The 99,736-nt window shown below is 30.8% G+C and carries 102 protein-coding genes, 1 riboswitch and 1 other annotated feature; of the genes, 73 read left to right on the top strand and 29 right to left on the bottom strand.

Translation table 11 applies throughout. From position 1 onward, the window contains the following. Positions 1-157 precede the first annotated feature (157 nt). From RYO54_RS10870 to RYO54_RS10835, 8 genes are all read left to right on the top strand, one after another. Positions 158-901 (top strand): conserved phage C-terminal domain-containing protein, encoded by a 744-nt coding sequence (locus tag RYO54_RS10870; protein ID WP_315118510.1) that lies wholly within the window; start codon positions 158-160, stop codon positions 899-901. Then, positions 885-1,133, top strand: a complete 249-nt coding sequence (locus tag RYO54_RS10865; protein ID WP_315118508.1) for a hypothetical protein — start codon at positions 885-887, stop codon at positions 1,131-1,133. The genes RYO54_RS10870 and RYO54_RS10865 overlap by 17 nt, the downstream gene beginning before the upstream one ends. Positions 1,134-1,217: 84 nt before the next feature. Continuing rightward, positions 1,218-1,709 carry a GNAT family N-acetyltransferase gene (locus tag RYO54_RS10860; RefSeq protein ID WP_315118507.1) on the top strand — a complete coding sequence of 164 codons (492 nt, stop codon included), beginning with the start codon at positions 1,218-1,220 and terminating at the stop codon, positions 1,707-1,709. A 206-nt stretch (positions 1,710-1,915) separates the two neighbouring features. Further along, positions 1,916-2,083, top strand: a complete 168-nt coding sequence (locus RYO54_RS10855; RefSeq protein ID WP_315118506.1) for a hypothetical protein — start codon at positions 1,916-1,918, stop codon at positions 2,081-2,083. 308 nt (positions 2,084-2,391) lie between these two features. After that, positions 2,392-3,537: an HNH endonuclease signature motif containing protein gene (locus RYO54_RS10850; protein ID WP_315118504.1), complete on the top strand. Its 1,146-nt coding sequence runs from the start codon at positions 2,392-2,394 to the stop codon at positions 3,535-3,537. Beyond that, complete coding sequence (locus RYO54_RS10845; protein WP_207720487.1) at positions 3,509-3,826, top strand: nucleotidyltransferase domain-containing protein; 318 nt, start codon at positions 3,509-3,511, stop codon at positions 3,824-3,826. The genes RYO54_RS10850 and RYO54_RS10845 overlap by 29 nt, the downstream gene beginning before the upstream one ends. Positions 3,827-4,168: 342 nt before the next feature. Continuing rightward, positions 4,169-4,534: a helix-turn-helix transcriptional regulator gene (locus RYO54_RS10840; protein WP_163256418.1), complete on the top strand. Its 366-nt coding sequence runs from the start codon at positions 4,169-4,171 to the stop codon at positions 4,532-4,534. Between the two features lie 20 nt (positions 4,535-4,554). Further along, a complete protein-coding gene (locus tag RYO54_RS10835; protein ID WP_003492939.1) occupies positions 4,555-5,040 on the top strand; it encodes a GyrI-like domain-containing protein in 486 nt (161 codons plus the stop codon). Positions 5,041-5,492: 452 nt separating this feature from the next. Here the strand turns inward: RYO54_RS10835 and RYO54_RS10830 are convergent, their stop codons facing one another. Next, a complete protein-coding gene (locus RYO54_RS10830) occupies positions 5,493-6,977 on the bottom strand; it encodes a hypothetical protein (protein ID WP_315118492.1) in 1,485 nt (494 codons plus the stop codon). A 204-nt stretch (positions 6,978-7,181) separates the two neighbouring features. On the opposite strand from RYO54_RS10830, the gene RYO54_RS10825 reads away from it, so the two are divergent. The 3 genes from RYO54_RS10825 (at position 7,182) to RYO54_RS10815 (ending at position 9,926) form a co-directional block, all read left to right on the top strand. Continuing rightward, the gene (locus tag RYO54_RS10825; protein WP_315118489.1) at positions 7,182-8,126 is read left to right on the top strand and encodes a hypothetical protein; all 945 of its coding nucleotides are present in this window, start codon (positions 7,182-7,184) and stop codon (positions 8,124-8,126) included. A 381-nt stretch (positions 8,127-8,507) separates the two neighbouring features. Beyond that, on the top strand, positions 8,508-8,972 hold the full coding sequence (locus RYO54_RS10820) for a helix-turn-helix domain-containing protein (protein ID WP_315118487.1): 465 nt from the start codon (positions 8,508-8,510) through the stop codon (positions 8,970-8,972). A gap of 468 nt (positions 8,973-9,440) precedes the next feature. Then, positions 9,441-9,926, top strand: a complete 486-nt coding sequence (locus RYO54_RS10815; RefSeq protein WP_315118485.1) for an isochorismatase family protein — start codon at positions 9,441-9,443, stop codon at positions 9,924-9,926. Between the two features lie 74 nt (positions 9,927-10,000). On the opposite strand, the gene RYO54_RS10810 is transcribed toward RYO54_RS10815, so the two are convergent. Together RYO54_RS10810 and RYO54_RS10805 are read right to left on the bottom strand one after the other, a co-directional pair. Next, the gene (locus tag RYO54_RS10810) at positions 10,001-11,374 is read right to left on the bottom strand and encodes a DUF4317 domain-containing protein (RefSeq protein ID WP_315118483.1); all 1,374 of its coding nucleotides are present in this window, start codon (positions 11,372-11,374) and stop codon (positions 10,001-10,003) included. A 471-nt stretch (positions 11,375-11,845) separates the two neighbouring features. Next, positions 11,846-12,688 carry an SDR family NAD(P)-dependent oxidoreductase gene (locus tag RYO54_RS10805; protein ID WP_315118482.1) on the bottom strand — a complete coding sequence of 281 codons (843 nt, stop codon included), beginning with the start codon at positions 12,686-12,688 and terminating at the stop codon, positions 11,846-11,848. A 140-nt stretch (positions 12,689-12,828) separates the two neighbouring features. On the opposite strand from RYO54_RS10805, the gene RYO54_RS10800 reads away from it, so the two are divergent. From RYO54_RS10800 to RYO54_RS10790, 3 genes are all read left to right on the top strand, one after another. Further along, on the top strand, positions 12,829-13,362 hold the full coding sequence (locus RYO54_RS10800; RefSeq protein ID WP_315118515.1) for a TetR family transcriptional regulator: 534 nt from the start codon (positions 12,829-12,831) through the stop codon (positions 13,360-13,362). A gap of 145 nt (positions 13,363-13,507) precedes the next feature. Beyond that, entirely contained in the window at positions 13,508-14,206 is a 699-nt protein-coding gene (locus RYO54_RS10795) for a DapH/DapD/GlmU-related protein (RefSeq protein ID WP_315118480.1), read from the top strand. Between the two features lie 560 nt (positions 14,207-14,766). Further along, the gene (locus RYO54_RS10790; RefSeq protein ID WP_315118478.1) at positions 14,767-15,891 is read left to right on the top strand and encodes a radical SAM protein; all 1,125 of its coding nucleotides are present in this window, start codon (positions 14,767-14,769) and stop codon (positions 15,889-15,891) included. 276 nt (positions 15,892-16,167) lie between these two features. Here RYO54_RS10790 and RYO54_RS10785 read toward each other — a convergent pair whose 3' ends face one another. Beyond that, positions 16,168-16,734, bottom strand: a complete 567-nt coding sequence (locus tag RYO54_RS10785) for a TetR/AcrR family transcriptional regulator (protein ID WP_315118476.1) — start codon at positions 16,732-16,734, stop codon at positions 16,168-16,170. A gap of 210 nt (positions 16,735-16,944) precedes the next feature. Here RYO54_RS10785 and RYO54_RS10780 point away from each other — a divergent pair, with 210 nt between their 5' ends. From RYO54_RS10780 to RYO54_RS10740, 9 genes are all read left to right on the top strand, one after another. Next, positions 16,945-17,646 (top strand): ABC transporter ATP-binding protein, encoded by a 702-nt coding sequence (locus RYO54_RS10780; RefSeq protein WP_315118474.1) that lies wholly within the window; start codon positions 16,945-16,947, stop codon positions 17,644-17,646. A gap of 19 nt (positions 17,647-17,665) precedes the next feature. Further along, positions 17,666-21,064: an FtsX-like permease family protein gene (locus RYO54_RS10775; RefSeq protein ID WP_315118513.1), complete on the top strand. Its 3,399-nt coding sequence runs from the start codon at positions 17,666-17,668 to the stop codon at positions 21,062-21,064. 275 nt (positions 21,065-21,339) lie between these two features. Then, positions 21,340-22,044: an alpha/beta hydrolase gene (locus RYO54_RS10770; RefSeq protein WP_315118472.1), complete on the top strand. Its 705-nt coding sequence runs from the start codon at positions 21,340-21,342 to the stop codon at positions 22,042-22,044. A gap of 193 nt (positions 22,045-22,237) precedes the next feature. Next, the gene (locus RYO54_RS10765) at positions 22,238-23,149 is read left to right on the top strand and encodes a radical SAM protein (RefSeq protein ID WP_315118471.1); all 912 of its coding nucleotides are present in this window, start codon (positions 22,238-22,240) and stop codon (positions 23,147-23,149) included. Between the two features lie 291 nt (positions 23,150-23,440). Continuing rightward, positions 23,441-24,055 carry a hypothetical protein gene (locus RYO54_RS10760; RefSeq protein ID WP_315118470.1) on the top strand — a complete coding sequence of 205 codons (615 nt, stop codon included), beginning with the start codon at positions 23,441-23,443 and terminating at the stop codon, positions 24,053-24,055. Positions 24,056-24,205: 150 nt separating this feature from the next. Continuing rightward, positions 24,206-25,030 (top strand): GyrI-like domain-containing protein, encoded by an 825-nt coding sequence (locus RYO54_RS10755; RefSeq protein ID WP_315118468.1) that lies wholly within the window; start codon positions 24,206-24,208, stop codon positions 25,028-25,030. Between the two features lie 24 nt (positions 25,031-25,054). Then, a complete protein-coding gene (locus RYO54_RS10750; protein WP_315118466.1) occupies positions 25,055-26,101 on the top strand; it encodes a serine hydrolase in 1,047 nt (348 codons plus the stop codon). Between the two features lie 243 nt (positions 26,102-26,344). Further along, positions 26,345-26,908 (top strand): HD domain-containing protein, encoded by a 564-nt coding sequence (locus tag RYO54_RS10745; protein ID WP_315118464.1) that lies wholly within the window; start codon positions 26,345-26,347, stop codon positions 26,906-26,908. Positions 26,909-27,146: 238 nt separating this feature from the next. After that, complete coding sequence (locus RYO54_RS10740) at positions 27,147-28,430, top strand: B12-binding domain-containing radical SAM protein (RefSeq protein ID WP_315118462.1); 1,284 nt, start codon at positions 27,147-27,149, stop codon at positions 28,428-28,430. A 151-nt stretch (positions 28,431-28,581) separates the two neighbouring features. Here RYO54_RS10740 and RYO54_RS10735 read toward each other — a convergent pair whose 3' ends face one another. The 9 genes from RYO54_RS10735 to RYO54_RS10695 form a co-directional block, all read right to left on the bottom strand. After that, positions 28,582-28,788: a DUF1657 domain-containing protein gene (locus RYO54_RS10735; protein ID WP_315118461.1), complete on the bottom strand. Its 207-nt coding sequence runs from the start codon at positions 28,786-28,788 to the stop codon at positions 28,582-28,584. Between the two features lie 31 nt (positions 28,789-28,819). After that, entirely contained in the window at positions 28,820-29,173 is a 354-nt protein-coding gene (gene spoVAE / locus RYO54_RS10730; RefSeq protein WP_315118459.1) for a stage V sporulation protein AE, read from the bottom strand. Between the two features lie 15 nt (positions 29,174-29,188). After that, positions 29,189-30,190, bottom strand: a complete 1,002-nt coding sequence (spoVAD, locus tag RYO54_RS10725; RefSeq protein WP_315118457.1) for a stage V sporulation protein AD — start codon at positions 30,188-30,190, stop codon at positions 29,189-29,191. Further along, a complete protein-coding gene (spoVAC, locus tag RYO54_RS10720) occupies positions 30,191-30,670 on the bottom strand; it encodes a stage V sporulation protein AC (RefSeq protein ID WP_315118455.1) in 480 nt (159 codons plus the stop codon). Between the two features lie 14 nt (positions 30,671-30,684). After that, positions 30,685-31,530, bottom strand: coding sequence for a DUF421 domain-containing protein (locus tag RYO54_RS10715; RefSeq protein WP_399549366.1), 846 nt, complete (start codon positions 31,528-31,530; stop codon positions 30,685-30,687). A 27-nt stretch (positions 31,531-31,557) separates the two neighbouring features. Then, positions 31,558-31,764: a DUF1657 domain-containing protein gene (locus tag RYO54_RS10710; RefSeq protein ID WP_315118451.1), complete on the bottom strand. Its 207-nt coding sequence runs from the start codon at positions 31,762-31,764 to the stop codon at positions 31,558-31,560. Positions 31,765-32,413: 649 nt separating this feature from the next. Continuing rightward, positions 32,414-34,678, bottom strand: coding sequence for a hypothetical protein (locus RYO54_RS10705; protein WP_315118450.1), 2,265 nt, complete (start codon positions 34,676-34,678; stop codon positions 32,414-32,416). A 2-nt stretch (positions 34,679-34,680) separates the two neighbouring features. Next, positions 34,681-36,375: a molecular chaperone HscC gene (locus RYO54_RS10700; RefSeq protein ID WP_315118448.1), complete on the bottom strand. Its 1,695-nt coding sequence runs from the start codon at positions 36,373-36,375 to the stop codon at positions 34,681-34,683. A gap of 129 nt (positions 36,376-36,504) precedes the next feature. Next, complete coding sequence (locus RYO54_RS10695) at positions 36,505-36,906, bottom strand: hypothetical protein (RefSeq protein ID WP_315118447.1); 402 nt, start codon at positions 36,904-36,906, stop codon at positions 36,505-36,507. Positions 36,907-37,303: 397 nt separating this feature from the next. On the opposite strand from RYO54_RS10695, the gene RYO54_RS10690 reads away from it, so the two are divergent. The 19 genes from RYO54_RS10690 to RYO54_RS10600 all read left to right on the top strand — a co-directional run bounded on the left by RYO54_RS10690 (position 37,304) and on the right by RYO54_RS10600 (position 55,688). Further along, complete coding sequence (locus tag RYO54_RS10690; protein WP_315118446.1) at positions 37,304-38,098, top strand: DUF2268 domain-containing protein; 795 nt, start codon at positions 37,304-37,306, stop codon at positions 38,096-38,098. Positions 38,099-38,264: 166 nt separating this feature from the next. After that, positions 38,265-38,402 carry a hypothetical protein gene (locus RYO54_RS10685; protein WP_315118444.1) on the top strand — a complete coding sequence of 46 codons (138 nt, stop codon included), beginning with the start codon at positions 38,265-38,267 and terminating at the stop codon, positions 38,400-38,402. Beyond that, positions 38,395-38,853, top strand: coding sequence for a cupin domain-containing protein (locus RYO54_RS10680; protein WP_315118442.1), 459 nt, complete (start codon positions 38,395-38,397; stop codon positions 38,851-38,853). Before RYO54_RS10685 ends, RYO54_RS10680 begins: the two co-directional genes overlap by 8 nt. A gap of 742 nt (positions 38,854-39,595) precedes the next feature. Then, entirely contained in the window at positions 39,596-40,906 is a 1,311-nt protein-coding gene (locus RYO54_RS10675) for a hypothetical protein (protein ID WP_315118440.1), read from the top strand. A 331-nt stretch (positions 40,907-41,237) separates the two neighbouring features. Continuing rightward, positions 41,238-41,888 (top strand): CatB-related O-acetyltransferase, encoded by a 651-nt coding sequence (locus RYO54_RS10670; protein WP_315118438.1) that lies wholly within the window; start codon positions 41,238-41,240, stop codon positions 41,886-41,888. 317 nt (positions 41,889-42,205) lie between these two features. After that, on the top strand, positions 42,206-42,898 hold the full coding sequence (locus RYO54_RS10665) for a response regulator transcription factor (protein ID WP_315118436.1): 693 nt from the start codon (positions 42,206-42,208) through the stop codon (positions 42,896-42,898). A 12-nt stretch (positions 42,899-42,910) separates the two neighbouring features. Continuing rightward, positions 42,911-43,900: a sensor histidine kinase gene (locus RYO54_RS10660; protein ID WP_315118435.1), complete on the top strand. Its 990-nt coding sequence runs from the start codon at positions 42,911-42,913 to the stop codon at positions 43,898-43,900. Positions 43,901-44,030: 130 nt separating this feature from the next. Next, a complete protein-coding gene (locus RYO54_RS10655) occupies positions 44,031-44,879 on the top strand; it encodes an undecaprenyl-diphosphate phosphatase (protein ID WP_315118433.1) in 849 nt (282 codons plus the stop codon). A 14-nt stretch (positions 44,880-44,893) separates the two neighbouring features. Continuing rightward, positions 44,894-45,640: an ABC transporter ATP-binding protein gene (locus RYO54_RS10650; protein WP_315118431.1), complete on the top strand. Its 747-nt coding sequence runs from the start codon at positions 44,894-44,896 to the stop codon at positions 45,638-45,640. Then, positions 45,640-47,535, top strand: coding sequence for an ABC transporter permease (locus tag RYO54_RS10645; protein WP_315118430.1), 1,896 nt, complete (start codon positions 45,640-45,642; stop codon positions 47,533-47,535). Before RYO54_RS10650 ends, RYO54_RS10645 begins: the two co-directional genes overlap by 1 nt. Positions 47,536-47,685: 150 nt before the next feature. Beyond that, on the top strand, positions 47,686-48,321 hold the full coding sequence (locus tag RYO54_RS10640; protein ID WP_315118428.1) for a flavodoxin family protein: 636 nt from the start codon (positions 47,686-47,688) through the stop codon (positions 48,319-48,321). A 226-nt stretch (positions 48,322-48,547) separates the two neighbouring features. Beyond that, complete coding sequence (locus tag RYO54_RS10635; protein WP_315118427.1) at positions 48,548-49,393, top strand: aldo/keto reductase; 846 nt, start codon at positions 48,548-48,550, stop codon at positions 49,391-49,393. A gap of 300 nt (positions 49,394-49,693) precedes the next feature. Next, entirely contained in the window at positions 49,694-50,365 is a 672-nt protein-coding gene (locus tag RYO54_RS10630) for a hypothetical protein (protein WP_315118425.1), read from the top strand. A gap of 216 nt (positions 50,366-50,581) precedes the next feature. Beyond that, positions 50,582-50,834, top strand: a binding site (T-box leader). Positions 50,835-50,888: 54 nt separating this feature from the next. Next, on the top strand, positions 50,889-51,710 hold the full coding sequence (locus RYO54_RS10625; RefSeq protein ID WP_315118423.1) for an amino acid ABC transporter substrate-binding protein: 822 nt from the start codon (positions 50,889-50,891) through the stop codon (positions 51,708-51,710). A gap of 12 nt (positions 51,711-51,722) precedes the next feature. Next, positions 51,723-52,406 (top strand): amino acid ABC transporter permease, encoded by a 684-nt coding sequence (locus tag RYO54_RS10620; RefSeq protein ID WP_315118422.1) that lies wholly within the window; start codon positions 51,723-51,725, stop codon positions 52,404-52,406. Between the two features lie 15 nt (positions 52,407-52,421). Beyond that, positions 52,422-53,165, top strand: a complete 744-nt coding sequence (locus RYO54_RS10615) for an amino acid ABC transporter ATP-binding protein (protein ID WP_315118420.1) — start codon at positions 52,422-52,424, stop codon at positions 53,163-53,165. 34 nt (positions 53,166-53,199) lie between these two features. Beyond that, complete coding sequence (locus RYO54_RS10610) at positions 53,200-54,342, top strand: aminotransferase class I/II-fold pyridoxal phosphate-dependent enzyme (RefSeq protein WP_315118418.1); 1,143 nt, start codon at positions 53,200-53,202, stop codon at positions 54,340-54,342. A gap of 1 nt (position 54,343) precedes the next feature. Then, on the top strand, positions 54,344-54,796 hold the full coding sequence (locus RYO54_RS10605; RefSeq protein WP_315118416.1) for an S-ribosylhomocysteine lyase: 453 nt from the start codon (positions 54,344-54,346) through the stop codon (positions 54,794-54,796). Continuing rightward, positions 54,780-55,688, top strand: coding sequence for a cysteine synthase family protein (locus RYO54_RS10600; RefSeq protein ID WP_315118414.1), 909 nt, complete (start codon positions 54,780-54,782; stop codon positions 55,686-55,688). The genes RYO54_RS10605 and RYO54_RS10600 overlap by 17 nt, the downstream gene beginning before the upstream one ends. A 149-nt stretch (positions 55,689-55,837) precedes the next feature. Here the strand turns inward: RYO54_RS10600 and RYO54_RS10595 are convergent, their stop codons facing one another. Then, positions 55,838-56,380 carry an SUKH-3 domain-containing protein gene (locus RYO54_RS10595; RefSeq protein ID WP_315118412.1) on the bottom strand — a complete coding sequence of 181 codons (543 nt, stop codon included), beginning with the start codon at positions 56,378-56,380 and terminating at the stop codon, positions 55,838-55,840. 421 nt (positions 56,381-56,801) lie between these two features. Between RYO54_RS10595 and RYO54_RS10590 the strand changes: the two genes are divergently transcribed. Genes RYO54_RS10590 through RYO54_RS10580 form a run of 3 tightly spaced genes read left to right on the top strand, consistent with a single transcriptional unit; the run spans position 56,802 to position 58,522 of the window. Further along, positions 56,802-56,975 carry a hypothetical protein gene (locus RYO54_RS10590; protein ID WP_315118410.1) on the top strand — a complete coding sequence of 58 codons (174 nt, stop codon included), beginning with the start codon at positions 56,802-56,804 and terminating at the stop codon, positions 56,973-56,975. After that, a complete protein-coding gene (locus tag RYO54_RS10585; RefSeq protein ID WP_315118409.1) occupies positions 56,959-58,317 on the top strand; it encodes an MATE family efflux transporter in 1,359 nt (452 codons plus the stop codon). The genes RYO54_RS10590 and RYO54_RS10585 overlap by 17 nt, the downstream gene beginning before the upstream one ends. A gap of 55 nt (positions 58,318-58,372) precedes the next feature. Further along, a complete protein-coding gene (locus RYO54_RS10580) occupies positions 58,373-58,522 on the top strand; it encodes a hypothetical protein (protein WP_315118407.1) in 150 nt (49 codons plus the stop codon). 100 nt (positions 58,523-58,622) lie between these two features. On the opposite strand, the gene RYO54_RS10575 is transcribed toward RYO54_RS10580, so the two are convergent. From RYO54_RS10575 to RYO54_RS10560, 4 genes are all read right to left on the bottom strand, one after another. After that, positions 58,623-59,063 carry a hypothetical protein gene (locus RYO54_RS10575; protein WP_315118406.1) on the bottom strand — a complete coding sequence of 147 codons (441 nt, stop codon included), beginning with the start codon at positions 59,061-59,063 and terminating at the stop codon, positions 58,623-58,625. Between the two features lie 258 nt (positions 59,064-59,321). Next, entirely contained in the window at positions 59,322-60,467 is a 1,146-nt protein-coding gene (locus tag RYO54_RS10570; RefSeq protein WP_315118405.1) for an anti sigma factor C-terminal domain-containing protein, read from the bottom strand. Then, positions 60,464-60,955 (bottom strand): RNA polymerase sigma factor, encoded by a 492-nt coding sequence (locus RYO54_RS10565; protein WP_315118403.1) that lies wholly within the window; start codon positions 60,953-60,955, stop codon positions 60,464-60,466. Before RYO54_RS10565 ends, RYO54_RS10570 begins: the two co-directional genes overlap by 4 nt. Positions 60,956-61,451: 496 nt before the next feature. Then, positions 61,452-62,177: an AAA family ATPase gene (locus RYO54_RS10560; RefSeq protein WP_315118512.1), complete on the bottom strand. Its 726-nt coding sequence runs from the start codon at positions 62,175-62,177 to the stop codon at positions 61,452-61,454. A 489-nt stretch (positions 62,178-62,666) separates the two neighbouring features. Between RYO54_RS10560 and RYO54_RS10555 the strand changes: the two genes are divergently transcribed. From RYO54_RS10555 to RYO54_RS10530, 6 genes are all read left to right on the top strand, one after another. Next, positions 62,667-62,804: a hypothetical protein gene (locus tag RYO54_RS10555; RefSeq protein ID WP_315118402.1), complete on the top strand. Its 138-nt coding sequence runs from the start codon at positions 62,667-62,669 to the stop codon at positions 62,802-62,804. 557 nt (positions 62,805-63,361) lie between these two features. Then, complete coding sequence (locus tag RYO54_RS10550) at positions 63,362-63,781, top strand: type VII toxin-antitoxin system MntA family adenylyltransferase antitoxin (protein ID WP_315118400.1); 420 nt, start codon at positions 63,362-63,364, stop codon at positions 63,779-63,781. Continuing rightward, positions 63,774-64,202 carry a HepT-like ribonuclease domain-containing protein gene (locus RYO54_RS10545; RefSeq protein ID WP_315118398.1) on the top strand — a complete coding sequence of 143 codons (429 nt, stop codon included), beginning with the start codon at positions 63,774-63,776 and terminating at the stop codon, positions 64,200-64,202. The genes RYO54_RS10550 and RYO54_RS10545 overlap by 8 nt, the downstream gene beginning before the upstream one ends. A gap of 170 nt (positions 64,203-64,372) precedes the next feature. Further along, positions 64,373-64,786, top strand: a complete 414-nt coding sequence (locus RYO54_RS10540) for a DUF3888 domain-containing protein (protein WP_315118396.1) — start codon at positions 64,373-64,375, stop codon at positions 64,784-64,786. A gap of 362 nt (positions 64,787-65,148) precedes the next feature. Then, entirely contained in the window at positions 65,149-65,799 is a 651-nt protein-coding gene (locus RYO54_RS10535) for a DUF5105 domain-containing protein (protein WP_315118395.1), read from the top strand. A gap of 211 nt (positions 65,800-66,010) precedes the next feature. Continuing rightward, entirely contained in the window at positions 66,011-67,105 is a 1,095-nt protein-coding gene (locus tag RYO54_RS10530) for an RtcB family protein (protein WP_315118394.1), read from the top strand. 104 nt (positions 67,106-67,209) lie between these two features. Here the strand turns inward: RYO54_RS10530 and truA are convergent, their stop codons facing one another. Together truA and RYO54_RS10520 are read right to left on the bottom strand one after the other, a co-directional pair. Further along, positions 67,210-67,947, bottom strand: coding sequence for a tRNA pseudouridine(38-40) synthase TruA (gene truA / locus RYO54_RS10525; RefSeq protein WP_315118393.1), 738 nt, complete (start codon positions 67,945-67,947; stop codon positions 67,210-67,212). 70 nt (positions 67,948-68,017) lie between these two features. Continuing rightward, positions 68,018-68,410: a GNAT family N-acetyltransferase gene (locus RYO54_RS10520; protein WP_315118391.1), complete on the bottom strand. Its 393-nt coding sequence runs from the start codon at positions 68,408-68,410 to the stop codon at positions 68,018-68,020. A 191-nt stretch (positions 68,411-68,601) separates the two neighbouring features. Between RYO54_RS10520 and RYO54_RS10515 the strand changes: the two genes are divergently transcribed. After that, positions 68,602-70,038 (top strand): potassium/proton antiporter, encoded by a 1,437-nt coding sequence (locus RYO54_RS10515; RefSeq protein WP_315118389.1) that lies wholly within the window; start codon positions 68,602-68,604, stop codon positions 70,036-70,038. A gap of 256 nt (positions 70,039-70,294) precedes the next feature. Here the strand turns inward: RYO54_RS10515 and RYO54_RS10510 are convergent, their stop codons facing one another. Continuing rightward, positions 70,295-70,549, bottom strand: coding sequence for a hypothetical protein (locus RYO54_RS10510; protein WP_315118387.1), 255 nt, complete (start codon positions 70,547-70,549; stop codon positions 70,295-70,297). A gap of 277 nt (positions 70,550-70,826) precedes the next feature. Here RYO54_RS10510 and RYO54_RS10505 point away from each other — a divergent pair, with 277 nt between their 5' ends. From RYO54_RS10505 to RYO54_RS10455, 11 genes are all read left to right on the top strand, one after another. Beyond that, positions 70,827-71,720 (top strand): alpha/beta hydrolase, encoded by an 894-nt coding sequence (locus tag RYO54_RS10505; protein WP_315118385.1) that lies wholly within the window; start codon positions 70,827-70,829, stop codon positions 71,718-71,720. A gap of 342 nt (positions 71,721-72,062) precedes the next feature. Continuing rightward, on the top strand, positions 72,063-72,938 hold the full coding sequence (locus RYO54_RS10500; protein WP_315118383.1) for a branched-chain amino acid ABC transporter permease: 876 nt from the start codon (positions 72,063-72,065) through the stop codon (positions 72,936-72,938). A 19-nt stretch (positions 72,939-72,957) separates the two neighbouring features. Further along, on the top strand, positions 72,958-73,971 hold the full coding sequence (locus RYO54_RS10495; RefSeq protein ID WP_315118381.1) for a branched-chain amino acid ABC transporter permease: 1,014 nt from the start codon (positions 72,958-72,960) through the stop codon (positions 73,969-73,971). Next, on the top strand, positions 73,949-74,737 hold the full coding sequence (locus tag RYO54_RS10490) for an ABC transporter ATP-binding protein (protein WP_315118379.1): 789 nt from the start codon (positions 73,949-73,951) through the stop codon (positions 74,735-74,737). Before RYO54_RS10495 ends, RYO54_RS10490 begins: the two co-directional genes overlap by 23 nt. Before the next feature lies 1 nt (position 74,738). Next, positions 74,739-75,458 carry an ABC transporter ATP-binding protein gene (locus tag RYO54_RS10485; RefSeq protein WP_315118377.1) on the top strand — a complete coding sequence of 240 codons (720 nt, stop codon included), beginning with the start codon at positions 74,739-74,741 and terminating at the stop codon, positions 75,456-75,458. A 92-nt stretch (positions 75,459-75,550) separates the two neighbouring features. Continuing rightward, positions 75,551-76,768, top strand: coding sequence for an ABC transporter substrate-binding protein (locus RYO54_RS10480; protein ID WP_315118375.1), 1,218 nt, complete (start codon positions 75,551-75,553; stop codon positions 76,766-76,768). A gap of 26 nt (positions 76,769-76,794) precedes the next feature. After that, entirely contained in the window at positions 76,795-77,610 is an 816-nt protein-coding gene (locus RYO54_RS10475) for an alpha/beta hydrolase (protein ID WP_315118373.1), read from the top strand. 106 nt (positions 77,611-77,716) lie between these two features. Then, positions 77,717-79,108, top strand: a complete 1,392-nt coding sequence (locus RYO54_RS10470; RefSeq protein ID WP_315118371.1) for a sigma 54-interacting transcriptional regulator — start codon at positions 77,717-77,719, stop codon at positions 79,106-79,108. 223 nt (positions 79,109-79,331) lie between these two features. Beyond that, positions 79,332-80,357 carry a 3-oxoacyl-ACP synthase gene (locus tag RYO54_RS10465; RefSeq protein WP_315118370.1) on the top strand — a complete coding sequence of 342 codons (1,026 nt, stop codon included), beginning with the start codon at positions 79,332-79,334 and terminating at the stop codon, positions 80,355-80,357. 27 nt (positions 80,358-80,384) lie between these two features. Continuing rightward, positions 80,385-81,680, top strand: coding sequence for an acetyl-CoA hydrolase/transferase C-terminal domain-containing protein (locus RYO54_RS10460; protein WP_315118369.1), 1,296 nt, complete (start codon positions 80,385-80,387; stop codon positions 81,678-81,680). A 281-nt stretch (positions 81,681-81,961) separates the two neighbouring features. Further along, positions 81,962-83,008: a metalloregulator ArsR/SmtB family transcription factor gene (locus tag RYO54_RS10455; protein ID WP_315118368.1), complete on the top strand. Its 1,047-nt coding sequence runs from the start codon at positions 81,962-81,964 to the stop codon at positions 83,006-83,008. Positions 83,009-83,138: 130 nt separating this feature from the next. Here RYO54_RS10455 and RYO54_RS10450 read toward each other — a convergent pair whose 3' ends face one another. Then, positions 83,139-83,729 (bottom strand): TetR/AcrR family transcriptional regulator, encoded by a 591-nt coding sequence (locus RYO54_RS10450; RefSeq protein ID WP_315118367.1) that lies wholly within the window; start codon positions 83,727-83,729, stop codon positions 83,139-83,141. Positions 83,730-84,027: 298 nt separating this feature from the next. Between RYO54_RS10450 and RYO54_RS10445 the strand changes: the two genes are divergently transcribed. Continuing rightward, positions 84,028-85,431 carry an FAD-dependent oxidoreductase gene (locus RYO54_RS10445; RefSeq protein ID WP_315118365.1) on the top strand — a complete coding sequence of 468 codons (1,404 nt, stop codon included), beginning with the start codon at positions 84,028-84,030 and terminating at the stop codon, positions 85,429-85,431. Positions 85,432-85,501: 70 nt separating this feature from the next. Here the strand turns inward: RYO54_RS10445 and RYO54_RS10440 are convergent, their stop codons facing one another. From RYO54_RS10440 to RYO54_RS10410, 7 genes are all read right to left on the bottom strand, one after another. After that, complete coding sequence (locus tag RYO54_RS10440) at positions 85,502-85,732, bottom strand: DUF1292 domain-containing protein (protein WP_315118364.1); 231 nt, start codon at positions 85,730-85,732, stop codon at positions 85,502-85,504. 87 nt (positions 85,733-85,819) lie between these two features. Beyond that, entirely contained in the window at positions 85,820-86,530 is a 711-nt protein-coding gene (gene tatC, locus RYO54_RS10435) for a twin-arginine translocase subunit TatC (RefSeq protein WP_315118362.1), read from the bottom strand. A 14-nt stretch (positions 86,531-86,544) separates the two neighbouring features. Beyond that, positions 86,545-86,727: a twin-arginine translocase TatA/TatE family subunit gene (locus RYO54_RS10430; RefSeq protein WP_315118360.1), complete on the bottom strand. Its 183-nt coding sequence runs from the start codon at positions 86,725-86,727 to the stop codon at positions 86,545-86,547. 30 nt (positions 86,728-86,757) lie between these two features. Next, on the bottom strand, positions 86,758-87,492 hold the full coding sequence (gene fdhD / locus RYO54_RS10425; protein ID WP_315118358.1) for a formate dehydrogenase accessory sulfurtransferase FdhD: 735 nt from the start codon (positions 87,490-87,492) through the stop codon (positions 86,758-86,760). A gap of 19 nt (positions 87,493-87,511) precedes the next feature. Next, positions 87,512-88,069, bottom strand: coding sequence for a hypothetical protein (locus RYO54_RS10420; protein WP_315118356.1), 558 nt, complete (start codon positions 88,067-88,069; stop codon positions 87,512-87,514). An 80-nt stretch (positions 88,070-88,149) separates the two neighbouring features. Then, entirely contained in the window at positions 88,150-90,252 is a 2,103-nt protein-coding gene (locus RYO54_RS10415) for an aldehyde ferredoxin oxidoreductase (RefSeq protein ID WP_315118354.1), read from the bottom strand. 26 nt (positions 90,253-90,278) lie between these two features. Next, positions 90,279-90,950 carry a ferredoxin-like protein gene (locus RYO54_RS10410; RefSeq protein WP_315118353.1) on the bottom strand — a complete coding sequence of 224 codons (672 nt, stop codon included), beginning with the start codon at positions 90,948-90,950 and terminating at the stop codon, positions 90,279-90,281. A gap of 445 nt (positions 90,951-91,395) precedes the next feature. Next, positions 91,396-91,515, top strand: a riboswitch (molybdenum cofactor riboswitch). A 121-nt stretch (positions 91,516-91,636) separates the two neighbouring features. Here RYO54_RS10410 and RYO54_RS10405 point away from each other — a divergent pair. Genes RYO54_RS10405 through RYO54_RS10365 form a run of 9 tightly spaced genes read left to right on the top strand, consistent with a single transcriptional unit; the run spans position 91,637 to position 99,416 of the window. Next, positions 91,637-92,503: a substrate-binding domain-containing protein gene (locus tag RYO54_RS10405; RefSeq protein ID WP_315118352.1), complete on the top strand. Its 867-nt coding sequence runs from the start codon at positions 91,637-91,639 to the stop codon at positions 92,501-92,503. A gap of 10 nt (positions 92,504-92,513) precedes the next feature. Further along, positions 92,514-93,185, top strand: a complete 672-nt coding sequence (locus RYO54_RS10400) for an ABC transporter permease (RefSeq protein ID WP_315118350.1) — start codon at positions 92,514-92,516, stop codon at positions 93,183-93,185. Beyond that, positions 93,185-93,877, top strand: a complete 693-nt coding sequence (locus RYO54_RS10395; RefSeq protein ID WP_315118348.1) for an ATP-binding cassette domain-containing protein — start codon at positions 93,185-93,187, stop codon at positions 93,875-93,877. The genes RYO54_RS10400 and RYO54_RS10395 overlap by 1 nt, the downstream gene beginning before the upstream one ends. A 13-nt stretch (positions 93,878-93,890) precedes the next feature. Beyond that, positions 93,891-94,379 carry a MogA/MoaB family molybdenum cofactor biosynthesis protein gene (locus RYO54_RS10390; RefSeq protein WP_315118345.1) on the top strand — a complete coding sequence of 163 codons (489 nt, stop codon included), beginning with the start codon at positions 93,891-93,893 and terminating at the stop codon, positions 94,377-94,379. Positions 94,380-94,391: 12 nt separating this feature from the next. Then, on the top strand, positions 94,392-95,618 hold the full coding sequence (gene glp / locus RYO54_RS10385) for a gephyrin-like molybdotransferase Glp (protein ID WP_315118343.1): 1,227 nt from the start codon (positions 94,392-94,394) through the stop codon (positions 95,616-95,618). Positions 95,619-95,628: 10 nt separating this feature from the next. Then, positions 95,629-97,533, top strand: coding sequence for a molybdopterin biosynthesis protein (locus RYO54_RS10380; RefSeq protein WP_315118341.1), 1,905 nt, complete (start codon positions 95,629-95,631; stop codon positions 97,531-97,533). Between the two features lie 11 nt (positions 97,534-97,544). Next, complete coding sequence (moaA, locus tag RYO54_RS10375; protein WP_315118340.1) at positions 97,545-98,504, top strand: GTP 3',8-cyclase MoaA; 960 nt, start codon at positions 97,545-97,547, stop codon at positions 98,502-98,504. A gap of 1 nt (position 98,505) precedes the next feature. Then, positions 98,506-98,982: a cyclic pyranopterin monophosphate synthase MoaC gene (moaC, locus tag RYO54_RS10370; protein WP_315118339.1), complete on the top strand. Its 477-nt coding sequence runs from the start codon at positions 98,506-98,508 to the stop codon at positions 98,980-98,982. Positions 98,983-98,984: 2 nt separating this feature from the next. Further along, a complete protein-coding gene (locus RYO54_RS10365) occupies positions 98,985-99,416 on the top strand; it encodes an MOSC domain-containing protein (protein WP_315118337.1) in 432 nt (143 codons plus the stop codon). The last annotated feature ends 320 nt before the right edge of the window (positions 99,417-99,736 follow it).

Here is a 99,736-nt window from a genome sequence, read left to right as displayed (position 1 = left end):
TCGCTGAAGCTCAAGAGTTCTAATATCTCTCACTTGTAGAAGATGGGAGTATTACAGATGGGAGTCATCGGATAAAAGCTTAAAATTTTAAGAATTGTTAAAAGATGGACTCAAGCAAAACTAAATAAAATTTGATTACTAAAAGGGAGGAGTTTTTGTGAAGTATACAATACTGGGCTTTAAGCAAAGTGAGTTAGTAAGGTTTGGCTTAGACATGATAGATGCACTGATATTAAGGTATTTTGTTGATTTTAAAGATAGCGGACGTATGGATGAAGAGGAAATAAGTGGTGAGACTTATCATTGGGTTAGATATGATAGCATAATAGAAGATTTACCTATATTAAGTTTGAAGAAAGATAGCATATATAGAAGACTTAAGAGAATGACAAAAACAGACATTCTTAGACATGAAACTATAAGGGAGAATGGAGTATATTCTTACTATGGTATTGGCTCCAATTTTATACAGCTGATATCGGATTTTAAAACCGACCCTTCGGAATTAAATACTGAACCTTGTGGAGATAAATCCATAACCCTTACGGAAATAAATCCTGAACAAAAGATTAATCTACTAAAAGACCCATCTACTAAAGATATTAATAATATATATACTTCAGTTGTAAACTACTTGAATGAAAAAGCTGATAAGAAATACAGAGTAAACAGTAAAAAAACACAGCAGCTCATAAGAGGGAGAGTGAAGGAAGGTTTCACTGTGGAGGATTTTTATAAAGTAATAGACAACAAGGTGAAAGAGTGGTCGAGTACTGATATGGAAAAATACTTAAGACCAGAAACTTTGTTTGGGAATAAATTTGAGGGATACTTAAATCAAAATAACCAAGAGAGGGATTTTGAAGAAGTAGAGGGTGAGGGACTTGGGTTTAGTATATAGTGATAAAATTGAAACTTGTGAAGTTTGCAAAGAACCCATAGGCATAGTGGTAGATTTATATTTTGGCTCTAGACTATATCCAAGGGCTTGCAAATGCAGAAGGGAAATTTATAGGAGAGAAAGACTTGAAGAGAAAAATAGAGAAAAACAAATAGGGCTTAAAAGAGTTATAGATAATGCACTTATGGATAAATCCATATCATGTAAATGTGATATAGTTACCATTAGATAAGTCAAAATAGTATATTAAAGAGGCCTATAGACAGGTTTTACCCGCATCTATAAAAAAATTATTGTAAGGGGGATAATGAATTTAATGGAGAAAAGAGTATATTTAGAAAAATTTACACCTGCGGATTTTGATAAATATTATGAATTAGTTGGCAATGAAAAAGTAATGGCTATGATTACAGAAAGGGCAATTCCTCTGGATGAAGCAATAAAAAATTATAATATGCTTTTGAGTAACAACGAATTACATAAGTCATTTGGTAATTTTAAAGTAATGGAATTTACAACTAACAAATTTATTGGTTCTGCTTTGCTGAAAGTTAAAGAAAAAAGTTCTATAGAAGCAGAATTAGGATATATGCTATTGCCTAATTACTGGGGCAAAGGTATTGGCAGTGAAGTTGCTAAACTTCTAATTGAAAAAGCAAAAGAAGAAAAACAATTAATTAAAATTACTGCTATTATAGATCCTAACAATATTCCTTCCAGAAAAATTTTAATTAATAATGGATTTATTTCATATAAAGTATGTGAAATAGACGGATTACCTGGAGAAATATTAAGTATGAAAATATAGAAATTACTGCGGAGCATTATAAAAATATTAGCATATTTTTGGTTTTATTCTTAACGACAGTAAGGAAGTTAGTGTTACTCTAAATGGAAAAATAGTGCTATTAAACCTAATCTGCATGTCTATAGTTTATTTGCCTTTCATATTTGCTAAAGAATATGGAAAAGCAGAGGATAAGATTTTTAATCATACTTCTTAATTGTTTAAATATGTTAAATAATACAATAGCTGGTTTAGGTATTCAGCATAATATTTCAAGTTTTTTCGTAGGTGCGGTAATATTTATAATATCAGTAATATTTTTTCAAAGATATATTAGAGAATTAGAACATGTTGATGTTAATTTTCAAGAGAATAGTATATCATCAAAGGGGTAATTTAAATATCTATCATTTATAAGTTAGACAGGTTATGTTTATAATGTAGTTAATGTGAGAAGGAAAAGTATTTAAATATTAAATAGAGTTTAGGATAATTAATGGTGAACCGTATCACAAGTAAATGAGGTTTTAATGCATGTGTTTATAATAGTAGATATGCAAATCCTAAATTATATATTAGTTAATATTTTAAAGCTTACAGAAATTATTAAGTATAGAACGCTTAGTTAGTTAGAGTAACGTGACTTTTTAATACAGTCATAGTAAGAGAGACTAAAGTGATGATTTTAAAGGAGATGAAAGGGATGGGCAGAAATATAGATACTAACGTTGAAAGAAGGATATATGCTGAATCTATGGGGAGATGTATGAATCCAGAATGTAAAGTAGAATTGTTCAAAGAAAGCGGCGACATAATGGAAAAGGCACATATAATTCCGTATTGTGATACTAAAGACAACTCGTATGAAAATTTAATTATTTTATGTCCAAATTGTCATACAAACTTTGATAAAAACGGTGCATTCAGTGTAGAGGATGTTAAAACATGGAAACAAATACGTAAGGATGAATTTGAGCGTTTTTTTAGTAAAGAGTATGATACATTTGAGAATTTAAAAAATGAAGTAGTTCCATTGTTATTACATAATCAAGCAATTTTTGAAAACTATTATTTAGAGACTAAAAGGGAATTATGGGATATTTCTGAGGGAAAGATTCTTTCAAACAATAGAATACTAAGAAGTATTTTAAAACATAATGCTAAGTTGATTCAAAATCATTCTGATGAAAGCTACTCAAATTTAGCAATAGTACAAAAGTTTATGCTTCATATTGATGAGTTCGAAGCTACTCGATTAAGTAAAGAAAAAATAAGACATGTATTATTTCCGGCTAAGATTAACTCTTTGTTTGGAATAGAACCTTTAAAGGAAGACTTTATACCATCTGTAGAGTCTATTGAGAGTTTAATAGCAGTATTGCAGAATAAGGGAGAATTTGAATCTATTGTTTTAGGTGTCGATAATCCATATATACAGGTTAGAAAAGACAGGACTTCTGAAAAAATTTATCTTAACGATACCCCTAGGTTAAGACAAATGTATTATGATAACAATTGTTTTAGGAAAGTGAATGTTCGATTTGAAAGCTTAAATTATGCTCTAAAAGCTATAAAGTCAAGAGGGTTAAATTTTAATTTTTTGAATATAAACAATCTAAAAGAAATTACAGTAAATGGTGTAAAGATAGTTTTTATTTATGAGTATTGCTTAAGTAAAGTTAAATTACTACAACTATCTCCAGAGGAAAAATGTGTGGTTTTAAACTTGCATAATTGGAATGGTGAGAGTTGTATTTCAGCAGAAGCATACGAACTAGCAAAAGAAATGAAGGTTACGTTACTAACAATGGGTAAATTTTATGGATACATTAATAGCATTAAACACTAAAGATAGTGTCATTCAGAAAATTATATATCATATAGAATTGTTTGAGTCATTTGAAAATGTGTATTTATTTGGATCAATAATCAATGAGAAAAGAACTCCAAATGATATAGATTTATTGCTAATATACAAAGATTTTTCTAGTAGACTTTTAATTGATTTGGATAAGATAAGCACTATTTTTGATCAATTATATGGATTCTCCTTTGATTTAACTGTACTAAGTGAACATGAGGAAGAAGAGTCAAGTTTTATAATTAGATTAAACTCAAATTACTTAAGACTAAAATGACAAATCTTTATATCAATAAAATAAAGGATTATTTTGCTTAAATGAATTTACTTTTATTATTTAGTAATAAAGCTTTTTATCTATATAATTTATGTTTAGTGGAAGACATAAAACCCTATTTGTATAGATGGTTGAAATTTATCGCCTTTAGAAAACCGCCGTTGCAGTATGTACGGTGAACCGTATCACAAGTAAATGAGATTTTTGGCCTTAACCATTGAAATTACTTGGTTAAGGCTATTTTTTTATCTAAAAATACCGTATCATAAGTAAGGTTATATTTACAAATTATGTTATAATAAATTTAAGCAATAGATAAATAGAAATTTAAGGGGTAACTGTATGGATAGTTATAAACGATTATTAAGCAAAGTAGAAGATTATATTGAAAATAATTTAGATAGACGAATTTCATTAAAAGAGCTGAGCGACCATGTATGCTTATCTGAATTTCATTTTCATAGAATATTTAAAGAGATGACATCAGAGACATTAAGTCAGTTTATTACTCGAATAAAAATGGAGAGGTCAGCTATATTTCTAAAAGTAAATTCTAATATAACTATTACAGAGATAGCTTATAGATATGGCTATTGTGATACAAGTTCATATTGTCGTGCATTTAAAAAGCATTTTAAATGTACACCTAAAGAATTTAGAAATAGCAAGAAAATACAATCATGGAGTAAGTTCACCATGATAGACTAAATTCAAGGAGTGTGAAGAATATGAATGAACCTAATATAACAATTAAAGATATAGAAATGAAGATTATTTATATAAGATTTAGAGGGAGTTACATAGAGTTTAGACGAAATAGTCGTCGAATGTTTAAGCAGCTATTTGCTTTTGCGACAAAGAATAATTTGATTAACCCCGAATTCACAAAAGTACTAACTATGTATAATGATAATCCGTTCATAACAGATGAAAAAAACTTAAGAACAAGTGTCGCAATGACAGTGCCTAATGATATAGACATAATTGAAGAAGGTGAAATATGTGTATCAAAAATAACTGGTAGATTTGGGATAGGAAGCTTCAATATTTCACGTAATGAGTATGGAAAAGCATGGGAAGAAATGTATCAAGGATGGCTATTTAAAGGTGAGTACCAAGCGCGTGATGCTGTACCATTTGAACTTTATGTAACAGAACCACCTATGAACTCTAAAGATAAGAGTTTTACTGATATTTATATTCCAATTGAGTAAATCCATTTAGATTCATTAAAATAGAAAAAATTACCATAATAAACCAGTAAATAGTAACACTAAAACGTCATTACTCATTAAGTATCACTTGCCTTCATAAAAGAGGTAAGTGATACCAGTAGCCCACTTTTAGCTATTAAATTGTACTTTAGAATTACACCATAATTATGTAGAATATATACAGAAGAATAAACTGGAAAAACCTCATTTGGAATGGTTACGGAGAACCGTACCATAAATAAATGAGGTTTTTACTAAAATTGGATAATGCAATCTAAATAACTGATATCATGAGAACTATAATAAATAACATTAGTTTAAAGCTATTTAAGATTATCCATATCATAAGTGAACGAGTTTTTTAGAAGGGGAACGCACATAGAGTTGTACAAGTTCAAATCTATATGCTTCCCAATTAAAAGTATCTCAAATATAAGTTTAATTTGTGTGATTTATCTGAATAACTGTTTTAATATGATTGTCATTGCTACACTGCTAGTATTTTCTCCCTGAAATAATTCTTTGTTAGATACTATTTCATTATTCTCATTGAAAATATGTAATTCTATCCTATTGCTAAAATTTTCAGATTTAGAAATTAAAAATTCAATTAAATTTTCACTTATTAATATTGGAAGTTTAAATGAAAAAGTTTTTACCTCAAATTCTAAAAATAATGTAGATTGGTCATCAGACACAGTTGGTACACACTTTAAAAGATTATGATTTCTAAACTCAAGTGCGTATTCATTTTTTAGAACAGCATAAATGTGTAGTATCTTTTTTTCGTCATATTCTTCTAAATATACATTTTTACTTATTTCCATTAAATCAATGTTATTGAGGCTATCTTTTTGTATTTTTGTAAGTATATCGAAAACTAGCCTAAAAGTATCTACAGATATTTTATCAAATGGCTTAGTTTTACTTAATATATTTTCAGCAAAAGCATTTTTAGTTAATGCAATATTTTGCTTATTACAATAATTGAAAATATCCTTTTTAAATATAATTTCTGTACCTTCAACTTTATATACTTTATTATCTAAAATATGATTATCAGCTATATTTTTGTTAACATCTAAGCCATAGACATTGTTAATTGTTAGATGTTTACATGTTTCTTTGTCAAATTCATTTGCTAAGAATAACCTTCTTCCGTTAATGTCTAAGGTTTTTATTTCATCATCTGTATAATAATTCTCTGTACTAATTAAAGGAGTAGTTTTTCTATGAAATGGAACAGGTAATATCAAAGAATAAACATTATTTCCATAATATTTAAAAATACTATCTTTATGCTCATTATTTATATTTGGCTCATCTGAGTCAAATATAAATACTTTTAAATATTCATTTTTAAAAAGTGATTGATATTTGCATATATTTAATAAAGTACTATTTCCCATTTGAACATCATCTTCGTATTCAAAGAACTCAAAATCTAAGCTTTGATATTCATCTCTCATCTTAAAATCAGATAGGGCATTTTTCAGATGTTTCCAATCAGTTTTTCCTTCAGTAATAATTAGATTTTTATTTGAGTGAGTGATTTCATCAAATCTTAAATTGGCTGTTGGTAAATATTCTTTAATATAAATATCATACATAGTATTACTAGATTTTTGAATAAATCTAAGCTCATTTCTTCCATGAGTACACTCGGATTGCACAAGAATATCCTTACTAATAACTAATCTATCGTCATCTTCTGTTCCATAAATTAAGATAGAGTTACTATCTATATTAATGTGACCAATTTTAAATTTACTATAAATAACTGATTGATTGCTCTCTTCACCTTCCCAAGTATCAGAGATGAATTTAATATAAATCCATTTGTTATTAAATGTTTTTAAAAGCTTTTCTGCATTTTCTAAGCTGATTTTTATCATTCTGATGTCACCTTGTAAATAGTTATATTTAGAAGTGTTCATTCTATTACACCGTATTATCCTTTCTAAAAATTAGTATTGATGTGATTTTAATAATATTTGTTAAAATATAATATATTGTCATAAATTATACCATAGGGAAGTAAATTGTATCAATGAAGTATATAAATATATATTATAAAAATAGTAAAAGCTAAGTTATTGCTATATAATTTAGATAGTATATTTCGGGGGGGGGATAAAGTCATGGAGATTATTCATGAAAATTATGAAAAGATAGATGTATTTAAAGATTTCTGGAAAGTCCACCAAGGTTTAAGAAAAGATTATTACCTTATAAATTCTGTAAAAGATATATTTGATGGATTTGCTACAATAGATAGCAAGGAAAAATGTAAAGAGAATAATAGTAAAATGGATAAGTATGTTGAAAATATAAATATATTAAATAGAAAATATTTAGACATAGAACAAAATTTATCAGATAAATCAGAAAAAGTAAATGATGAAGTAGCAGCAGCTTTAGATGAGGAATGTATTGAGCTTAATAAAGATTTTTCAATTTTGTATGAAGTTATTGTTCAGAGCATAAATTTAAGTAGTGAAATGCAAGAACTTATTACTGATGCACTTGTATTTATAAAAAATAAAAGGAATGAATTTAATGAAAATCTAATAAAAGTTAGTAATATAGAGTGTATTAATTACTTTATTATGAGAGATAGAGATAATATTAAAACAAAGCTGAATAGGAGTATAGATGAAGATAAGATTATAAATTATGAGATTGTGTGTAGTAATACAAGTAAAGATGTTGTAAAAGATTTTAGAACACTTGTTAATAAACATGGAAACTTAATAGTGGGAAATAATAAAAAAATTATGATTAAAAAAATTGATAGAAGTTACATAATAGAACGTTTAATAGCACAAGTTCAGAATCAATATGAATATACAATACAAATAGAAAGTTTTATTTCAAATAATAATAAAGAGAAAAATGTAAATAGGTTAAACAAAAATTTGTTTATAATTAATATCGTTGCACCTATAATAGGCGTAATAAGTATATTACCTATAATAAATAAAATATATGAATTATATGGATGGGAAAAGATTTGTTTAAGTGCTGTTGTTATATTTTGCATCATAGTAATTTTTTATAGAAGTATTTTTAATAAAAAATATTAGTAAAAAACCTCACTTGTAAGTGATACGGAGAACCGTATCATAAGTAAATGAGGTTTATAGCCTTGGGCGTTAATACAACTTGTCCAAGGTTATTTTTGTTAGCGAAAGTATTATATTAGAATAAAAGAGATATTAGTTAATTTGCAAAATGTGCTATAATAAATAACATATTATTTAAGATTATTTTTACAAAATAAAAATAGGTGAGAAAATTAGATTAACTACTGAAATGTTAAGGTGTAAAAAGGATTTTACATTAAAAAATATATGGATTTTATGACGTAAAACATATTTATCATTCAATATACGTAAGATGTAAAAGACATTAGATAGAAATTTAGTATTAATAATCCTATGATTAATTTATGGAAAGGAGATTTTATGAATATTAGTAATCAGCTTAAAAACTATAGAAAAGAATTTAATATATCTCAAGAGGAGTTAGCTGAAATAGTACATGTTTCTAGACAAACTATTTCAAATTGGGAGAATAATAAAAGCTATCCAGATTTACAAAGTTTAGTGCTGATTAGTGAGTATTTTAAAATCTCTTTAGATGAATTAGTGAAAGGAGATGTAGTTAACATGAAAAGCCAACTAGATAGAAATGAAATGAGTAAATATGCTAATGGTATGTTAATAGGATTTGTTCTTATGCTTCTAAGTATACATTTTGCAAAAAGAATTCCACCATATGGGTTTATAGCTATGGTTATTTTTAGCGGAGTTATGTTATGGTCTGCATTTAAGGTTGAGAAAATTAAAAAGGATAAGAACATACAAACTTATAAAGAGATATTAGCTTATATGGAAAGTGGTAAAGTTTGTAATAAGGATAAAAACTAAAAGCCCTATATTAGCAAAGATTTTATTTGGAGTAGTATCTGGTCTGATAACAGTGTTATTAGCATTTATATTATTAAAGTATTTTTAAAGAATAAGTATAATTGAAAAAGTCAACTATTCTTGGTGAGATGAAATACCTTTTTTAGTTGTAAGTATACTTGCTGTGATATGTACTGGGGTATCTATTAAGTTTTTTAGGTGAGAGTAATTTGAAACTTATAAATAAAGTATATACAGAAGCTTGACTGGATATATATTTAGATGTATAATTATGGTATAAATTATTCGAAGGGAGTGATGTATTATGATGAATCTAAATATAATAACAAAATTAAGCATGGCTCCCGGCATGGCTTATTAGAGAATCAGTAATGTAATGTTTTTATAATGACTACCCGGGAGAAGTTTTTATTTCATCCGGGTATTTTTATGCCCAAATTTAAAATAAAATTAGGGAGGCAATGTAAAATGAATATTGCATTATTAATAATTGACGTGCAAGAGGCTTTTTTAGGTCATAGGAAAGAAGAAAAAGAATATCAGAATACCTTTGAATATATAAACGAGACAGCAGCATTATTTAGAAAGTCTGGTAAACCTGTGATAGTTATTAGAGATATTGAAGGCGGTAATGATGGTACTTTTCAGAATGTAGAGGATTTAGTTACCCAGGATAGTGATATAGAAGTTTTAAAGGTGTTTAGTAATAGCTTTTGGGAGACAGATTTAGAAGAAATATTAAAAGAAAAAAATGTTGACTTTGTTGTACTGTGCGGCAATGCAGCGGAGTATTGTGTACTAGCAACTTATAATGGCGCAATAGAGAGGGGCTTTGGAGCAGCTATGCTTCAACACGGTATATTTGCCATCAAACCAGGTGGTTTAATGGATATCTACAATAATAGGTCGTTGATTTCTTTTGAAGTTATTTCGTATATGCTTAGTAATTGTTAATGCAAGAGGAAAGATCAAATTTAGTTGAAATATAAATTTTTAGGGGTATCAAGGAATGATACCCCTACTTGAATTTAAATCAAATCATCTAAGCCATTAACTGTAGTTTGTTCATTCTCATTAATAGGAATAACTATGCATTTTTGGCCATCAATTATTTGAGATTTTATTTGAGGTATTTTTTCAGGTTTTACTTGAAGTATAACGTCATAGTTAGGAGTAACCTTATTATCTTCTGAATTTATATCTTGAACTTTCTCTAAATTAATTTCTGAAGTTTCTTCTAAATCAGTTTCTGAAGCTTCTTCTAAAACCCCATTATCATCATTAACTTCTGTAGAAATGAGAGTTTCATTATCTACAGAAACCTCTTGTTTAACTTGCTCAAGTTTAGTTTGAAGTATTTCTACTTGTTTCTGAAGACGTTCTTCCTTTTTTCTTTGAGCATTTGCTTTAAGAGCCTTTGGGTCAATTAAATTTTCCGCTAAAGGAAGATCATCACCAAAGTTTTCTACATAGGATTTTTCAATTTTTGTAGTAATTTCTTCAGGAACTCCACTATCTACTAAAAGGTTTTGTATATCCTTCTTTGTTAAGCTTATAGGTTCACAATCTATATCATCATATATAGCATTGTGTTCATCTATCATAGTATTTAGGTTTTCTTGTATTTCCATAAAAACTTTATCAGCCTTCTTTTCATCAGTACTAAAAGAATCTTTAATAATTGATTGGAAGGTTTCTTTTTGTATAGTAGCAGTCTGTTTTGAATAACAACCTAAAACATTTTCCATTAATTCAGGATGTGTATCTTTTGCATTTTTTGTGTAATACATAATAGAGTTAACATCTGAACTACGATCAATAAAAGCAGGAAAGACAAAACCATTAATTGGGGCATCAACTACCCAATCTCTAATACGTGCTTTTATTTTGTTTTCTTCTTCAAAGTATCTAAGACCAGGCTCTGAAAGCGAAACAGGACATATTGCACATAACAGATATTCATATACTTCTTCAGATTCATCTATCTTTGCATTATCAGTGGTTTTAGTAATAACATCATAAGCATCATGAAAAATAAGTATTAAAAAGTTACCGGTGTAATCATAGTTATCTATAATCAATTCATAAAAATTATGAAGAAGGGCATCATCCTTTAATTGACTGTTTTTAAGCTGCATAAGAGAAATTTGACTTTCATTTATAAGATCTTCATTAGTTGGAAAGTTAAGTTCTAAAATATTATTGCCCATGGTTCCAGACATTACCTTTTTGGCAATTTCTAAGTATTTGAAGTATTCATCCTCATCTAAACTTAGAAAGGTTTCTCTAAATTTTAAAATAATATGTTTTTCTCCATTAACATAGCAGCCACACATCTTAGTGAAGGTACAATGATCTTTCTTTAAACGTTTTTTTAACTCAAGTATATCTTTTTTTCTCATATATAAACTCCTCAATCAAGTATTTTCTATTTGTAGGTAATTAATTATAAGGAAACTCATTATCATATTCATTCCAATGAGCAACTTTCTTTAAGCCAAAGTGAATATTTGGCTACTTACTTAAGTATAGTATTTTTTTTATATTAATTAAAGATTTTATTAGGGAAAATTAAAATAGGTGATATGCAAATAATAAGCATACTATAAAGAGAAAAAAGATTGGAGGAATTTTTTATGACAACAGATATTTTTAATGCATAGCAGGACTATTGCATTTTGGAATATGCTTTTAATTCAAGTTTTTTTATCATCAAGAGAGAACCAATCATAATAGTAGATTATGACATAGTATTTAAAACCTTGTAAGTGTTGAACTTTTTTCGGAAGATGATTTTATAAAATATGAAAATACTTTTGAAATCAAACTATTAAAAGGGTATCAAGGAGTGATACCCCTATTAGTTTTCTAATTTATAAAGTAGACGGTATACCTAGTAATTTTTGTGTTTCTGCATATAGCATTTCAGAATTTTTAGAATTAAATGTATTCATTGATAGATCCACAGGTTTTTCTTTTATAAATGCATATAATCCGCTTGAATACGGTTGTTCAATTACTTGACGTATTTGTTGAGCTGCTTCTTCTGGGGTTTTTCCAATAAATTTGTACATAATTGACATCAAGAACTGCATAAATTTATTCTTTTGAGAAACAGCGGAACCTGTTGTACTTACGAGCCAAGGGTTATAAAGAATAGTTCGGATTGATGGATGTTCTTTTGAATATTTCACTGCCCATAAATCATTCAAACGACTTCCGTGTTGCATAGCTTTGAAGCTTTCAAATGAATCGGAAAATTGCAAATTATTCCATTGTACATCTCCCTTCATTCCAGGTGCTGCGACATTAACGATTGTTGGCTCATCTGCTTTTTCTAATAAAGGGGTAAGTCCATAACTCAAAACAAAACGACTCATGTAATATAATGCGAAGGTATGTTCAAATCCTTCAGATGTTCTTATTGCATTTGGACGAAATCCCTGATTAGCAGCAAAGAAAAGTATAATATCTAATTTATCTACTAGTTTTTTAACTTCATCTATAACACGCTTGTTTTCAGATATGAGTGAAAGATCAGCTTTGATAAATGTAGCCTGTGAAATCGCACCTTTATCTTTGGCAAATTGCAAAAAATTATTACCTTTTTCTTTTGAATACCCAACAATGATTACATTATATCCTTTTATCAAATAATAATCAGCAAGTGAACGCCCCATACCATCGGTTCCACCTTGTATTAAAATTGTTTTCATATACAACCTCCTAATAATATATTATAATTAACACAACATATGTTGTTTTAGTCATATGTTATCATGTATATTCATACAAAACAATCAACAAAAAGTTAATATTGTTGTGATAAGGAGGAAACTTAATGAAAGTGCAAAATATGCGACAAACTGCTACAAAGACTTCTATTGAGGATGCATTTGTTCAACTTTTATCGAAAAAAACATTAGAAAAAATAACAATTAAAGACATTACTGATTTTGCAGATATAAATAGAGCAACATTTTATGCACACTATGATGATAAATATCAACTGTTTGATGAAATCTTGCACAATCGTTCAATAGAATTGATAGCTACTCATACTGTGCACATTGTAGAACATGAACATATTTTGGTAGAGCCGTTACTTGATGCAATATTTGAATATCTTCTTCCTGTAAAGGAACACTGCCCTTATACTTACCAGAGCTTATTGCCGAAGTTACGTGAAAAGATGATTGCAGCACTAATTGATTACTTTAAAGACAGCTGCCCCTTATCCTTTGGAAATGAAAAGATCTATTTTAAAATTATGTTATTTGCAAGGACTATTTATGATGCCGCAGAACTAAAAGTTGTTAATAAAACCACATTATCTAAAAAAAAGATAATAGAACAATTAGAATCAATGTTTCATCTAAAAAACGAATAATAGACAAAAATTTAAAAAACAGTTTATCATAAAATCTACCATAACTAAAATAAAGTGTTATAGTGGATTTTTACATTTATAGAATGATTAACAAATTAATATTAAGTTTAATATAATATAATATTAATTTAAGGAGAAAATTATAATGTATAATAGTATAAAAAAAGATTATAAGCCAATAGGGCCAACTAATTTATATGCTTACTTTATTGGAGAAAATCCAATTACTTCATTTAATCCTGTAAGTATATATCCTCAAATAAGTGAAAGTGCATTTATAGGACCATTTTCAAGCGTAATAGGTGATGTAACAATAGAAAAGAATGTATTTGTAGGTGCTAATGTAGTGCTAAGGGCAGATGAGGGAACACCATTTTATATAGGTAATAATTCTAATATACAAGATGGAGTAATATTACATGGGCTAGAAGATGCTAAATACTTTGTAAATGGTATAGGGTATTCAATATATATTGGGAATAAAGTAAGTATAACTCATGGAGCATTAATTCATGGACCAGCTATTGTAGGAAACAATACATTTGTTGGGTTTAATTCAATTGTGTTTAACGCTATAGTAGAGGACAACTGCTATATTGATACTGGAGCAATAGTAACAGGAGGAATTAGGATAGCTGCAAATAGATATGTTCCAATTGGTGCAATTATAAATACACAAGCTAAGGCAGATAATCTTTTAGAAGTACCAAAGGAAAAATCAGATTTCTCGGAAAAGGTTATTAAAGTTAATGTAGAGCTTTCAGAAGTTTACGACTTGAAATTTGGTGATACACGTTGTAGTTGCGGTCTTTGTTGTAATCATAATACCTTAATTAGCAATTAGACAGAAAGAAGATTGATGATTTAGATAATGTAAGTGTTAGTCAGATAGTTAAAACTTTGAATAACAATATATATAAGTGTTTTGATAATATATAAATTTATAGAAGTTATAGAATAGGAAGTGACTTAATTAGTTACTTTCTATTACATTACATGTTGAGTGCGTAGTATTGATAACAAAGGTGGAAAAATAACGGGGTTGAAAAGCCTGTAATATAAGGGATTCCGAAAGTTGGATTTATTTCACCGTTCATAAACTGGTGATTGATGCGCTTAAGGAACTATTATTTATATGTTTTTGGAAGCATATCGACTATAAAAAATCGGTATGGTTGAGTTGACAGAATGGATAAAGCCCATTTAGAGATAGGTTGAGGAGACAGTATAGATGTAATAATAAAATTCTTGTATCTGGAGTAAATTGTGAATTGTTTTTTATTAAATGTTTATATAGAATAGACATGTGGAGTGCGTATGTCTTTTGAAGAAGAATATGTGAACAAGCATAGCAGGAAGATTTGAATTGAATCTTTAGGATAATTAACTAGAGGAGGACATGTTATGAAAATTTCAAAGAAAGATGCGTTGATATGGTTTGAATTTTTTTCAATATTGCCAGAGGATGAGGAACCAATGACAAAACAACAAGAAATCATTTACTCTACCTTTGCACAAATTGAGGAAACCATTGATCATAGAAATGATATGCTAATGTCGAAAATTAAAGGTTTGAAAACTTTAAAGAATAGAACTTTTTTTGTGGGAGATGAAAGCAAATTCCCAGAAGGATGTCGTTCTTGTCTGTTGGGCACTGGTTTGAGTGCAATTAGGAAAACGAACAAATGTAACATAGAGTGTAAGTTCTGTTACAACTATGGCGAACTAGAACATATTCCACCAATTGGCGAAGGTATGTGGCAAATTGGAGACACAAAATTTTATGAGAAGGATATTGATTTACTTCTTTCCATCCACCAGAAACCCACGGGCATTGCCTACGTTTATTTAGAGCCATTCATGGAAATTGAAAAATACTATTCGGTAATAGAGAAATTTAGTGATGCTCAAATTCATCAACATCTATATACAAATGGCATTTTAGCTACGGAAGAGACATTGAAAGCATTAGGTAAGGCCGGTCTTAACGAGATACGTTTCAACCTAGGTGCTTCTAAGTGTTCAGACAAAGTTATTGAAAATATTGGAATAGCGAAAAAATATATTAAAAATGTAGGTATTGAAACTCCAATGACTCCTGAGTTTTTTGAAGATTTTTTTAAGAAAAAGCAAGCGATCTTAGGGACAAAACTCGATTTTATCAATTGTGCAGAATTACATTTAAATGAGAATAACATAGACAATTATTATGGGGAAGATATGTATATTTCCAGACATGGCTATATATCTCCAATTTGGAGTAGGGAATTAACTTTGAAATTCATGAAAATAGCCGATGAAGAAAAGTGGGATTTAGTAGTTCATGATTGCTCAAACTATACAAAGTTTGCCAGAGATTTAAATTTGAGCAGCAAAGAGGGTAGGTGGTTCGGAGCCAGTAATTATGCCTGTGAGTTTTCCAGGATTCCATATGAAGCATTTTTAGCAATACTACATGATGACAATTTCAAATTTTTAAGTGAAGAAGAATTGCCTGACGGCTATAAAGTAGGAGAGTTGATTTATTAGAGAGTCCTGTCATTTTGTTCTTCCTTAAAAAGCTAGAAACACTCCTATGAGAGGTTAGACATCAAATGTTGTTATCAAAGTAGAAGCCCTAATGCAGATAAAATTTAGAGTTTTTGTAATTAGTGACATTATATAAGAGAAAACTATAAGTGGAGTAAGTAGAATAAAATCACACTTGAAGGTGTTATGGTGAACCGTACCATAAATAAATTACTAACTACAAAGGGAATAAATTTTATTATAAAAGTTATAGGTTTTAAAACTAGTCATATAAAATTACTTGTAATATTCAATACTTAATTTATTTACGGTGTTAATTATTTTAACAAGTTCACTGGGGGATTCAGGTAAATCATTTTCCAACCAAGCTTGAATGATTGAAATACAACCACCAACAACATACCTTATATAGTAATTCAAATGAGCTTTAGTAAATTCATTTGAATTACTATATATCTGTTCAATCTCTGTTTTACTAGCAACATAGATTAATCGATCTAGAATCTTATTGTCTCTTTGATTGCAAAGTAGGACCTTACATAAATCTTTATTTTCTGAAATCAACTCAATAACTTTAAGTAATAGGGAATCACTATACTCTTCTACTGGAGTCTCATCAATATAATCAAGAATTTGATTAAATAGTTCATCTTCCATAGACTGAAGTAAATCAAAGGCATCTTTATAATGAGCATAAAAAGTTCCTCTATTAATATCTGCGTTTTTGCATATATCAGTAACAGTAATCTGATGGATTTCTTTAGTTTCAAGTAGTTTAATTAAGCTATCTTTAATGGTTTTCTTAGTATATAAAACTCTACGGTTTCCTTTAATACCTGCCATATATGTTCTCCTTAAAATAATCTGTTTATTACATGTTATTTAATAAACAGATTTAATTTTTATGTCTATTTAATAACGTTAAGAAATTATGTGATTATTGTTTATAAGTATCTATTAACTTATACTATTTATTGTACTATAAAGTGAACAATGTGTCTATTTAATAACTCTGAGTATATAGATTTAAAGGAGAGTAAATGGAGGTATAAGATGTCGTATATAAATATTCTTAATGTATACAAAGAATATAAGATTGGAGAAAATATGGTTGTGGCAAACAACGGAGTTACATTTTCTGTTGAAAAAGGAGAATTTGTCGTTATATTAGGTCCCAGTGGTGCTGGAAAATCCACTATACTTAATATTCTTGGAGGAATGGATAGTTGTGATGAAGGAAAAATAGTAATCGATAATACTGACATATCTCAATTTAATAATAAACAGCTTACTAAATATAGAAGAGACGATGTAGGATTTGTGTTTCAATTTTATAATTTAGTACAAAATCTAACAGCTAAAGAAAATGTAGAACTTGCTACGCAGATTTGCAACAATGCATTAGATGTAGACAAAACCCTTGAAGTAGTAGGACTTAAACATAGAAAGGATAATTTCCCAGCTCAATTATCAGGAGGAGAGCAACAAAGGGTTTCTATTGCAAGGGCAATTGCAAAAAATCCTAAGTTATTGCTTTGTGATGAGCCAACTGGTGCTCTTGACTATAATACAGGAAAACAAGTCTTAAAAACCCTACAAGATACTTGTAGAGAAATGGGGACGACAGTTATAGTCATAACTCATAACTCAGCGATCGCACCAATGGCTGATAGGATTATTAGAATCAATGACGCAAAGGTTAGAAGCATTGATATAAATGATAATCCTATTACAGTTGAAGAGATTGAATGGTAGAGGTGGACTTGGGATGCAGATTAAAGCATATAAGAAATCAATAGCAAGGGAAATTTTATCATCAAAAGCACGATTTATTTCAATATTAACAATTATATTTTTAGGGGTGGCTTTTTATTCTGGCATAAAATCAGCAGGACCTGATATGAATAAAACTATGAATAATCTATACAGTACCTATAATCTTATGGATAGTAAGATTGTATCAAGTCTTGGACTAAATGATGAAGATATAGAGGTACTTAGAAACAATGATGAAATATTAGATTTTTATGGCACACGCAGTATAGATGCAAACCTTGCAAATATGAGCAATGTATTAAGATTCATGGAGTATGACAATAAAAATAACATAAATAACTTCATTGTTGTGGAAGGCAGGTTACCTGAAAAAAGTGGAGAAATAGCCTTAGATGAACAAGCTTTGAAATTAAATAAGAATATGAAGATTGGAGACGAATTTGTAATTGATACTGACGAAGACATAATGAAGTCTTTTAAAAAGACCACATTTAAAATCGTTGGTATTGTAAGAAGTCCAATGTATATTGAAAAGGAATCAAGAGGTACAACTTCTGTTGGTAAAGGTACTATTGATTACTTTGCAGTATTAAATAGCTCGGATATATCAATGGATGTATATACGGAAATCTATGTAAGATTTAAAAATGTACAAGGACTCGATGCTTATAGTGATGAATATAAAGATAGAATGGAGAAAAATACCCAATATCTTGAAAGTTTATATTCAAATAGAACAATAGATAGAGTTGAAGAAATAAAGACAGAAGTAGAAAAAGAATTTGATAAAGCCTATAAAGAAATAGAAGATAATGAAACAAAACTTCTAAAGGCACAAAGAGAAATAGAAGATGGAAAAGAAAAAATTAAAGAAGGCAAAAATCAGTACAACCAATCATTAATAGAGTTTCAAGAAAAAATTAAAGACGGTGAAGCAGATCTTTCATCAGGTGAAAAGAAATTAGAAATAGGTCAAGCAGAACTTAATAAAGAAAAAGAAAAATTTGAAGAAGGAAAAAAACAACTTTATGAATCAAAAGGTGAGCTTGATAAAGTTAAGAAAGAATTTTTAAATCAAGGAATTGATCCTGAAAAGAGTGTAAGTGAATTAGAATATAAAATAGAAGATCTTAGAAAGTTATTTAATTCAATCAATTTACTTTCTAGTGATATAAAGGGTACGGTTAAAAATATTAAAGAGGATGGAGAGATACCTCCCCAAAAGATACAGTATTGGAAAAGTGTTATATCTAATTTAGGTTTAAGTGATATAGCTGGACTAATTCATGAACTAGAAAGAAATCCTAAAAATTTAGATATTGCTATTAACATATATAAATCACTAGATGTTATGGCCAAAACTGTAAATGATAATATGTCTAATTTACAATTATTAGTAGCAGGAATTACTGAATATCAACAAGGTAAATCCCAATATGAGAAGCAGTTAGAGATATTTAATAATAGTAGAGTTCAGCTTGAAGAGGCTCAAAAGCAATTAGATAATGCAAATATTGAACTTTTAAAAGGAGCAAAAGAACTTGAAGAAGGCAAAATACAAGGGGAAGAAGAACTTGATAAAGCAATAAAAGAATTAAATGAATCAGAGCAAAAACTAATAGAAGGTGAAAAAGAAATAAATAAAAATAAACAAAAACTATTAGATGCTAAAAAAGAAGTTGAAAAGGAAGAAAAAGAAAATCTTAAAAATTTAGATAAAAGTAAGTACTACTTCTTTGATAGAAATGATAATCCAGGATATTCGGGATATAAAGATTCAATTAATGCTTTAGATAATATTGCTTCAGTGTTTCCAGTATTTTTCTTTTTATTATCAGTATTAATTTGTTTAACAACAATGACAAGAATGGTAGAGGAAAATCGATTAGAAATAGGTACTTTAAAAGCTTTAGGATACGATGATTTACAAATATCTTGGAAGTTTATAATATATGCTGCATTAGCAAGTATTTCTGGGTGTATATTGGGAATATTAATTGGATGTAGTTTTCTGCCAGTTATAATCAGTAATGCCTATGGAAGTTTATACAGTTTACCAAAATTAATTATACATTATTATCCATCTTATATTATTCAATCTATGGTAATATCAATATTATGTACAGTTGGAGCAGCTGTATTTGTTATAAGGGTTGAATTGAAAAGTAAACCAGCTAATCTTATGAAAGCAAAAGCTCCAAAACTAGGTAAGAAGATATTCTTAGAGGAAATTACACTACTATGGAAAAGACTTAATTTTAATCATAAGGTGACATTAAGAAATATTTTTAGATATAAGCAACGTATGGTAATGACAGTACTAGGGATCGCTGGTTGTATGGCCATACTTGTTACGGGGTTTGGACTTAAATACTCAAATACAAGTATTATAGAAAAGCAATTTAGTAAGTTATGGAGATATGAAGCTATGGTAGTATTCAATGAAGATTCTACTGAAGAAGGTTATAAAGAGTATGAAGATATTTTAAATCAAATAACTGGATATGAGAATAACTTAAATATACATCAAGAATCAGTAATATTTAGTAAAGAGGGTATGAATAAACAAACAGTTACTCTGTATGTACCGCAAGATGTAGAGAAGATAGATCAGTTTATACTATTAAATGATAGGGTGTCAGGTGAAAAATATGAAATATCAGATGATGGTGTTATTATTAATGAGAAGTTAGCCAGACTTTTAGGAGCATCTGTTGGAGATACAATAACTATAAAAGATGAAGAGAATAATTCTTATGATGTGAAAGTAAATAAAATAGTTGAAAATTATATTATGCACCATATGTACATGTCACCATCGCATTATGAAAAAATATTTGATAAAAAAGTTAGATACAATACTCAACTTTTGAATTTTGATAAAAATAAATATGATGTTGATGAAATTTCTTCAAAGCTTTTGGGCTGTGAAAATGTCATAAACGTTACATCAACATCAAAAATACAAAAATCCGCTGAAGAGTCAACTGCTAATATGAACATAGTTATGTTAGTAATAATATTAGCAGCAGGATGTCTTGCTTTTGTAGTTTTATACAACTTAAATAATATAAATGTATCAGAACGTATAAGAGAATTATCCACTATAAAAGTACTTGGATTTTTTGATAATGAGGTTACTATGTATATTTTAAGAGAAAGCATGATATTAACACTCTTAGGAGTACTCACAGGTTCATTTTTAGGAAAAATACTACATGCTTTTATAATTAGTACGGCAGAAACTGATACTATGATGATGTATCCTAATATTTTCATAGATAGTTATATATTCTCTGCCTTGATAACTATACTGTTCTCGATAATAGTTATGATTATGATGCATATTAAGTTAAAGAATATTAACATGATTGATGCATTAAAGTCTAATGAATAATATACATGTGAAGATTTTAAATTAAAAACTAGAAAAGATATTATAGATTGAAAACTCTTACCTTAGCAATATGGGTAAGAGTTTTTTTATGGATAATTCTGCTACAGAATCATTTATAAACTAGATAAATTAGGAAATATAGTGTTATAATTTTATTAGGAAAATATTTTAAAAGCTAACATTAATTATTTGTTATTAAAAATCAAAACATTGAAACTTTAAATAAGGAATTATAAAGTTATAACTTATTTGCGTTTCATAAAGGAGAAATTATGATGATAAAGCAAAATTTAAAAATAGAGAATATTCCTGCAATTTTGTGGGGGAACAAATCAGATAAATTATTTATAGTGGTACATGGCAATATGTCAAATAAAGAAGATGACTTAATTGTGGTATTTGCAGAAGAGGCAACAACAAGAGGTTATCAAGTACTTAGCTTCGATTTGCCTGAACATGGTGACCGTAAGGGGGAAAACTATCCTTGCAAAGTTCAAAACTGTATCGGAGACCTTAATATCATTATGCGTTATGCACAATCAATATCAAATAATATAAGTGTATTTGCCTGTAGTATGGGAGCATATTTTAGCCTATTAGCGTATAAACATCATTCATTGAAACAGTGTTTATTTCTTTCTCCTGTGGTAAATATGGAACGTATAATAAATAATATGATGACATGGTGTAATGTAAGTGAGAACAGGCTAAAAGAAGAAAAAGAAATTTCAACACCTATGGGACAGACACTTTACTGGGATTATTACTGTTATGTGAAAGAACACCCTATTGATCAATGGAATAATCCAACTTCAATTCTCTACGGTTCAAATGATAACTTATGTGAGTTTGATGTGGTATCTAAGTTTGCAAAAGGCTTTAACTGTGATTTACAAGTGATGGAGAATGGAGAACACTATTTCCACACCGAAGAACAACTACAATTTTTCAGACAGTGGTTGAAGAAATATATGAGTTAAATCTATTGGGGTAATAAGATAACCATAAAAAAGAAGATTGTACCTCTCAATTTAGTGCATTAAAAGAGAGGTTTTTTGTTTAAAAAGTTATAAAATAAATATAGAAAATAAAATATGGCTTACTATGGTTAAAAAATATAAATATAATTGAGTGATATTACATCAAATTACATATCAACTGTTTATATAATCCATGATTTTAGGAGGTAAAAGAATGGCTAATTATAAAGAAATCACTTGTACTGCGGCTTGTAATAAACTAAAAAGAAAAATTCCCTTTGCATGGGATTTGAATATATACCGTGGCTGTGAGCATGGCTGTAAATACTGTTATGCCATGTACTCACATGAATACGTAGGTTCTGAGCAATATTTTGAGGATATATATGTTAAAACTAATATTGTTGAACGGTTGGAAGAGCAGCTCAGCAGTCCTTTATGGAATAGGGAAGTCGTCAATATTGGTGGCGTAACCGACAGCTATCAGCCAATAGAGGAACAGTATAAAATAATGCCAGATATTCTAAGGTTAATGATAAAATACAAAACCCCTTGTATCATTTCCACAAAATCAGATTTGATTTTGCGGGATTATGATTTGATCGCAGAACTCAGCTCCATTACTTATGTCAATGTTGCAGCAACCATTACTTGTATGGATGAAAATATTCGTAGAAAAATAGAACCAAGTGGTGTGGATTCTCTTAAAAGATTTGCTATGTTAAAGGAATTCTCAAAGACAAAGGCGTCCACGGGACTTCACTTTATGCCAATCATCCCATATATAACAGATGGAAGAGAGAATGTTGATGCTCTGTACTCTAATGCTGCTGATTCTAGGGTTAGTTATGTTCTACCTGGAGTACTTTATCTAAGGGGCAAGACCCGTTTGGTATTCTTTGATTTTATAGAAAAGGAGTTTCCGCATTTGTATGTGCCGTTGCAAACATTATATAAAACAGGCGGTGCCAATAAGGAATATAAAGATAAGCTATACATGATGGTTAATGAATTAAAAGGTAAATACAATCTTTCGGGTAGCTATTCAAAGCCAATGAAAGAAAAATTAAATAAATCTGATAATGAACAGCTATCTCTTTTTTGACCTCTTATATTAGTGTAACAAATAGAAGAATTACTCAATCAAGAAAATACTTATTATATCGGGTGCTCAAGAATAGTTGAATTTTAATAAAGAAGAAAACTAGTCTTAGCTAAGAAAAATTAATAGCTAAGGCTAGTTTTATAAGCAACGAATACGTCAATGTATCATTTTACTGTAATGACTTAATTTGAAATGAAATACATTATATGCTATAATTAAATAGTTATACCACAAATTTGGATATATTTAGACAAATAGTATTGATGTACAGAATTGGGGGACAAAATTAAAATGAAAAAGAAGTTAAAAATTTGTATTATTGGTTGCCTGGCAATAGGTTTATTAGTTGGTTGTGGAGCAAAAGAAAAAGAAAAAGAGCCTACGGCAAGCAGAGTTGATGGACAAAGCTATACATTTACTGGTGAAGAATTTAAGAATTATTTCAACGATAGAATTGGAAACAATGAAAAAATTGAAGAATTTAAAGGCAAGAAATTAGAGACTAAAAGTACAGGTGCAGTAAAAGCAAATTCAGAAAAAGGTGAAGATGTGTATCTTTACATAGAAGCCCTAGATGTATGCATGATTAGTGCTAAATCTAATAGTGAAAATGGTAAGCTTATGGAGGTCGCAATTAAATTACGAGGCGGAACAAAAGAAGATAAAGGATCTTTGACAACAACTACCTTTAGTAAAAGTGAAATTAAAAATTTTAAAAAATATGCAGATGCTGTATTTGATGTATGTGAGCCAAATGTAGAGACAAAAGAATTTGAAGAATTTTTTGATGAATGCTTTAGAGGTGTCATAGCTACAACTAAAGAAAAAGAAATTGGAGATTTAAAGATATCTTTAGATTCATGGTCGGGAGTAGAAATGAAATTTGAACCTAAAGAACAAAAATAGAATTGCTTAAGCACTATTCTTTCATAGAGTGGTGCTTTTTATTTTGTAGTTGACTTTGTCCTTTGGGAAAGGTGTATAGTAAAAGTGAATAAGATATCTATATTTAAAGAATTCACTTGATATAAAAATATTAAGAATGGAGTTGGTTTCTTGTTATCTATTGGAGAATTCTCAAAGATATGTAAAGTATCTGCAAAAACACTGAGATATTATGAGGAAATTGGATTAGTTAATCCCGATGAGATTAATGCTAAAACCGGTTATAGGTATTATTGCATTGGGCAGCTAAAAAAGATGATTTTTATAAACCGTTTGAAGTCTTACAATTTTTCTCTAGAGGAAATCAAAGTCATCCTAGAATTAGAAGAGGATCAAGCAGAAGAAAAACTTTGTTCCGCTTTTAATAAAAAGAAAAATGAAATAGAGGAAAAGCTAAGTGATTTTAAATATACCCTAAAGCAAATTAACCATGATATTTTAAATTTAGAAAAGGGTATCCCACTTATGGCGTACCTTGATGATATAGAGGTACAACTTGTTGAAATCCAGCCTCAAAATATCCTTTATATGAGAAAGAGTATGAGCAGTTATGACTATGCTGAAGGATATGGAAAGTATTTTAGCAGGTTGTATGAAAAGATTGCTACTGAAAAACTTACTTTAGTTGGTACACCTATGACTATTTATCACAGCTCTGAATATAATCCTGCTGGTAACGATACAGAGTTTGCTATGCCAATAAAAGAGGTTGTAAAGGGTACGAGGGATTTAGCGGGAGGACTTTGTGCCAAGTCTGTTTTAAAGGGTTCATATTCAGAATTAACATCGGTATTTGCTAAACTAAGGGAATGGGTAGAAAATGAAGGGTATGAATTGGTGAACTCACCATACGAAATATATTTAACTAATCCTTATGAAATCAAAGTTCCAGAGGAAAATATTACTGAAGTGTATTTCCCTGTAAAGAAAAAATAGTAATGTTTTTAGGAGGTATTTATCATGAAAAGAAACTATTGGCCAACTAAAGAATGGCAAGCTGCAGACCCAGAAACATTGAAGATGGACTCCGGAAAGCTTTCAAAACTCGAAGCTATAATAAAATCAGAGTTTAGCAATATAAACGGTATCGTAATTGTAAGAAATGGATATGTGGCTTATGAAAGATATTTTAATGGATATGGTACTGACAATGCACATCATGTGGCATCCGTAACAAAAAGCATAATATCTGCCCTCATTGGTATTGCAATAGATGATGGATATATTAAAGATGTAGAACAAAAGGTGTTAGATTTTTTCCCAGAGTATGTTGTTAATTCTGATGACCCAAAGAAAGGAGAAATCACCATAGAAAATCTTCTTACTATGACAGCTCCTTATTCATTTGAAGACTGGCAGGAACCTTTGGACAAGATGTGTATGCAGACTGACTGGACAAAATATACTCTTGATATGTTGGGTCAAGGTGGAAATATTGGAGACTTTAAGTACTCTACTGCAGGAGCACATTTGCTTTCAGTCATAATCTCTCGAAGCACAGAGAAAAGCGCTCGTGAGTTTGCTAACGAGAGATTATTTAAACACATAGGCATGAAGGAAATACCTAATTATGAGATGAAATCATTTGGATTTGATGACTTGTTTGGAAAGGATGTAAAAGGATGGGTTAGCGATCAAAAGGGTAACTCCACAGGAGGATGGGGACTTACGCTAACTCCCCGTGATATGGCGCGTTTTGGATTTTTATATATGAATGGCGGTATTTGGGAGGATGAGCCTATTATTTCAGAGAGGTGGATTAATGAATCTATAACTCCTCATTCCCAAACGATAATCAATAATTCTGTAGCAAAATATGGTTATTTGTGGTGGCTGCTTGAAGATAAAGGAGTTCCTGCATACTTGGCATTAGGTGATGGAGGCAATGTTATTTGTTGCATTCCAGAAAAAGATTTAGTCATAGCAATCGCGTCAGAATTCATCATGAATCCCAAGGATAGGGGAATACTTATTAATGAATATATTGTTCCTGCTATAATAGAGTAAACTTAAAAAAATCCTTCTTCTCCATGAGTTTTGTGTACAATTCAGAACCGTCTTTAGTAGATTTCCAGAAGTCTATAAACTAACTTAGAAGCGATACGGTGAAACGTATCTATGGACAACTAAAATTAAAAGATAAAAGTAAGCCAATGATATTAAAAGTGTCGTTGGCTTATGTTATAATTATTTAGTAAGTATTTGGAAAAATGTAAATAGATAAATTAGTAATTTGTGGAGGGAATGAATATGGAAGCAAGAAAATTATTGGATGCATTATTGGTCGCCGAAAGGCTGAAAGATACAACTCGCCATTGCTATACTTCAAAAGGCAGACACGAGAGTGTTGCAGAACATAGTTGGATGATGACCTTGATGGCTTTCTTTATGAGGGATGAGTTCCCCGAAGCTGATATGGATAAAGTTATCAGAATGTGCATTATTCACGACTTGGGAGAATGTTTTACTGGAGATATTCCTACTTTTGAAAAGAACCAAGCCCACGAGCAGGCCGAAGAAAATCTGCTGTATAGCTGGGTTCATTCCTTACCAGAGGAATATGCAGTAGAAATGCGAGAACTTTATGAGGAAATGGCAGAGCGTAAAACAGTTGAAGCTCAAATTTACAAATCCATTGATGGCCTTGAAGCATTGATTCAGCACAATGTGTCCGACTTGTCTACTTGGATTCCGAAAGAATTTGAACTCAATTTAACCTACGCAGATGATAAGGTTGCGTTCTCCGATTATTTGAAATCTTTAAGACGAGCTGTTCGTGAAGATACCATCAAAAAGATTGATGAAGCAAAGTAAAACTGCGCGATAAATATCAGTTTTGTGTTTCTTTGTAAATTCCAATTTGTATAGGTTAATATATTAAAATAAAAATGATTATATAATTAGAAGGCTGTTAGCTATAAATAAAAAATTTGGAAAACAAAAATCAAAAAAAGGTTTAACTTTACTCTTAGTAAATTTGAGTCTATCTTAATTTTTATAAAAAATTAATTGAAAACAAGGCATATGCAATCGATTATTATCTGGAGGGAACATGAAGAAGAGTATATTAATGATAACTCCTGAAAATAAGGAAATTAATAGATTTAGAAAAAGGCAGATAAATAACTTTATACAAATAACGATGCCATATTTAGCCGCATTTATTGATGAAAATAAATATAAAATTACATTAATAGATGAATATAATCAAAAAATACCTTTTGAAAACCAGTATGATTTAGTTGTAATTACAGTTAATACTGCAAATGCACCTCATTGCTACAATATTTCAAAAATATTTAGAAGTAAAGGGAGCAAGGTTGTTTTTGGAGGGCCTCATGCAACTCTTTTGCCAGAGGAAGTAAAAAATTACTGTGATGTAGTAATTATAGGAGAAGCTGAAGATAGTTGGCCAAGGTTTTTAGAGGAATTTTATTATGGAAATTATAAGAGTGAATATAAATGCTTAAATACTCCAACTCTAGAAATGGTACCAATACCAAGAAGAGATTTAATAAAAGGAAGATGGTTTACTAAAGGTGCAGTTTTTGCAACAAGAGGATGTCCTTATAACTGTAGCTATTGCAATTTAAAGCAAATATATCAGGACTCCTTTAGGAAAAGACCAATAGATGAAGTGATAGAAGATATTAAAAGTAGTAAAAGTAAATTTTTTGTCTTTTGGGATGACAATTTCTTTGGAGACATTGAATATGCAAAAGAACTATTAAAAGAGCTTATTAAATTAAATAAGAAATGGGCAGCTCAGGTTACTTTAGAAAGATGTAAGGATAAGGAATTATTGATGTTAGCTAAAAAAGCAGGGTGTATTTATTTCTTTGTGGGATTAGAGTCTTTTTCAAAAGAAACTCTAGAGAGTGTAAATAAGGGATTAAATAATGTAGATAAATATAAAGAGTTAATAGATTCTGTTCATAAATATGGAATTTGTGTACAAGCTGGAATAATTTTTGGATTTGATACCGATAAAAAAGAAGTATTTAAAAGAACACTAGATATGTGTAATTATCTAGGAATCGATGGTGCTACAGTTAGCATACTAACACCACTACCGAAGACACCATTATATTATCAATTAAAGGAAGAAGGACGATTATTAACAGAGGATTGGTCATATTATAATGGCAAGACTAAGGTGGCCTTTCAACCTAAAAATATGAGTGCAGAGGAATTATTTGACGGATACATGTGGTTTAGAAGGAATTTCTATTCATTGAAATCAATAACTGCTCGATTAAGAAAATCAAAAGCTAATATTTTGTATAATTTAATAGTTAACTTAGGCTATAAGGTATCAATAAGAAAAAGTGTATAATTAATATGGAATACAATAAGGTACGATAATATAAGAAAGTTTGAATAATGATCTATTAAAAAATTAGTTTTTTGTTTAAAATAAAAAGAGAAGATTTAAATTTTTTATCTTCTCTTTTCTATGTTAGTATAAGCATAAAGCCCAAGAACTTCTATTGATCTTTGTATTGTGGTTCTTGACGTTCAATGTACTTTTGTCTTCCTTCTAAAACTTTTAAGGCATCTTCAAAAGTTTTGGCTAATTGTTGAAAGTCTTTTTTAGCTGATGTATCGTCTGTTTCCAGTGCAAAAGTTTTCATTGTAGCTGCTGCTGATTGAACTCCAGCTATAGCCTGCTGCATTTGTGATCCTACTGTCATAACCTTCACCTCCTTTCAAGGATATTATGTGCTAACCTTTAGGTTTAAATACTATTGATGCTAAAAATGCAAAAATTATAGCTGCGGATATTCCGGAACTAGTTATCTCAAATATACCGGTAAGCACTCCAATAATACCTGTTTGTTCAGCTTCCATTAAAGCACCTTTCACCAAAGAATTTCCAAAGCTGCTTATTGGCACAGATGCTCCAGCTCCGGCGAATTTTACCAATGGGTCATACCAGCCTAATCCTCCCAATATGGCTCCAACTACCACTAATGTACTCATAGTATGAGCAGGTGTAAGCTTAAAAACATCCATCATGATCTGTCCTATTACACATATAGCTCCACCTATTATAAAAGACCAAATAAAAATTGCCAATTTTATACACCTCTTTTATATCTCAATAGATACTGCATGAGCAATACAAGGAATGCTTTCCTTTTGCTGATAGGATAAAGGAGATAGCAATGCCCCTGTAGCAACCACCAATATTCTTTTTAATTCTCCTTTTCTCATACGATTAAGAAGGTGCCCGTAGGTAACAGTAGCAGAACAGGCACATCCGCTTCCGCCAGCCATTACTGGCTGATCCTTCTTATATATCAATAAACCGCAATCAGTAAATATTTCTCTTGGTATTTCTAATCCGTGCTTAGCTAATAAATCCCCTGCAATTTTATGTCCAACACTTGCCAAATCTCCTGTGGCAATTAAATCGTAGTAAGAAGGATTTATTCCTAAATCTCTAAAATGTGCTTCTATGGTATCCACAGCAGCAGGAGCCATAGCTGACCCCATGTTAAATGGGTCTGAAATCCCCATATCTACTATTCTTCCAATGGTGGCTGAGGTTACCCTAGGTCCCTCTCCTTTTTGAGCTACTAAAGCTGCCCCTGCTCCTGTTACTGTCCATTGAGCTGTAGGAGGCTTTTGCCCACCATATTCTGTAGGATATCTAAATTGCTTTTCTGCTGCTACATTATGACTGGAGGCTCCTGTTACTACGTACTCCGCAGCCTTACTATCCACCAATAAGGATGCTAAGGCAAGACCTTCCATAGAACTTGAGCAAGCGCCAAAAATTCCTAAGAAAGGCATACCTAATGTACGAGCCGCAAAGCTACTGGATATGATTTGATTCATCAAATCACCACTTATAAAAAATTGAACATCCTCTTTTTTCATCTTTCCCTTACTAATGGCTGTTTCGCAGGCTTCTTCCAATAACTTTTTTTCTGCCTTTTCAAAGCTTTCTTGCCCTAACCACATGTCTTCATGAAGACAGTCAAAATCATCTGCTATGGCCCCCTGGGCTTCAAAGGCGCCTCCCACGGCAGCTGAGGCAATTATCACTGGATTTGATTCGAAAACCCATGTTTGATGACCTTTAAGCATTTACATCCCACCTAACCACTTAATAGTTATTTTTACTATAGACACAACAAAAGCTGAGAAAACTCCAAAAACAATTACTGACCCTGACAATTTAAACATATTACCTCCCACACCAAGCACATAGCCTTCTGTTTTATGTTCTATAGCTGCCGAAGCCATAGTGTTGGCAAAACCAGTAACAGGAACAGCAGTACCAGCTCCAGACCACTGAGCAATATGGTCATATACTCCAAAGCCTGTTAGTAAAACAGAAATTATTATTAAAATTGCTGATGTAGGGCCTCCCACAGTTTTTTCATTAAATCCTAAGTACTTTATAAAAGCCCATTGCAAAACCTGGCCAAATAGGCATATAAGCCCTCCCACCAGAAAAGCTCTTAAACAATTTTTAAAAACTGGCCTTTTAGGTTCTCTATCCTTCGCAAAGTCTTGATATTCTTGCTGTGTAGGCGTTAGTTTTTTCTTTTTCTTATCTGACATAAATTTACCCCCTTCTACCTTAGTAAGTATGGTTCCAGTTTATCTATTACTTTCTTAATTTTATTAGCATTATCTGAGTACATCTTCTTAGCTTTTGAATCTTCGGTTTCTAAGGAAAAGCTAAGAAGGTCTGCGTGTACCTTTGAAATAGTTGCATAAAGCAGCTCTTTAACTTGAGGCTTTTGAACCTCTATTAAATCATCAAATAAATCTATGTATAAATCTCCTGAAGAATTTACCTGACCAATAAACACATTGTCTATAGACACTCCTGCATTAGATAATTGAGTATTTAACCACTCTCTATTAAGTCCTATACTTGTTAAGGATTCATCCAACACAGTTCCATCTAGTATCACCGTTTGAGGTTCAGACATTGGGGCCACCTCTATATTTAAATCCTTTGGAGTAATAGGTTTCTTCTCTGACTTTAACAAAACATTTACCTCTCCTGTGTCTTCCATAAGTGCAAATTCCACATCAGACAAGTTAAAAGCATTCTTAGATCTTAGTTCTCTTAATAGCTCTTCCCCTGTATATCTAACTTCCTGTAGGTTTTCTTCCATTACTTTTCCGTCTTTTATTAATACAATTTCCCTTCCATTTATAACATCATGAATCCACTTGCTTTTTATAGCTAGATAATCCAAAGCTATAGTAAATAAAAACCAAACACCTAAAGCCACAAAGCCAAAAGCCATATTTGGTATTAGCCCTAAGGATATTAATGAAACCATGATGGCAATCACCATATAGCTTACAAATTTAAAAGCTGTGGTCTTCCATAAAGTAGTTCTGCCCATGAACCTAATTATCACTAAAGTTAAAAAATATAAAATTATAACTCTTAACAATACCATGAAGAAGCTTTGCACATTATCTCACCTCTACTTCCCTTTATATTGTGGCTCTTCAAATTCTAAAGTTTTTAATCTGTCTTCTATATCCTTTATAACGGATTCCACTGTTTGTAATTCTTTTTTATATACCTTTTTTTCTTCTTCATTTCTGCTTTGAACTGAATAAATCCTCAAGGTGCTTTCAATGCCTTTTAAACTAGCTAATGTTTGTTTTATATTTGATGCTACTGTCATTAATATCAACTCCCTAGATATATAACTAAAATTATTGTCTTCGTAGTTCGATAAAAATATACATTAACCAAGGTAAAAAGATAGAAGATGCATAAACCTTTTATAAGTTATTTGTAAAAGTTCAACTTATATTTTGAGGCTTGGCTATGTTTTTTTTATGCTTTTTTGTTGGTAATTTGAGCCTTGGTTAACCTGCCTTTTTACTGTCCCTAGGTCTAATTCTAAGATAAACGATAATGATAGAATTCAATGATTTATAAAATTGAAAATCACACTTGATTTAGTTATGGAGAGCCGTACCATCAAGTGATTCTTAGCCTCAGATGGAGTTTGCTTAAAAGGAATACTTACTCCAACTGAAGCTTAGAAGAACTTATCCAGGGACGTAGCATCCGTTATGCACAGCATAAGAACTCTAAATCGCTGAAGCTCAAGAGTTCTAATATCTCCCACTTGTAGAAAAGCAGAGAACTAAAATCTTTGATTTTATGTGAATCGCTTTCACAGAGTGCGATGGGAGTATTACGGATGCTAGTCATCGGATAAATGAGCAAAATAAAAATAGGGTACTGGTAGCACCCTATAGTATACAATTCTAGTTGCTTAGGCAACTGGGATCACTATTTAAATTAATATTTAAAAATAGTAGCTAGCCACTATTTTTACTGTTTGAATTATGCAGAAAACTCGGATCAATCTCCACTGAATTAACATTTTGACCTTTCTCAGTTGGTGCCTTTATGGGTTCTTTTGTTTTGAATTTGTACTTGTAGCCCTCGATGTTATATCCTCTGTTACTATCTACATTATTTATTGAAAAATCTTTATCTATAAACATCACATTTTTTTCATCAATTTCACCAACAAAGGCTTGAGTGTATATTTTGTCATTAAAACTTTGTCCATTTAGTTCTTCTTTTGAACAAAAATCAAATTTACCATTTTCATCAACATTGACATAAAGATTAAGAGGTATAATATTTTTTACATATATAGAATGCAATGCGCCATAATTACTTTCTTTAAATTCTTTTAATGTCTTTGAAACTTTAAGCTTTCTGCCATTACGTATTTCAAAAGATTCATTATATTTTCGTAACCTTTCAACTTCTTTTGGTGAGCAATCTATATACATTTGATTTGTCCAGGTTTTGCCACTTTGATTATGAGTTTCAAATTTTGTTTTAATATCTTCTGAAATCTCTTTATCAATTCTACACATAGCGCCTTCTATTTTATATTTAGCATTTTTATTTAAAGTATCTTTTTTATAATTTTTATCTGTAAATAATGTAGCGCCATCGCTAAAAATTCCTACAAATAATTGGCTTTCAATCTTATCTCGTAGATTATTATCTTTAATTTCTGTTTGCGATACTATAGTCTTACCTTCAAATTCTTCTGATAGTTTGAAATAATCTGTTGGTATTACTTTATCTAAATATATTCGCAAATTAATGTAATCGTCTATGCTGCGCAAATCGTCTCTAATTTTTATGTTTTTAAAAACTGTCTCATCTTCATCATAAATTATTTCATCTCTTGAATTATTTTTATATTGGTATTCTATAGTTTCTTCAGTAGCATAATCATCAGCAGTATCGTCAAAAACAAAAATTAATGCAGACAATACAACTATTGATGCCATAAGAATTGCAATCCATATAGTTCTTGATTTTTTCATAAAGGGTTCTGGTTTTTGCTTTTTAACAATCCTTTTCTTGTGAGGGTTACGCTTTTTTAATTTTAAAGGTTTAACTTTCTTTCCTTCTAGTTCTGCTTCTATAGTTTTTAGACACTTTTGCATTCTTCTATTTTTAGGTTGAAGCTCTAGTGCTCTTTCAAAACTTACCTTTGCTTTTATTAAATTACCAGTAAAGTAATAGCAGTATGCTATACTATTTAATGCTACTAAATCGTTACTGTTGGCGGATAGGCACATTTCAAAATATGGCAAAGCTTCTGCAAAGTAATCCTTTTTTCCTAAAATGCTTCCAATCCATAAAGCAACATCTAAGTCAAATTTATTTATCTCAAAAGATAATTTATAAAATTCTAAGGATTTATCCAAATCTCCAGTTTTATAATAGAATTCACCTATTAATTTTAATAATTCTCCATCATGAGTAAATATTTCATAAGCTGAAAATAAACATTCTCGTGCTTCATAATAATCCCTAATTTTTAATGCTTCACAACCTTGGTGTCGCAATGATAAATATTTTTCAATAGAGTTTAGGTTCATTTCTTTTATATATTCATATTTAAACTGACTAATATTTTTTAAGACCTTAAGAACTTCTTCAACCACATCTTCATCATATTTTTTATATAAAGATTCTTCTTTTTTAATCCAATTAAAATTATGCTCTAATATATGCCATATATTTAGAGGCAAATCTTTGTGGCTTAGTAAAAATTCAAACATACAATCTTCTATAATAGGAGCGGTATACACATTCCAAACCACATCCATGTTTAATAATTCTTCCCAAGCTTCAGTATTTTCCTTCAAAGAATTATCAGTACAAATTTCATTTAGTTTATTTAAAAATTCTTCTATTTTTTCATTAGTACTATTGGTATACTGTTCTTCATAATCGTTATCGATATTTTGGTATTGCTTTTTAACTATGGTTTCATCTACATTCCAATCATCAGTATCCCATTCATCAACATCCGATTCACTTGTGTATAAATCATCACTGATATTTTCAACTAAGTTAACATGTGAATTTTGTTGTCTATTAGTATTCTTAACATCTTTTATAGCTTTATCATATGCTTCCCTAAGTCTTTGATAGCCTTCAGGGTCTTCTTCTGGATTATATATTTTTAATAATTTTGCATAAGCTTTTTTTATGGTTTTTAAATCACTATCATAGGATATTCCTAAAGTTTCCCACCACTTCATAATTAATAATACGTCTCCAATTCATCTAATCTTTCAGCAAGTAACTTTGCATTTTTTTCTATAAGTCTAGGATCTTGAGTTAATAAAATTTTTTCAAAGGAATCTAGCAATGCTGCTATGTATTCTCGCTTATCTCCAAGGGATTCTTCATATAATCTTTCCCCTCTAGCCAAGAGCAATCTATTTTCAGTTTTATCTCTTGGATGAATTTTTATATCACTAAGTTCTATCATACGCTCTCTAATTTCCTCATCAGACATTGAGTTTTCTGAGTTTTGAATTATTAATGCTTTCTTTTCTCCTGTACTTGCCAAAGTAGTTTCTACTTCTAATAATCCATTTATATCATATGTATATCTAAGGGCTACTGCTTGTTCAGCTGCTTTTCCACGAGGTACTGAAATTTCTAATTGGCCAAGTTTTATGTTATTTTCAACTCGCCTGCTTTCACCTTGGTATACATTAATCGCCATACGAGTTTGATTGTCTCTAATAGTTACTAATTGTTCAACTTTACTTATTGGTATTGGCGAATTTCTTTCAATTATAGGTAGGAAATATCCTGGTTCATAATTGCCATCCCCTAAATCATTTACTATTTCCACTCCTAAAGTATATGGACATACATCCGTTAATACCAATTCTTTTAAATCCGAATTTCTCGATTTCAAAGCTGCTTGTATTGCTGCGCCTAATGCTACTGCTTCATCCGGGTCTATATTAGAATATGGTAATTTATTAAACATTTTGCTAACTACAGATCTCACTAGAGGCATTCTTGTACTTCCGCCAATCAAGATAATGGCTTCAATTTCTGACGGTGATATGTCAGCATCCTTAAGAGCTCTTTCCACTGGATGGCGTAACCTTAAAATTATTTCTGAACATATTTTTGCAAATTTGTTTCTATTAATTTCAATTTCAAAACACTTTTCATTTATAGTTAAACTCATAGTTGCATTTTCTTGGCTTGACAATGATCTTTTGCAAAGTTCAGCTTGTTTGTGTAAAGCTGATAATGTCTTTTTATCTAATACTTTTAAATCTAAATCATTTTCTTGTAAAAAATAATCAACAAGTAGTTTATTAAAATCTTCACCGCCTAAATAATTGTCCCCAGCTATAGATTTTACTTCCATTACACCTTCAAAAAGTTCCAGTATTGATATGTCAAAAGTTCCTCCACCTAAATCAAATACTAAAAACTGTGTTTCATCATTTTTCTGATGCAATCCATAGGCTACGGCAGCTGCTGTTGGCTCACTAATTAATCTTTCAACTTTAAGCCCTGCAAGTTCACCAGCTCTTTTAGTTGCCTTACGTTGAGCATCATTAAAATAAGCAGGGACGCTTATAACTGCTTCTACAACGTCTTCACCTATGTATTTTTCTGCATCTTCTTTTAATGATTTTAAAATAAATGAAGATAATTCTTCAGGTGTAAATGTATAAGATCCTAAATTAAATTTTTTTGATGATCCCATAAATCTTTTAAAGTTGCATGCTGTGGACTGGGGGTGAGTAATAAGTCTTTCTTTTGCCACATCTCCAATTAAAATTTCATTATTTTCATCAACGCTTACAATGGAGGGCGTTGAATGTTTTTTTAGAACATTTGGTATAATTTCTACTTGTCCATCTTTCCAAACAGCAGCTAAACTGTTTGTAGTTCCTAAATCTATTCCAATAATAGCCATAATAATCTCCTCTCTAATTTCTTAAGAAAACCTCCTTGTTAATGGTTGCTTCTCGCTTCCATTAAACACAAGGAGGTTTTTTGTTATAAATGAATCTTATCGTAAATAAAGCAAATTATCTTAAACACACTAAAACACATCACATTTATTAGATTTAATTGAAAAAATTAAGGATAATCCATTTACTATAATTAATAATTTACTGGACATAGTATAAACATAATTTTGTGAATTGAACATTACACAAAAAGCTGCTATAAGCAATAGAATTTGAGGTAAATATGCTATTAATATTTTTTCAAACCTACTGGCTTCATCAATAAATGTATCCTTTAGTTTTATGTATGAACCACCGGGGATTGCTTTTAGATTAAATTTAGTAATTCCAATGGTTGTACTGAATAATTTTGGGCCCATAAAAATTGTTACTTCTTCCGCTTCAAAAGACAGAACCTTTATAATAATTAATCTTAAAAGATCAAAAAAGATTCCTGTGAATGAGAAAATAAAAAATATATATAAATATTGCATATCTGATACCACCTATATTTAGATTTAATTAAATTACAGCTTTATTTGCAGCAACTTGTCCTATAATCAAATCCATGAAATTTATCATGGATTTTTAACTGTATTTTAATTGTAATTATAACATAATTATAATTAAAAAGAAAAGTATAAAATAAATATAAACATTTAGTAATTTAGGAAATTAAAACTTAAAAACTGGTTAATAAACTAAAGATGGATTCGGAAAAAAGATTGACATTGACGCCGCGTAAAAGATTAATCTGTTAGATAAGGGGGAGATAATATGGAAAAAGTAAGAATCAATTTAATCAATAGCTTAGATTTCTATGATAAGTGTTTATTAGGAAAAGTTAGTGAGAATTCATTCCGATATGAATTAATGCAACCAATGAAAACAATGTGGGATTATCTAAATGTACCGTTAAAAGCAGCAGAACCTAATGGATACGATGTTGTTATGGCATCGGAAATGTTAGGGATTTGGACTCCAAGAAAATCTATTCAACAAGTAAAGGACAATTTACCAGAGCTTATAGAATCTAGAATTTTCGAAGAATATCAGGAAGTGATATCAAAAGGAATTGATGAATTTGAAAAGATAGGTTATTCTATTCCACTAGAGGAAATCAACGTAAACATTCTTTTAGGGGATGAAGATAGTCAAGAAATGGAAGTAAATAAAGGGTATTCAGGTTTTGGTGGAATACCGGGATATATTATGCTAATGGTTGTTCCTAATGACTTTAATAAGAAACGATTAAAATCCGCTTTAGCTCACGAGTTTAATCATAATGTTCGTTTTACATTTGAACCATTTAATCATGGCGACGTGACTGTAGAAGAATATTTGGTATTGGAAGGCTTAGCTGAATGTTTTGCTGAAGAAATGTATGGGAAAGAATTGATAGGACCTTGGATTGAAGATTTTGATGAAGAAGAGATGGAGTACTCAATGGAAGTGATAAAAGAAGGACGAAAGACTAAAGGTTTTGGAGAAGTATCAGCTTATATGTTTGGCGATGAGGTCGCTAAAAAACAAGGGTACAGTCCAGTTGGTTTATCGCCGAATGCAGGTTATACTATTGGTTACCACTTGATTAAGCAATACTTAGCCAACAGCATCAAGAGTATTGCCGAAGCGACGCTGACTTCTACTGAAGAAATAATTAGAGTCTCTAAATTTTTCGATTGATTATTTTAAAAATAATTTTAATTCTAAAAGGATAAGGAGAAAGAAGAAATATTATCGCAAAAGATGAATACTGCGATGAACTTGAAGATGAATATCTTAAAGATTTTGGAATTGCATATCATAAGAAATATCAATATGAAATTATTATATATATCATAAAGATGTAATGGCTATTGAGGAAGAACATAATAGAATTAGTATTTATACATTGACGTATAAATACATATTTGGTAAAATTGATTGGAACATACGTTCTAAAATAGATACAATAATAGTTAAAGGAGATAGTTTTAGATATGATTAATATATTAAATATTAACAACTTTCCTAATGAATACGTAATAGACTTTTTAGGCAAAGCTAATACTTCTTATTTGGGTAAAGCAACAGGTAGCGAGAAGATTTATGTAAATATTGATAGAATATTACCAGGTTCTAAAAGTGCTAAATATCATAGTCACACAAAACAAGAAGAATTTTTCATGGTTCTCAGTGGATATGGAACTTTGAGGATTGATGGCAAAGAATATTTAATAAAAAAGGGAGATTTTGTTGCCAAGCCTGCAGGAAAAGGCATAGCACATCAATTTATAAATACAGGAGATGAAACCTTAGAAATTCTTGATATTGGCACCAAAGAACAAGGGGACGTAGCATACTATCCAGATGAAGATGTATATTATTTAAGCGATAACGAACTTGTCTTTAGTGGAAATAGTAATTTAAGTGGATGGGATTCTGAGCCAAATAAATAACTTAGAAATTTATTTATCATAATTAAGGAAATTAAAACTTAAAAAACTAGTTAATAGACTAAAGATGGATTTATTTATTATTTAAGAATTGTTTATAATGAACCGTAAATAAGCAATATGGACTTTATTGAAATTAGCATTATAGGACACGTAGTTTAGATTAATATAAAATTAATAAAGATACATAAAGGGATCGTCTCAAAATAAAAAGTGATTTTTAGAATGAGATAGTCCTATTATTTTTTGAAACAATATATCATTGTAAATAATAAGGTGGATTATATTTAATTTTATTTACACTATATAAAAATATTGGTAATGAAGAAAAGTACTTAGATGATAAAAGAATAACCCTTGATATAAAAATTGTAGATGATATATTACAAGTAAAATCAAAGTGGAGCCGTATAAAATAATTTAAATCTATAAATTTTAATATCAAAATATTGAAAAGTTCCAACATGAAAGTGCATAAAAATTTAATAATAGTATTCAAAGATATATTTTGGATTTAGGAAGTTCATGTTTCTCTTTCACCATAAGATCTATGACAATGCTAAATAAGCATTGTCTGGATTTTAAAGGAAAAGTAAAGCTTTTAAAATAAGCGCTTATAGTCAAATTATCAAGATTATGCCCCATATTACGATAATAAAAAGATTAGTGGTAGCATTAAAGTCAATATCTAGAAGATAAAGATTTAAAAGAAAGAACTAAAGAAATTTAAAATTTAGGGGGAAAAATGGGGATTTTTAAATTTATATATTATAAGTGGAATGAAAGAAGAAGACTGTACATACTATCAAAATTTAATGATTATGAAAAATTCATAGAAGAGCAACAAAAAGCTGTAAGTAAAATAAAAGATGAAACATTTAAAATATCAGCCATCTTAAATTTATATATTGGGTATTATTTAAACAATCAATTGGACAAGGCAGAAGAAATACTGGAAACAATGAAGTCTTTTGATATTGATGATTTAGATGATTCTATAAAATATATATACTTTTATTATTCAATAGATCACTATATTGCTACTGGTAATGAGATTATGGTTGATAGAATTTGGGAGGAATCGCAAAGTTTGCGAGAAGAAGTAAAGGAAAAATGCACTGAAATTTATAGGCATACGAGAATGAATTATAATAATTTCAAAGGCTTATACGAAGAAAGTAATAAAGCTCTTTTAGAAGATGGCCATGATAAAAAGGATGATATGTTTTGTAATATATTGAAAGCTGAGATATATTTTAATATAGGAAAAGAAGAGGAAGCAAAGCTTATAATTAATGGTTTATTAAATGGTGATAAAAAACTTACGCCGATAGTTAAGAAAAAAATAAAAGAGCTTCAAGACAAATATATGAATGTTGAATATGAGGGATTTATCAACACAAATGTAACTGATGAAAAAATAAGCCTTAAAGATAGAGTATGGCTAAAAGTTAGAGATTCAGTTGTTATGAGAAATTTACTATTTTTATTTATAGATGCAAAAAATATATTAAAAAATAAATATGTTTTAGCAATTCTTGGACCTATTTTTGCGGTGCGTTTATGGAAAACCCTAGGATATGCAGCATTAAGAAGTTATACATATTGGAATTATTTGGATAATGTTATGGGAAGTATTCTTTTAGATGTGCTTATTATTAATATCGTATTATTATTGATTAACTATATGATTAAATCTAAAAAATATTTGAAGACTATGTTAATAGCTTTAATAATACTACATCCCATAGGTTGGATTTTTTATGAACAGCCATATTCATCAACTTTAACGGCAACCATCAAAGACTTACCTTATGTGGTGTCAAAAGGTTATGTTGAAGAAGTTACTACTATTGAATATATTGATATTGTAAGTAAAAATGATTATGAGTACATAGAAATGGAAATAAGTAATAATAGTTTTGAATTATTTAGCGATGATAAATTCTATAATTATATTCTCCAAAATTGTTATGAGGGAGACGTCGTGAAGATTAAATATTTACCTAATACAAAAGAGTTAATAGATATAAAATTAGAAGATATAACAGAGTAGATAATTCAATAGAAAATTAATTGTAGTTATTATATGAATTCATTACAACACTTTGCATAGCTAAAATAGCTGCGTGCAGGTGGTTGTGTTTTGGGATATGGAAGTGTACCAGTAAAATATGATTCATTTCAACTGTTGAAATCTATAAAAAAATATATCATACTATTATAGTAATATCTTTTGTTATATGAATACACATCCATTCAGAAGATAATAAATAATAAAATTTAAGGAAGTATCTTAAAATGATGAAGAGAATTAAAAAGTTTAGGAATGTGGCAGTGTGACCTAAGTTAAGTGATATTCAAAAACTTAAACTTAGGAGGATAAGATGAATAATACATTTAATCATTGGACAGAAATAAAATATTTAAAGGATACAGTAAAAAATCCATTAATTGAAGTTGGGGAATACACATATTATTCAGGATATTATGCAGGTGGAGATTTTCAAGATATATGTGTGAGATATATATGGGGAGATGAAAAATCTAAGGAAATGTATAATCCTATAGAAGACTATGGGTGGACTTTAGATAGAATAAAAATAGGCAAGTATTGTTGTATTGCTAGTGGAGTAATATTTATGATGGGTGGAAATAACAATCATAACCCTGATTGGATAACTGTATATCCATTTAAAGATAAGTTACTAGATTCATATAAGCCCAAAGGAGATACAATTATAGGTAATGACGTATGGATTGGTACAGAAGCTATGATTATGCCAGGAATTACAGTTGGTGATGGTGCAATAATTGCATCTAAATCAGTAGTTACAAAAAATGTAGCTCCTTATACTGTTGTAGGAGGAAACCCTGCAAAATATATAAAAGAAAGATTTGATAAAGATAAGATAGATATGCTACTTGAAATGAAATGGTGGGATTGGGAAGAAAATCATATTAAAAATAGCATAGATATATTGTCTAGTTCGGATATAAATAAATTGTATAAATACTATAAAATCAATGTAAAGTAATGTATATTTACTTTATTAAAGTGTTATGTAAGGACATAATTATAAAACAATTCCTATAAAATTAATATCATGATTTTGGATAAGAAATAGTTTTACTTAATAAAGTAAACTATTTCTTTATTTTTCTTTGGATAAGGGAAACTAAATCATGTAAGTTCTTAATCGAATTATTAAATAAAAGGCAAATGCAACATGTAAACAGAAAAGAATATGATATTCAGGTGATTAAATTTACCCAGTTTAAAAATTCAAAGGTAAATAGTATAATTAAGTCAATAATGTATCCTGATTACAACATAGATTAGGAGGATATTAAAATGAAATACAAAATATATATTGTAGAAGATGATTCATCAATAAGTACTTTATTACAGGAATATATAGATAAGTATGGTTTTGAGGCTAGGACAGCAAATAATTTTGATGATATAATGATTGGCTTTAATGAGTTTGAACCAAACTTAGTACTATTGGATGTTAATTTGCCTAAATTTGATGGGTTTTATTGGTGCAGAAAAATAAGACAACAATCAAAAATTCCTATAATATTTATATCAGCAAGGGACAGCGGAATGGATCAAGTGATGGCTTTAGAAAGCGGAGCAGATGATTATATAACTAAACCTTTTTATTATGATGTGGTTATTGCTAAGATAAAGAGTCAGATAAGAAGAGCCTTCGGTGACTACGCAGCTAAATCAGAGGAAAGAATCGTTGAAATTGACGGTCTTAAGTTTTATCCAGAAAGATCAGAAGTAGAATTTAAAAACGAGAAATTAATTATAACTAAAAGAGAAGGTATACTGTTGGAATGTCTTATGAACAAATATCCTAAAGTTGTAGGAAGAGATTTGCTTTTAGAAAAGATATGGGATGATTTGGAGTTCGTAGAGGAGAATACTTTAAGTGTTAATATCAGTAGAGTACGGAAAAGACTACAGGCTTTAGGAATAGATAAGGGCATAGAAACCATAAGAGGGTCAGGTTATAGATTAAATAAAACCTGGTAGTAAGGAGTAAGTATGAAATTGTTTTTGAAGCATAACAAAGGGTATATAACTATATATTTTTTAAGCTTAGCCCTTACAATAATATATTCTAATCTTAATGGATTTATAGGACTTAATGAGACTATTTATATACTTATGTTTAATACCTTCATTTTGTTGTGCTTTCTAGCTTTTAGGTATTATCAAAATAGACAATTATATCGATTGCTAGATGAGGGGGTAACTGATTTAAATGATGTTTTTTTAGACTTTGGCACTTCAGATTTAAGCCAGAGTATTTCACAGGTATTAAAAGATTTGCACAGCTTATATGAAGCTCAAATTCAAAAAGGAGATAAACTTCATAAAGAACATTTAAGGTTTATAAATCAGTGGGTGCATCAAATGAAGACCCCTCTTTCAGCAATACAGCTGATGCTTCAAGAATTTGAAGGGGAAGAGAAATATGATAACATGCAAGATGAGGTTAATAAGCTAAAAGAAGGTTTAAGAATGGTGCTATATTTCGCTAGACTAGATTCTTTCCAAAAGGATTTTTTAGTAGAAAGAATTTCTTTAAAAAAGCTTACTCGGGATGTTGTAAATGAAGAAAAAAAGATTTTTATAAGAAATAAAATAATGCCAAGAATTGAGATAGATGAGAGTATTGAAGTTTATAGTGACGCTAAGTGGTTAAAGTTTATGTTAGGGCAGCTCATTATTAATGGAGTAAAATATTCTAAAGGTAAAGGAAAAGAATTAATTATAAATGCCTCTGAAAATGAAAAAGAGATTAGATTGAATGTCATTGATAAAGGAACAGGAATTCCTGCAAAAGATATAAAAAGGGTATTTGACCCTTTCTTTACAGGAGAAAATGGACGTAAATATGGAGAGTCTACCGGTATGGGATTATATATAACTAAGGAAGTGTCTAAAAATTTGGGGCATCAAGTAGAGATAGAATCTACTGTTGATGAGGGAACCATGGTTACAATGAAATTTAGAAAGGCAAATGAATAGGTAGCTATTTATTTGCCTTTTTCAGCGTAAAATCTTACATGCATGTCACATTCCCGTAAGCTTCTTAGATAGCAGTATATGCATTATTATTATAAACTATTGTTATGAGTTTTAAGGAGAGTGATATATAATGGATATAATTTTTATATTAAAGGCTATTATAATTGCTATAGTAGAGGGTTTAACTGAATTTATACCGGTATCTTCTACAGGTCACATGATATTAGTAGGATGGGCAATTGGCTTCCATGGAGAATTTGCCAAGATGTTTGAAGTTGTAATTCAGCTTGGAGCCATAATGGCAGTAGTTGTTTTGTATTGGAAAAAGATTTGGGAGAGTATAGTTGAATTCTTTAGCTTTATATTTACCAAAGGAAAAACAGGAAAAACAGGCTTTAGATTTGGAATAAATGTTATTGTAGCGTCTATTCCCATGGGGGTTGTGGGATTGTTGTTCTACGATAAAATAAAATCAAAATTTATACCTGAAGCTGTTATAGTTGGCTTTATAGTTGGAGGAGTATTATTAATAATACTTGAGAAGATATATAGAAATAAGGCTCGTAAGGTAGAAGACATAGATAATATGACACCAGGGCAAGCGATTAAGGTAGGGGTGTTACAACTTTTGGCTTTATGGCCGGGAATGTCAAGAAGTGCTTCTACAATCATGGGTGGATGGATTGCAGGATTATCTACACCCATAGCGGCAGAATTCTCATTTTTCATAGCTATTCCAGCAATGATAGGTTCTTCTGGAAAGGACTTATTTGAATTTGACTACTCCATAATGACGCCAACTCTATGGGTTGCATTAGTTTTAGGATTTGTTGTAGCTTTTTTAGTAGCTTTAATAGTTATGAAAAAGTTTGTAGACTTTTTGAAGAAGAAACCATTAAGAGTCTTTGCACTATATAGAATAGCAGTAGGGAGTTTACTAGGAATATTAGTATTAACTAAGATTATAACTTTAACATAGTAGGAGTGAGCAAAATGGGAGTTTTAGAGGTAGATAATTTAAGCAAAGTATATGGAACTAAGGTATTATTCAATGCCTTAAATAATATAAGCTTTTCTATAGAAGAGGGTGAATTCTTAGGGATTATGGGGCCATCAGGAAGCGGCAAGACAACACTATTAAATATGATTTCGACAGTGGATAAACCAACCTCAGGAGAAATAACTATAAAAGATAAAAATCCTTTAAAGCTTAAGGGGGATGAACTTGCCCTATTTAGAAGGAGAGAACTAGGTTTTGTATTTCAAGATTTCAATTTGCTTGATACCTTAACCGTGGGAGAAAATATAGTACTTCCACTTACCCTAGATGGCATACCGGTTAAAAAGCAGGATCATGAACTTAATAGAATATCCAAGATACTTGGAATAGAGGATTTGCTAAATAAGAGAACCTTTGAAATATCTGGGGGAGAAGCTCAAAGAACAGCAGTGGCACGGGGATTAATTCATAATCCTACTTTATTGTTGGCAGATGAACCTACTGGTAACCTGGATTCTAAAGCAGCTAAAACAGTAATGGAATTGTTTGAAAAAATAAATGAAAAGGAAAGGGTAACTACAATTATGGTAACCCATGACCCTCTATCTGCCAGCTATTGCAGTAGAATTTTATTTATAAAAGATGGAGTTATATATAATGAGATCTATAGAGGGGAAAGCAGACAGCAGTTTTATCAGGAAATTATTGATGTGCTTGCAATGCTAGGAGGGGGTAACTAATGAATCTTAGAGAGTTTGCAACTAAAAATGTGCAGAGAAATGCAAAAGCATATTTTGCATACTTTTTAAGTAGCACCATATCAGCAGCCTTATTATTCTCTTTTACTATGCTTGTATTTCACCCAGATTTTGATGTAAGTTTGTTTCCTCAGCACATAAAAAATTCATTTTATGTAACGACGGTAATTGCGTACCTATTTTTATGCTTCTTCGTTTTTTATTCCATAAGTGTTTTTCTTAAAAGTAGGTATAAAGAATTTGGAATACTTTATATTATAGGTGCTTCAAAAAAGCTAGTACAAAAGATGATACGTATTGAAAATATGCTTATTAGTTCAGTGGCAGCATTTGCAGGCATATTGCTTGGATTAATTTTCTCTAAGATACTTTTAGCCGCCAGCGGAAAGCTTTTAGGATATGATGCTCTAAAGTTTTATTTCCCTGTTAAAGCTATGATTATTACCTTTAGTGCTTTTGTAATAATTGGAATAGTAATTTCAACTTTTTGCACATTTATTATAAGAGAAGATAAAGTTTTAAATTTAATAAAGGGAACTAAAAGACCAAGACCTGAGCCAAAAGCCTCTGTCATTCTTGCTATAATATGTATAGTGCTTTTAGCTGTAGGATATTTTTTATCAGTTACAAGCAGTATAAAAACAATAACCAATAGAATAATACCTGTAACTACAATGGTTGTTGTTGCCACCTATTTATTATTTTCTCAATTAAGTGTGTTTGTAATCAAATTACTAAAGAGAAATAGAAACTTATATATGAAAAAAACTACAATGCTTTGGGTTTCAAATTTACTATACAGGGTAAAGGATAATACCAGAATGTTTTTCCTAATAACAATAACTTCGACGGTTGCCCTTTCAGCAATAGGATCAGTATATGCTTATTGGAGAGATAAGGAATATCAACTAAACAGAGAATTTCCGCAAGCATTTTTCTTTTCTAATACTTACGAGAATAAAGATGAAGTTGATTTAAAAGCTGATTTTATTGAAAATTCACTGAAAGATCAGGTGATACCCTACACTAAAGCTAGTAACGAAATAAAGTTTGTTATTCCTGATGGGGACACAGATGAAGTAGTTATAATTAACGAAACTGCCTATAAAAAGTTAGCATCAACACTGGCTTTAAATACTATTCCCTTCAATGAAAATGAAACTATAAAGCATTCATCTTTCCCTGGAGATAAAAGAAAAAATATTAGTCTGAACAATATAAAACTAGAGGTTACTAAAGAGAGTGATAAAGGTATACTTCCGACAATTCATAGAGATGTAAATGTAGCTAATTATAATAAAGGTGTATATGTAGTTAAAGATGAGATATATGAAAGGATAACTGGTGTTAAGTACTATTTTGGAGCATTAAATGTAGAGGATTATAAGGATACATTAAATATATGTGAAAATTTTTATAATAACTTTAAAAATATCGATGAAAATAATAAATTTTATAATAATTCCTTGAAAGCATATATACTAGAAAGTACAAAAATAGCTTATGGGGTACTTTTGTTCAGTGTAATATTTATCGGGCTTATATTCTTTGTAACAACGGGAAGCTTCTTGTATAACAAGTGCTACATGGATATTATAGAGGATAAAACTAAATACAAACAGTTAAATAAAATAGGATTAACTTTTAAAGAAATAAAAAGCATACTAAATATTGAGATAGGGGTACTATTTTTGCTTCCTTATATAGTTGCTGTAGTGCACTTTGCCTTTGCTATAAGTGCAATGAAACATAGTTTGGGCATTGAAATAACTGTTCCAGCATTACAGGTCATAGGAATTATGTTAATCGCTCAAATTATATATTTCTTCATTATTAGAAAAAACTACTTGCTAGAGATGAAAAAAAGTTTGATATAAGAAAAACTCCTATGTGTAATGTGATTACATATGGGAGTTTTTAAATTTAAGGTATCTAACTTTAAAGTGCGTACTTGTTAAGTGGTGTAGGTATTTATATAATGAGGACATAAGTCGAGAAGTAAAAAAACAGATGTAAGGAGAGATAATATGAAGGTAGTTGCTTTTAATGGAAGTCCTAAAAAAGATGGGAACACATATAAATCAATAGAGATTGTAGCAAAGGAATTAGAAAAAGAAAATATTGAGGTGGAGATTATTCACGTTGGAAATAAGGTAATACGTGGATGCTTAGCTTGTGGTGGATGTAGTAGAAATAAGAATGAAAAATGTGTCATTGATAATGATGAGGTTAATGAATGGATTGCAAAGATGAAAGAGGCCGATGGGATTATATTAGGATCTCCAGTTTATTATTCGGCTATTGCAGGAACCATGAAGTCATTCTTAGACCGTGCATTTCTTGTGACATCAGTAAATGATGGTATGCTTAGACATAAAGTTGGAGCAAGTGTTGTTGCAGTTAGAAGATCGGGAGGAGTTCCGGTATTTGATCAATTAAATAATTATATTAATTATTCAGAAATGTTAATGCCTACATCAAATTATTGGAATGTAGCTTATGGTAGAACACCAAACGAGGTTCTTCAGGATGATGAGGGAATGCAAATAATGAGAGTGTTAGGTAAGAATATGTCATGGTTGATGAAACTTGTTGAATTCGGGAAAGATAATGTTGAAGCACCAAAAAGAGAGGATAAGAGTTTTATGAGTTTCATAAGATAAACAGAGTTCTTGAATCAGGTGGAGTTTTTACTCCATCTGATTCTTAGAAATCGTTATCCAGGGACATAGCCGCTCTTAGCTCCCACTTTGAAGAAAAGCAGAGAACCAGAATCTTTGATTTTATGTGAATCGCTTTCACAGAGTGCGATGGGAGTATTAGAGCGGCTAGTCATCGGATAAATATATTAATAAAAATAATTAAAGGTTTGGAGGGAGAGAGATTAATATGACAGAGAATATAAATAGTACAATTACTTTAAATAATGGGGTTGAGATGCCAAGATTAGAACTTGGGGTTTTCAGAGTAGAGGATAGTTCAGAATTAGTAAATGCAGTTAAAGTGGCAATAAAAAATGGATATAGAAGTATTGATGGTGCAGCTATATATGGAAATGAAGAAGCTATGGGAGAAGGTATAAGACAAGGTATAAAGGAGGCAGGGATCTCAAGAGAAGACTTGTTTATAACTTCTAAGGTTTGGAATGCTGATTTAGGATATGAATCAGCCATAGCAGCTTATGAAGCAAGTTTAAATAGATTAGGTATTGATTATTTAGATTTATACCTTATTCATTGGCCAGTAGAAGGAAAATATAAAGAAGCTTGGAGAGCATTAGAATATCTATATAAAGAAGGTCGTGTTAAGGCTATAGGAGTAAGTAATTTCCAAGTTCATCATCTTCAAGATTTATTAAATGATGCTGAAATAAAACCCGTTATAAATCAAATAGAATTCCACCCGTACTTAAGTCAGAAAAAGGTTAGAGAATTCTGTAAAGTAAATGATATTCAAGTTGAAGCATGGTCACCTTTAATGGCTGGCAATGGATTATTAGGAAATGAAATGTTAAAGGAAATAGCTAAAAAGTATAATAAAACAGTAGCTCAAATAGTGCTACGTTGGGATTTACAAAGTCAAGTAATAACTATTCCTAAATCTACAAATGAGGGAAGATTACTTCAAAATATAGATATATTTGATTTTAATCTAAGTAAAGACGATATTGAAAAGATAGATACCTTAAATCAAGATTTAAGAGTAGGGCCAGATCCAGATAACTTTGATTTTTAATTTATATTACAGTCTTTTTATATTAGTAAATTGAACTATATAATTGAAAACCTTACTTAATACTGTTATGGAGAAATGTAGCATAAATAAGTGAGGTTTTCCTTTTTTTCATTGGAATTAAATAGTATCATAACTGGTATATGGTATTATTATTATTTGAGGAATAGTTGAACTTGAAATAGAGATATATAACTATATTAATATTTACAATATAATGTTAATATTAATATAGGAAATTTGTACGTTGTATACATTTTATGAAATTAAAATCACTTTTGGAACTAAAAGGAGGTAAAATAGATGAATAAGACAGAAAAGATAATAGTAAATATATCAAAAATTTTTATGATTATGCTAATTGTTTTACCCCTTGGTTTCTGTGCAATGTGGATAGAAAGAGATAAAACTACTGACATACGTAATTATAATAAATATTTCGGAAATGAGAGTACGCATAGCAATGATACATTCCCAAAAAGTATCCCAGATTCAGCAAAAGTTGAAGATTTTTGCTATTATTATTATAATTCATTTGATCCGCATTTTGTGTCATACCTTGTATATACTTGCAATGATGAAGACTTTATTGAAGAGACAGAGAGATTATCAAAGTTATATTCCTCTAAAGATTATCTCGTATATGGTGCAACTGGATTTAATTATCCAGTAAGTGCAGTTTATGCGGACGATAGTGGTTATGTTTATGCTTTGGCTGACAAAGAAAATAACAAATTAATCTATGCGGAAATTAATTTTTGTGATCATTTTATTGATATAAACTATGAAAAGATAATCGATGAAAAATACCTTCCAATTAACTTTGATGCAAAAAAAGGAAATTCAACTCAAAAGAAAAAACACGAAGAATTTATAAAATTCCAAGAAAAGAATAGAGAGATGGAAGAATTTATGAAAAAACGAGACAAAGAGGAAGAACTTATGAAAAAGCGAGATAAGGAGAATGATACTTAATAATTTTTTGACTAATAAAACTTTATTTGTGAAACAATTTAAAAATCTTAGGTATTGTTTCCTGAACTCTGAAGAGTACAGGTTACTACCTAAGATTTTTTGTTTCAATAGCTACTAAAAAACTAAATATAATTTTAAAATTTTAGTTGACAAAAGGATGTAGATAGCGTATTATAACATTAAATCATATTAAGTCAATATGATTAGTATGAATTGGTTAATGCGATGATAAGAAATAGTAGCATAAGGTAAGCTAAAAGAGAGAAATCCTCTAGGCTGAAAGGGATTTTAAGTGTAACTTGTGTGAATGCATCTTTGAGCACTGTCTCGAAATATAGTAGATGACAGCGTGTACGCCCGTTAAAGCGTTGAGGTATCTATGTACCAAAAGGATAAGATGTCATTGTATATTTTTGTTATACATATGACAATTAGAGTGGAACCGTGGAAGTTAACTTCTGCCTCTAAGTTTTTAGGGGTAGGAGTTTTTTGTTTTAAATAATTAAATTTAGGAGGAATTAAAATGAAAAAAAGAAAAATATTCATTAGTGCAGTATTAGCTTTAACTTTAGTTGTAGGTCTTACAGCTTGTGGAACAAAAGACAAGCAAGCAAATAATCAAGGTACTCAAACTGAATCGAAAAATCTATTAGAAGAAATAAAGAGTGAAGGAAAAATACGTATTGGTACAGAAGGAACCTATGCTCCTTTTAGCTTTCATGATAGTAATGGTAATTTAACAGGATTTGACGTTGAAATAGCAACTGAAATAGCAAAGCGTCTTGGTGTAAAAGCAGAATTTGTGGATACAAAATGGGATGGACTATTTGCTGGATTAGATGCAAAAAGATTTGATGCTGTGGTGAATCAAGTTTCAATTAACCCAGACCGTAAAGCAAAATATGATTTTTCAACACCATATATAACATCCAGAGCGGTGCTTATTGTAGGAAATGATAATCAGGATATTAAAAGCTTTGAAGATTTAAAGGGTAAGAAATCTGCTCAATCTCTAACAAGTAATATTGCTAAAATTGCAGAAAGCTATGGTGCTAATATTGAGCAAGTTGATGGTTTTAATCAGGCAATTGACCTTATAACTTCAAAAAGAGTAGATGCTACAGTTAATGACAGTTTATCCTTCTTAGATCTAAAGAAGCAAAAGCCAGATGCCCCAATAAAAGTAGTAGCTGAATATGATAATGCTCAGCAAAGTGCAGTGTTATTTAACAAAGGAAATAAGGAGCTTGTAGAAGCAGTAAATAAAGCACTTGCAGATATGAAAGCAGACGGCACTTATTTAGAGATTTCTAAGAAGTGGTTTAATACCGATGTGTCTAAGTAATGAGGTGATACAATGAACCTTGATGATGGAACATTAAGAATAATAGAGATATTAATAAACTCATTTTTACCCTTATTAAAGGCGGGACTGCAATTTACAGTTCCTCTTGCCCTTATATCTTTTACTCTTGGATTAATTATTGCTTTGGGCACAGCTTTAGCCAGAATATCAAATTTCAAGCCATTAGCTATATTAGCTAAGTTTTATGTTTCTATAATAAGAGGAACGCCACTTATTGTTCAATTGTTTATAATATTTTATGGGCTTCCAGCAGCAGGCATAACATTAGATGCTTTAACAGCAGCTATAATAGGATTTACATTAAGCGTAGGAGCATACAATTCTGAAGTTATAAGAGCTGCTATTTTGTCCATACCAAAAGGACAGTGGGAAGCAGGATACTCTTTAGGTATGACATATAATCAAGTGCTGAGAAGAGTGATTATACCCCAAGCCACTAGAGTTTCAATACCACCACTGGCAAATTCTTTTATAAGTCTTGTTAAAGATACATCACTTGCTGCTACAATAACTGTTAGCGAAATGTTTCAAATAGCTCAGAGAATCACAGCATCTACTTATGAACCTCTTTGGCTGTATATTGAAGTAGCATTTATTTATTTTATGTTCTGTAGTGTATTATCAATGCTTCAGAATAAGATGGAAAAAAGACTTGAAAGATATGTAATTAGGTAGCGGGGAGGGAATCCTATGATAAATATAAAAAACTTGCACAAGAGCTTTGGAACTAATGAAATTTTAAAAGGTATAGATTTGCAGATTAATAAAGGAGAAACTGCCGTTATTATTGGGCCATCAGGTTCAGGAAAAACAACTCTTCTAAGATGTATAAATTTATTAGAAACTCCAAATGAGGGTTCTATAACCATTGGAGAGAGCAAATTAGTATTTAACAAAAGTGAAAAGATATCAAATAGTGAAATACTGGCACTTAGAAAGCAAACGGGAATGGTGTTTCAAGGCTTTTATCTCTTTCCTCATATGACTGTCATAGAAAATATAATGGAGGGACAAGTAACAGTTTTGAAGCTTTCAAAGGAAGAAGCACGTGAAAAAGGTCTTAAGCTTTTAGCAAAGGTTGGGCTTTTAGAAAAGAAAGATCAATATCCTTATGAGCTTTCTGGAGGGCAACAGCAAAGAGTGGCGATTGCTCGCGCCATGGCAATGGAACCTGAAGTTATTTTATTTGATGAACCTACTTCCGCTTTAGATCCAGAGTTAGCAGCTGAGGTTATAAAGGTGATGAAGGATCTTTCAAAGGAAGGGATGACCATGATAGTAGTTACCCATCAGATGAACTTTGCAAGAGAAGCAGCACATAAAGTAGTTTTTATGGAGGATGGTTTAATTGTTGAAAGTGGAACTCCAGAGCAGGTGTTTCAAAATACAAGTAATGAACGATTAAGAAAATTTTTAAGCATAGTAGATGAGTAAAATAGATAATACAATATTTAAGGAGGAATAAAAAATGAAATTTGAATCATTATTAATTCATGGTGGAATAGATGGAGATGAGCATACTGGTGCAGTAAATGTGCCAATTTACCAGACTTCAACTTATAAACAGTCTAAATTTGGTGTAAATAAAGGATATGAATATTCAAGAACAGGGAATCCAACAAGAGAAGCCTTAGAAAAGCTTGTTGCAGATCTTGAAGAAGGATATGCAGGATTTGCCTTTGCATCAGGAATGGCTGCTACCACTGCAGTGCTATCACTATTTAAATCAGGAGACAGAATAATAATTTCAAACAATGTATATGGTGGCACCTTTAGAGTTTTAGATAAAGTATTTAATAACTTTGGCATTGAGTATTCCATAGTTAATACTTCAGATTTAGATGAAGTAAGAAACAGCATTGATGAAACAGTAAAGGCAATATATATAGAAAGCCCAACAAATCCTCTTATGGACATAACCGATATAGAAGCGGTGTCAAAGATAGCTAAGGAAAAGGGTATATATACTATCGTTGATAATACCTTCATGACTCCATATTTACAAAAGCCAATAACTCTTGGAGTAGATATAGTTATTCATAGCGCAACTAAATATCTAGGGGGACACAGTGATGTAGTTTCAGGTATTGCTGTTGTAAACAGCAAGGAATTAGCAGAAAGACTTCATTTTGTTCAGAATTCTACTGGAGGAGTTTTAGCTCCATTTGATTCCTTCCTTTTAATAAGAGGAATTAAGACTTTAGCAGTGAGAATGGATAGGCATGAGGATAATGCAAAGGTTGTTGCGGAGTTTTTAAGAAATAGAGAAGAAATAGAAAAGGTATATTATCCAGGTTTTGAGGATCATCCAGGGCATGAAGTTCAATCAAGACAAGCTAATGGTTATGGTGGAATGATATCCTTTGTTCTTAAGGAAGGCTACGATTATAAAAAGTTCCTTGAAAGTTTTAAGTTAATAACCTTTGGAGAAAGTTTAGGAGGAGTCGAGTCCTTAGTTTGTCATCCTGCCTCTATGACCCATGGTTCTATACCTTATGAACTAAGACAAAAGGTTGGTATTGTGGATAATTTAATAAGATTATCTGTGGGCATAGAAAAGGATGAAGATTTAATACAAGATTTAGAAAATGCATTAAGAGAGGGTAAATAAAATGGTAAAAGTAGAAAGTTTTTTATTAGATCACACAAAGGTTAAGGCACCTTTTGTAAGACAATGCGGAACTCAGCAAGGAGAAAAGGGGGATATAATCTCCAAGTTTGATTTAAGGTTCTTACAGCCTAATGAAGAGGAAATGCCAACAGCAGCAGTTCATACACTTGAGCATCTACTTGCAGGATATATGAGAGAAAAGATGGATAATATAATAGATATTTCTCCAATGGGATGCAGAACAGGCTTTTACATGGTAGTTTGGGGAGAAGTTGAAGTTGATATGGTTATTGAAGCATTAAATTATGCATTAAATAAAGTTGTAGAAACAGAAGAAGTGCCTGCCACTAATGCAGTTCAATGCGGAAACTATAGAGATCATTCTCTTTTTTCAGCAAAGGAATATGCAAAGCATGTTTTAAGAAAGGGTGTTAGCAGTGAAATATTTAAATAGTATAAAAGAGCTTATAGGGAACACCCCCATTATAAAGCTTAATAATTTAAATATTAAAGCTGGAGTTAGCATTTTTGCAAAGCTTGAAAATCTTAATCCAGGTGGAAGTGTTAAAGATAGGATAGGAGCTTATATGATTGAACAAGCTGAAAAAGAAGGAAAGCTAAAGCCAGGATATACAATAGTTGAAGCTACTGCTGGAAATACTGGCATTGGTGTTGCTCTTGGGGCAATAAATAAGGGATACAATGTAATTTTTGTAGTTCCAGAGAAATTTTCAGTTGAAAAGCAAGCTTTGATGAGAGCATTAGGAGCTACAATAATAAATACACCAAGAGAAAGCGGTATGATGGGAGCTGTTGAGAAGGCTGAAGAATTATTAAATACTATAGAAAATTCAATAAGCTTAAGGCAGTTTGAAAATCAATCAAATCCACTGGAGCACTACGGAACTACTGGGCCAGAGATATATGAAGCTATGGATGGGAAAATAGATTATTTCATATGTGGAGCTGGTAGTGGAGGCACTTTTACGGGAGTTACAAAATTTCTTAAGGAAAAAAACAATAATATCAAAGGAGTTTTAGCTGATCCTCATGGTTCTACTATGGGTGGTGGAAGTGAAGGTCGCTATGATATTGAAGGTATTGGAAATAACTTCGTACCTAAAACTATGGATATGACCTTAGTGGACGAGGTTATAAAGGTTACTGATGAAGAGGCATATGAAATGGTTAAGGTTCTAGCCTTAAAGGAAGGACTTATTGTTGGAAGTTCCTCTGGGGCAGCAGTAGCCGCCGCTTTAAAATTGGCTCAAAGCATTGATAAAGGTAATATAATTACGGTTTTACCTGATAGAGGAGATAGGTACTTTAGTAAAAATATTTATTAACAACAATATAGCAGAGACTTTCTTGAAGCTGTACACTAGTAAATTTACAGACACAAATAAGGATAAGCTGACAGCCTAAGTCAGCTTATCCTTGTTTTTGCTTGCTCATAATCTCACTGATAAACAAAATTGATATCCATAAAATATGTTTATAATTTCATGGCAACTGAAGTCATCTCATGTGATTGTAATTCATGCTCAATCAATTCAAATACGGAATTAAAAACATATACTTGTTCATCATACTCATGAGTTGTATATAGTTTCCCACTTTCACCTATCCATACACGCGCTGGATAGTAATAACCTATTTCACCAACCAAAAGAAATCCTTCATTAGCTTTTCTTGCAACAGCTTGATAGTCTTCAGAATATATCATAAACTCTGCATCATCAAACATGTAATCTCTCACATCTGTCTTATATGAAATTGGGTACGGAAATAGTTCAAATGTAAAATCTGGTGAATGGTCAAGATTACGAACTTCAATATACCATTTGCTAGCTATTCCTGAAAACTCAAGGAAAAATTTCTTAGCAGAAGGAAAAAGAGCAATTCCCTGCTCGTTATAGTATTCTTCGATGTTTGAAATTTCTACTTGTCTATTATTGAACCAGCCCGCATTCTCCATAGCCTTAATAATTCTGTTTGCCTTATCTCCTTGTAACTTAATTCTCTGATTAAGCACCATTTATTCATCACCTCATGTATATTGCTAATCCGTTCTCAAATTCCAATTTATCCTGTTATATAAATTTTACTCGTCCAGCACCTTATCCAAAAGGATAGGAGACTATTTTCTTTACCCTATAATTATATTATATCGCTATATGAAAAGAAAGAAAAAGCAGCACAAGGCCGGGCTCTGACCATCTATAAGTTAAGGAGTACAGGCGCCGCCGGCTTTGTTAACTATAATTTGAGATTAAACTTAAAAATAAATAAATAGGTTAGCTTTAAAAAAATTAAGGTATTATTTAATATTAAAGTTAAAGAGGAATTCATTAGTATGAGTTGAATAGTATAAAGTATAAAAAGTAATAGTAAGTAACATCGGACAAACTCCTTAAGGAACTTATAAAATTGCTGCTTAATATACAGGAGGTATTATTTTGAAAAAATTATATATGATTGAGTATTTTATAAATGAATATAACATAAGCGAAAAATCCTTCAAGAAAATATTTTCTAATTTCTTGAGTAAGTTTCCTTTATTAAATATAATCTATGATAATTTAATTCAATTAAATATAGAAGAAAGTATTAGTTATGAAAAAGTTAATTAGTAATGAATTAAAAGAATTAAATAATATTGCAGTACCATTAATAATTCAATCAGTAGCAGGATTAATTATAGGTTTTACCGATCAAGCTATGGTGGGAAGGATATCTATATTCGCATATAGTGCAGTAGGAGTTATTGTATCATTGATATCATTGCTAGCAGGTGTTTTAGGATTTACATCTGTAGTATTTAATATTAATGGGGCAAAGGCTTTAGGAAAAGATGATAATGTAGATTTTCAAGATGAGTTTAGTTCATGTCTAATGCTTAACATATTAATAGGATTAACTTTTTTTATTATAATAATTTTATTTCAAAAGCCAATATTAATACTTTTATATGGATTCAAAGGAAGAATATTGGAAGAAGCTGTAGCCTATTCAAGCATAATGAGTGTTTATATAATTATTCAATTATTGTTGTTTAGCTTTTCAGCTTTATTTAAAATTAAAAAAATGACTAAATGGATTTTAATAGGCTCAACCGGTGCTTCTATAATAAATTTAATATTAGACTATGGTCTCATATTTGGAAATTTTGGGTTCCCAAGGTTAGAAGTTAAAGGTGCAGCCATTGCAACAATTTTATCCTTAATCATAAATTTGTTATTTTACATATGTATATGTAGGAAATACATGAAGTTTAATTATAAAAAGATAGAGATTTATAAATTCAAAATTAAGAATAACATAAAAGAAAGCATTCCACTAATGGGACAAGAGGTGTTAGAAGGAAGCGTTTTTATTATTGCAACCAATGCTATTATATCCAGAATTGGAGTAGTTGAAATATCAGCATATTTAATACTTACACAATTAATAAATATAATATTAATTCCTATGTATATGTACGGTTCAGCAACCCTTACTTTAATTAGTAAAAATGATGGAGAAAATAATGAAGAATCATTAATCAATATTCCTAAATTAAGCATATTATTATCTATAATTATATATTTGTTTTTGTCTATTTTATTTTTAGCTTTTAGAAAATATCTACCTAGATTAATTACCAATGATGAAGAAGTAATTTTAATTGCTAGTAACTTATTAATACATATAATTATATCTAATATATTTAATCCGTTTTGTACTGTTTATAAATACTCTTTACAATCATTGAATGAAAGTAAATTTGTTTTATTTAATACAGCAAAAGTAAATTTTTTATCATTATTTCTCATGCTTTTTTCGGTATATATTTTAAAAATCCAACTATACGGTATATTTATATCATTATTTATTAACTATTTAATTGTTTTTGTGATTTATTTAAAGAAATATAATAGTTGTATTGCAAAAAAATTCAATACTTATAACATAGAAAATATGAAAGTTAACTAATCTGATAGTATGTCCAAAAATATGCGGCATAGAAGAGGTTCAGTATAAAGCTTTGGTGAAATTATCTCGCTATATTTGTAGTAAATATAATATTAACAAAATACATGGCCGTGGTGAGCTTAATGCTGCTAATTGCCCAGGGAAGGATTTTCATTTTGGGATGTTGAAGGAGGATTTAGGCAGCGGTGGAGCTTTTAAGGGATAATGGATTATTGGTGGATGGGGTAGTGGGAAAAGAGAGTTGGGGGAAAATTATGGCATGATTTCTGGAAATAAAACCACAGTAGATTTTGAACCTACTGCGGTTAGGTGATTTTGTAAGAAGAAGGTTTTTTAATAAATCTCCATCTATCTTTTTGTATATCAAAGGCTATGAAAGATAGTTTTTCCATTACTGCTGCTTGGGATAATAGTACTTGTTTATCTTTCTCTTCATTAGCATCAATAGACCCTACTTGGTTTATTATGTTTCGATAACATTCAATAATATTTAGACACCAATTTAGAAAGTCTTCACAACTTCTTATTTCTTTAAATGACTCATGCTTACCTTCAAATACATAATCACAATTATCATGTGTATGTATTTGATAGAATGGTCCTGCAAGTGCATCTCTGAACAACAACATATCCACATCATACCATAAATCATTGAATTTTTTTGTTTTAAAGTTGGGCTTATAAAACCCTTCATTGAATAGTTTGTTAAATAATAACAATGTTTCTTCATAATCCTGACAATTCAATTAATTTTACACCTCCACTAGTGGTAATTACTATACAATTTTTTACTATTCCGTAGTGATAATTACATTGTATCACGATAAATGGTAATAATAAATTGAAAATGTAATTATTATTTTAGTTTTGGACAAACCTCATCACTGACATCAAGTAAGCCTTCCTAAGGAGCAGCAATCAGGAAACTAGTCAGAGGTAATGTTTCAGAAATAGGAACGCAGTAGGCTTTTAGGCTTACTGCATTAGTGAGTAAAAACGAATTGTTAATTCATATATTTCGAAGGCAAGACGCTATTAATTTCTATAGTTTTAATTTGTTCATTATCTATAAATTCTAGCAAATCCCTTGCTTCGCCGTAAACTAAAACTCCATAAATATTTATTCCATTTTTCTCAACGTAGTTTAAAGCATTTTTATAATATTCTACCTCAAAGCTACTTAGTGATTTAACGAACTGTTGTCTATCATTCATATATGTTAATAATGAAATAAAATGTTTGGTATATGCTTCTTCTATTGAATCTCTTGCCTCATGGAAGTAGTCTGCTAATTGCAAATAAGGGTATTTATCTTTATCTGCACTATCATCAGTTCTTGATCCATCAGAATTATGGTTAAATCCAGATATGAAGTGAGTAGGCTCACCTGGGTTTACAGTTCGCACTCCAGCCCATTTAAATTGAACTTGCCAGAAATATTTTTGTTGTAAGTCATCAAATTCCTTTATACTCAAATCATCTTTAAATATTATACTGGCAGAAACATAAGAAACAGGGTTTAGTTCCTTAATGTAATTTATATTATCTTGCGTTTTATTAATTTCATCTCTATCTGTACTAGGAAATATAATGTCCCAAAAACCTAAATTAAAAGGGGAGAAATCTTTAGATCTTTCCATTATATGATTGCTTTTAATTTTAGCATTAATATTCTTACTTTCGCGATTAAAGAGATTTTCTCGTTCAAAATACATGTCGTATTCTCCAAATCCCAATTTTTCAGAACTTGCACTGTAAAGTGCATAACCTGGGAAATTCAACTCAGTATAAGCTCTTAAATCAAAATATAAATCATCGAAATATTTACCAACTGTCTTTTTAGATGGGTTATAATAAAAACTACTTACAAGAGGGGAAACTATATAATAAGTAGTAAATAATATTAAAAATACAATAGAAACGGAAGTTAATATTACTTTCCGTAGCTTCTTGTTCACGTTTCTTTTAATCACGGCTGCTTCATTATTAATATTTTCAGATAAACTATCTTTTTCAAAATCTAAATTATACTTCTCAGATAAGTACTCCTCAATTGCCTCATACTTACCAAGTTCTTCTTCTACTAATTTTATTTCTTCAATAGACGCTGTTCCGTTGTTATACTTATATAATAAATCTTTAAAGCTCATTTAAATTCCTCCTCTAAACCATCTTTAATCTTTCTTCTCGCCCTAAATAGCAAAGTTCTAGCTGCACCCTGGGAGATTCCAACCATTAACGATATTTCTTTTAAACTAAAGTCACAATAATAATATAGGATAATTATTTCTTTATAAGATGGCTGCAATTTTAAAATCTCATAATAAATCCTTTTTCTCTCTTCATTAAGTATGACTTTATCTAATGTGTTATCTTCTACTAATAGTTTGTCTAAATTTACCTCAACATTATGTAAGTATTTGTTTTTCTTTAAATGGTCTAAATATAGATTTTTGCATACTCTAAATAACCAATATTTAATATAACACTGACTGCTCTCAATGAATAATAGGGATTTAAAAAAGGTTTCACTTACTAAATCTTGAGATAAATGATGATCTTTACATAGAGAAAGGGCGTAAATGTAAAGTTCCGTACTATATTTTTCGTATAAAACTTCAAACTCATCATTTTTCACAATGGTCTCACCCCTTTCACTTAATAAACGAACCATTCTTATTTATGTTACACTATATTCCAATTTTGTTTTAAAATTAAATAAAAGAAAAAATTACTAATCATAAATATTATACTCTGTATTTTATATTAATTAAAAAGTAATAGAATAAAATTAAAAAGGCAGTTTATCATGTAGCTTTGAATAAACTTTCTAACTGCCAACAAGTAAGATTTCCTATGGAGAAGCAGTAAGGAAACTAGTCCAAAGCTTTTATTATAAATGAAAAACTCAGTATCTTTTAAATACTGAGTTTAAGTCGGCTTATAAGAATACTATGTCATAATATAAATACAAAATTAAGTATTTAATCAATTCACCTATTTTTTATATAGACATCTCTTCCATAAATGTACTCATTTCCAAATCATATTTTATTATTTCATTCAATATTAGTAATATACCTGCCTACACCTTCTTTTATACCATGTACACTGATAAATTTCTCATTTATTATTTATTCTTCAAATAAAAGCATTTTCAGCATTTTTTCAGGATTATCAAGGAATGTTTTCGTAAGCTTATAATGTTCAGTATCCTTGTACTTCACTTCTTTTATACCCTCACTTAATTCATAAATTATTGAATCTGGATAAGACATTATTATAGGAGAATGAGTAGCTATTATAAATTGAGAACCTTTCTGTATTAATTCATGCATTATAGCCATCAGAGACATTTGTCTTGATGGTGACAAGGCTGCTTCTGGTTCGTCTAAAATATATAAACCATTTCCACTGAATCTATTTCTAATAACTGATAAAAAAGATTCTCCATGAGATTGTGAATGTAGTGAAACCCCTCCATATGAACTAAAAGCATTTATTTCGTCTATATTTGTAGCCATATTATAGAAACTTTCTGCTCTTAAGAAAAACCCATCATTAGGTCTCTTAAACCCTTTAACTAACTTAAGATTCTTATGTAAATCTGAATGGGTATCTCTTGTTGAAAAGTTAAAATTTCTAGTTCCACCTTCTGGATTAAAACCATATGCTACGGCAATGGCTTCAAGTATTGTTGATTTACCAGTACCATTTTCTCCTACCATATATGTTACTTTCCGATGAAACTCCAGTATAGATAAATCTTTTATCGCTGATAAGCAATATGGATATTTAGAAAATGATTGTATTCTTTCTCTACATAATTCAACGTGTCTTAAATATTGATTATATTTCATTGAATTCATTTATTGTACCTCCAAAAGTGCTATAAATAATAGAAAATGTAGTAAGCAATAAGACGTTATAAATTACTATTGCGTAGTAATGATTAAATTGTATCATAATAAATGGTAATAAGAAATTAAAAAGGTAATTACTACTGTAGTTTTGGGAAAACCTCCTCACTGTCACTATGACTTTTAATAACTACTATAAATTAGTATGATATTTAGAATTAAATATAAATTATTTAAAACCGTATTATTCAGAAATGAATTTTACGGTATTTTTTATGTCACAATCTAAGCAAACTTATCACATCTAATACATATTATGTAGTAATAGGTACAAATTAAGTTTTTAAGAATATAATAAAACGATATGAAATTTCCTAGGAAATTAATTAGGAAATTTAATATATAAAGTTTCATCCATTTCTATATTAGAAAAAATTATAAGATATGAAACTTGAACGAAATACTTTATTTAGAAAGGAGAGATGAAAAGTGAATGAAACAATAGCTATGGCAAGTTTAATAGGGATAATAGGCGTAGGAACGATAATTATTGGTTTTAGATATATAAGGGCTAAGTTAAAGGTTAAAGAGGACCGCTTGGAGCTAGAGAGGAAAGATATAGCATAAGGGGAAGTATTCAATGAAGAAACATAGACTGTATACCTACAATGAAAACTTCTTTTAGAGTTAAAAATTAAGAATTCCCGCATTTGAGAAACTGATATGTCATAACTTAATTTTGAAATATAATTGTAAAAAACAAAAGAGCTAAGTATATAGTGAAATAGCGACTTTTTCTCGAGCGGCTTCACTACATGCTTAGCTCTCAATTTGTGAAACTAAGTTATACTTGTAGAAGAAATTTATAAATGTGAAAACAATTTACCATAATATATACTTCAAAATATATCTGTAAAACATAAAAGAACTCAGCAGTTTGTAAGGAGAAAAAGTGCGAGAGGTATTTATGAATAGTTTTATGTATAAATTAAATAATAAAAGGTTACAATTAACAACAATATATTGAAATAAATCCAAATAAGATGTAATGTAATATTACAACTGTATAGATTGAAAAGGGAAATAGGAGTATTTCTGCAATAGAACTTAAAGGTTTTTGTTCTGTTTTAGAGTAGAATATAGTTGTTATATAGAAAATTTTAAAAAGTTGAGGTGATTGGTTAATGGATGATAGTAAAGTTAACATACTCAATAAGCTAAAAGATAAAGAGTGTACAAAGATATTTAAGGATGCTAAAATAGCTACCGTTATATTGTTCGGAAGTATATTAACAGAAGATTTTGAGGAATATTCAGATATAGATATAGCGGTTTTAAGTAAAAAAGATATAACATTTAATACTATAATTTTCATTGAAGAATCACTGCAAAAAGTTTTAGGGAGAGATATAGATGTAGTAAACCTAAAATCAGAAAATATTGAGCTAAATATGAAAGTTTCCATATATGATAATGGACAAATAATATATGATGATGATAATCTTGAATTGTATAGTAAAGGCTATGCAGAGGTTGAACAATTATATAAAGATAATGAAACTTTTAGATTTTTTAGAGAGAGGGATGTGATCTTTAATGAATAAACAGAGGTTATATGATTTAATAAAAAATATAAAAGAAACATTGGCTCTTTTAGACAAAGCACTACTTAAATTGAATGAGATTGAAGATGGAGATTTAAATACATTAATAAAATCATCAGTAAAACAGAGCTTTTTAGAATATTTTATATTAATAGAAAGCTTTACTTCTATGTGCTTAAAAGAACTAAAGATATATAAAATCAGTGATGACATGGAAAAGTCTTTAACTAAGCTGAATGAAAATAAAATTATAGATTTAGATATGTTAAGCTTTTTAAATAATTATAGAAGATATAGAAATAGAATAGCACATGTATATAAGCAGCCTTCCATAGAGGAAATTATAAGTTTTCTAGAAACTAATAATGATAAAATGTACGAAGTAGTAAATATTATGACAGAAATGTGGATAAAACTTTAATTAAAGAACTATAATAAAGTGGTATGAGAATAAATACTTAAAGATATCTATTTAAACCCCATAGGAGCAGGGCAACGCTTCTATGGGGTTTTGTAATTAAACAATGTACGAAATAATTTAGAATTATATTTATTTTCCGTGTAAAGATAACAAAGAGAGGATGTGATAATTTGAAAAAATTTATTTATGCTCTTTGTTTAATCTTTCTTATTTCAAATACTTGTGTTTCAGCAAAAAATCTTAATTTAAAGTCCACTAATGATTCTCAAAATATTATAAAATCTGAACCAAAACCTCATTCCATTGAGGAACTATATCAGGATATTATAATGACTTTATTAACTCCTCATATAAATAAAGCAATAAAAGACTATTATGGAGAAGAAGCAAATTTTGATTTATTCTCAATAAAAGTCTTAGAAGCTACAAGACTTAATGGATATCGTACTTTTAGTTTTAAGTTAAAGATACAAGTAGATCCTTTTCAAGGCCCTCATAATACAATAGGTATTGATAATTTAACTTTTATAATAGACTCTTTAAATGTAAGGCTTGAGAAATTTGAGCATATTAAAAGTTTTTGATATAAAATGAGAAATATTTCATTAAAAATTATTTAGATATCAAGTGATTCTTAGCTTCAGATGGAGTTTGCTTAAAAGGAATACTTACTCCAACTGAAGGTTATTAAGAGAGTTCTTAGAAGCTTTGCTTCTTAGAAATCCTTATCCTTTAGGGGAAGAACTTATCCAGGGACGTACCATCCGGGGAGTATTAAGGATCGTAGTCATCGTATAAAAAAGAAATTTAGTAAATAGATTATAAAATTCAAATTTAAATGTTAATAGTATTTAAAATTATATCAAATATAATATATAAAAAATTGACAAAGGCCTAAAAATATGGTAAATTTATCTTGGAAAATATATTATATTAGGGGGAAAATATGAAAAAAGGAAAAAAAAGTCTAGTTCTATCACTTATGTTATTAGTAATTTCAATTATGGTAATAGGATGTAGTTCTAAACCAAAAGTAGCCGCTGATGAAACAGCAAAAATTTTATTTGATTTTTATATCAAAGGAGATCAGGAGTCTTTAGAGAAAATCAAGTTATCTAAGGATCAAATAGCAGAGATTGCAAAAATACAAAAAGATGAAACTATGAAAACGCTAAAAAATAATTTTATAGTAGCAGGTTTGAAAGTTAGTGATGACCAAATAAATGAAATATACACAGCTCGTGCGTCAGCATTAAAGAAATTATCAGCAGAAACAGAAATTGTTTCTGAAAATAATGAATCTGTAGATGTCAAACTAAAGGCAAATTATATCGACGAAGTTGCCATTGATGAAAAAGCAGCAACAGATGCTGTTCAAGAGGTTGAAAAGTTAAACATTACAAATCAGGAAGAAATTCTTAACAAATTAACAGATGTTTATATAAAGAATTTAATAAAGGAATATAATAATGTACAACCATCATCAGATTTAAAAGAACAGACATTTAAATTTGATATAAAAGAAAAGATTTGGATGCCACAGGATATGGATGCTTTTTCTAAAGGTATTGCTAATTTAGTTCTAGGAATTAAATAAAGTTTATAAATAATAAAATAATATAGATTTAAATTAGAAACTTATTAGCTTAAATTGAAGATTAATTTAAAATTATATGCAAATATTAAGGAGATGGGAGAAAAATTACCATCTCCTTAATATTTATATTATAATAAAATTTTTTATATGAGATAAATGAGATATAATATAGAAAAGCATTTAATTATATTAATGGGAGGATAGGGGTATCGTGACTGAGGTAACTGGCAAATATAATAAAGCAATTGTTTACACAAATAATATTGAAGAAGCTGCAATTAAGCAGATTGAAACTTTATGCAATCAAGAGTTTGTAAAGGAAAGTAAAATAAGAATAATGCCTGATGTACATTGTGGAATGGGTTGTACAATAGGAACGACAATGACCATTGAGGATAAAGTAGTCCCTAATCTTGTTGGGGTTGATATTGGATGCGGAATGGAAGTTATAAAGCTTGAGAACCGCCGCATGGAGCTTCAAAAACTTGATAAGCTAATTTATGAAAAAATTCCTAGTGGTTTTAAAATAAGGGATAAGGAACATAAATTTAATGATGAAATTGATTTAGATGAGCTCAAGTGTAGAAAGGAAGTAAACCTTATTAGAGCAAGAAAAAGTATTGGAACCTTGGGTGGAGGCAATCACTTTATAGAAGCCAATAAAGATAGTGAAGGAAATCTATACTTAGTTATTCACTCGGGAAGCCGACATTTAGGACATGAAGTTGCAAGTCTTTATCAAAAGGAAGCCTTTAAATCTCTTAACAGCGACAACAAAGAGTTAGCCTATGCATCAGGAGAACTTTTTAAAGATTATATTCATGATATGAAAATTGTTCAACGTTTTGCAGAAATAAACCGTAAGGCTATGATTAATGAAATAATTAAAGGCATGAAGCTCAATGTGGCAGAGGAATTTACAACTATTCATAATTATATTGATATAGAAAATATGATTTTAAGAAAAGGTGCAGTTTCAGCTCAAAAAGGAGAAAAGCTTTTAATACCAATAAATATGCGAGATGGTAGCCTTATTTGTATTGGAAAAGGAAATGAAAATTGGAATTTTTCAGCTCCACACGGTGCTGGTAGAATCATGAGCAGAACTCAAGCAAAGAATTCATTTACATTGAATCAATATAAAAAGACTATGGAAGGGATTTTTACAACATCCGTGAAGAAAGAAACCATCGACGAATGTCCATTAGCTTATAAGTCTATAGATGAAATAATAAATAACATCAAAGATACCGTGGAAATAGTTCATAAGATAACGCCGATATATAACTTTAAGGCCGCGGAATAAAATTGAATTAACAGTATTTAAAGAGGATAATAGGGCGTACATAGATCTATATAAATCTATGTACGTTTCTTATTTGAATTTTTATTATTAGAGTGATAAAACTATTAATAATGAACATCTCTTAAGCATAATCCTTTTGCTTCAAGAATTAATTTAGTATCTGCTCTCTTCTTTTCATTTAATATTCTTTCTACATCCGCTGGTTTAATGTTCTCCTTACCCACTTCTAGGAGAGTTCCAGCAATGATTCTAACCATGTTTAATAAAAAACCATTTCCGTTAATCTCCATTTCTATCATACCACAATTTTCAGTTATATTTATGTAATTGATAGTCCTAATAGTTGATTTATCCTTGGATTTTAATCTAGTAAAGCCTTGAAAATCATGAGTTCCAATTAAAAACTTTGCTCCTTGTCTCATTGCGCTTAAATTAAGTTTTTCATTAATGTGATAATAATATTTTTTGTTAAATACACTTCTGAATTTATTGTTATTTATCCTATATACATAGGTTTTTGATTTTACATTATACCTTGCATGAAATCTTTCGCTAGTATCTTTCATAGATTTTACTAGTATATCTTCAGGTAAAAATGTATATAAATAATTTAACATATCCTCTATACTGAGATTAGAATTAGTATGAAAGTTTGCTGTATAATTTTCAGCGTGTACACCAGAATCCGTTCTTCCACAACCTATCACCTGAATGTCTTCTCCTGTCATTTTAGATAAAACAGTTTCTATTTTATCTTGCACAGTTGAAACATCTTTAATTTGTTTTTGCCACCCTTTGTATCTAGTTCCATCATATTCTATAGTCATTTTTAAATTTCTCATCTAGACCCACCTTTAGTTTTTGTATTAATTATATACCATAGAATCTATTTTTATCTATATCAATATCATACTACCATTTAAATAAAGAAATAAATCCCTTGTTACTTCTTGATAATCCAAATTTAGAATAAAATGATTCTTCAGAGGGCTTTGTTAACAAAACAGGACTTAAATTATTTTCCTCAAGAAGTTCCATTAAATTCTCCATTATTTTTGTACCAATTCCTTTTCCTTGATAGTCTTTATGTACGAGCAACCTCAATATGTAAGCATGTTTAATACCATCAGAAAGTATCTGAACAAATCCTATAAGTCTATTTAAATCATCTCTTACAGTAATCCATCCCCAGGATAATCCTAATGATTCTTCTAACTTCTTAGGTGAATTTAATCCCCATCCTATAGTTTTTAATAAATTGTTTAATTCATTTACATCAATTTTAGCATTTCTTTCAATACGCATAGAACCTACTCCTTTCACAATAATATAATATTATCATAAATTTACATGTATGTAATAACTTATGACCTAATTGTGTCTAAATTGTAAAATTAATCAAAATATATTGTAAGCAAAGGAGATAAAGTCTAGTTTTTATCTTTATAAGTTGGTAGAATAAAGTATAGAATTTAAGATGAAAAGGGAGGTATTAGATGAATGTATTATTTATTGCGGGAATAATCTTACTCATATGCGCAACTTCTAGCAAGGTTTTATATAAGTATGGTATACCTACCTTGGTTATATTTCTTGCTATGGGCATGCTTATGGGTTCAGATGGACCAGGAGGTATTTATTTTAATAATCCAGGTCTTGCTGAAAATTTATGTAATGTTGGACTTATATTTATTATGTTTTCAGGTGGCTTCGGTACAAGCTGGAAAACAGCCAAGCCTGTCGCTTTGGCAGCTGGTGTCCTTGCGACCCTTGGAGTAGTACTCACAGCTTTTTTGATAGGAGTTTTTGCTCATTTTGCACTTGGTTTTACATTTCTTGAAGGGATGTTATTAGGTTCCATTGTATCCTCTACAGATGCGGCCTCGGTGTTTTCTATACTTCGATCGAAACAACTTAATCTTAAAAATGGTTTAGCTCCTATGCTTGAGATGGAGAGCGGATCTAATGACCCAATAGCATATATGCTAACAACTGTTTTTCTTGGATTAATATTAGGTGAAGGGCAAAATATAGTGATACTTTTACTAACACAAATTGCAATAGGAGTACTAGGGGGTGCAATTGTAGGTAAGCTTTCAGTATGGCTTATCAATAATATAAATCTTGATATTGATGGTCTTTATTCCATCATCGTCATTAGTACTGCATTGTTATCTTATTCTGGTGCTGGATTGCTTTCAGGGAATGGATTCTTAGCTGTCTATATTACAGGTCTCATACTAGGAAACAGTAGGCTTGTTCATAAGGTAAGCTTGGTTCGCTATTTTGATGGTCTATCTTGGCTCATGCAAATTCTTCTATTTTTCACTTTGGGATTGCTATCTTTCCCATCAAGACTACCTAGTGTAGCAACAAAAGGAATGGCAGTTGCACTTTTTATTATTTTTGTTGCGCGTCCAGTGGCTATATTCATTATTTTGACTTTGTTCAAAAAACCTGTTAAAGAGCAGTTGCTTGTGTCATGGGTTGGATTCCGTGGTGCTGCGGCCATTGTTTTTGCAACATACCCTTTAACAGCAGGGTTGCCTGTTGCAGATGAAATATTTAATATCGTGTTTTTTATAGCATTAGTGTCCGTTATAGTTCAAGGAACTCTTTTTATTCCTATCGCCAAAAAACTTGACTTGGTAGCAGAGGAAGAAACAGTACTTAAGACCTTTACTGATTATTCAGGAGAGCTTCACGCAGAACTCCTGGAGGTAATAGTTCCAGAGGACAGCGAAATGGTAGGAAAGGCTATAATGGATTTGGATATACCTATGGATATATTGATAGTGATGATTAGACGAAGGGGAAAACTAATTACTCCTCGTGGTGCTACTATAATTGAAGCTGGTGATATTATTATGATGGCTGGAGACAATAAGGTAGAGCTTATGGAAATGCAAAATGTAGCTGGGGTTACCAGTTAAAAATTATGAGTATAATAAGAATTTTTTATTGTATATCAATAGTTACCTTTATTAAATGTTAAGATATCAGCATTATAACAAATTTAATAGATGAAAATAATTTTCTATGATAGATAAAAAACAGGAAACTTTTCTTAGTTTCCTGTTTTAAAATTTTAATATTAATAAACTTATAGCAATGTTAATGGCAGTAACCAGACCTAATATTATTGAAAAATTCATGGCTTTATCCTGTAGTTCCATATAATTTTTTATACTATCTTCTTTCTTCTTTATTTTTCTTTACTGATGCAATATATGAATAATATCTATCAGAAATACCAAGGTTTAAATTACCTTTTGAAGATAAATAAGTAACAATCGCAAATACTCCTGAAGAATAAAAAAATATATTGCTTAAGCTTTCAAAAGACATATCATTTCTTATAATCCAAATTATTAAACATATAATCATATTTATCGTTAATAATAAGGTTAATATCTTTATATATCTAAGTATATTTTTAGACATATAATCCCTCCCTATATCCAACAGATAAGCTCTATAGTTTCAAACATATACCTCTTTTTAAATAAATTATATCAAAATTGTAAAAATAATGTAATAGTTTAAAGCTTAAAAATATTATTAAACATTAATAAAGCAACTAACTATGTGTTATTGAGTTTTTCAATGCACATAGTTTTTTTACTTTCCACAAGGTAAAATGGCATCTTACATAGAAAATACTATAAATAGAAATATTTTGAAAAATTAATTTATTTATTAATTGAAGGGGTGTAATAAAATGATACAACAGTATGATATTAAGACAATTAAAATTAGCAATGGAGAGGTTATTGGGTATAGAGAAGCAGGCTGTGGAAATGAAACAATTTTATTGATTCATGGGAACATGACTTCTTCTAAACACTGGGATTTATTAATGGATAAACTTACTCCTAAGTACAAGATTTACGCAGTAGATTTAAGGGGATTTGGAGCTTCTAGCTATAATAATAGAGTAAATTCCTTAAGGGATTTTAGTGAAGATGTGAATGATTTTTGCGAGAAGATTGGAGTAACTAATGCCATAGTCATAGGTTGGTCTACTGGTGGAGGAGTGGCTATGTATTTAGCTGCGGATCATGGTGATAAGGTAAAGGAGCTTGTTTTAGTTGAATCTGTAGGGGTTAAGGGTTATCCAATCTTTAGAAAGAATGAAGAAGGAAAATCTATAATAGGGGATTTTTTAAAAACTAAGGAAGAAATAGAACAGGATTCTGTACAAGTAGCTCCAGTTTTAAAAGCTATAGAAAATAGAGATAAAGAATTTTATAGAGCATTATGGAATCATGCGATATACACTCATAATAAACCTGAGGATGATAGATATGAAGAATATTTAGAGGATATGCTTACTCAAAGAAATTTAGTAGATGTGGACTATTCCCTCATTCACTTTAATATAACTGAAGAATTTAATGGAATTTCAAAAGGTGATGGAGCAGCGAAGAGAATAGAGGCACCTACCCTTATATTTCAAGGGGATAGAGATTATGTAGTTCCTCACACCATGGCAGAGGACATAAAGAAACATATAAAAAATTCTGAAATGATTCTTCTAAAAGATTGTGGACATTCTCCTTTTGTGGATTCTTTGGATGAACTTTGCGAAAAAATTAATAGCTTTATTAAGTAGTTTTTATTTAATTAGGGGTTGATAATTGAATAGAGGGTTAAGGGCTTATAGGAGGGAATTCTGCTAATGCAGGATTCCTAATATATTTCTAGGAATTTTAATTTTCAATTGAACTAAAAAATTAATAGCAAAGAGACTTATGCTTTTGGCATGGTACTTGCTGGTAATATAGTGTAAGGAAAATAGACGATTGTACAATGAAATTATTACCAATAATTGGAATAGTAATAAATAGTTGAATTAGTAACTAAAACATAGAGGATGCTTAAATGACCATGGTAAAAGTATGTAAATATTAATGACATTGTAGCAATTTGTTACATGAAGGGGGAGAGAGGGTAGATGGATATTTTTTTACAATTATTATTTAGCAGCTTAGAGACAGGAAGCGTTTATGCATTGGCAGCTTTGGGTATCATTATTATATTTAGGACAAGTAGGATGACTAACTTTGCTCAAGGGTCTATTGGAATGTTTAACGCCTTTATTGCTACAGTATTTTTAATGAAATTCAATTGTTCTGCTTGGGTAGCTGCCATTGTAGGTATGATATTTGCTATTATAACCGGTATCTTAGTGGACGTTGTAGTAATAAGGAGAGCAAACAAAAGCTCACCAGTAGCAAAGCAAATTATAACTTTTGGACTTATTATGTTATTTTTAGGAGTTGCACCTATGATATTTGGTTCAATGCCATTATTTTTCCCAAGGTTTATAGAGTCAGGAGCATTAAATATAGGAAGGGCTTCTATTACCTATAATGCATTGCTGAATATCACTACAGGAATAGTTGTCATGCTACGACTATTTTATCTACTACAAAGAACAAAATTTGGCCTTGCAGTAAGGGTTACATCCTCTAATGAGCAAACTGCTAGACTTATGGGAGTACCTACTAAAACCGTAACTATGGTAGCTTGGGCAATAGCGGCATCACTTGGTACACTGTCAGCATTAATGTTAGCACCAGCTATTACGGTAAATGTTTCTATGATGGATAATGTTCAAATAAACGCTCTCATAGCTTGTATATTAGGAGGATTCTCCACTTTTTATGGCCCAGTTTTAGGAGCTTACATTATTGGTTTAAGCAGAAATATTTTACTGTTTTATGTTTCATCAACCTGGGGAGATGCCATTGTATATACATTAATTCTTATCTTTATAGTACTTAGACCAAATGGAATCATTGGCAAAAAAGTGGTTAAAAAGGTGTAGAGAGGAGAATAAGACTGCTATGAAAAAATTGTTTCAAAATATTTATATAAAGTATATATCCTTTGGAATTATATTATGTTTAATACCATTACTACAATCCCAAGGAATTTTAAATAGTGCTACCGTTACAATTTTTGGGACTATATTGTTTTATGCCATTGTTGGAATAGGGCTGAATGTATTGTTAGGTTATTCTGGGCTTATTTCTCTTGGAACTGCGGGCTTCATGGGATTGGGCGCATATACATCCGCTTATCTAACCAGCGATTTGAAATTACCCTTTATAGTTTCTCTTATAATATCCATGGTAATACCCCTTATTATTGGACTTTTAATTGGGGCTGCGTCATTAAGATTAGAAGGGTATTATTTAGCAATAGCTACCCTTGGAGTATCAGAAATTTTTAGAAAAGTATTTGTAGAGTATGAAGTTATTACAGGTGGTTTCTCAGGAAAAAATGCAAGCTATCCAGTATTATTTGGAGCGATTAAGTTGGATAGAGGGAGTACCTTTGTGCTACTTGTAGTTACTTTAGTCATAGTTATGATACTTACTCATAACTTCATCCATGGGGCAATTGGTAGAGCGCTACTTACCATGAGAGGAAGCGAGGCTGCAGCTCAAGCCATGGGAATAAACCTTTTAAAATACAAACTTATAGCCTTTGGAGTGGCAACAGTATATGCAGGACTTGGAGGAGCGCTTTATGTCCATTTTATCAAATTTGCCTATCCATCAACTTGGACATTGACCTTATCCCTTCAAATTTTAGCGGTAATAGTAATTGGAGGTATGAGAACCATAAGTGGACCCATAGTAGGATCTTTTGTGGTATTTGGAGTGCCAGAACTACTACTTAAAAGACTTCCCTTAATAGGAAGTACAGATGGATTATCTTTTATATTTACAGGAGTATTAATAATTGTGGTTATTCTATTCTATCCAAATGGCTTAATATTTATTTTCAATGATATAAAAAAATACTTTAAAAAGGAAAAGGTGATAGTAAATGAACAAAGCTCAAATGCTTAAAGTAGAAAATCTATCAATAGCTTTCCTAGGACTAAAAGCAGTAGATAATCTTAGTTTTTCAATAAATGAAGGTGAAATATATGGACTTATTGGACCTAATGGAGCAGGAAAAACCACAGTATTTAATTGCATAACTCAGTTTTATAAGCCGGATAGTGGCAGTGTTCTTTTTACAAAAGAAGATGGCTCTATAGTAGATTTAGTAGGAGAAAAAACTCATAATATCATAAAACTTGGCTTGGTTAGAACCTTCCAAAATGTAGAGCTTATAAGTGAGCTATCATTATTAGACAACTTATTAGTAGGTGCTCATGTACAATTTAAGACCGGTATTTTTTCTCAATCACTAAGATTAAAAAAAGCAAGAAAAGAAGAAGAAAAACTTAGAGAAAAAGCTCTTGGAGTGTTGAAGTTTCTCAAGTTAGAAGATAAAAAACATGAACTGACAAGTGGTCAACCTTACGGAGTATTAAAAAAAATTGAATTAGGAAGGACACTAATGAGCGACCCAAGAATAATAATCCTCGATGAGCCTGCAGCGGGACTTAATGAAGTAGAAACCTTAGAACTAGCAAAGCTAATCAGAACTATTAGGAGTGAATACAACTGCAATATTTTATTAGTCGAACATGATATGAGATTGGTAATGGATATTTGTGATCGAATATGTGCAATTTCTTTCGGCAAAAAATTAGCAGAAGGAACCCCTAAAGAAATTCAAGATAATAAAGAAGTACAAGAAGCATATTTAGGAAAGGAGGAGTGACATGAGCGAGATAGCATTAAGTATTGAAGAACTTAAGGTTTCCTATGGAAGCATACAAGCTTTAAAAGGAATAAATATAAAAGTTCCTAAAGGAAAGATTGTAGCATTATTAGGAGCCAATGGAGCAGGAAAAACTACTACATTAAAAGCTATCTCTGGCATTGTAGGAGCAGGATGTGGAAGGATAAAATTTTTTGATAGAGATATTACTAAAATGTCTGCAGAAAAGATTACTTCACTAGGTATTATGCAATCACCAGAAGGGAGGCAGATCTTCCCGGAAATTTCAGTGGTAGATAATTTGAGAACAGGAGCTTTTACATTAAAAAACAAAGAGCAATTAAAGAAAAACTTAGATAGGGTTTATAGATATTTTCCAAGGCTTAAGGAAAGAGAAAAGCAAATAGCAGGTACTTTAAGTGGAGGGGAACAACAGATGTTAGCTATAGGTAGGGCCCTTATGAGTAGTCCTAAGCTTCTTTTGCTAGACGAACCGTCCCTAGGATTAGCCCCTTTGATTGTTAGAGATATATTTAAAATAGTAAAGGAAATAAATGAAGAAGGCACTACAGTACTTATCATTGAGCAAAATGCCCTTCAAACTTTAAAGATAGCAGATTATGCCTATGTGCTAGAAGTAGGAGAAATAAATATATCTGGGAAAGCAAGTGACTTGATTAAGGATAAAAAACTTATAGAAGCCTACTTAGGGTCGCATTAGAGTTTGGTTAAAGAAGAAACTAAAGAACCCAAAGGAAGAAATTCCTTAATATATTCATTATCAAATTTTAATTATTAGTTAGGGGGATTAAAATGAGAAAAAGAATTTCATTATTATTATCGACATTGATGATTGCTACAATAGCTTTAACAGGTTGCGGGAAAAAGGCTGAAACAGCACAAGGTGTAACAGAAAAATCAATAAAAGTAGGTAATAGCGCATCCACTTCAGGGGCTCTTGCTCCAGTAGGAGTACCATTTAAAGCGGGTATTGAAGCTTATTTTAAAATGGTAAATGAGGGTGGAGGGATAAATGGAAGAAAAATTGAATATGTGCATCAAGATGATGAATTTAATCCTGAAAAGGGTAAAGCTGCTCTTGAGAGATTGGTAAATGACGAAAAGGTATTTGCTTTGGTTGGTCATTTTGGAACTCCAATTGTTGGGGCCACCATAAATGATATAAAAGAAAAAGGGATTCCAGCAGTTTACTTTGCTACAGGGACAGGTATTCTTTACAACGAAAAGGCTGAAGGAAATGATAGATGCATATATCCAGTACAACCAGTTTATCCAATGGAAGGACGTATAATGGCAACTTGGGCAAAGGGAGAATTTAAAGCAAGCAAAATAGGGGTTATTTATACAAATGATGATGCTGGTAAAGATCTATTAAAGGGTATTCAACAAGAAGCTAGTACTCTTGGCGGCTTAACTGTAGTTGATGAGCAAGTAGCTCCAGGTTCAGAAGACGTATCAGCAGCGGTGTCAAAAATTAAAAATGAAAATGTAGATATGGTAATTATAGCTGGAATACAAGGTACATTCCCACAAATAACTAAAGAACTTGCAAAGCAAGGCAACACTAAACCGGTGTTAACAACATATGTAAATGCAGATAAAACTATGACAGCGGCTGTGGCTTCAACAGTTAATAACAAATTTGATGTTTATGCTCATGCTTGGGTAGATGCAACAAAACCTGCTATGAATGAATATAAAAAATGGATAAAAGAAATTTCAAGTGAAGACTTTAGCAACAATGCTTATGCGATGACAGGATGGATAGCAGCACATTTCTTTACAGAAGGATTAAAACGTGTTGGTGATAAGGAACTAACTTGGGAATCTTATATGAATGCTCTTGAATCTGCACCAATTGAAAATCCATTTGGTGGATCCATCGACTTCTCAAATGGAAAGAGACTTGGAACACAAGAAATGGCTTTAGTAAAAATGAATGAAAAGAATCCAATAGGATGGGAGTCATACATCGGATTTAGAAGCATGAAACAGATATTAGGAAAATAGTTAAATATAAAGAGGATGATAAAACTATGGGTTATGTGAATATAGACGATTATGATATTTATTATGAAAGCTATGAAGAAGGAGAAACGGTAATTTTCTTAAATGGAATTATGATGAGTACACTTAGCTGGAATCCTTTTTTAGATAGCTTTAAAGATTACAGACTTATTCTTATAGATTTTGTAGATCAAGGAAAATCCTCCAAGGGGAGAGAGGAATACACTCAAAATCTTCATGTAGAAATTTTAAATAAATTTATTGAAGAGCTTAACTTAGGAAAGGTTAATTTGTTTGGAATATCCTATGGTGGAGAGGTGGCAATGAAATTTGCTCTAAAATATAAAGAAAAGCTGAAGAGTTTAATGTTATCAAATACCACCTGTTATACTAATTATTTAATGAAAGATATAGAAAGGCTTTGGGATTATGCTGCATCAACCTATGATGGCAAGGTGTTTTTCTCAGCTACAATGCCTTTTATATATTCTCATAAGTTTTATGAAGAAAATAGTAAATGGCTAAAGGAAAGGGAAGAATTATTTCAAACAGTCTTTAGCAAAGAATGGTACGATGGCTTTAGAAGGGCTATCAAAAGCGCTTCTGATTTAGACTTAAGAAAGGAAATTGAAAAAATAGATATACCCACCCTTATAATAGGGGGAGACTTAGATATTATAACTCCACTGTCCTATCAAGAGGAAATTTATAAAAGAATAGAAAACTCCAATATGGTAGTTATAAAAGATGCAGGACACGGAGCTATGTATGAAAAACCTTCAGAATTTTCAAATACTTTACTAGGTTTCCTCCAAAATTATCATAATAAAATAAATATAGTTTAAATTGATTACCCAAGGGAATGCTTATCCCTTGGGTAATATTTACATTAAAACCATTATAGTGTATAATAATATTAATATTTCCATTATGTTATGATGGGGTGATTTTTTGAAATGTATAGGAGAAGATAAAGATTTTATGAGGTTTTGTCAAAATGTTTTTGATAACCTTCCTATTGCTGTGGATATTTTGGACAAACATGGGAAAATTATTTACATAAATAATGCCTTTAGTTCATTTTTAGGACCTCCTATGGAAGAGATGATAGGAAAATTAGTTACTGATGTTAACCCTAAGTCAGGTTTTTTAGATACATTAAAAAGAAAACAAGCAGAGATAAATATTAAGCATAAGTTTGATAACGGAAAGGAAGCTATTGTCCATAGAATGCCTATCTATGATGATAAGGGAGAAGTCATAGGTGGAATAGGTATGCTAGTTTTTGATAATGTGGACAAGATGCAAGAAGTTTTAAATAAGTTTAAAGTGGTAGATAAAGAATTAAAATTATATAAAAATGAAATGGCAAGATTAAATTCAGCGAAATATACCTTAAATGACATAATAGGAGTATCGGAAGAAATTGAAGATATAAAAAATAAAGTTAGAAAATTTGCTGCAGTAAATTCTAGTGTTTTGATTTTAGGAGAAAGTGGAGTTGGTAAGGAGCTGTTTGCTCATTCCATACACAATGAAAGCAAAAGAGCCAATATGCCTTTTGTATCAATAAATTGCTCTGCTATTCCAGAAAATTTGATAGAAGCAGAGCTTTTTGGATATGAAGATGGGGCTTTTACTGGAGCTAAAAAAGGGGGAAACATTGGTAAATTTCAATTAGCTAATGGGGGGACTATATTCTTAGATGAAATTGCAGAAATGCCCTTACATATGCAGGCAAAACTTCTTAGAGTATTGCAAGAAAAAGAGGTTATGGCAATTGGAGCTAGATCACCCCAAGCTATCGATGTAAGAGTTATTAGCGCCACTTGTAGAAATTTAGAGAAGATGTTAATGGAGGGGAAATTTAGAGAAGACTTATACTATAGACTAAATGTATTAACATTAGAGATACCTCCAATAAGATTGAGAAAAGCAGATATACCAATACTAATAAGACAATTTTTAAATAATTTTTATAAGGAAACAGGTATGTTTAGGCATATATCTCCTAATGTAATGGAGATACTTGTTAATCACAGTTGGAAAGGCAATGTCCGTGAGATTAGAAACGTGGTGGAAAAAATGTCTGTAAATGCAGATGATGTGAATATAGGAATAGGTGATTTACCAGCTTATATAGTAAAAGATAGTTTAAAGGAAAGAAATGTTTCTAAGAGTGGGGGATTAAGTCAAATGCTTTCTGCCATTGAAAAAGAAATTATCATTAATGTTCTTAAAGAGTGCAATTATAATAAAACGGAAGCTTCTAAAAAACTTCAAATACCAAGACAATCCCTCTATAGAAAAATTGATGAATATGGTTTGGAACTAAAGGTGTAACAAAACAAGACATTGTTATAAATTATGACGAGAGTTTTTAAGGTGAATATTTATGCTAATGATTTTCTCGAAAAAAAGAGAAAGTCATTAGCATTTTTTATTGAATTTTTAGAGATTTGATATGGGTTTTTCTAAAAAAGGAATCTCACATTTTAAAAAAGTAAATGGCATGACTTTTGCTTATTTTAATAGTAATAAGGAAATAAATGGGGAGGGAACTTTAATGAAAGACCATATAGGAGTAGTTGGCTTTGGATTATATTTACCAGAAAATAAGTTGACAGCAGCAGAGGTTAGTGAGCTAACTGGCGGAATGTGGAGTGAGGAGTCTATTATTTGCAAGCTAGGTTTTGAACAGAAAACTATTCCCGGAAAAAAGGATGGCACAGAAGAAATGGGATATTATGCTGCAATGGATTGTTTAAAAAATAATGGAGTGGATCCTTTAGACATAGATTTAATTATTTGCATTGGAGAGGAGTGGAAAGAGTATCGTTTAACTACCTCTGCTATATATATTCAAGAAAAAATTGGCGCTTATAATGCTATTGGTTTTGATATTTCACAAAGGTGCTGTACTGCTATAACTGCTATGAAAGTGGCAAAAGATATGATGATGGCAGATAGCAAAATAAATACAGCGTTGATTTGTGGAGGATATAGAAATGGCGACTTTATAGACTATAAAAACAATAGAGTTAGCTTTATGTATAACTTAGCAGCAGGAGGGGGAGCGGTTGTATTAAAGAAAAATTATGGGGAAAATGCTCTTTTGGAGACTTCAATTATAACCGATGGTTCCTTTGCAAGGGATGTAGTAGTGATTTATGGAGGTATAGAACATCCAATAACCCATGAGAATTTAGAAGTTGCATATAAATCTTTAGATGTTATGGATGTGGTGGGAATGAAAAGTAGACTAAATGAAAAATCTACTCCAAACTTCTTAAAGGTTATAAGGGAAGCATTAAAAAATAGTGGATATCAACAGGAAGATATTGATTATATAGCCATGATTCACTTTAAATACTCTGCTCATAAGTACATCTTATCAGAACTTGGACTAAGTGAAAATCGATCCATTTACTTAAAGGATTATGGACATATAGGGCAAATAGATCAAATTTTATCTATGAAATTAGCCTTAGAGGAAGGAAAAATTAAGGATGGGGATGTGGTGGTAACAGTAGGTGCAGGTATTGGATATGCTTGGGCAGCTAATGTGATTAAATGGGGAAAGGTTAAATAGAGAAAGGTTAAATAGGGTGAGTGCATTATGAATTATAAAGAGGAATATTCAAAAAAACATATTACTATGGAAGAAGCTTTAAGCAAGGTAAATTCAAGAGATGAGGTTGTGGTATCCTTAGCAGGAGCGGAACCAGTAGGATTTTTATCTAATCTTCATAAAATCAAGGATAGGGTAGAAGAGGTTTCAGTGGTAACTTGTCTTAATATGAATAACTATGAATTTACTTCAGACCCATCCATGAAAGGACATTTTATAAATGAGACCTGGTTTTATAGTCCATTAACAAGAATGGCTCATAATAATGGTACGACTAGCTTCATCCCAAATCACCTTCATGCAGCTGCTAAAGATAGGTTATGCTATAAAAAAGCAAATATTTTTGTAGGTAGTGCAACACCAATAGACAAACATGGATATTTCTCTTTATCCTTGTCCGTTACCTATGAAAGGGATTATGTAGAGAGGGCGGATTTAGTAATATTAGAAATCAATGAAAATCTTCCAAAGGTTTATGGAGATACGCTTGTTCATATAAGCGAAGTAGATTTTTTATATGAGTATAATGGAAAAGTACCAGAACTTCCATTTATTCCGCCTACCCATAAAGATATTATTATCGGTAATCTTATTGGGGAACTTGTAGAAGATGGTTCAACAATACAACTTGGCATAGGTGGTATTCCAAACGCAGTTGCTAAAGCACTTGAGGATAAAAAGGACTTAGGAGTTCATACAGAGATGATAACAGAAGGGATGTATGATCTTTATAAAAAAGGAGTAATTACAAACAGAAGAAAAACTATTAATAAAAATAAAATGGTAGGAATTTTTGCTTTAGGAAGTAGAAAACTTTATGATTTTATAGATGAAAATGTGGGGGTGGAGTTGAGAAGAGGTAGGTATGTAAATGATCCATATGTAATAGGGCAAAACTATAAAATGGTATCAATAAACACTGCCCTTCAAGTGGACTTAACAGGTCAATGTTGTTCAGAAGCACTAGGTAATAGACAATATAGCGGAACTGGTGGACAAAGTGACACTGGTATTGGGGCCCAAAATTCTGAAGGAGGAAAATCCATAATAGCTTTATATTCCACAGCTAAAAAGGATACTATTTCAACTATAGTTCATTTCTTAAATCCAGGATCACCAGTATCCTTCTCAAGAAATGATGTGGATTATGTAGTTACTGAATATGGGGTAGCTAGACTAAAGGGAAGAAGTATAAGGGATAGAGTTAAAGGACTTATAGCTATAGCTCATCCTAATTTTAGAGAGGATTTAAAAAGGCAAGCAGAAAAATATGCTATATGGTAGAGTTATGGAGCAAAAGCTTTTAACGTTAAACAGATTGATAGAAAAGCTATATATTTAATAGAATGAATTAAAAAACTTCCAGCATTCTTTCTAAAGGAAAGTGAATATGCTAGAAGTTTTTTATTTACTTTAATGACATAGGAATATATTTTAAGAACCTTTCAAAATATATAAGAAAATAATTTCGTTCGATATATATTGAATATTAAATTCGAATATGGTAGAATAAATTTGAGGTGAAAATTACCCATATTATTATAATTTTTGAAAGGATGGATTTTATGAAGCTCCTTAATCTTAGTTCAAGTACAAAAACAACTTATGAAGTTCATATGAAATACTCCCTTTTATGGGAATGTGCATTGGGCATAGCAGCATCCACTTACGATGAGCTGCATCACACCCTAGAAAAATCAGGTGAGTACTGGAGAGATACAATAGAAAAATTGCCTACTGAAGCAGAAAAAGAATTAATGTATAGTAAAAAGCACAATACATGGAAGACATTGCTTCAACTGCTCTACCTAGAGGATTTTACAGATTTAAATAGCTTTTTAAAATATATAAGAAATTTAGAAGAGGGGGATTTAAGATTGTATTCACTTCCATTCCTAGGTCCTAAAAATGAAGACAATAGAAAAAATGCTTCTCTTGGAAATAAAGAAGCTATGGAAGAATTAATTAAAAGTTGTTCAAACAATAAATTTTTTCCGAGTTATATAGAATTTATATGCAATGTACCTATTGATACCCTTAAAAATCATCTTGAAACTTTAATGAAGGCATGGTATGAAATTGTAATTAAACCAGATGAAAAATATATTTTATCAATACTTAAGAGAGATTTTCAAAGTAAAAACTTAATGAAGGAAAACTTAAGTTCTGAAAAATTTGTTGAATGGGCTACAGGTGGAAGAGAATATTTACCGGAGCCAACAATAACAAATGTTTTGCTAATACCTCAATATGTTTACAGACCATGGACTGTTGAAGCGGATAATAAGGATACAAAAATATTTTATTATCCTGTAAGTGATGAAAGTATAGAGAGTGGTAAGGATACTTATGCTCCAGATTTTAATTTAATCCAAGGATATAAGGCTTTGGGAGATGAAATGAGGCTTAGAATAATAAAACTTCTTTATGAAGAAGACAGAACACTTCAGGAACTAACAGAAAAATTAAGCCTCGCAAAGTCTACCGTTCATCACCATCTCAGCATGTTAAGATCAGTACGACTTGTAAAAACCGTGGAATCTAAGTACCAATTAAATAAAGAATTTTTGTTTTTAATGGAGTCTGAACTCAAAGGTTATTTAGAGAGATAAGTTATAAATTGATGACGGGAACAATGATTTCTTTTTAGAATTGCTAAAAGAAATGATTTTTGATTGGTTTAAGAGGGGCATTAAGCCCCTAAAAACATTATAAGCAGGATTAATTATTAGCTATAATCTACTATCTATTATCTACTACCTTAACTAAACGTCTTACATAATTATCAACAAATTCAACAAGATCATATTCACCGTTATGTAGACACCAGTCATAAACTACCCCTCTTACAGCAATAAATAAGTAATCTACTATTTCTATAGAAGTCATATCTGTGGATATTTCCCCAATTTTTTGCCCATCTTCGATAATGCTTTGTAATACAGTCTGCATGTGTCTTCCTTTAGTTATAAATAACCTATTATGAACGTTATATAGCTGCTTTATAAAATCAAGTCCTCTATTTACATTATAATCTGCATAGTAACGGAAAAATGCAACTATCCTATCATGAGTACTGCCTTCCTTCAAATCATTAGCCACCACATTTAAAAAGTAATCGTCTGCCACTCTATATACTTCATCAAGAATATCATTCTTTGATTTAAAACAATTATAAAAAGATCCCACTGATACACCAGCTGTTTTGCATATTTCATCTACAGTAATATTTTCAAAACCTTTTTTCTCTATTAATTCTACAGCAGTGCGATATACTTTGTCTTGAGTATTCTGCGCCTGAATTTGCCTTTTAGTCAATTTAGTTTTGTTCATGAAATATCTCCTACTTTTCTTAATTTTATAATAAAGTATAACAAATAATCTATTTTAAGTAAAATACATAAAATAATAGGATTTACCAATAAAAAATCTGTGTTACAAAAATAGAAAATATTGTATTGACAGACTATTAACAATTAAAGTATAATGAACTCGTTCAGTGAATTAATTCATAGCTGTTAATGGCGCCAAATAAGTAAAAAATATAAAAATATAATGGGTAAAATGTGAATAATATATAGTAAGACATGTAATTGTTAGTAAAAATAGAAATTTCAAAGGGGAGAAAATAGTGAAAAAATTAACATTAACTAAAAAAATGATTTCTACTTTTATGTGTTTGACATTAGCAATATCTACAGTTGGTTGTAAATCAAAACCTACAGGGACAGAAGCATTATCATTTAAAGCAGGTACCTATACAGCTTCTAAGGCTGGGCACAATGCTGATATAAAAGTTGAGGTAACTGTTGATGATACTTCAATTAAAGATATAAAGATTCTTGAACATAAGGAGAGTCCAGGTATATCTGATCCTGCAATTGAGAGAATTCCTAAAGCGATAGTTGATGGACAAACTTTAGCAGTTGACGCCATATCAGGTGCGACAATTACAAGCAAGGCAATACTTGCAGCAGTTACAGAGGCCATTAAGTCAGCAGATGGAGACATCGATGCACTTAATGTTAAAAAGGCTGAAAATTCAAAAGCTAAAGGTGAAACTAAGGAATATGCTACTGATGTTGTAGTTATCGGTGGGGGCGGTGCAGGTCTTGCAGCAGCCGTATCTGCACATCAAAATGGGGCGAAAGCCATCGTATTAGAGAAGATGTCAAGACTTGGAGGAAATACTATACTATCTGGTGGTGCATATAATGCAGTTGACCCTAAAAGACAGAAAGTACAGGGAATAGAAGACTCCGTTGATAAGCATTATACGCAAACATTTGAAGGTGGAGACAAGCTTGGTAAACCTGAACTTATTAAAGTTCTTGTAGAAAATGCATATCCTTCTATTGAATGGCTTGAAAAGCTAGGAATGAAATTTGATGATAAGGTTTTTACAGTTTTGGGTGGTATGTGGCCAAGAGCTCATAAACCTTCTACGGCTTTAGGAACAGGATTTTCAGAGACATATCTTAAATATATTAATGAACATGAAGGTGCTCGTAGAGACGTTATGACTAAAGGATTAATGGAGCAAAAGGATGCCTATATGTGGGTAATTGTTGATAAACACTCCTATCCAACAGGAGATACAAAGAATAATTTCAATGAATCTATAGATGAGCTTGTTGAAAAAGGAAGAGCTTATAAAGCTGATACTTTAGAAGACTTAGCAAAGCAAATTGGTGTAGATCCTGCTAACTTTGTTAAAGCAGTAGATGAATTTAATAAAGCAGTAGAAAAAGGTGGAAAAGATAAATTCGGTAGAACACTATTTGCTGATAAAATCGATACCGCTCCATTCTATGCAGGTGCACGTGTACCTACAGTTCACCATACAATGGGAGGAATTGAAATCAATGAAAGTGCACAGGTTTTAGATGCAAAAGGTAATATAATACCAGGACTATATGCAGCTGGTGAAGTTACAGGTGGTATCCACGGTAGCAACCGTCTAGGCGGAAATGCATTAGCGGATATAACAGTATTCGGTAAAATAGCTGGTGAAAGTGCTGCAATGAAAAAATAATAAAATAATAAATGGAAGTGTATCAAAATTCATCTTTATACACTTCCATTTGTTTTTCTCGAATTTTTTCTTATATAAGCTTTGAAGCAGACTTTACTTGAGATAATTCCTGCTCATTTTCTACTAATTCTAAACATTCATTTCCATCTTGCATGCTAAATTTATAAACTTCTAAATTAGCAGCATTATCTTCAGGAGACATTACCACATATTCTTTTTTATCTACTGAAAGAAATTCTTTTACATTATACTTTACTGAATTACCATTTTCATCCTTAAAAGAATAGGATTTAGCACTCATATATAACACTCCTTTAAATTAAAAATTCTAAAGTTATGTTATGTAATTATGAAGTATTTTATTAGTTTAATTAATAAGTAGATTAAACTATTCTTTGCGTTTTCTACCTGCAATTGCAGATAACCATATGCTTATTTCAAATAATATTACCATTGGAATAGCTAGAAGCAATTGAGATATTACATCAGGCGGAGTTATAATAGCAGCTACTATGAATATGACTAAAATTACAATTTTTCTATTTTTTGTTAATAATTTTGAATTTATTAAGCCAAATCTAGTTAACAATATAGATAGTATAGGCATTTCAAATACAATACCAAAGGCTAAAAGTAGAGAGCATATAAAATCTACATAACTTCTAAAGGAAATAGTAGGTGTTATGCCATCTAAATTAAAGCCTGTAAAAAATCTCATGGTTATTGGTATAACCATGAAATAGGCGAATACTACCCCTGCTGCAAAGAATAATATCCCTCCAAATAAGGACACAGTTATATATCTTCGTTCTCTTTTAGTTAAACCTGGTTTAAGAAAAAGCCAAATTTGCCTCAATAAAATTGGGGATGATAATACAATACCCATGATTACAGATATTTTAACACAGGTAAGAAAAAGTTCAGAAGGAGTTAAATATACAAAATCTAAGTAATCAGTATACTTAACTAACTCCTTAACCAATCCCTCAACAAAGTAATAACTTACACCGCTGGTTATTACTACAGCAAATATCATTATAAAAATTCTTTTTCTTAGTTCTCCTAAATGATCTATTAATGTTAGCTTATCGTTGTCCACTATTACTTCATCCTCTACTTGTTATCAGAATCAATGTCTACCTTTACGTCCTCAGATATTTTATTAGCATGATTTTTAAATTCATTAATAGCTTTACCTAAAGATTTACCTACCTCAGGCAACTTTGATGGCCCAAAAATAATAAGGGCAATAGCTAGTATTAAAACTAATTCACCCATTCCGATTCTACCAAACATAATTTTACCTCCTCTTATTTAAATAATAAATTAAATTATCCTTTTACTGTGGGTATATACTATAGGTTCCTTTGAAACAATACGACCCACCACTGTTATTCCTAATTTTTCAGCTATTTCTAAGGCTAAACTACTAGGGATACTTCTTGATACTACTATTGGTATATCAGCTCCAATAGCCTTTAGTATCATATCAGAAGATATTCTTCCTGTAGTCATAAGAATAGCATTATTTAAATTTAACCCCAAAAAAACACCTTTACCGATTACTTTATCAATTGCATTATGCCTGCCTACATCTTCTCTTAAAACCAAAAGTTTATCATCATAAACTAGAGAAGCGCAATGCATTCCGCCGGTTTCTTTATATTTAGTTGCATTAGAGAACATCTCTATGGAGAGTTCTTTTAATTCATTAAGAGAAATTTTTAAATCAGAGGAATTTTTCTCTCTATTTAAAAATTCTTCTTTAAATACTGAACCGCTTCCGCAACCACTTGCAAGAACACCTGCTAGACTATAATCATCTTCACTATAATTATCTGATGTAGTTACATAAATCTCTCTCATTTCATCACAGGCAGAAAGTACGTAAACATCATCTATAGCCTTAACTAGACCTCTATTGTATAAATGTCCCATTGCAAGTTCATTTAAATTTTCAGGGGTGCACATAAAGGTAACTAGTTTTTTACCGTTCAAGACTAAATCTACAGCAGACTCCTCACATACATTTAATTTTTTTGTTTTTAAAATTTCTGTCATTGAATATTTCCTCCATATATTATGGATTCTGAAACTGAAGGACTTCAATCCACTCTGTTAAAGATTGAGCTGAGTCTTTGTGAAGAAATCTATCTGAATATAGATAAATTGCTCCATTGGATGCTTGTGTTTTCTTTATATCAGTATAATTTGAATCATTAAAAATTCTCTTTAACGCATTTGAAAAATCTTCTTTATTAAAATTAAAGGGTCTATTTAAAAACAGTTGAGAATCTGTCGGCCTAGGATAGGTTTTAGACTCATCACGAACGGTTTCTACAATAGTTCTTACCATATCCTTATCTTCAATTCTCATAGCCAGTATTGCATAGTTATCTGTCATTTTCTCTGATGAATATATATAAGTATTAGCAGAACCTTTTATAAATTTAATTTGAGGATATTCTTCTGCATTTTTTAATTCCTCTATTGTATTATCTGCTTTTTCTTCAGTAAAAGAAAAGGGCTCTTCTAATAAGTCTTCTTTCTTTATGAGAATACCTTGTGAAGAGTAAGTATTTATATGTTTAACAATTTCTAATAGTTCCTCTTTTTCAATGTTATTATCCTTATTCAAATTAACTACACCCCTTTCTAAAAGTATAGTGGAGGGAGATTTAAATAACCTCCACTATATGATAAGTTACTTAAATTATATTAAGGTAACAATTTAAGCTTTTCAAGTTCTGCTGCAACATCAGCTAGTCCTAGTTTAACTAATGTATCCTTTGTAGGAGCACCAGTTTTTTCATCCCAACCCATTTCTTTATAGAACATAGTTAGGGCATCTTGCATATCTTTTCTATCCATTTTTATAGTACCAGGTGTAAATGGAGCTTTGTCCTTATCCATATCAAATATCCAGTTACACATTAAATCGTGCTTGTTACGCATATCTATAGTATTCATGTTCTTAACAGTTAAAGCTCTGAATAAAGTAAATATTCTTTCTCCAGCTAAGTCAAGTTCTTCTTCAGACAACTTATGACCAGTTGCTAAACTATAGTATTTTGCTTCTAAGCTAGTGTCTCCTTTATAGTTTCTTTCCTTTAATGGAGAGAATGTCATTGGCCACACATAGTTACATACTGTTAAGCAATTATGAAGTATTGAACGTACTATACTCCATTTAGTAAATTTAGCTTTATAAGGATTCATCTTTGTGTAATGAGCTGGATTATCTAATGCGTCCTCAGAACCGAATAATTCTTTAGCTCTTGCCTTTTGAATTTCAAGCGGCAATCCACTTCCAGTATAGTTAATTAGAGTATGTACCATAGCATCTCTGTTAAACATACAGGATGTTAGAGCTCCAACTTGAGCATTATTCTCACTGCTGTGATGTTTTGGGAATCCTAATGGAGACCAAAGTCCAACTTCTTTAGCGTGAGTATATTCGTCTCCTAAATTCCATCTCTTAGCCATCCAGTAACTTCCATCACCAATATGGCTGAATTCACCTTCTTTATAAGCAATTCTTCTATAGAATTCCTTTAAGAATTCAGGATCCTTAGCTTCTAATTTATCCCAAGGCATGCTATCGTATTCTTCTTTAGGAAGAACTTTCTTCAATATGCCTTTTTCATAAACATATTTAAAGTCTCTACCTATTTGTCCATAGTTACACCATACGCCGTAATCGTCAGCTAAAACAGATCCTAAGCCCATTGCAATCATTGCACCTTCGCCTTTTTCTCCCTCTTCAGAGAAACCTTTTATCATAATTCCACCAGGGGAGAAATAACCCATACAAGTGTTAGCAACATATGGAGTTACGCCATATTTCTTTTCTAACTGTGGAATTTTAAGCTGTGAATGACATCTAATTGGACAAGATTGACATCCACCCATTCTAACAGTATATTTTTCAGCTACAGCACCGAGGTCGAATACACCTTTGTGGCTTCTGAATCCTATGCTGTTCATATCCTTAGGATTACATTCTCCAGTATCAACTTTTGATTCTGATCCTCCCCAAGTTAGTCCTTTGCTTGCATTCCATCTACTTCCTTTGTTATTAAATTCAGCCCATGGCTGAGGAGTGCTTGGAACTACATGGTTATTGTTAGCACCTATAACAGACATGTTAAGTTTGTCAAGCTCTAACCATTCTTTTTTATCACCAGCTATATGAACAGCGCCCGTTCCTTTTATAGCTATGGCCTTCAGTTTTTTAGAACCCATAATTCCGCCTTGGCCACCAGCAGAGTGGGAACGTCCATTCATGATTACTGACATAGGAACCATATTTTCTCCTGCTTGTCCAATAAGAGCTAGTGATGCTTCCTTACCAACTCTTGCAGAAAGCTGAGCGTTACTGTTGAAGATTCCTTGCCCCCATATAAATGATGCATCTTTAATTGAAACTTTATCATCCTCAATTAATAAATATACAGGGCTTTTTGATTTACCTTCAATAATAACAGCATCCCATCCAGCATATTTCATTACAGCTGCGAAGTTTCCACCCATATGGCCTTCTGCTACTGCATAATATGGGTTTGTTGGTAGTAAAGAAGTTATATTTGTTCTTGATGTACATGGTATACCTGTTCCAGTTAATGGTCCAGCACCAAATATAACTTTATTAGCTTCGTCAAAAGGTTTTGTGCCAACAGGAACTTCATCAAACATTACCTTATAACCAATTCCTGCACCACCAACAAAATCTTTATATTTTAAAGTATCTTCAGTACTAATTTTTCCAGTTGATAAATTTACTCTTAATATTTTACCGGCCCAACCCGTTACTTTTGCCATAATATCACCTTCCTAACCTTGTCGTTTTAACCAAAATTATAACCATTTTGTTTCAATGTAGCTTGAACCTTTTCCCAAGGTACTAATTTTATAGCGCCAGTAGGACAGTTTTTAGCACAGCTTGGATCACCATTACATAAGAAACATTTTGTAGATTTTTTGTTTTCAGGATCTACAGTTGGTATATGCCAAGGACATGCTTCGGTACAAGCACCACATCCAACACAGACTTTTGTGTCGATAACTCTAGCCTTTGTTTTTGGATCTGGTTTGATAGCTTTTACTGGGCAGGCTTCTGCGCAGTATGGCTTTCCACATTGTTGACAGGTTTCAGGTGTCATTAAAAGATTACCGAATTCACCATTATCGTCCCAATAAGCAATTTTAGGACCATGTGGACCGTAGTTATAGTTTCTGCTTACCTTAATTCTACCTATATAAGGATGAGCTTTGCCATCGTTGTTCATAGTACACATAAGTTCACAACGTTGACAGCCTGTACAACGACTTCTATCTGCGATAACTAGTCCAGCAGCCACAGGCCAACCGCTAACTTCATCAGGTTTTCCAGAACAGCCAAATAAACTTAAAATTGAATAAGATACGGCAACTCCAGCTAAGGATTTACCACTTAATTTTAAGAATTCTCTTCTGGTAGTCATTTTCTCTAAAAAGCTATTTTTTTCTTGTTCTGACATTAAGATACCCTCCCTTGTATCAGTAATGAGATGAATAGAAAATAAATAGAAAATAACTGATTGTATTATATTGTAAGTAAAAAAATATTAGTAAGTAGAAAGTAATTGTAAGTAAGTAAAAGAATAAATGAGAATAAATAATTATGCTCATTTCTATATATTGAATAGATTGTTTTATTATTATCAATATATAGAAATATATTAACATAAAGTTTATATATATTCAAAGGTTTATTAATAACTTACAATATAATTAATAATTTTCAAAATAAATTTCAATCATTTGTAATTACAAGGTTTACATTGGCAAATATGGATGATATAATATTAACAAAATAAATAGAAAATATCTCTTTTAATTAATGAATATTACAATAATAAGGAATGATTGTTTATTATTGTTAAAAATGTTTGTTAAAAACAATACATTAATTGGTAAGAGTTAGACTAATTAGTTCTCCGAGCTGTTTTTCCTAAAGAGAAATCTATGGATCTGCAGCCGTTAGGGTATATTATTGGAAACGATTGTGCCTCCCAGTTGGAAAGGAGAAAGCTATATTAGCCTTCTCCTTTCGTGCAAATACAAGCCAAAAGTAAGAAAGTAAGTAGAGAGTAAGTAAGTAAGTAAAAAGTAAGTAAGTAAAAATAAAAATTGTTATTGTATTTACGAAAGGAGTTTCACAGAGATGAAAAAAAGACTATTAGTTTTTTCTGTAGCTGCCGCTTTGTTTTTATCAGCATGTGGAGCAGGAAATAACTCAAAACCTGCAGACAATGGCAGTGCAGGAAAAGAAACAAAAGAGAGAGTTATGACTCTAGCAACTACCACAAGTACAGAAGATTCAGGGTTACTAAAATCTATCTTACCTGAATTTAAAAAAGATACAGGAATAGATGTAAAAGTTGTGTCTCAAGGAACTGGACAAGCTATTGAAACAGGGAAAAGAGGAGATGCAGATTGTCTATTAGTACATGCTAAAGCTAAAGAAGAACAATTTGTAAAAGAAGGTTTTGGCGTGGAAAGAATTGAAGTTATGTATAATGACTTTGTAATGGTTGGGCCAAAAGAAGACCCTGCAAAAATAAAAGAAAAAGCACCAACAGATCCTGCTAAAGCATTAAAAACCATAGAAGAAAATAAAGCAAACTTTATTTCAAGAGGAGACGAATCAGGAACTCATGTAAAAGAAAAAGACCTATGGAAAGCAAGTGAAATAGAACCAAAAGGAGATTGGTATATTTCAGCTGGAAAAGGTATGGGTGCGGTGCTTCAAATGGCTGACGAAAAAAAGGCATATACTTTAACTGACAGAGCTACATATCTTTCAATGAAAGACAAGCTTCAACTTCAAATCGTTACTGAGAAGAATGATAAGCTATACAACCAATATGGTGTAATAGCAGTAAATACTGAGAAACATGCTCACGTTAAAAAAGATGAAGCAAATGAATTTATCAAATGGATAACTTCGGAAAAGGGACAGAATCTTATAGGTGAGTTTGGAAAAGACCAGTATAGAGAATCATTATTTATACCTAATGCAAAAAAATAGGTGAGATATTATGACGGAAATTATAAATAGTTTATATAATAATTTTGGGGAAATATCACAAGTTGTTTTCTTATCTTTATTTATAAGTACATTTTCAACAGGGATAGCTTCGATTTTAGCATGTATCCTTGGTATTCCTGTTGCCTTAAATAATTTTAAAATGAAGAAGGCTATTATGAGAGTTACAAATACTCTTATGAGCCTTCCTCCTGTTTTAATGGGACTTTTAGTATATATGACCCTTTCTAGAAGAGGGCCACTTGGAAAGCTTGAGATTTTATTTACTCCAACGGCCATGATTATATCTCAGAGTTTATTGGTTTTCCCAATCGTATTTGGGCTTATTGTATCATCTGTTTCTAAGAGCGCAGAGGAGATAAAAAAGACTTGCACCTCTTTAGGAGCTGGAAAATACGATACATTTACTACAGTAATAAAAGAGAGCAAGGGGCATATTTTTACTGCTATAACTACTGGATTTGGAAGAGCCATATCAGAAGTTGGGGCAGTAATGATGGTTGGAGGAAATATAAGAGGATATACAAGGGTTATGACTACATATATAGCTCTTGAAACAAATAAAGGCAACTATAATGAAGCTGTTTTTATAGGATTACTACTTCTTTTTATTTCCTTTCTTGTGAATTCTATTCTTCATAGATTTCAAGGGAGGGAGTATTAATGGATATATACATAAAAGATCTCTATAAAAATTATGGAGATAGAAAAGTTTTAGAGATTGATAATATAGAATTTAAAAAAGGGTCTATTTATGCAATCATAGGCTTAAATGGCAGCGGCAAAACAACTTTATTAGAGTGCGTAGGTGGGCTTACTAAGCCAACAGATGGAGAAATAACCTATGATAATTTACAGATTGAAAAGGTTAAAAATAATATATCTATCATGTGTCAAAAACCATATCTTTTTAACGATTCTGTTATTAATAATATAAAGTTTGGATTGAAATTTAGAAGATTTTCAGAGGAAATTGTAAAAAATAGAATAGATAAGTATTTACCTTATTTTGAGATTGAACATTTATTAAATAAGAATGCAAAAAGGCTATCAGGAGGGGAAGGGGCAAAAGTAGCTATGCTTAGAACAGCGGTTCTTGAGACAGGGCTAACTCTTTTTGATGAACCTACTGCTAGTATGGATATAGAAAGTACTCTTAAAGCAGAGAAGCTTTTAAAAGACATTTCAAATGAAGATAAAACTATTATAATAATTACTCATGATTTGCAACAGGCTAAAAGAGTTGCAGATTTTGTTATATTTATGGATAAGGGATGTATTATTGAAATGGGTAAAAAAGAAAAGGTATTGAGTAATCCAGAAAATAAATTAGTTAAGCTAATATTAAATATATAGTGAAGGTGATAATATGATAAAAACTGGGATTTTAACTATTAGCGATAAGGGATCAAAGGGAGAAAGAGAAGATTTAACAGGTCCTGCTATTGAGCATAAGCTAAAAGAGGATGGTTATAGCATAGAGTACTATAAAGTTATACCCGATGATTTAGAAAAGATTAAAGAAGAACTTATACATATGTGCGATAATTTAAAATTAAATCTAATCTTTACTAATGGAGGTACAGGCTTTTCAAAAAGAGATGTAACCCCAGAGGCCACAATGGCAATAATAGAAAGATATGTACCAGGAATCGGTGAAGCAATGAGGATGGAATCTTTAAAGATAACTCCCAAAGCTATGCTTTCAAGAGCTATATCAGGCATAAGAGGAGAAACTTTAATTGTGAATCTTCCTGGCAGCCCAAAGGCTTCCATAGAGAATTTAGAAGTAATAATGCCTGTATTGCCACATGGAATTGATATTCTTACAGGTGTGGATGGAGAATGTGCAAGATAAGGAGAAAATTTTATGGATTTATTTAATGTAGTATCAATTGACCAGACTAAAAAAATTATTGAAGAAAATATAAATTTAGAAACTCACTATGAAACAGTTGAATTAGAGGAAGCTTTAGGAAGGATACTTTATGAAGATATAGTAGCAAATATAGATGTACCTGGATTCAATAGATCTACAGTAGATGGATATGCAGTTTATTCCAAGGATTTATTCGGTGCAAGTGAATCTATGCCTTCCATGTTAACTCTAAAAGGTGAGGTTCACATGGGAAAGGAGCCTGAAGGGGGACTAGAATTCCCAGGAGATTGCTACTATGTTCCTACAGGAGGGATGCTTCCTAAAGGAGCAGATAGTATGGTTATGATAGAGTATACAGATAAACTAGATCATGACACAATACTTGCTAATACTTCTGTAGCACAAGGACAGAATGTAGTAAAAAAAGGTGAAGACATATTAAAAGGTGAGATTATTATTAAGGCAGGAGCTAAATTGAGACCCTATGAAATAGGGGTACTTTCAAGCCTTGGATATATGAAAGTTTCAGTATATAGAAAGCCTAAAATTGCCATAATATCCACTGGAGATGAAATTGTACACCCTCACGAGGAGCCAAAGCTAGGAGAGGTTAGAGATATAAACACATATCTTCTTTACGCTTCAGTGAAGGCAGATGGAGGGGAGTCGATAAGTTATGGAGTTATAAAAGATAACTATGAACTACTTAAAAGCACCATGGAAAAAGCATTAAGAGAATGTGATGCAATCCTTATTTCAGGAGGAAGCTCTGTCGGTAAAAAGGATCAAACTTATAAGATTATAGAGTCTTTAGAAAAATCTAAGATGCTTGTACATGGTATTGCAGTAAAGCCTGGTAAACCAACTATAATTGGAAAAGTAGAGAATAAAATAATATTTGGGCTTCCAGGACATCCACTATCCTGTGCTGTTATATACAACACAGTGGTAAAACACTATATTCATAGAGCTTTAGGTTATAAAGAAGTTTTATTCCCAACCCTCTGCAAGTTTGCTATTAATTATCATAAAGCAAAGGGAAGAGAGGAATATTTACCAGTAACATTAGAGTGGAGAGAAGGAGAAATTATAGCTAGCCCTGTCTTTGGAAAATCAGGTTTAATCACTGGATTTTCTAAAGCTTGGGGGTATATAAAGATAGATAAAAATGAAGAAGGGCTTAAAGAAGGACAAGCAGTCTATGCTTTTAAATTCTAGGAGGTAGGACATGGCACAGAATATTTATTTATCTAACATGGAATTGAAGGACGCCGTAGATCTTTTTATGGATAAATTGGGAGAATTAAAATTACAAAAGGAGATTATAAAAACCTGGGATAGCTGTGATAGAGTAACGGCTAAACCTATTTTTTCAAAAGTGTCATCTCCTCATTATAATTCTTCTGCTATGGATGGAATAGCAACCTCTAGCGAAAAGACTTTCGGTGCCTCAGATAGAGAGCAAATAGAGCTAGAAGAGGGCAAGGATTATATTGTTGTTGATACGGGAGACCCAATCCCTAGTGACTATGATTGCGTAATAATGGTAGAGGATTTAATAAAAGCAGGAGAAAATAAGGTTAAAATATATAGCAGTGCGGTACCGTGGCAAAATATAAGGCCAATTGGAGAGGATATTATTGAAAATCAATTGATTATATCTTCAAATCATAAAATAAGACCTGTGGATATAGGAGCTATGCTTGCTGGTGGAGTAAATGAAGTTGAAGTTTATAAGATACCTAAAGTTGGAGTAATACCTACAGGTACGGAATTAGTGGAGCCAGGTACTTCTCTTAAAGTAGGAGATATAATTGATTTTAATTCAAGAGTTTTTTCTTCCCAAGTGAATCAATGGGGAGGAGAAGCTAAAAGATATGGAATTGTAATAGATGATTACAATTTAATAAAAGAAAAATTAAAAAATGCAGTAGATGAATGCGATATAGTGCTTATAAATGCTGGTTCTTCAGCGGGACGTGAGGACTTTACATCTAATGTTATTGAAGAATTAGGAGAAGTAGTTGTCCATGGAGTAGCGATCAAACCAGGGAAACCAGTAATATTAGGTATTATAGATGGAAAGCCAGTAGTAGGAATTCCAGGATATCCAGTTTCAGCATATTTTATTATGGAATTAATAGTGAAAAAACTCATGGGCCTTTATCAAGGATTAGAGTCAAATGAATTGAAATCTATAAAGGCTATATTATCAAGAAGAGTCATGTCTTCTTTAAAATATTTAGAATTTATAAGGGTTAAGTTAGGATATGTCGGCAAAAAGCTTATAGCTACTCCTTTAAGTAGAGGGGCAGGAGCTACTATGTCCTTAGTTAAGGCAGATGGAATATTAGAAGTTTCACAAAATGTAGAAGGACTTGAAGCGGGAAGCGAAGTAGAAATAAAGCTTTTAAAATCTGAAGAAGAGATTAAAAATACTTTAGTATGTATAGGAAGCCATGATCCTGTTATAGATATACTTTCTGATTTAATACATATGGGAAATAAAAAATACTTTTTATCCTCCGCTCATGTAGGAAGCATGGGAGGGGTAATGTCATTAAAAAATGAAGAAACACATATAGCTCCAATACATTTATTAGATATGGATACAGGAAAATATAATGCATCTTATATTGAAAAGTATCTTAAAGATAAAAACATAGCTCTAATAAAAGGAGTTAAAAGAATACAGGGCTTCATGGTAAAAAAGGGCAACCCATTAGATATAAAAGATTTTAAAGATTTAGCAGATAAGAAAGTTAAATTTATAAATAGACAAAGGGGATCAGGAACAAGACTACTTTTAGATTATAATCTAAAAAAAGTAGGTGTAAACCCAAGGGAGATTGTAGGATATGATAGAGAAGAGTTTACCCACCTATCCGTTGCATCAGCTGTGGCTTCAGGAAATGCAGATGTAGGCCTTGGAGTTTATTCAGCAGCAGTTATGATGGATTTAGACTTTATACCAATATGTAACGAGGATTATGACATAGCTATACCTAAAGAATATTTAGAAATGGATATAATAAAAGAATTATTAAAAGTTGTAAAAAGTGAAGAATTTAAAGGTGAATTGGATAAACTGGGAGGATATGATTATAGTGACATCGGTACTATTATAGGATAGGGGCTGATTAAATGTTAGACGCTTATGGAAGAAACATAGATTATCTTAGGGTATCTTTAACAGATAGATGTAACTTAAGATGCATCTATTGTATGCCAGAAGAAGGGATTTTTAAAAAAAGTCATGATGATATATTGCGATTTGAAGATATATTTAAAATTGTAAAGGCCAGCTCAAAGTTAGGAATAAAAAAGATTAGGTATACAGGAGGAGAACCTCTAATTTTAAAAGGTATAGATGAACTTATATATAAAACCTCCCAATTGCCCACAATTGAAGATATATCAATCACTACAAATGGACTACTTTTATATGATATGCTTTCAGATTTAAAAAAGGCAGGGCTAAAGAGGGTAAATATAAGTCTTGATACCCTAAACCCTTCAAAATATAAACTTATAACAAGAGGCGGAGATTTAAATAAGGTATTAGCTTCTATTGAAAAATGCATTTCACTTGGACTAAATCCAGTAAAAATTAATGCAGTTTTAATGAAGGGTATAAACGACGAAGAAATAGGTGATTTTATAAAACTTACAAAGTCTATGCCTGTAAGTATAAGATTTATTGAGTTAATGCCTATTGGAGAAGGAGAAAAGTTATATAAAAATTCATCATTAAGTACGGATACTATATTAAATAACTTTCCTGATCTTATTCCATTAACCAATGAAATAGATAGCACTGCAAAGCTTTATAAATTAGAAAACTCAAAGGGAACCATAGGATTAATTAATCCTTTAAGCTGCAAGTTTTGTAGTCAATGTAACAGGGTGAGGCTTACACCTATAGGGACTATAAAGCCTTGTCTCCACTCTGAAAATGAAGTGAGCATAAAAGAGTATTTAAATGATGAGAGTATGTTAATTGGGGCTCTAAAAAAGGCAATAATAAATAAGCCTTTAGAACATAATCTACAGGAAGAAAAGGTAAGCAGAAGTAAAAAAATGATGTATCAGATAGGAGGATAAAATGGAATTAACGCATATAAACGAAGAAGGCAGAGCTAAAATGGTTGATGTAAGTGAAAAGTCAGAAACCAAAAGGGAAGCTGTAGCAACTGGTAGCATATATATGAAAAAAGAAACCTTGGATAGAATAAAAGAGGGGACAATAAAAAAAGGTGATGTGCTATCAGTGGCTCAAGTTGGAGGAATAATGGGTGCTAAAAATACATCCAGTATAATTCCTATGTGTCATCCTATAATGATAACAGGCTGTGATATAAGCTTTAATTTAGATTTTGACAATAGCAAAGTGGATATTAAAGCCGTGGTTAAAAATGTTGGACAAACAGGTGTAGAGATGGAAGCTTTAACGGCAGTTAATGTGGCTGCTTTAACCATTTATGATATGTGTAAGGCGATTGATAAAGATATGATAATAGCAGATATAATGCTTTTGAAAAAGAGCGGCGGAAAATCAGGATTATATGAAAGGAAGATATGATTATGGGAAAGGTATTAGCTGTAAACATAAGTAAAGAAAAAGGTGTACCTAAAGAATCTATTGAAAAAGGATATTTTGAAGTAGACCATGGTCTTGTTGGAGATGCTCATGCAGGTAAATGGCATAGACAAGTAAGTCTTTTAGGTCAAGAGAGTATAGATAAGGTTATGGCTGTTGGAGTTGAAGGATTTTGCACCGGAAAATTTGCAGAAAATCTAACTACAGAAGGAATAGAGTTATACAAGCTTCCAATAGGAACTAGGATGAAGATCGGTGAAGCGGAAATGGAAGTTACTCAAATCGGTAAAGAGTGTCACCATGGCTGTGCTATAAGAGATTTGGTAGGGGATTGTGTAATGCCACGAGAGGGCATTTTCACAAAGGTAATTGCTCCTGGATGGATAAAACCTGGAGATGAAATAACGATAATTTAGTTTTAAAAGGTTACCCTTAAGTTGGGTATCCTTTTTTATTTAAATTAACTATTGATATGAAAGGATCTTTATTATAGCATTATTAGGAAGGATTTTATAAAAATAAATATATAATAATTTTATAAGCTTAATCAAGTGATTCTTAGCTTCAGCTGGAGTTTGCTTAAAAGGAATACTTACTCCAACTGAAGCTTATTAAGAGAGTTCTTAGAAGCTTTGCTTCTTAGAAATCCTTATCCTTTAGGGGAAGAACTTATCCAGGGACGTAGCATCCGTTATGCACAGCATAAGAACTCTAAATCGCTGAAGCTCAAGAGTTC

Origin of the sequence: uncultured Clostridium sp., assembly GCF_963515715.1 — a bacterium.
In the GTDB taxonomy this organism is placed as follows: Bacteria; Bacillota; Clostridia; order Clostridiales; family Clostridiaceae; genus Clostridium_AW.
Note: the sequence above shows the minus strand (reverse complement) of the source record. Positions and strands in the feature narration are given on the sequence as shown.

Bases quoted from the DNA above. Each gene is read 5' to 3' on its own strand.
- RYO54_RS10860 (WP_315118507.1), top strand. From the start codon at position 1,218: ATGGAGAAAAGAGTATATTTAGAAAAATTTACACCTGCGGATTTTGAT.
- RYO54_RS10855 (WP_315118506.1), top strand. From the start codon at position 1,916: ATGTTAAATAATACAATAGCTGGTTTAGGTATTCAGCATAATATTTCA.
- RYO54_RS10850 (WP_315118504.1), top strand. From the start codon at position 2,392: ATGGGCAGAAATATAGATACTAACGTTGAAAGAAGGATATATGCTGAA.
- RYO54_RS10845 (WP_207720487.1), top strand. From the start codon at position 3,509: ATGGATACATTAATAGCATTAAACACTAAAGATAGTGTCATTCAGAAA.
- RYO54_RS10840 (WP_163256418.1), top strand. From the start codon at position 4,169: ATGGATAGTTATAAACGATTATTAAGCAAAGTAGAAGATTATATTGAA.
- RYO54_RS10835 (WP_003492939.1), top strand. From the start codon at position 4,555: ATGAATGAACCTAATATAACAATTAAAGATATAGAAATGAAGATTATT.
- RYO54_RS10830 (WP_315118492.1), bottom strand. From the start codon at position 6,977: ATGAACACTTCTAAATATAACTATTTACAAGGTGACATCAGAATGATA.
- RYO54_RS10825 (WP_315118489.1), top strand. From the start codon at position 7,182: ATGGAGATTATTCATGAAAATTATGAAAAGATAGATGTATTTAAAGAT.
- RYO54_RS10820 (WP_315118487.1), top strand. From the start codon at position 8,508: ATGAATATTAGTAATCAGCTTAAAAACTATAGAAAAGAATTTAATATA.
- RYO54_RS10815 (WP_315118485.1), top strand. From the start codon at position 9,441: ATGAATATTGCATTATTAATAATTGACGTGCAAGAGGCTTTTTTAGGT.
- RYO54_RS10810 (WP_315118483.1), bottom strand. From the start codon at position 11,374: ATGAGAAAAAAAGATATACTTGAGTTAAAAAAACGTTTAAAGAAAGAT.
- RYO54_RS10805 (WP_315118482.1), bottom strand. From the start codon at position 12,688: ATGAAAACAATTTTAATACAAGGTGGAACCGATGGTATGGGGCGTTCA.
- RYO54_RS10800 (WP_315118515.1), top strand. From the start codon at position 12,829: ATGCGACAAACTGCTACAAAGACTTCTATTGAGGATGCATTTGTTCAA.
- RYO54_RS10795 (WP_315118480.1), top strand. From the start codon at position 13,508: ATGTATAATAGTATAAAAAAAGATTATAAGCCAATAGGGCCAACTAAT.
- RYO54_RS10790 (WP_315118478.1), top strand. From the start codon at position 14,767: ATGAAAATTTCAAAGAAAGATGCGTTGATATGGTTTGAATTTTTTTCA.
- RYO54_RS10785 (WP_315118476.1), bottom strand. From the start codon at position 16,734: ATGGCAGGTATTAAAGGAAACCGTAGAGTTTTATATACTAAGAAAACC.
- RYO54_RS10780 (WP_315118474.1), top strand. From the start codon at position 16,945: ATGTCGTATATAAATATTCTTAATGTATACAAAGAATATAAGATTGGA.
- RYO54_RS10770 (WP_315118472.1), top strand. From the start codon at position 21,340: ATGATAAAGCAAAATTTAAAAATAGAGAATATTCCTGCAATTTTGTGG.
- RYO54_RS10765 (WP_315118471.1), top strand. From the start codon at position 22,238: ATGATTTTAGGAGGTAAAAGAATGGCTAATTATAAAGAAATCACTTGT.
- RYO54_RS10760 (WP_315118470.1), top strand. From the start codon at position 23,441: ATGAAAAAGAAGTTAAAAATTTGTATTATTGGTTGCCTGGCAATAGGT.
- RYO54_RS10750 (WP_315118466.1), top strand. From the start codon at position 25,055: ATGAAAAGAAACTATTGGCCAACTAAAGAATGGCAAGCTGCAGACCCA.
- RYO54_RS10745 (WP_315118464.1), top strand. From the start codon at position 26,345: ATGGAAGCAAGAAAATTATTGGATGCATTATTGGTCGCCGAAAGGCTG.
- RYO54_RS10740 (WP_315118462.1), top strand. From the start codon at position 27,147: ATGAAGAAGAGTATATTAATGATAACTCCTGAAAATAAGGAAATTAAT.
- RYO54_RS10735 (WP_315118461.1), bottom strand. From the start codon at position 28,788: ATGACAGTAGGATCACAAATGCAGCAGGCTATAGCTGGAGTTCAATCA.
- spoVAD (WP_315118457.1), bottom strand. From the start codon at position 30,190: ATGCTTAAAGGTCATCAAACATGGGTTTTCGAATCAAATCCAGTGATA.
- spoVAC (WP_315118455.1), bottom strand. From the start codon at position 30,670: ATGTCAGATAAGAAAAAGAAAAAACTAACGCCTACACAGCAAGAATAT.
- RYO54_RS10715 (WP_399549366.1), bottom strand. From the start codon at position 31,530: ATGGTATTGTTAAGAGTTATAATTTTATATTTTTTAACTTTAGTGATA.
- RYO54_RS10710 (WP_315118451.1), bottom strand. From the start codon at position 31,764: ATGACAGTAGCATCAAATATAAAACAAACATTAGCTAGTTTAAAAGGC.
- RYO54_RS10705 (WP_315118450.1), bottom strand. From the start codon at position 34,678: ATGAAGTGGTGGGAAACTTTAGGAATATCCTATGATAGTGATTTAAAA.
- RYO54_RS10700 (WP_315118448.1), bottom strand. From the start codon at position 36,375: ATGGCTATTATTGGAATAGATTTAGGAACTACAAACAGTTTAGCTGCT.
- RYO54_RS10695 (WP_315118447.1), bottom strand. From the start codon at position 36,906: ATGCAATATTTATATATATTTTTTATTTTCTCATTCACAGGAATCTTT.
- RYO54_RS10690 (WP_315118446.1), top strand. From the start codon at position 37,304: ATGTGGGATTATCTAAATGTACCGTTAAAAGCAGCAGAACCTAATGGA.
- RYO54_RS10685 (WP_315118444.1), top strand. From the start codon at position 38,265: ATGGCTATTGAGGAAGAACATAATAGAATTAGTATTTATACATTGACG.
- RYO54_RS10680 (WP_315118442.1), top strand. From the start codon at position 38,395: ATGATTAATATATTAAATATTAACAACTTTCCTAATGAATACGTAATA.
- RYO54_RS10675 (WP_315118440.1), top strand. From the start codon at position 39,596: ATGGGGATTTTTAAATTTATATATTATAAGTGGAATGAAAGAAGAAGA.
- RYO54_RS10670 (WP_315118438.1), top strand. From the start codon at position 41,238: ATGAATAATACATTTAATCATTGGACAGAAATAAAATATTTAAAGGAT.
- RYO54_RS10665 (WP_315118436.1), top strand. From the start codon at position 42,206: ATGAAATACAAAATATATATTGTAGAAGATGATTCATCAATAAGTACT.
- RYO54_RS10660 (WP_315118435.1), top strand. From the start codon at position 42,911: ATGAAATTGTTTTTGAAGCATAACAAAGGGTATATAACTATATATTTT.
- RYO54_RS10655 (WP_315118433.1), top strand. From the start codon at position 44,031: ATGGATATAATTTTTATATTAAAGGCTATTATAATTGCTATAGTAGAG.
- RYO54_RS10650 (WP_315118431.1), top strand. From the start codon at position 44,894: ATGGGAGTTTTAGAGGTAGATAATTTAAGCAAAGTATATGGAACTAAG.
- RYO54_RS10645 (WP_315118430.1), top strand. From the start codon at position 45,640: ATGAATCTTAGAGAGTTTGCAACTAAAAATGTGCAGAGAAATGCAAAA.
- RYO54_RS10640 (WP_315118428.1), top strand. From the start codon at position 47,686: ATGAAGGTAGTTGCTTTTAATGGAAGTCCTAAAAAAGATGGGAACACA.
- RYO54_RS10635 (WP_315118427.1), top strand. From the start codon at position 48,548: ATGACAGAGAATATAAATAGTACAATTACTTTAAATAATGGGGTTGAG.
- RYO54_RS10630 (WP_315118425.1), top strand. From the start codon at position 49,694: ATGAATAAGACAGAAAAGATAATAGTAAATATATCAAAAATTTTTATG.
- RYO54_RS10625 (WP_315118423.1), top strand. From the start codon at position 50,889: ATGAAAAAAAGAAAAATATTCATTAGTGCAGTATTAGCTTTAACTTTA.
- RYO54_RS10620 (WP_315118422.1), top strand. From the start codon at position 51,723: ATGAACCTTGATGATGGAACATTAAGAATAATAGAGATATTAATAAAC.
- RYO54_RS10615 (WP_315118420.1), top strand. From the start codon at position 52,422: ATGATAAATATAAAAAACTTGCACAAGAGCTTTGGAACTAATGAAATT.
- RYO54_RS10610 (WP_315118418.1), top strand. From the start codon at position 53,200: ATGAAATTTGAATCATTATTAATTCATGGTGGAATAGATGGAGATGAG.
- RYO54_RS10605 (WP_315118416.1), top strand. From the start codon at position 54,344: ATGGTAAAAGTAGAAAGTTTTTTATTAGATCACACAAAGGTTAAGGCA.
- RYO54_RS10595 (WP_315118412.1), bottom strand. From the start codon at position 56,380: ATGGTGCTTAATCAGAGAATTAAGTTACAAGGAGATAAGGCAAACAGA.
- RYO54_RS10585 (WP_315118409.1), top strand. From the start codon at position 56,959: ATGAAAAAGTTAATTAGTAATGAATTAAAAGAATTAAATAATATTGCA.
- RYO54_RS10570 (WP_315118405.1), bottom strand. From the start codon at position 60,467: ATGAGCTTTAAAGATTTATTATATAAGTATAACAACGGAACAGCGTCT.
- RYO54_RS10560 (WP_315118512.1), bottom strand. From the start codon at position 62,177: ATGAAATATAATCAATATTTAAGACACGTTGAATTATGTAGAGAAAGA.
- RYO54_RS10550 (WP_315118400.1), top strand. From the start codon at position 63,362: ATGGATGATAGTAAAGTTAACATACTCAATAAGCTAAAAGATAAAGAG.
- RYO54_RS10545 (WP_315118398.1), top strand. From the start codon at position 63,774: ATGAATAAACAGAGGTTATATGATTTAATAAAAAATATAAAAGAAACA.
- RYO54_RS10535 (WP_315118395.1), top strand. From the start codon at position 65,149: ATGAAAAAAGGAAAAAAAAGTCTAGTTCTATCACTTATGTTATTAGTA.
- truA (WP_315118393.1), bottom strand. From the start codon at position 67,947: ATGAGAAATTTAAAAATGACTATAGAATATGATGGAACTAGATACAAA.
- RYO54_RS10520 (WP_315118391.1), bottom strand. From the start codon at position 68,410: ATGCGTATTGAAAGAAATGCTAAAATTGATGTAAATGAATTAAACAAT.
- RYO54_RS10515 (WP_315118389.1), top strand. From the start codon at position 68,602: ATGAATGTATTATTTATTGCGGGAATAATCTTACTCATATGCGCAACT.
- RYO54_RS10510 (WP_315118387.1), bottom strand. From the start codon at position 70,549: ATGTCTAAAAATATACTTAGATATATAAAGATATTAACCTTATTATTA.
- RYO54_RS10505 (WP_315118385.1), top strand. From the start codon at position 70,827: ATGATACAACAGTATGATATTAAGACAATTAAAATTAGCAATGGAGAG.
- RYO54_RS10500 (WP_315118383.1), top strand. From the start codon at position 72,063: ATGGATATTTTTTTACAATTATTATTTAGCAGCTTAGAGACAGGAAGC.
- RYO54_RS10495 (WP_315118381.1), top strand. From the start codon at position 72,958: ATGAAAAAATTGTTTCAAAATATTTATATAAAGTATATATCCTTTGGA.
- RYO54_RS10490 (WP_315118379.1), top strand. From the start codon at position 73,949: ATGAACAAAGCTCAAATGCTTAAAGTAGAAAATCTATCAATAGCTTTC.
- RYO54_RS10485 (WP_315118377.1), top strand. From the start codon at position 74,739: ATGAGCGAGATAGCATTAAGTATTGAAGAACTTAAGGTTTCCTATGGA.
- RYO54_RS10480 (WP_315118375.1), top strand. From the start codon at position 75,551: ATGAGAAAAAGAATTTCATTATTATTATCGACATTGATGATTGCTACA.
- RYO54_RS10475 (WP_315118373.1), top strand. From the start codon at position 76,795: ATGGGTTATGTGAATATAGACGATTATGATATTTATTATGAAAGCTAT.
- RYO54_RS10465 (WP_315118370.1), top strand. From the start codon at position 79,332: ATGAAAGACCATATAGGAGTAGTTGGCTTTGGATTATATTTACCAGAA.
- RYO54_RS10460 (WP_315118369.1), top strand. From the start codon at position 80,385: ATGAATTATAAAGAGGAATATTCAAAAAAACATATTACTATGGAAGAA.
- RYO54_RS10455 (WP_315118368.1), top strand. From the start codon at position 81,962: ATGAAGCTCCTTAATCTTAGTTCAAGTACAAAAACAACTTATGAAGTT.
- RYO54_RS10450 (WP_315118367.1), bottom strand. From the start codon at position 83,729: ATGAACAAAACTAAATTGACTAAAAGGCAAATTCAGGCGCAGAATACT.
- RYO54_RS10440 (WP_315118364.1), bottom strand. From the start codon at position 85,732: ATGAGTGCTAAATCCTATTCTTTTAAGGATGAAAATGGTAATTCAGTA.
- RYO54_RS10430 (WP_315118360.1), bottom strand. From the start codon at position 86,727: ATGTTTGGTAGAATCGGAATGGGTGAATTAGTTTTAATACTAGCTATT.
- fdhD (WP_315118358.1), bottom strand. From the start codon at position 87,492: ATGACAGAAATTTTAAAAACAAAAAAATTAAATGTATGTGAGGAGTCT.
- RYO54_RS10415 (WP_315118354.1), bottom strand. From the start codon at position 90,252: ATGGCAAAAGTAACGGGTTGGGCCGGTAAAATATTAAGAGTAAATTTA.
- RYO54_RS10410 (WP_315118353.1), bottom strand. From the start codon at position 90,950: ATGTCAGAACAAGAAAAAAATAGCTTTTTAGAGAAAATGACTACCAGA.
- RYO54_RS10405 (WP_315118352.1), top strand. From the start codon at position 91,637: ATGAAAAAAAGACTATTAGTTTTTTCTGTAGCTGCCGCTTTGTTTTTA.
- RYO54_RS10400 (WP_315118350.1), top strand. From the start codon at position 92,514: ATGACGGAAATTATAAATAGTTTATATAATAATTTTGGGGAAATATCA.
- RYO54_RS10395 (WP_315118348.1), top strand. From the start codon at position 93,185: ATGGATATATACATAAAAGATCTCTATAAAAATTATGGAGATAGAAAA.
- RYO54_RS10390 (WP_315118345.1), top strand. From the start codon at position 93,891: ATGATAAAAACTGGGATTTTAACTATTAGCGATAAGGGATCAAAGGGA.
- glp (WP_315118343.1), top strand. From the start codon at position 94,392: ATGGATTTATTTAATGTAGTATCAATTGACCAGACTAAAAAAATTATT.
- RYO54_RS10380 (WP_315118341.1), top strand. From the start codon at position 95,629: ATGGCACAGAATATTTATTTATCTAACATGGAATTGAAGGACGCCGTA.
- moaA (WP_315118340.1), top strand. From the start codon at position 97,545: ATGTTAGACGCTTATGGAAGAAACATAGATTATCTTAGGGTATCTTTA.
- moaC (WP_315118339.1), top strand. From the start codon at position 98,506: ATGGAATTAACGCATATAAACGAAGAAGGCAGAGCTAAAATGGTTGAT.
- RYO54_RS10365 (WP_315118337.1), top strand. From the start codon at position 98,985: ATGGGAAAGGTATTAGCTGTAAACATAAGTAAAGAAAAAGGTGTACCT.